The following is a 114,402-nucleotide window of genomic DNA, read 5'->3' on the forward strand; positions in this document are numbered from 1 at the left end:
GCCCCGTCGTCATGACGAGAGCGGCGGGCGCGAGGCGGGCCTCGGTGTAGCGCGAGGCGGCCGGGCCGTCGTCGAGCGAGCCGAAGTTGCCGTGGCCGTCGACGAGGGGGAGTCGCATGGTGAAGGGCTGGGCCATGCGCACGAGGGCGTCATAGATCGCGGTGTCACCGTGCGGGTGGTACTTGCCCATGACGTCGCCGACGACGCGCGAGGACTTCACGTGTCCACGATCGGGGCGCAGCCCCATCTCGCTCATCGAGAACAGGATGCGGCGCTGCACGGGCTTGAGGCCGTCACGCACGTCCGGAAGGGCTCGCGAGTGGATGACCGACACCGAGTACTCGAGGAAGGCGTTCTGCATCTCGATGCCGACATCGATGTCAACAACGTGGCCGTTGTTTTCGTCGTCGTCGGCTTGCGGGTTGCTCGTCGTGCGCTTTGCCATGGGTCGGCGGTCTACCTCAGGTCGTGTGGGTGTCTCGCGGACGCGTCGCGAGCGATCACTGCATCTTCCCTCAGGGCTCTGACGTCCCGGCCGACGACGCGCCGAACCGCCCGAGGTGGAGCACGTCACGCAATGGACGGCGTCCGCGCTTCAGCGACGGGCTCGTCACGCGTTGCGCTTCGTGACCCAATGCGATGACGCCGACGATCCGCAGACCCGGCGGAACGGCATACGCCGCTCTGACTGCGTCGTGACGCGACGCAGGGACGCCGAAGAACAACGCACCCAGGCCGGCGTCGACGGCCCCGAGCAACACGATCATGGCCGCCATCGCCGTGTCTGTGTCCCAGTAGGGAATGGGCCAGCGGTCGAGGGAGCGATCGGTCCAGCCCTTGTCCGGCTCGGCATAACGATCCAGGTATGCCGTGGGGTCGGCGAGCATGAGCAGCAGGACTGGCGCTGCGGAGACTCCGCGCAGCCACGCGTCTGGCTCACCTTCGCGCTGGCGGGTCGCCTCCCAGAACTGGGCTCGGTCTGCGGCGTCGGTGAGGGCGAGGACGTCCCAGCCCTGGGTGTGTCCGGCGCTCGGTGCACGTTGGGCCAGGCGGACGAGGTCGCGGACGGTGTCCAGGGGGACGCCCCGGTCCGGGTCGAAGCGCCGCACCATGCGTCGTCGCGACACCGCGTCGATGAGATCCATGGTGTTCATGGTGCCGTGCCACGATGGGGCTCATGAGCAAGGACGTCGAACTCCCGCCGGGCTACCCGGTTCAGTGGGAGGCCGATGTCGTGCTTCGCGACGGCAGTGTCGGCCACCTGCGTCCGATCCTCCCGAGCGACATCGACGGGATCCACGCGTTCCACGCCAAGCAGTCCGACGAGTCGATCTACCTGCGCTTCTTCGCGCCCCTGCGGAGGCTGTCCGACAAGGACGTCCACCGGTTCACCCACGTCGACTACTACGACCGGGTGGCCCTCGTCCTCACGGTGCGCGACGAGATCTTCGGGATCGGGCGCTACGACCGCACCGAACCCTCGTCGGCCGAGGTTGCGTTCAACGTCAGCGACCACTACCAGGGTCGCGGCATCGGCTCCGTCCTCCTCGAGCACCTCGCGGCGATCGCGCAGGAGTTCGGGATCACCCGCTTCACGGCCGAGGTGCTCCCGCAGAACCGCAAGATGCTCACGGTCTTCTCGGAGGCCGGCTACGAAGTGAGTCGCAAGGTCGAGGACGGCGTCGTCGAGGTGCGCTTCGACATCGAGCCCACCGACCGGTCCAAGGCCGTCGCGATGTCGCGCGAGCACCGCGCCGAGGCGATCAGCGTCAGCCGGATGCTGCGGCCCAAGACGGTGGCCGTCATCGGGGCCGGGCGCTCGCCGCAGTCGATGGGGCACCACTTCCTCAAGAACCTCCTCGACGGGGGCTTCACCGGTCAGGCCCACCCCGTCAACCGCAACGCCAAGAAGATCCTCGGGCGCAAGACCTACGACACGATCGGTGACGTTCCCGGTCCGGTGGACCTCGCGGTCATCGCGGTCCCGGCCGACAAGGTCCTCAAGGTCGTCGACGAGTGCGCCGCGGCCGACGTCGACGCACTGCTCATCGTCAGTGCCGGCTTCGGCGAGGGCGGGGGAGAGGGCGGTGACGAGCTGCAGAGCGAACTCGTCCGGCGCGCTCGCGGATCGGGGATGCGCATCGTCGGACCCAACTCGTTCGGGCTGATCAACACCGACCCTGCCCTGTCGCTCAACGCCTCGCTGTCCCCGGACATGCCGCCCAAGGGGCACCTCGGGCTCTTCGCGCAGTCCGGCGCCCTGGGCATCGCGGTCCTCGCGTCGGCGGCACGACGCAACCTCGGCATCTCGTCGTTCGGCTCGGCCGGCAACCGCGTCGACGTCTCCGGCAACGACTTCATGCAGTACTGGATCGACGACGACGACACCCACGCGGTCGGGCTCTACCTCGAGTCCATGGGCAACCCGCGCAAGTTCTCGCGCATCGCGCGCAACCTCGGCCGGATCAAGCCGGTCATCGTCGTCCAGTCCGGTGTCTCGGCCTATGGCGCGCCCCCCGGTCACCGAGTGCGCCGCACCAAGGTGCGCCCGGCGGTCTTCGCGGCCATGCTGCGACAGGCCGGGTGCATTCGCGTCTCCAACGTCCACCAGATGTTCGACGTGGCCCAGCTCGTCGTCCACCAGCCCCTGCCCGCCGGGCGTCGGGTCGCCATCGTCGGAAACTCCTCGGCACTGGGTGCGCTCTCCGCTGGCGCCGTCGCGGGTCGTGGGCTCAAGGTGACCCACGGCCCCATCAACCTCCCCTCGGAGGCCACGGCCGAGCAGTTCCGCGAGGCCCTCACCAAGGCGTTCGAGGACCCCGACGTCGACTCGGTGCTCACCTGCTTCATCCCACCCATCGTCGCCCACGACGAAGAGGTCACCGAAGCCGTCCGCTCGGCGGCGCGCAAGTCCGACAAGACCTGTGTCGCAACGTTTCTCGGCATGCGAGGTGTCCACTCCTCGACGCACATGGACGAGGGCGGGACGACGGGTCAGGCCATCCCGATCTACGCGATGCCCGAGGACGCGGCCTACGCCCTCGCGAAGGCGACGAAGTATGCCGAGTGGCGCAACAAGGACCACGGCGTCCCCGTGGCGCCCGTCGGCATCAACCGTCGCGTGGCCGAGGACGTCGTCCAGACCGTCCTGTCGGTCAACCCGGAGGGGCGCCGACTCGACCAGGACGAGACGCTCGCGCTCCTCGCGGCATACGGGATCGAGGTCTGGCCTTCGCGGAAGGTGACGACGATCGACGAGGCCGTCGAGGCCGCCGAGGACATCGGCTACCCGGTGGTCCTCAAGTCGACGGCGCCGATGCTGCGCCACCAGGGTGGGGTCACCGGCGTTCGCGTCGACCTCGGCACCGAGCAGTCCGTGCGCGAGGCGTGGGCCTCGCTGCATGAGCGCCTCACCCCACTCGCAGCGGGACAGCTCGAGGTGCAGCGCATGGCGACTCCCGGTGTGGCATGCGTCGTGACGGCCGACGAGGACCCGTTGTTCGGCCCCGTCGTGAGCTTTGGTGTCGCCGGTCTGCCGACCGAGCTCCTCGACGACATCGCCCACCGCATCCCGCCGCTCACCGACGTCGCCGTGTCCGAGCTCATCTCGTCGGTCAAGGCGGCACCCGTGCTCCACGGGCACCGCGGCTCCACACCGGTGCACCGCGCGGCTCTGGCCGACCTCATCGCCCGGGTGTCGGCCATCAGCGACGACATGCCCGAGGTCGCGTCCCTGCGGCTCAACCCGGTCAACGCCCAGCCGGGCGGGGTCGAGGTCCTGGGCGCCGAGGTGACGGTCGCGCCGACGGCCCGGCGCACCGATCCGGGGCGGCGCTCCCTCACCTGACCTGTGGACGGGCCGGCGCCCACGCCGCGGTGCGGCAGAATGGACACCATGATGCGTTCGTTCGACGTCCCCACCCTGCCGGTGGACCTCACTGCGGCGATCGAGCGAGCCGGCTACTACCCGGCGCTCGTCGGAGATGTCGTCGCCGCGGCGCTCGCCGGTGAGCAGGTGCGGTCGCACCTCGTCCACCTCGAGACGACCTTCGACCGCGACGTCATCCGCCGCCACGTCACCGTCCTTGTCCTCACCCCCTCACGGCTCGTCATCGCGCACGCCGACGACCACGCCGACGAGGCTGCGGGCGCCGGCGTGACCGACGGTGTCGGCGCCGCTGGTGCTGCCAGCGACACGGGTGGCGAAGGCGCAGGTCTCGGCGGGCAGGAGGTCGCGACCGCGACGACCGAGAGCATCCCCCTGTCGGCCGTGCGTGGCGTCATGTTGACCCACGTCGTCGCCGACCCCCAGAACTACGTCCCCGGCTCGCTCGGGCGCGAGCTCACCCTCACCCTCGGCTGGGGCGCCGTGAGCCGCGTCGACCTGCTTCCCGCCACCTGCGGTGACCCCGGGTGCGACGCCGACCACGGCTACGACGGCACGATCTCCAGCGACGACATCGCCCTGCGCGTGTCGGCGACGGCAGACGGCGATGTCGCCCTGCAGCAGGCGATCGCCTTTGCCCACGCTCTCTCGGGCTCGCTGGGCCAGTGACGGAGCAGGAGCCGCCGGTTTCGCGCAAGGCGCGCAAACCGCGGCATTCGCGCGCGTCTCATGGCTCGTCCTCCGCGCCGCCCGCCCCCGCGGTGTCGCCGGTGCTCGGCGTGCCGGCGCCGGCCTATGGCGAGGGTGGGCTCAGCGACGTCCTTCCGTCGGTTGCGGCGTCGATCGGCGTCCCCGGCGGAGTCCCTCGTTGGGCGCTACCACCGGCGCGCAGTGCGGTGGTGGTCCTGGTCGACGGCTTGGGCTACGACCTCCTGCGGCGCCGCGGCGGCCACGCTCCCTGGCTGCGCTCCCTCTTTGATGACGGACGACGCGTTGTCAGTGGCTTCCCCTCGACGACGGCGTCCTCCATGGGGTCCTTCGGCACGGGCCTCGTCCCCGGAACGCACGGCATGCTCGGCTACGAAGTCCTCGTGCCCGGAGAGGACCGGCTCCTCAACGAGCTGTCGTGGGAGGACGGACCCGTCCCCGAGCGATGGCAGCCGCGGGCCACCTGGTTCGAGAAGGCCGCGGCCGCGGGGATCGACGTCATGCGGACCGGCCCGGGCTTCTTCGACGGGTCCGGGCTCACCCGCGCGGCGCTGCGAGGCGGGCGTTTCGTCGCAGCGAAGGAACTCGATGCGCGCATCGACGCGACCTTGGCGCACGCGCGTTCGCAACCAGCCACCCTCACCTACCTCTACTGGGGCGACCTCGACAAGGTCGGGCACGTCCACGGGTGCGAGTCATGGCAGTGGGGGGACGAGCTCGAGACGATCGACCGAGCCCTGGCCCGCCTCGCCGACGGCCTGCCCGCCGACTGCTCGCTGACCATCACCGCCGACCACGGCATGGTCGACGTGCCCATGGCAGACCGGATCGACGTCGCCCACGACGCCGAGCTCGCCGCCGGGGTGCGGCACACCGGGGGAGAGGCTCGTGCTCCCCAGCTCTACTGCGAGGCGGGCGCTGCCGATGACGTGCTGGCGACCTGGCGCGCACGCATCGGTGACTTCGCCTGGGTGCTCTCGCGTGACGAAGCCGTGGCCACTGGACTGTTCGGGGCGGTGCGACCCGAGCACCTTGCCCGGATCGGCGACGTCGTCGTCGCCATGCGCGAAGCCCGTGCAGTCGTCGACTCCCGCTACCAACGGCCGGAACTCTTGGCTCTCATCGGGCTGCACGGCTCCCTCACCGATGACGAAGTCCCCGTGCCGATGTTCCATGTCCCCCCGAAGTCGAATTAAGGTTTCGCCTCGTGGCTGAGTTGGTGTTCTTCTCCGGGACGATGGACTGCGGCAAGTCGACCCTTGCGCTCCAGATGGATCACAACCACCGCGCGCGCTCGCGGGTGGGACTGATCTTCACCAAGCTCGACCGGATGGGTGATTCGGTCCTGTCCTCGCGACTCGGACTCTCGACCGAGGCCCACGAAGTCCACGACGACCTCGACTTCTGGGACGTCGTCGTCGACTTCCTCACCCGGGGGCAGCGCGCCGACTACCTCATCTGTGACGAGTCGCAGTTCTACACAGCGCCCCAGATCGAGCAGCTCGCCCGCATCGTCGACGAGCTCAACATCGACGTGAACTGCTTCGGCATCACCGCCGACTTCCGCACCGAGCTCTTCCCCGGATCCAAGCGACTCTTCGAACTCGCGGACCGGGTGCAGGTCCTCCAGGTCGCTGCTCTGTGCTGGTGCGGCGCGCGTGCGACGCACAACGCGCGCCTCATCGATGGCGTCATGGTCGTCGAAGGTGAGCAGGTCGTCGTCGGAGACACAGCCGCCAGCGACAGCCTCGTCGAGTACGAAGTCCTCTGCCGACGTCACTACATGCGCCGCATGAGCAGCCACGCGGCGCGCCTGGCCTCCGCCACGCCGGACGTCCTGCCGTTCGACCTCGACGTGTGCGCGGTGCCTCCGCGCGACTGATGCGCGTAGGCCGCGTCATTTCTGCGCGGGTGGCGCCAGGGGCGCAGAGCGTGGTCGGGGGCGCACCTCTCGCTGCGCCTCTCGTCAGGTTGAGCGCGGCTGGTGCTGCGGGTCAGGTGGTGGTGCCGCCGCGGCCGCCGCCGCCGAACATGATGTCGTCCCAGCTGGGAACGCTCGGGCGGCCCTTGCGGCCTGAGGTCTTGCGTGGGGTGGGCTTCGGGGCCACGGGCTCAGGCTCGGGTTCGATGTCCTCGAGCTCGTCTTCGGGCTCGTCAGGCTCGTCGTCCTGCTCGTCCTCGTCGGGGGCGCTGGGAGTCAGCTGACGGATGTTGTCCGCAGCGTCGTCTTCCTCGTCGAGCTCGACGTCGGCCTCGTCGTCTTCGGGAGCCTGGTCGTCGAGATGGGCCGAGATGGGGTGCTTGCCTCGGGCGGCGGGAGGTTCGGGCGCGTCGGCGGTGTCGACGACGAGGTCCTCGAGGGGGAGGGCGTCGTCGCGGGGGGAGTCCTCGACCGGGGTGTGCGACGGGGAGGGACGACGACGACCCTTGCGGGAGCGGGTCGACTGCTCCCGCATCGCGGCCATGAGGTCGATCGGCTCGCGAGACTTCGCATTGCGACGGGCAGGCTTCTCGGCGTCGACCCCACCCTCGGCCTCGACGTCGAAGACGGCACTGGCGCGGTTGCTGTTGGTGGCGACGTGGGGAGTGGGGATGGCGGAGTCGGCCGAGGTCTGTTCGCTCAGCCAGCGGGCCTCGTCGTTACCGGGCACGAGGGAACGCAGTCGGGGGTCGAAGCGCCAGGAGGCGGTGCGCTCGCGGCCACCCGCGGGGAAGAGGGCGGTGACCGTCCACTGGCCGTCGTCGAGGCGGGCGGAGTCCCAGCGCACGAGCTCGCCCGGGACACCGCGTGCCTTGAAGCGTTCGTCGGCGCGGCCTCCCAGGGTCTGTTCGGTGCCGGCATTGCGGCCGGAGCCTGCATGCGTCCCGACGACGCAGTTGCGGGCCTGGTTTGCGACGTACTCACGCTCGGCGAGGACGGGACCCTCGAACCGCTGCACCTTCTGGATGGTCCAGCCCGCGCGATCAGCGACCTCTTCGGTCGACAGACCTGATCGGATGAGCGACTGGACGTCGCGAGGACGCAGGCCACCATCGATCTCGATCTGGAGCTGGCCCAACCGGGGCCGGTCACGGCGCGCCGCAGCGCGCATCGCCTCATCGAGGGCAACGCGGTAGCGCTTTCCCTCGGCGTCGGAGAGAAGGACGTGCTCGCCGTCCTCGTGGACGCCGATGAGACGAAGGTCCTGCATCACAGATCTCCCGGGCAGTGGTCAGGTCACCCTCGACTGTGCCACCCCGCGCCCCTTCGACAAAGCAGCCCACGCCGGTCGCGAGCAACGATCCGTGGCTCGTTAGGTTGGCACCATGCCGATCACGCCCGACGAAGATGCTCTTGCCCCCTACGACGCTGTGCTCCTGCTCTCGTTCGGTGGGCCCGAGGCCCCCGACGAGGTGGTGCCGTTCCTTCGTCGGGTGACTGCTGGCCGCGATGTCCCGGAAGAGCGACTCGAGGAGGTGGCAAAGCACTATCACCACTTCGGGGGTGTCAGTCCGATCAACGGCCAGAACCGCGAGCTCCTCGCTGCCCTCGAGGCAGAGCTGGTCCGTCGCGGGTCAGCCGTGCCGGTCCTCTGGGGCAACCGCAACAGCGCGCCGTTCGTCACGGACACGTTGCGCGCGGCCCGGGCACAGGGTCAGCTGCGCATCTGCGTCGTCGTCACCTCGGCCTACTCGTCGTACTCCGGGTGCCGTCAGTACCGCGAAGACCTGGCCGCCGCCACCGAAGAACTCGGTCTCGCAGCGGTGGACCTCGACATCGACAAGGTGCGTCCCTACGCGCTCCACCCCGGCTTCACGGCCGTCAACACCGAGCACCTCGTGGACTCGGTGTCGACCATCGACGCGTCGAAGCTCCCGACCACTCGCCTCCTGTTCGTCACGCACTCGATCCCCGAGGCCATGGACGACACGTCCGGCCCGGGTGACAGTGACGGCAACCTCTACGTCGAGCAGCACCTGAGGGCGGGGTACCTCATCGCCCAGGGACTGACCGAGCGCACGGGTGTGACGCTGCCGCAGGAGCTCGTCTTCTGCTCCCGGTCGGGCAGCCCGCGCACTCCCTGGCTCGAACCGGACGTCAACGACCGGATCGAGGAGCTCGCCGCCGAAGGTGTGACGACCGTGGTGCTTGCCCCCATCGGATTCGTGTCCGACCACATGGAGGTCGTCAACGACCTCGACCGTGAGGCCCGCGAGACCGCCGATCGTCTGGGGGTCGAGATCGTGCGCGTCTCCACGGCCGGCACGCACCCCGTGTTCGTCGAGGCACTCGTCGACCTCCTCGAGGAGCGGGCGGCCGAGGCGCGCGGCGAGGTGGTCATTCCGGCGCAGGCCGACGGCGGCGATCTGCGACCCTCGAACTGCGCCCCGGGCTGTTGTCCCAATCTTCGGGCGGCACTCCCGGCCCTCTGCGGACAGGACTGACATGTCATCGACTGCTCCCGACCTGAGGTTCCCTGACGATGCGCTGGCGGCAACGCTGGAGGCACTTGCTGCCGAGGTTGCCCGGTCCGCAGGGCGACTTGTCGTCGATGAGCGTCCGGACGCCGTGGAGGTCTCTGCCACGAAGTCGAGCGCGACCGACGTCGTCACGGTCATGGACCAGCGCTCGCAGGACCACCTCATTGCCCGCCTGCGCGAGGCTCGCCCCGATGACGCGGTCCTCGGCGAGGAGAGCGGGGGAGCCGCCGGCACGTCCGGCATCACGTGGGTCATCGATCCGATCGACGGAACGGTGAACTACCTCTACGGCATACCCGCGTATGCCGTGTCCGTCGCGGCCGTCGTCGGCGACCCGACCACGCACGGCGCCTGGCGTCCGTTCGTGGGCGCCGTCTTCAACCCGGTCACCGACGAGCTCTACCTCGCCCGCGCCGGCGGGGGATCGCGTGTCGTCCTCGCTGGGGGCGTCGAACGCGAGCTGTCGCCCACCGCGTGTGACGAGCTCGGTCAGGCCCTCGTCGGAACGGGCTTCGGGTATGCCGCGGAGCGCCGCGATCGTCAGGGTCGCCTTTTGCTCGATCTGCTTCCGCAGATCCGGGACATCCGCCGGATCGGCAGTGCGGCGCTCGACCTCTGCGCCGTGGGGGCGGGGACGCTGGACGCCTACTACGAGACGGGGCTCAACCCGTGGGACCTCGCCGCGGGTTGGCTCATCGCCACCGAGGCCGGCGCCAAGGTCGGTGGCTTCGGGGGACCGGGTGCCGAGCTCACCTGGGCCTGCACCCCCGGGCTCGAACCTGCCTTCCCAGACCTTGTCGAAGCGGGCACCGAACGGCACCTCAGGGGCTAGTCTCAGGTCCGCTGTGGCGCTCAACGCTCAGATGGTGCACAATCGCGGCTCGCACGGGCACAAAATCATCGCTTCATGCGTTGACTGGGCCAGCAGGGATGCCAACCTCCGACATTTCGTCGGTGGATGGCCACACGACATTGGGAAAGGAGAGCCATGGCGACCGATTATGACGCCCCACGCAAGACTGACGATGAGCTGTCGGAGGACTCCATCGAGGAGTTGAAGACCCGTCGCAACGACAAGCGGTCCTCCAGCGTCGACGTCGACGAGACCGAACAGGCTGAGGGATTCGAGCTTCCCGGAGCTGACCTCTCGGGTGAAGAAATGTCGGTGCGGGTCATTCCGCGTCAGGCCGACGAGTTCACCTGTTCGCGGTGCTTCCTCGTCCACCACCGCAGCCAGTTGGCGAGCGAGAAGGCCGGCCAGATGGTCTGCCGCGAGTGCGCCGCCTGAGCAGCATCAACGCAAGGACAGCGTGGTCCCCAAGGGTGGTCTGATCACACCGTCGTCCGAGATAGGGTCAGTCCCCGTGACTGGCCCTTCTCGCATTCCGGTCGCCTTCCGGCGGCTCTCCCCGAAGGCCCGCATCCCGGCATACGCCTCTGATGGAGACGCGGGTGCGGATCTGACCGCGGTGGCCTCCGTGACCCTCGCACCGGGGGAGCGGGCGCTCGTGCCGACAGGGATCGCGATCGCGCTTCCCCCCGGAACGGTGGGACTCGTCCACCCGAGGTCGGGGCTCGCAGCGCGGCACGGGATCACGGTCGTCAACGCTCCGGGAACGGTCGACTCCGGCTATCGCGGAGAGATCCTCGTGAACCTCGTGAACCTGGATCCGCGCGAGTCGTTCACCGTCGCAGAGGGCGATCGCATAGCCCAACTCGTCGTGCAGGAGTATCTCCACGCAGACTTCAGCGAGACCGAGTCGCTCCCGGACAGCGTCCGGGGTGACACTGGACATGGATCCACCGGAGGCTTCGGCACGACGCCTCCAGACATCATCGAGGAAGTGACCACACCGTGAGCATGTTTCGCCGGCGCAAGGCCGACGCAGAGACCGCCGTCGAGGCAGAGTCCGCAGTCGACGCCGCCGAGTCCGAGGACGCCTCGGACGACGTGACCGAGATCGTCCCCGACGTCCCCGTCGACCGCTCCGCCGGACCCTACGACGCCACCGAGGTGGACGACGACGACGGCCGGCTCGACCTGGGTTCGCTGCGAGTCAGTGGCACCGAGGGCATGGAGCTCCGCCTCGAGATCGACCAGGAGCAGCAGAACGTCATCGCCGCCACGGCAGTCGTCGGCGAGTCCGCCCTGCAGCTGCAGGCGTTCGCCGCGCCTCGCTCGGGTGGCCTGTGGGCCGAGATCCGCTCCGAGATCGCTGTCGCGATCGAGAGCCAGGGCGGCACGGCTGACCTGGAGTACACCGAGTTCGGCACCGAGCTGCGCACGCGCATGCCCAGCGCTGGACCTGATGGTCGCACCGTGTTCGCCCCCGCCCGCTTCATCGGCGTCGACGGACCGCGCTGGTTCCTTCGCGGAGTGATCTCCGGGCGTGGGGCGATCGAGGAGGCCTCTGCTGCACCGCTGCTCGAGATCTTCCGAGAGACGGTCGTCGTCCGTGGCAGCGACCCGATGGCGCCGCGCGAGCTGCTGCCGTTGGCCCTTCCTCAAGAAGAGGCCACTCCCATGCCGCCCGCCCCCGACGGCGAGAACGCACCCGAGACGACCTCCACCGATGACCTCAATCCCTTCGAGCGTGGGCCAGAGATCACCGAGGTGCGTTGATGGGACTCAAGGAACGACTGCGGGACCTCGCGCGGACCGACACCCAACTCGAGGCCGACGAGATCCGTGAGCGCACGATCTCCGACCCCGGCGCTGCAGTGGCCTGCGCCGGCAAGCTCGTGGAGCGCAAGCAGGCGACCGTGGCCGGCTGTGTCCGCTGCATCACCATGCCGCCGCGCCAGGGGATGCCGGTGCTCGTTGCCGAGCTCTTCGACGGTGATCGATCGGTCAACCTCGTCTGGATCGGGCGTCGTCGCATCGCCGGCATCGAGCCGGGCGTCTTCCTCGTCGCCGACGGTCGGGTCGCCATGGTCAAGGGCCAGCCGGCGATCTTCAACCCCACCTACCAGATCGTCCCCACGAAGTGACCTCCGAAGCGAGCCCACACGTGAGTGCTGACGAGAAGTCGGCTGCCGAGACGGTCGAGGAGCTCATCCGCCACCGCCTGTCGGCCGCCCTCGGCGGTTGGCGTGGCTCGCTCGAGACGGCCCTGCCCACGATCGCGTTCATCGCGCTGTGGAGCTGGCGCCAGGACCTCAAGCTGGCCGTCTGGACGGCTGTTGGGGTCGCGGTGGTGCTCGCCGTGGTGCGCCTCGTGCAGCGCTCCAGCCTGCAGCACGTCTTCGGTGCAGTCATTGCCACTGGCCTGGCTGCCTTCTTCGCGATGCGCAGCGGCAAGGCCGAGGACGCCTTCCTGCCGGGCATGCTCATCTCCGGCGCCTACCTCGTCGGCACCCTCGTGTCGATCCTCGTGAAGTGGCCCGTCGTGGGCTTCCTCGTGGGGGCCGGCGACCCCCGGGTCGCCGAGGACCCCTTCGGGTGGCGACGTGACGCGGGCATGGTGCGCGTCTGCTCGCGCCTCACGTGGGTGCTCGTCGCGCTCTATGTCGTGCGGCTCTCGATCCAGGTCCCGCTCTACCTCGCAGCGCAGGTGGAGGCTCTCGGCGTCGCCAAGATCGTCCTGGGTTGGCCGCTGTGGCTCGGGGGAGTCGCCGTCATGGGCTGGCTGCTCGTGCGCGGCAACACGCCCCAACAGCTCGACGACACCAGCGACTTCGTGCCCGAGACGGACGAAACTCGCTGACGCTCGCTGTCCGTGTGGGGCACGAAGTCGAAGTCACGAGCGTCTTTGTGCCCGAGACGGACGAAACTCGCTGACGCTCGCTGTCCGTGCGGGGCACGAAGTGGAAGTCACAAGCGTCTTTGTGCCCGAGACGGACGAATCTCGCTGACGCTCGCTGTCCGTGTGAGGCACGAAGTCGAGGGCTCAGTCGTCGAGCTGACGCTTCTGACGCGCTCCGGGGCTGAGCATCGACTCGAGGTCTGACTCGCCGTCGGTGGTCGTGATGAAGAGCAGCTCGTCCAGCGGCTCGAGCGCGTCATCACGGCTCGGTGCGATCGGCGCGCCACCGCGGATGATCGCGGTCAGGACCGTGTCGGGAGGGAAGGCGATGTCACCGACGCGCGTGCCGGCATACGGGCTGCCCTCCGGCAACGTCATCTCGACCATCGCGGCACGACCCTGCTGGAACTCGAAGATGCGCACGAGGTCTCCGACCGAGACGGCCTCCTCGATGAGCGCGGTCATGAGTCGCGGCGTCGAGACGGCCACGTCGACGCCCCAGGCGTCGTCGAACATCCACTCGTTCTTGGGGTTGTTGACGCGAGCGACGGTGCGGGGAACGCCGAACTCGGTCTTGGCCAGCAGTGAGACGACCAGGTTGGCCTTGTCGTCACCCGTGGCGGCCACGACGACGTCGCAGTCGGCGACCCCGGCCTCGGTGAGGGCGCTGAGCTCACAGGCATCGGCCTGCAACCACGCTGCATCAGCGACCTTGGCGACTCGCTCGCCATCGGCATCACGGTCGATGAGGAGGAGCTGGTGTCCGTTGCGGATGAGCTCGCGGGCGATGGAACGACCCACACTGCCGGCTCCGGCGATGACGACGCGCATTGCTTGTGGTCCTTGCTGTCAGTTGGCCGGGGGAGCGGCGTCGAGGATCCGCTCGGCCTCAGCGAGGCGAGCACGGTCGAGTGCGAAGTGGACGAGGTCGCCGTCCTGGTGGACGGTGTCGCCCGTGGGGATGAGGCCCTCGCCCAGACGGGTGACGAAAGCGACGCGCCCGCCGACGATCTCCTCGAGGTCGAAGACCCTGCGGCCCACCCAGCCGGCGTTCACGGGCATCTCGGCGATGACCACACGGCCACTGGGGTCGGTGAACTCGGGGACGTGGCCCTGGGGGAGGAGGCGGCGCAGCACCTGGTCGCTCGTCCACTTGACGGTCGCGACCGTGGGGATGCCGAGGCGCTGGTAGATCTCGGCGCGGCCGGGGTCGTAGATGCGCGCGACGACGTTCTCGACGCCGAACTTCTCCCGCGCCACACGGGCGGCGAGGATGTTGGAGTTGTCACCGCTGGAGACGGCAGCGAAGGCGTAGGCATCGGCAATTCCCGCCTCTCGCAACGTATCCCGGTCAAAACCGAGACCGACGACACGCCGCCCCTCGAAGGACGCACCCAGTCGTCGGAAGGCCGACTCGTCCTGATCGATGATCGCAACCTCGTGGCCGGCTCGTTCAAGAGCTCTGGCCAGAGAGGCGCCGACGCGGCCGCAGCCCATGATGACGAAATGCACACTCCGACGCTACACCGGCGAACGTGTGCGCCGACGGGGTGCGCTGATGCATAGAGTGGCGCACGTGAGTTCCTCAGGTCGCGTGGTCAAACGCGTCATCCTCGGACGGGCCATGCGATCGGACCGCCTGGGTGAGACGTTGCTCCCCAAGCGCCTCGCCCTCCCCGTCTTTGCCAGCGACGCCCTCTCGTCCGTGGCGTATGCGCCCGACGAGATCCTGCTGACCCTCGGTCTGGCCGGAGGTGCGCTGGCGGCGACCCACTCCTGGCAGATCGCTCTCGGTGTCGTCATCGTCATGGCCGTCGTCGTCATGAGCTATCGCCAGAACGTCCACGCCTACCCGTCCGGCGGCGGCGACTACGAGGTGGCCAGCGTCAACCTCGGGCCCAAGGCTGGTCTCACCGTTGGCAGCGCGCTCCTCGTCGACTACGTCCTCACCGTCGCGGTGTCCGTGTCCTCCGGTGTGCAGAACGCCGCCTCGGCCTTCGAGTTCCTGCGTGGGCACGAGGTCGCGACGGCGGTGGCGCTCGTCGTCCTCCTGACCGCCATGAACCTGCGAGGCGTCCGCGAGTCGGGCAAGGCGTTCGCCGTGCCGACCTATCTCTTCATGATCACGATCATCGGGATGGGCGTCGTGGGCTTCTACCGGGAAGCCACCGGGACCCTCCCGCCCGCCGAGAGCGCGGCCTACGAACTCGCGCCGGAGCCCGGCATGGGTGCCCTGGGCACGGCCGCGATGGCCTTCCTGCTCCTGCGCGCCTTCTCGTCCGGCTGTGCCGCCCTCACGGGTGTCGAGGCGATCTCCAACGGCGTCCCGGCCTTCCAGAAGCCCAAGAGTCGCAACGCCGCGACGACCCTGCTGCTCATGGGCGCCATGTCGGTCACGATGCTCGCGTCGATGGTGGCGCTGGCCCGCTGGACCGATGTCAAGATCGCCGAGGATCCCGAGACCCAGCTCCTCAGCAACGGTGTGCCGATCGGCCAGGGGCATGTGCAGGACACGGTCATGGGGCAGGTGTCCAAGTCGGTCTTCGACGGGTTCCACCCCGGCGTCGTCCTCGTCTCGATCGTCACCGGCCTCATCCTCATCCTCGCGGCCAACACGGCGTTCAACGGCTTCCCGGTGCTCGCCTCGATCCTCGCCCGCGACGGCTTCCTCCCGCGCCAGCTGCACACCCGCGGCGACCGGCTCGCCTACTCCAACGGCATCCTCATCCTGGCCGGGGCCGCGGCGGGGCTGATCTGGCTCTACGACGCGCAGGTCACCAAGCTCATCCAGCTCTACATCGTGGGCGTCTTCGTGTCCTTCACGCTGAGCCAGGTGGGCATGATCCGACACTGGAACCGCCACTTGGCGGTCGAGCGCGACGGGCGCACCCGGGCCCGCATGCACCGCAGCCGCACCATCAACGGTGTCGGCGCGGTCATGTCCGGCCTGGTCCTCCTCGTGGTCCTCGCGACGAAGTTCATGCACGGTGCCGGCTACGCCATCGCCGCCATGGCCGTCCTCTTCTTCCTGATGATGCGGGTCCGCAAGCACTACGACCGGGTGCGTGACGAGCTGCGCGTCGACGAGTCGGACACCCAACAGCAGCTCCTGCCGTCACGAGTGCACGCCATCGTGCTCGTGTCCAAGATCCACAAGCCGACCCTGCGTGCGCTCGCCTACGCCAGGGCGACCCGTCCCTCGCTGCTCGAGGCCCTCACCGTCGATGTCGACCCCGAGGAGACCAAGGCCCTGCAGGCTGAGTGGGATCGGCGCGACATCCCCGTTCCCCTCAAGGCCCTCGACAGCCCCTACCGCGAGATCACCCGCCCCGTCGTCGACTACGTGAAGTCGATCCGGTCGGGCAACCCGCGCGACATCGTCGTCGTCTACATCCCCGAGTACGTCCTCGGTCACTGGTGGGAGCAGGCGCTGCACAACCAGAGCGCACTCCGCCTCAAGGGACGCCTTCTCTTCACGCCTGGCGTCATGGTGTCGAGCGTTCCCTGGCAGCTGGCGTCCTCCGCCGGTGCCGAGCAGCGCCTGGACGGGCCGGTTGCTGGTGACGTCCGCCGCGGTGAGGGATGAGCGAGTCGGCTGTGCCCGCCGCTGACGCCCTCGCGGTCGGTGACGAGGTCGTCGTCGAGTCCGGACCCATCGCCCACGGTGGCTTCGTCGTGGCTCGGCACGAGGGTCGGGTGCTGTTCGTCCGGCACACCCTCCCGGGTGAGAGCGTGCGGGTGCGCATCACCGAAGGCGGTCCGGGGGACCGTTTCCTGCGCGCCGACGCGGTCGAGGTCCTCGAGCCCTCACCGGCACGAGTCCAACCACCCTGCCCGTATGCCGGTCCCGGACTGTGCGGTGGCTGCGACTTCCAGCACGTCGACCTCGCTGAACAGCGCCGCCTCAAGGCCTCGGTCGTCATGGAGCAGTTGCAGCGACTCGCGCACGTCGAGCGTGAGGTCGTCGTCGAGCCCGTGCCCGGCGACGCCAACGGTCTGCGCTGGCGCAGTCGCACCGAGTTCGCCGTGGGTGCCGATGGTCGTGCAGGCATGCGTCGACACCGCAGCCATGACCTGTTGGCCATCGACGACTGCCTCATCGCCAGCGAGCGCGTCGTGGGCACCGGTGTGCTGCAGGGCCATTGGGTTGGTGAGAAGGCTGTCGACGTCGTCGCCCCCAGCAAGGGTGCTGCTGCCGTCGTGCGCATCCCATCAGACGAGAGCGTCGCGCCGGTCGTCACCGAAACGGTTGCAGCACAGTCGCTCTCACGTGACTTCGACGTCAGCGCGCGGGGCTTCTGGCAGGTCCATCCCGGTGCAGCAGCGACCTTCGTCGACGCCGTCATCGAGGGACTGCGCCCCCAGCCGGGCGAGCGCGGCCTCGATCTTTACGCCGGAGTCGGCGTCTTCACGTCCGCTCTCGCGCAGGCCGTGGGGGAGCGTGGACAGGTCATCGCCGTCGAGTCCGACGCCGTGGCTGTGGCTCAGGCCCGCCTCAACGTCGAGATGACACCGTGGGTCCAGTACGTCCAGGGTCGCGTCGACCACGTCTTCGGTGTCGAGTCGACCGGTCGCGTGGCCGGGTCACGCAAGGGTGGCAAGCGACGCGCCGCACCCCGCCGTCCCAACAGCGCCATGCCGCCGACGGCGGACGTCGTCGTCCTCGACCCGCCCCGCACCGGCGCCGGCAAGGCCGTCATCACCGCGGTCGTTGCCCTGGCGCCGCGTGCCCTCGCCTACGTCGCGTGTGACCCCGCAGCGCTCGCCCGCGACACGGCATACCTGATGGAGCGCGGCTACGCGCTCACGTCGTTGCGGGCCTTCGACGCCTTCCCGATGACGCACCACGTCGAGTGCGTCGCGATCTTCGAGCGCGACGAGACGTGACCTCCGCGGCCGGCGACACGGCATACCGGGTCCTTGATGCCGGGACCCGCGCCTTCTGGCGCGCCGTGGGTCGTCGCGTCGACCTCGACGGTGAGCATGCGTGGTTGCGGGCACCGGCCGCTGCCTCCGGGACGATCGGCGAGTCCTGGCTCGATGCGGCCGCCGACTCCATCTCCGGCTCGGTCGACCGCGGCGCAGGGGGAGGCCTCGTGCCCGACCTCAGCGCCCTCGACGGACCCGGCTTCGCGGCCGACTCGCTCGATCCGGCCGTGCGGCACTTCTACGAGCACACCGACGAGTGGACGATGGACGCCTGGTCGAGCTGGTCGCCGGTCTTCCAACCCGGTGGCCTCCTCGTCGAGCACCTCTTCGGGCGCCGCCTCCAACAACTCGCTCTGCCCGTCCAGCCGCTCGATGTCAGCCATGGGATCGACAGCGAGATCGTGGCGATCCGTGGTGCTGACGGCGTCCAGGTGTGGGCTGCCTGGTTGCGACGCCTTCGGCGCAGCGGCCAGTTCCTCTTCAGCGGTGCGTATGCCGTCCGTGCCGTTCCCGGGGCGGCTCGGGCCGGCATTCATGTCACCTTCCCGCTCGAGAACGGCAACGTCCAGGTCTTCCTGCGGCCCGAGGTGAGGGCCGACGGTGCCCTCGTCCTGACATCGACGAGGGGTCCCTTCGGCGGTCACGGTGCCTACGTCCTCGTTCACGGGCGAGGCGACGACGCGTGGGCGGCCAAGGTGCCGATCCACGAGGAGTTCATCGTCTTCGTCGACGAACGGGGAGACCTGCGCACCGACCACGAGCTCCGGTTCGGGCCGGCTCGCGCTCTGCGTCTCCACTACCGAATGCGGCGTGGGAAGGTTGGACAGGAAGGCCCCTCCACTAGTATCTTGACATCAAGATAATTGGTGGACCGACACACGCGATGACGCGGCGGAAGGAGCAGGCTCGTGACGAGCACTGACAGCTTCAAGGCACACGGCGAACTCCAGGTGGGCGACAACGCCTACGACATCTATCGCCTTTCGGCGGTCGAGGGGAGCGAGACGCTTCCCTACAGCCTCAAGGTCCTTCTCGAGAACCTCCTGCGGACCGAGGACGGCGCCAACATCACGGCCGACCACATCCGCGCCATCGGCGGCTGGGACGAGAACGCCGACCCCGACACCGAGATCCAGTTCACGCCGGCCCGCGTGATCATGCAGGACTTCACCGGCGTGCCCTGCGTCGTCGACCTCGCCACCATGCGCGAAGCCGTCGCCGACCTCGGTGGCAACCCCGAGAAGATCAACCCGCTCGCTCCCGCCGAGCTGGTCATCGACCACTCCGTCATCATCGACGTCTTCGGCCGCTCCGACGCCTTCGAGCGCAACGTCGAGATCGAGTACGAGCGCAACAACGAGCGCTACAAGTTCCTGCGCTGGGGCCAGACCGCGTTCGACGACTTCAAGGTCGTCCCACCGGGCACCGGCATCGTCCACCAGGTCAACATCGAGCACCTCGCCCGCACCGTCATGACCCGGACTGAAGATCGGGACGGCAACGCTGTCACAACTGCCTACCCCGACACCTGCGTCGGCACCGACAGCCACACGACCATGGTCAACGGCCTCGGCGTCCTCGGCTGGGGTGTCGGCGGCATCGAGGCCGAGGCAGCCATGCTCGGCCAGCCGGTCTCCATGCTCATCCCGCGCGTCGTCGGCTTCAAGCTCTCGGGCCAGATCCCCGACGGTGCCACTGCGACCGACGTCGTCCTCACGATCACCGAGACCCTGCGCAAGCACGGCGTCGTCGGCAAGTTCGTCGAGTTCTACGGTGAGGGCGTCTCGGCCGTGCCGCTCGCCAACCGCGCGACCATCGGCAACATGAGCCCCGAGTTCGGCTCGACCTGTGCGATCTTCCCGATCGACGAGGTCACGCTCGACTACCTGCGCCTCACCGGGCGTTCCGACGAGTCCGTCGCGCTCGTCGAGGCCTACGCCAAGGAACAGGGCATGTGGCTGCACGCCGGCCCCGACCAGCCGGAGGCCCGCTACTCCGAGCGCCTCGAGCTCGACCTCTCCACGGTCGTCCCCTCGATTGCCGGCCCGAAGCGTCCGCAGGACCGCATCGCGCTCACCGACGCGAAGGAGTCCTTCCGCAAGGTGCTCCCGACCTACGTGTCGCACGAGGAAGGCGCCGATGGCGCTGCCTCGTCCTTCCCGGCGAGCGACCCGACGCCCCAGGGTGCGGCCGACGGCCAGAACGGTGGCGACAAGCCGGCCGACTCCGGCTCCGGCAGCGACCGTCCGACCAAGAAGGTCGCGATCACGATCAATGGTCAGGCCACCGAGGTCGACCACGGCATCGTCGCGATCGCCTCGATCACGTCGTGCACCAACACGTCCAACCCCTCGGTGATGATGGCCGCGGCCATGCTCGCCAAGAACGCCGTCGAGAAGGGCCTCACGGTCGCCCCGTGGGTCAAGACCTCGATGGCGCCGGGCTCCAAGGTCGTCTCGGACTACTACGAGAAGGCCGGCATGTGGCCCTACCTCGAGAAGCTCGGGTTCCACCTCGTCGGCTATGGCTGCACGACCTGCATCGGCAACTCGGGCCCGATCATCGACGAGGTGAGCCAGGCCGTGAACGACAACGACCTCGCCGTCGTCTCCGTGCTGTCGGGCAACCGCAACTTCGAGGGGCGCATCAACCCCGACGTGAAGATGAACTACCTCGCGTCGCCGCCGCTCGTCATCGCCTATGCGCTCGCCGGGACGATGGACTTCGACTTCGCGACCGACTCGCTCGGCGTTGACAACACAGGCGCGGAGGTCTACTTGCGGGACCTGTGGCCGACGCCGCAGGACGTCGAGAACACGATCGCCACGTCGATCACCAAGGAGATGTTCACGACCGACTACGCCGACGTCTTCGCGGGTGACGAGCGTTGGCAGAGCCTGCCCACCCCCGAGGGCAACACCTTCGACTGGGATGCCGACTCGACCTACGTCCGCAAGCCTCCGTACTTCGACGGCATGAAGATGGAGACGACCCCGGTCACCGACATCGAGGGCGCGCGCGTCCTCGCCAAGCTCGGCGACTCGGTCACGACCGACCACATCAGCCCGGCCGGTTCGATCAAGGGCGACAGCCCCGCGGGTGTCTACCTCGCCGAGCATGGTGTCGAGCGCAAGGACTTCAACTCCTACGGCTCGCGTCGCGGCAACCACGAGGTCATGATTCGCGGCACGTTCGCCAACATCCGACTCAAGAACCTCCTGCTCGATGGCGTCGAGGGTGGCTTCACCCGCACCTTCATCGACACCCCCGAGGTCAAGGCCGGCGAGCAGTCGACGATCTACGACGCGTCGGCTGCCTACCAGGCCGCCGGGATCCCCCTCGTCATCCTGTCGGGCAAGGAGTACGGCTCCGGCTCCTCGCGTGACTGGGCCGCCAAGGGCACGGCACTCCTCGGGGTGCGCGCCGTCATCGCCGAGAGCTACGAGCGCATCCACCGCTCCAACCTCATCGGCATGGGTGTCATCCCGCTGCAGTACCCGCAGGGGCAGAACGCCGAGTCCCTCGGGCTCGACGGCACCGAGACCATCTCGATCTCGGGGATCACTGACCTCAACGAGGGCACGACCCCCAAGACGGTCAAGGTCTCCGCTGTGCGCGATGGTGGCACACCCGTGGAGTTCGATGCGGACGTCCGCATCGACACTCCCGGTGAGGCCGACTACTACCGCAACGGCGGCATCCTCCAGTACGTCCTGCGCTCCCTCGTGAAGTAACCCGACCACGTCGGAAAAACAACGACGCCGGTATGCCGTGAGCTCACGGCATACCGGCGTCTTTCGTTCGTCGTTGACGACGAGTGGGTGCCGCCACCGGACGACCTGATCCACCGGTGCGCCACGCCTGGTCACCGGCATGATCGACCAATAGCGCTGTGCCGCAGGCGAATTGGGACGAAACTGCAGGTCAGCGCCACGTGCTCGCGAGATTGAGCGCTTGGCGAAGATAGTCATATTGGGGGGTGTGCAACTAGTTCTGCGTGGGGTCAACTGGAGAGAAGCCGCAGCCGTGGCATTCAACAAAGGGGGTCTGACGTGGGGTTTCGTCCATCGTTCATCAGCCTTCCCAGGCTGCTGCTCGGTGCTGCCCTCGTCATCCTCGGGTTCTTCCTCGCGTCGTCGACGCAGGCCCATGCCGACGACCTCGGGCTCGTCAAGACGCTCGACACGGTCGTCGACACCGCGACCGACGCCACCACGCCAACAGACTCGTCGAGCACTCCGATCGCCAAGATCGTCGAGCAGCCGACCACAGCCGTCACGGATGTCAGCAAGGCCGTCGAGCCCACGATCACGACGTCGATTGAGGCCGTGAAGCCCGTCGTCAAGCCAGTGACGAAGTCGGTCACCAAGGTCGCCACCGCGACGACTTCGGTCACCTCGCAAGCCTCCTCCCTCGTCACGAAAACCACGGCCGAGGTCACGAACACCACCGCAACCGTTGTGCGAGCGGTCGAACCGCTGCTGCCCGTGAAGGTGGCGGTTGTTGAGCCCATCGTCGACGTTGTCGAAAGCGTTGTCCCCGTTGCCGATTCGGCACCAGTGCCAGTGATTCCGCTTCCCATTGCCGATGCCGGGAACGCCGTCGGACCCGACACGGCCGCGGCCCCGCTCGACGTGGTCGCCAGCTCCGCTGCCAACACCGACCAAGCGCGGACCTCCCGACCTGTCGCTGTCCCAGCATCAGGCTTCGCGTCTTCCCACCGTCCCGTCGCGAGCGCAACTTCCGCGCCGATGGGCGAGGCGACCCCTGCGCCAGCCCATCCGGGTGCGCCCGGCCCGGCACCCGCTCTGCCGGTCGGCGGGGCCCTCTCGGGGGCAGGTTCCACGGGAGGCTCCGGACCTTCCGGCGCCGACGTCGCGACGCCTCCCACCGTCCTCGTCGTGCCTGAGTCCCTCACTGCTGCAGTGCTGTCCAGCGCGGCACGTCCCCACACTGGTCCCTCGCTGGACCCGGGTAGCCGCCCTGATTGATGCCGCTCCGGCGCCTTGTCCAAGGCGCTGTCCGAGCAGTGCCCGCACCCGTGGGCTCATACGCATCAATCACGGAAGGAACGACCATGCACGCATCCATGAGACGAGGGCTTCAGATCGCCCTCGTAATCGGCGGAGGAGTTTTCTTTTCCGCCCAAGCACACGCTGACGACACCACAGGAGTCGGCAGCATCCTCGGCGGCAACCAGGCCGTCATCGCAGTTGAAGTTCCGGTGAACGTCGGTGGCAACGCCGTCTCAGTCATCGGTGACTCCACGAGCAAGGACGCTCACACCACGACGAGTTCAGGTGGAACCACCACTGCTCCCGCTGGGCACACCTCGACGTCGGGTGAGGACTCGGTCGGTGGAGGCAACCAGGTGGTGGCTCCGGTGAACGTTCCGGTGACCATTGGTGGGAACGCTGTCTCGGTCGTGGGTGACGCCAAGAGCAAGGGTGCTCACACCACGACGAGTTCTGGTGGAACCACGTCTGCTCCTGCTGGGCACACCTCGACCTCGGGTCAAGACTCGGTTGGCGGAGGCAACCAGGTGGTGGCTCCGGTGAAGGCTCCGGTGACCATCGGTGGCAACGCTGTCTCGGTCGTGGGTGACGCCAAGAGCAAGGGTGCTCACACCACGACGAGTTCTGGTGGAACCACCTCTGCTCCTGCTGGGCACACCTCGACCTCGGGTGAGGACTCGGTCGGTGGAGGCAACCAGGTGGTGGCTCCGGTGAACGTTCCGGTGACCGTTGGCGGCAACGCCATCTCGGTGATCGGTGACTCGAGCTCCAAGGACGCAAACACCTCGTCGTCGTCCACGGGTGGCTCCGCTGCTGGCGGGGACATCGTCACCTCGGGTGAGGACTCGATTCTGGGTGGCAACCAGATCATCGCGCCGATCGTGGCTCCGGTGACCGTTGGCGGCAACGCCATCTCGGTGATCGGTGACTCGAGCTCCAAGGACGCAAACACCTCGTCGTCGTCCACGGGTGGCTCCGCTGCTGGTGGAGACATCGTCACCTCGGGTGAGGACTCGATCCTTGGTGGCAACCAGATCATCGCGCCGATCGTGGCTCCGGTGACCATTGGCGGCAACGCCGTCTCGGTGATCGGTGACTCGAGCTCCAAGGACGCCGACACCTCGTCGTCCACGGGTGGCTCCGCTGTTGGTGGAGACATCGTCACGTCGGGTGAGGACTCGATCCTGGGTGGCAACCAGATCATCGCGCCGATCGTGGCTCCGGTGACCGTTGGCGGCAACGCCGTCTCGGTGATCGGTGACTCCACCACGGAGGGCAGTACGACCACTGGCGGCACCAACCCGCCGACCGTGCCCACCGACCCGAAGGACCCCGTGGACCCGATGGACCCCGTGGACCCGACGGATCCCGTGACGCCGACCAACCCCGTGGACCCGACGGATCCGGTGACGCCGACCAACCCCGGCGACACCACTCCGCCGGTCAGTCGCGACGTGGTCACCCGAACGGCGATCAGTGACCTGGCTGCCGCAGCGCCGTCGACCGCTGGTCTGGCCTACACCGGACTCGATGCGGCCGGCCTCTTGGGAGCAGCTCTGTTGTTGCTCGCACTGGGCGGCTTCCTCGTGGTGGGGACGCGACGCCGCACCATGGCGGTCTGAGGTCCACAAGGACTACCTCAAGGCCTGGCCAGCCGGGATCGGTGCGAACCCGCACCGATCCCGGCCGGACGGCCGTGGGGTCAGCCCATGGTCTTCTGGCCGTCGAGGGCCTCGCGGATGATGTCGGCGTGGCCCGAGTGCTGCGCGGTCTCGGCGACGATGTGCAGGATCGAACGCCGCGCACTGCGCACCGCGCCGTCCTCGAACCACGGAGCCTTGGGCAGGGGCTGGGTGGCACTGAGGTCAGGCAATGACTCGACGAGGGCGTCGGTGCGCGCGGCAACCTCTTCGTAGTCGGCGAGCAGGCCCGCGAGGGTCTCGCTCTCGGTCATGCGGTGGGAGTCCATGAAGGCAGCCACCTCGGGCGGAGGGTTGCTCCAGTCGATGTTCGCCCAGTCGACCTCGGGAGTCTCACGCGGCCCGTCAACGATGAACCTGGCCCACTCGGCCTCGGTCGCGCTGACGTGCTTGATGAGACCGCCCAACGTCAGCTCGCTGACGGTGGTGCGCTCTCGTGCCTGGTCGTCGGTGAGGTCCTGCGTGGTGAAGCGCAGGAACCGGCGGTGCTGTCGAAGGGACTCGATGAGATCGGAGCGTTCGGTGTCCATGCACCGACGCTATCGGCGGGCACCGACACGTGTCAGCCCTTGACCCCACCCTCGTTGGCGCCCGCAGTGAACTGCCGCTGGAACACGAAGAACAGGATGGCGACGGGGATCGTGGTGAGCAGTGCTGCCGCGAGCTTGACGGGATACTGGGTCCCGGCGCTGAGCTCACCACTGGCGAGGCTCGCGAGCCCAGTGACCAGCGTCTTGTGCTCGGGGCTCTGGGTCACGACGAGGAAGTGCGTGAACTCGTTCCACGATCCTTGGAACGACAGGATCGTCAGGGTGATGAGGGCAGGTCGTGCCATCGGGAGCACCACGGACCAGAAGGTCCGGAAGACGCCTGCCCCGTCGATGCGCGCGGCCTCCTCGATGGACACCGGAATCGAGTCGAAGAACTGCTTCATGATGAAGACGCCGGCGGCGTCGACGATCAGCGGCAGGATCATCGCGGTGTAGGTGTCGTAGATCCCGAGGTAGTTCACCATAAGGAACTTCGGCAGCAGCAGGGCCACTCCGGGGACGCTCATGACGGCGAGGACCGTCGCAAAGAGGAAGCCGCGCCCACGGAACTTCAGCCGCGACAGCGCGTAGCCCGCGAGGCTGTCGAGGAAGACCCTGCCCAGCGTCAGGATGATCGTGATGAAGAAGGAATTCTTCATCCATGTCGTGATCGGTACGGCCGACCCGTTGCCCGCACCGAAGATGCGGTTCCACGCCGCGGCATCGAACGGGTTCGGGATGAGGCTGAGTGGGGAGTCGGTGGCAGCCGCGTCGGACTTGAACGACGTGGCGATCTGGATGAAGAACGGATAGATGAAGCCGACCGCGAACATCGCCAGGAGCGCATAGAAGGCGATGAGCTTCCACTGTGGCGTGCGTGCGTTCATCGGGTCCCTCCGGTGGTGCCGGGGACTGGCGCCGACTCGACCACGGCCTTGGACCGGCCTCGGCGGCGCTTGGGTGGCCCGTCCTTGTCGCGCAGCAGCCACCGCTGCCCACTCGTGAGGACGATGATGAGGGCGAAGACGACGAACGAGATCGCCGCACCGGTGCCGTAGTCGAGGCTGGTGAACGACTGCTTGTAGGACAGGAAGGCCGGGGTGAGGGTGGTGTTGGCGGGGGCACCCTTGCCCATGACGTAGATCTGGTCGAAGACCTGCCAGGTGCCGATGAGGCCGAGAGTGGTCACGAGGAAGAAGGCGGGCTTGAGCATGGGCAACGTGACGTACCGCAGCTTCTGCGCGGGCGACGTGCCATCGAGCATGGCGGCCTCCTCGACCTCGACCGGCATGTCCTGAAGGGCCGCGAGGAACATCAGCATGAAGGTTCCGGTCGTCGTCCAGACGACGAGGATGATCACCACGCACATGGCGACCGAGGGTCCGGAGAACCAGTCCCAGATCGGTCGTCCGAGGACCTCGGTCTGCGCGAAGCCCGGGGCCGCGTCGAGGCCCACTCCGCCAGCAGCGATGTGGAACAGTCCACGGGAGTCGCTGAACCAGGACGGCCCGTCGATCCCGAGGTAACCGAGGACCGCATTGACTGCGCCGGAGTTCGCGAACAGGAAGATGAACACGACCGAGATCGCGATCGAGCTCGTCACCGACGGGAAGTAGAACGCGGTCCGGAAGAAGCTCTTGCCCCTGAGGAACTTGTTGTTGACGATCAGCGCCAGGAAGAACGAGAGGGCCGTCTGGATCGGCACCACGAAGAACACGAACCAGAAGTTGTTGCCCAGGGACTGCATGAAGTTGTCACGCTTGAGGCCGTCCTCGGCGATGAGGTTGGTGTAGTTCTTGACGCCCACAAAGGGCGCGTTCTGCCCTCCGCCGAAGGGGGAGCCGTTGCCGTTCCACGACGTCAGGCTGACATAGAACGCCATGAGGACAGGGATGAGCAGAAAGACCCCGATGACGACGATCATCGGGGCGGTGAAGAGCCACCCGGCAACGCTGTCTCCGGGTCGCGTTTCGCCCCCGGCCGCCCGCCCGCGGCCGCCGAAGAGGCGACCGCGGCGGGAGGTGTGCTCAGTTGGCACGGGTCACTGGCCCTTGAGAGCGGCGTCAGCGTTCTTCTGTAGGGTCTCGAGGATGGCCTTGGGGTCTTTGGTCTTGAGCTGCTCGAGGTCGGTGTTGAAGGCGGCGTTGACCGGGTCGTAGCCCGGGATGTTCACCGGTCCCTGGCCGTACTCGCCGCCGGCGGCGAAGGCGGCATCGTCAGGGAACGCCGCGGCATACTGCGTGGCTCCCTCGGTCGTCGAAGGCATGACACCAAAGGCCTTGGCGAAGGCCATCTGCTGCTCGACCGAGGTGAGGGCCTTGACGAGGTCGACCGAAGCGGCTTGGTTCTTGGACTTCGCGGCGATGCCCCAGCAGTTGCTGAACACGAGGGTGCCCTTGCCCTTGGGGCCGGCGGGCAGCTCGGCGATCTTGACCTTGATGTTGGGGAAGTCCTTGGTGAGGGCACCGCGGATCCAGTTGCCCTCGATGGTCATCGCAGCCTTGCCCTTGCCGATGGCCTCCCCGCCCCAGCCGGCGTCGACCTCCTTGGCGTACTTCATGGTGCCCGCCTTGAGCATCGACTGGACCTGGGTGAGCCCGGCGAGGTTTTCGGGGGAGTCGGCGGTCACCTGGCTGCCGTCCTCGTTGACGATCCAGCCACCAGCCTCCTTCATGAAGGCGCCGACCCGTGCGGCCTCGCCGCTGATGACGAGACCGGTGACGTTGCCGCTCGTGAGCTTCTTGGCGACGGCGTCGAGGCCGGCCCAGTCCTTGGGGATGTCGGCGTCGGTCAGCCCAGCCTTGGCCCACAGGTCCGTGTTGATGACGAGGCCGAGGGTGGAGAAGTCCTTCGGGGCGCACTGGAGCTTGCCGTCGTGGGTGTAGGTCTTGACGAGGCTGTCGAGGAACCCGGCGTCCTTGACCTGGTCGCCGTAGGCGAAGAGGTTTCCGGCCTTGGCGAAGTCACCGACGCGCGAGGCGTCGGTGTAGAAGATGTCCGGCGGGTTGCCTCCGGCGAATCCCTGCCCGAGCTGCTGGTTGAGGTCCGAGGCCACGATGACCTCGGCCGTGTTGCCGGTCTTCTTGGCCCAGGCGTCTGCGGCGGCCTTGACGGCGTTCGTCTCGGCATCACCGGACGTGCCGATCATGATGCTGACCTTGGCCGGGCCGGTGGAGGCCTGTGGGGCCGCGGACTCCTCCTCGAATCCACCACCGCCGCAGGCGGTCAGGGACAGGACGACGCCGGCGGCGCAGACCAGGGCAGCGCGGGAGCGCCGGGCAGGGGTGGTTCTCATGACTTCTCCTGGGGGTGGGGGGCGGATGACTGTCGTAGGGTGCTGGCGCGCGGCAACAGGGTCGGCTCGAACATGAGCCCGTGATCGGGGCGGCGCTGGGTGGTGAGCTGGTTGTGGACCTGGGTGAGGAGTTGGCTGGCGATGGACCGGTAGGGCTGGGCGACGCTGGTGAGGTCGTGCGTCCGAGCCGTCTCGGAACCGTCGAACCCGACGACTCCCACGTCCCGACCGGGAACCAGTCCCCGTCGCAGCAGCACCTGCGTCACGCCGAGGGCGAGGACGTCCGAGGCGCACGCAATGGCGCCCCCGATGCCGACGTCGTCGACGAGGGGTTCTGCCGCTGCCATGGCCTTGGCGAGGTCCTGGATGGTGTTCCCCTCCGGGCCCTGGTGCGTCTGACCGTGACGGGTCACGGCCTCCGCCCACCCATTTCGTCGCTCGTCGCCCACGAGGGATCCCTGCGGCCAACCGAGATAGCCGATGCGCGAATATCCCTGTGAAACAAGGTGATCGACCGCGCCAGCGACTCCGTTGCGGCCATCGACGTCTGCCCAGGACGTGAAGCTCGGGTCATCCCACACCCGGCCGAATGACGCGAACGGGATGTCTCGCTCGAGCAGCCAGGCCGGTCGCGGGTCTCCGTGGTGGGTGTCCATGATGACGAAGGCGTCCACGAGCCGACTGCGCCACATCTCGCGATAGCGCTGCAGCGTCGGGTCCGGCCCGTCGGACCCGAACGTGACGATGTGGCAGTCGTGCTCGGGCGCAGCGATCGTGAGCGAAACGAGGAAGGGGGCCAAGGCGTCACTGAGGGCGTGGGCGCCGAGCCCGGTGAGTTCCATGCCCACGGCACCGGCCCGCTGACCCCGCAGCGACGTGGCGGCGGTGGAGGGGCGGTAGTCGAGGCGATCGATCTCTGCGTGGACTCGCTCGAGGGTGTCGGGTCGCACCCTCTCGGGGTGCTTGAGAGCGTTCGAAACGGTCTGACGGGAGACCTGCGCCGCCCGTGCGACGTCGAGGATCGTCGCGCGGCCGTGGCCCGACGGCATCGTTGCCATCTCGAACTCCTCACCAGTGGTCATGCTGAGCGAAAGGTGCTCTTGAACGTTCAACTCGCCTGTCGGGTGGTAATTTGAACCTTCAAGTCGATAGGGTCACCACTGTGACGTGCGCCACGTGGAGTGTCAAGAGATTGCAGGCAGCCGCCTTGGTGGTTGTCCCGGACGTGTGGGGAGGGGCGCGATGACGCGCTACCACCAGCCCTGGCTGCACGATCTCGAGATCGCCGTCCTCGGCAACGTCACGGCCCTGTCGGATCGGCTGGGTGACATGGGCGTGCCCGGCGCGGGCCTCTATGTCGACGACCGGCGTGTCCTGTCGCTCTGCAACCTCACGGTCGATGGGGAGCCCCCCACGTGGGTTGCCAGCGCCAGTGGTGGCTCGGTCACCCAGATCGCGACCCTGCTGAGGTCGCACGGCGACGAGGGCCCCGACCCCACGGTGGAGCTGCACCGGGTGCGTGAGCTGGTGGATCAGGGCCTGCATGAGCGGATTGTCGTGACCTCTCATGCGAGCGATCCGGTGGGGGCGCAGCTGAACCTGCTCCTGGCGTCGGACGGCGTCGACATCGCCGTCGTCAAGGGTGGTGGCGAGGGCCAGCCCGTGCCCGTCACGCTGGTCGACGGAGCTTTGGTGTGGCAGGAGGAGCGCCACGACATCCAAGTCCGCAGTGAGTCCGGATCCCCTGTGGCACAAGGGCATTCGGCTCTCTGGACGTGGGATGTGGTCGTCGCACAGGGCGAGACCATCACCCTGGAGTGGACCGTCGCCGTGTCCCGCCGTGAGGAGATCTCCTTCGGGGCCAATGCCGGGTACGACCTCGTCGACTGGTCAGGGGTCTCGGTGGACTGCGACGACGCGCGAGTCAAGCCGCTGATCGATCGGTCCCTGCTCGACCTCCGCGGTCTGCTGATGACCGATCCGCAAGCTCCTCAGGATGTCTTCACGGCGGCCGGAACCCCTTGGTATCTCACGCTGTTCGGTCGTGACTCGTTGTGGGCGGCGCGGTTCATGCTGCCCTTCGGGACCGACCTCGCCGGTGGGACGCTGCGCGCCCTCGCGCGCCGGCAGGGCACGCGTTCGAACGCCCTGACCGCCGAGGGTCCGGGCAAGATCTTGCACGAAGTGCGCCGGGCTGCCTACGTGGATCCCGTGAGCCACCTCTCGTTGCCTCCGGTCTATTTCGGGTCGGTCGACGCGACCCCGCTCTGGATTCAGCTCCTCCATGACGCGTGGCGTTGGGGGCTCGAAGAATCCACGGTCCGAGACCTGCGACTGAACCTCCTCGCCGCTCTGGGCTGGATGCGGGCGCAGGCCGACCGCGGAGACGGGCTGCTCAGCTATCTCGACGAGAGCGGCAGCGGGCTGGACAACCAGGGCTGGAAGGACTCCGGCGACTCGATGCGTCGACGCGACGGCTCCATCGCTCCCGCACCGATCGCGCTTGTCGAAACCCAGGCGTATGCCGTGTCCGCAGCTTGCGCTGCGGCGCACCTTCTCGAGGGCGTGTGGGGCGAGGACGGAGACGCATGGCGTGAGTGGGCCGAGGAGCTGAGCGATCGCATCCGCGAGAGGTTCTGGGTCAGTGACGCCGACGTGCGCCACCTCGCGATGGCGATCGATGGAGAGGGTCGTCGTGTCGACGGGGTGGGCAGCAACATGGGCCACGTCCTGGGCACGGGAGTCCTGAACGAGGCCGAGGCACGCAGGACCACCCATGTCCTCACCCGTCCGGACATGTTGGGATCAGGGGGGATTGGCACCCTCTCTCGTGACAATCCTGCCTACAACCCGGTGGGATATCACACCGGCTCGGTGTGGACCCACGACAACGCGATTGCTGCGCTGGGGCTGGGTCGCGACGGGTTCGCGGCGGAGGCTGCGCAGGTCCTCAAGGCCCTTGTCGGTGTCGGATCGAGCGTCGACAACCGGTGGCCGGAGCTCTATGGCGGCGAGTTGCTCATGGGAAAACCGGTCCCGTATCCCGCGTCCTGTCGCCCGCAGGCCTGGGCTGCCGCCAGCGCCGGAGCTCTGGTCGAAGTGGCTCTGGGGCTGGCTGCTGATGCTCCGCACCGCACACTGCACCTGTCGCCCATCGCACCCGCACCCTTCGGAGCCATGCGAGTGGCCGGTCTGCGCGTGGGTCAGACCCCTGTGCGGGTCGAGGTCAACGCGGTGGGCGAGGTTGTCGACGTCGACGCACCCGGACTCGACGTCATCGTGCGCTGAGGCAGATCGTCGTGCGCGAGTCGCACGACGTCGCCCACGACGACGACTGCTGGGGACTCGACACCGCGGAACAGCGCCAGATCGGCGATGTCGGCCAGCGTGCCGATCGTCACCCGCTGGGTCGGGAGGTAGCCGCGTTCGATGATGGCCACCGGGCAGTTCGCTGAGCGACCCTCTGCCACAAGGGCGTTCGCACTGGCACGAAGCGTGGACACGCCCATGAGGAGGACGAGGGTGTGGTCCGAACCCGGGGGCAGCGTCGGGATCTGCTCGTGGCCCGAGACCACGGTGAACGCCTTGGCGACACCGCGGTGGGTGAGGGGGATGCCTGCAGCGGCTGGCACGGAGACAGCGCTCGTGACGCCAGGAACGACTTCGACGGGTATGCCGTGTGCCTCGCACGCGAGACGTTCCTCCCCTCCGCGCCCCAGGACGTAGGGGTCGCCACCCTTGAGGCGGACGACGGCGTGCCCACGCTCGGCCTCCTCGACAAGGATCGCGTTGATGCGGTCCTGGGGGACCGGGTGGTGGCCGGTGGTCTTGCCGACGTCGATGATCCGGACCGACGCGGGAAGTCGCGACACGACGCCTCGGGGTGCGAGGCGGTCGACGACGACGACGTCTGCACTGGCGAGGAGCTCGTGACCGCGGACGGTGAGCAGACCGTCGTCTCCGGGGCCGCCACCGACGAGGGCGACCCAACCGGCGCCACGGGTGCGGTGACGGCGGAGGTCGAGGCCGCCGTTGCGCAGCGCGAGGTCGATGCCGTCACGCACCGTCGTCGCGAGCAAGGGGTCGCCACCGCCATGGACGGCGACGGTCACAGCGCCGTCGGGAGTGATGACGTGGGTGCGAGCGGGGATGCTCGCAGCGGTTGCCCGTGAGTCGGTGGCGTCGACGCACCACACCCTCAGCGCGTGTGAATCGCTGCTGATCGCAGTGTCGACGTCAGGATCGCCAGTGGCCGTGTGGACCAGCCAGGCTCCCTCGAGATCGGCTGGCCCCGCGTAGTCGCGCTGCAGCCACGTCACCCGTTCGGGGTGCTCCGCGAGGAGATCCTGAACCTCTTCGCAGACCCACGGGGAGACCAGTCGCACGACCGCACCCTCGTCGAGGAAGGCCCGGAGACGTCGACCCGTGACCGGCCCGCCACCGAAGACGGCGACGAGCCTGCCGGTCAGGTCGAGGACGACCGGCAGGGCGGACTTCAGATCTCCCATGCCTCATCACCCTCGGGCTGCGTCGGCGCATCCGCTGCGGTCGGCAAGGTCGCTCCCACCATGCCGGCAGCGACCGTGCGACCGTCGTGGGCGTCGATGAGGAGGAAGGACCCGCCCAGACGTGACGTCGAGTAGTTCTCGACGGGCACGGGACTCGCGAGGCGGAGCGTCACCAACCCGATGTCGTTGAGTGCCAGCACATCTGCGGGGTCCGACGTCATCGAGTCGAGGTCGAGGGCGCCGTCGATCGTGCGCACCGCAGACTGCACCGTGCGCGACCCGTGCTTGAGCAGGAGCCGCTGACCGGGGCGCAGGGGGGCGTCTCCGAGCCAGCACACGACGGCCTTGATGTCCTGGGTGGGCTCGGGAGCGTCCGCCACGGAGGAGATGACGTCTCCGCGAGAGATGTCGATCTCGTCGGCGAGGCGCAGGGTCACCGACTGGGGCGCGAACGCCTTGTCGAGGGTGCGGTCGCCCAGGTCGATCCCGGCGACCGTCGTGCGGCGCCCGGAGGGCAGGACCACGACCTCGTCACCCACACGTACGACGCCGGAGGCAACCTGACCGGCATACCCGCGGTAGTCGCGGTAGGCCTGGTCGCGCGCCGCACCCTGCGGGCGGATGACGAGCTGGACGGGGAGCCGGAAGGCCTCGTGGGACGGATCCTCCGACGGCGGCAGCTGCTCCAGGAGCTCGAGCAGGCTCGGCCCTGCGTACCAAGGTGTGCGTGCTGAGCGGGTCGCGATGTTGTCGCCGTCCAGGGCGCTCACAGGGATGGCGATGGCGTCCTCGACCCCCAGCTCACGGGCCACGGTCTGCACTTCGGCGTTGACCCGTTCGTAGACCTCCTGCGAGAAGTCGACGAGGTCAATCTTGTTGACGGCCACGATGACGTGCGGCACCCGCAGCAGGGCGGTCACGGCGAGGTGGCGTCGGGTCTGTTCGAGGACACCCTTGCGGGCGTCGACGAGGAGCACGACGACGTCGGCCGTCGAGCTGCCGGTGACGGTGTTGCGGGTGTACTGCACGTGGCCCGGGCAGTCGGCGAGGACGAAGGAGCGCTGGGCCGTCGCGAAGTAGCGGTAGGCGACGTCGATGGTGATGCCCTGCTCGCGCTCGGCGCGCAGGCCGTCGGTGAGTAGCGCGAGGTCGGCCGCCGTGAGTCCGCGATCGCGCGACACCCGCTCGACGGCCGCGAGCTGGTCGGACAGAACGGACTTGGTGTCGTGCAGCAGGCGACCGACGAGAGTGGACTTCCCGTCGTCGACGGAGCCAGCCGTCGCCAGGCGCAGAAGGGTTCCCCGGGTCGGGGCCGTCATGGTGGTGGCCATCAGAAGTAGCCCTCTTTCTTGCGGTCTTCCATGGCGGCCTCGGAGACCCGGTCATCGGCGCGGGTGGCCCCACGTTCGGTCAGGGTGGAGGCTGACACCTCGACGACGATCTCGGCGTTGGTGCGCGCCGGTGACTCCACGGCACCGGTGCAGGACATGTCGCCGACGGTGCGGTAGCGGACGAGCCGCGTCTCGACCGGCTCGTCGTCGCGCGGCTGGCTGTAGGGGCCGACCGAGAGCCACATGCCGTCGCGGCTGAAGACCTCGCGCTCGTGGGCGTAGTAGAGCGGGGCGAGTGGGATGTCCTCGCGCTCGATGTACTTCCAGACGTCGACCTCGGTCCAGTTGCTGATCGGGAAGGCGCGCACGTGCTCGCCGGGTCGGTGCCGCGGGTTGTAGAGGTTCCACAGCTCGGGGCGCTGGTTCTTGGGGTCCCACTGGCCGAACTCGTCACGCAGGGAGACGATCCGCTCCTTGGCGCGCGCCTTCTCCTCGTCGCGCCGTCCGCCGCCGAAGACACCGTCGAAGCGGTGCTCGTTGATGGCGTCGAGCAGGGGCACGGTCTGCAGGGCGTTGCGCAGACCATCGGCGCGCTCGCGCAGACGACCGTCGTCGAGGTAGTCCTGCACGCTGGCAACCTCGAGCCGCAGTCCGAGTCGCTCGACCGTCTCGTCGCGGTAGGCCAGCACCTCGGGGAAGTTGTGGCCGGTGTCGACGTGGAGCACGGGGAAGGGGATCGGTGCCGGCCAGAAGGCCTTCGCCGCGAGGTGCAGCATGATGACGGAGTCCTTGCCACCGCTGAAGAGCAGCACGGGGCGCTCGAGCTCGCCGACGACCTCACGGATGATGAGGATGGCCTCGGCCTCGAGGGCGTCGAGCTGGCTCAGGACGTGCACGTCGGGGCTGACGGCCGGTTCGGCGGCATCGGCGCCCGTGTCGGTTGTGGCGTCGATGATGGAGGCGCTCATGTGTGGATCCCGCATTCGGTCTTGGAGAGTCCGGCCCAGCGGCCTGATCGCGGGTCCTCGCCGGGTGCGACACGCTTCGTGCACGGCTCGCAGCCGATCGATGGATAGCCGTCGGAGAGAAGGAGATTGATGGGCACGCCGTTGTCGAGGGCGTAGTCCGTGACGTCATCGAGGGACCACGTCACCAAAGGGTTGATCTTCACGAGGCCGTGCTTCTCGTCAAAGGTGACGAGCGGGGTCTCGGTCCGGGTCGGCGCCTCGTCGCGACGCACCCCGGTCACCCACGCCTCGTAGCCAGCGAGGGTGCGGCCCAGCGGCTCCATCTTGCGCATGGCGCAGCAGGAGGCCGGGTCGCGCTCATACAGACGAGCACCGAACTTGGCATCCTGCTCGGCGACGGTCAGCTCAGGGAGCACGTCGACGACGTTGACGTCGAGCTCGTCAGCCACCCGGGCACGAGTGCCGATGGTGTCGGAGAAGTGATAGCCCGTCTCGAGGAAGAGGACGTCCACGCCGGGAGCGCTCTGCGAGATCAGGTGCGGGAGAACGCCTTCGGCCATGCTGCAGGCCACGGCGAGAGTTCCGGGGAAGTTCTCGGCGGCCCAACGCGCCACTCCGACTGCGTCGGCGTCGTCGAGCAGGGCGCCCTCGGCGGCGAGAGCGCGGAGCTCCTCCTCGCTGCGCTTGGTGCTGCGGGTGGTCAGGGGGCTCATGTCAGCTCCTCGTCCGTGACTCGGTGTGCCCAGGCGGCGAAGGACTCGCCGTCGGTCTGCTGATCCAGGAAGCGGCGGGTGATGCGCTCGACGTAGTCGGCGAGGTCGGTCGCCTCGATCTTGAGGCCACGAACGGTGCGGCCCAGTCCGGCCTCGTCGCGCTCAGGGGAGGCGAGGCCGCCGCCGAGGTGGACCTGGAAGCCGGGCACGTGCTCGCCGGCATCGTTGGTCGTGATGAGCCCCTTGAGCCCGATGTCGGCCGTCTGGATGCGGGCGCACGAGTTCGGGCAACCGTTGACGTGCAGCGAGATCGGGGTGTCGAGCTCGACTCCGGCAAGGCGCTCCTCGAGCTCTGCGATGACGGCGGTCGCCGTGTCCTTGGTGTCGACGATCGCGAGCTTGCAGTACTCGATGCCGGTGCAGGCCATCGTCGAGCGACGGAACGGGCTGGGTGTCGCGGTGAGCCCGAGCTCCTCGAGGCCGGCCGTGAGCTCGTCCACGCCCTCCTTGGGGATACCGAGGACGACGAGCTTCTGGTGGGCGGTGAGTCGCACACCGTCGCCTCCCACGCGCTCGATGAGGTCGCCGAGCCGGCTGAGGATGGTGCCACTCACGCGGCCGACGATCGGCGCGGCTCCAACATAGAAGCGGCCGTCCTTCTGGGGGTGGACGCCGACGTGGTCGCCGGGACCCTTGGCGGGCGCGGGGGCCGGGCCATCGGGCAACGTGCGGCCGAGGTACTCGGTCTCGAGGATCTCGCGGAACTTCTCGGGACCCCACTCTGCGAGCAGGAACTTCAGGCGCGCCTTGGTGCGCATCCGGCGGTAGCCGTAGTCGCGGAAGATCTGGATGACGCCGTGCCACACGTCAGGCGCATCGGCCTCGGACACGAAGACGCCGAGTCGCTCGGCGAGCCGCGGTGCGGTCGACAGGGCGCCGCCGACCCAGAGGTCGTAGCCGACCCCGAGTTCGGGGTGCACGACACCGACGAGCGAGATGTCGTTGATCTCGTGGACGACGTCCTGGCTGGGGTGGCCGGTGATCGCCGTCTTGAACTTGCGCGGCAGGTTGGACAGTTCCGGGTCGCCGAGCCACCGGTCGGTGATGACGCGGATGAGCTCGGTGGGGTCGATGATCTCGTCGGCCGCGACGCCGGCCACGGGGCTGCCGAGGAAGGCGCGGGGGGTGTCGCCGCAGGCCTCCGTCGTCTGCAGGCCGACCTCCTCGAGGCGCCGCCAGATCTCGGGCACGCTCTCGATGGCGATCCAGTGGTACTGGATGTTCTGCCGGTCGCTGATGTCGGCGCTCTCGCGAGCGAAGTCGGTCGAGATGCCACCGAGGACGCGCAGCTGGTCGGGGGAGAGGACCTGGCCGTCGGTGCGCACGCGGAGCATGAAGAACTTGTCCTCGAGCTCGTGGGGCTCGAGCGAGGCGGTCTGCCCGCCATCGATGCCGGGCTTGCGCTGGGTGTAGAGGCCCCACCAACGGAAACGGCCGTGCAGGTCGTCGCCCGGAATGGCGTCGAAGCCGTCGCGGGCATAGATCGTCTCGATGCGCTCCCGGACGTTGAGGCCGTTGTCCTGCGCCTTGAACGTCTCGTTGGGGTTGAGCGGCTCACGGCCGTCGACGGCCCACTGACCGTTGGACCGGCCGGTGCGCGGCGGCCGCAGTGCGCGGCTGCCGGAGGCGACGCTCGTCATGGATCCTCGTTCCTCAATGGGTGGCAATGCTGATGGAAAGCATAAGCGTGGGTTATGAGGGGTTCGGCGTCCGGTCCACGATGTGACCGTCGGTGGGGGATCTGAGGGAGGGCTATCATCGAACGTATGTTCGACACCTCCGCACGGCCGCCCCTGCGCCGTGCGGCGAGCCCCGGAGCGCCGGGCGGGTCCGGTCGACCCGGCCCACCCGGCTGGCCCGATCGCGTGCCGCCACCCGAGGCGCCGGGTTGGCAGGTGCCCGCCGTCGGCTGGCTGCTCGATCACTGTCCTTCGGACTACCGCATGTATGCCGTGTGGCGCCACCATCCGATCGCCCTCGCCTGGGTGACCACGCACCACCTGGACGGACAGCTGGGAGCCATGCGGACGGCATACCGGGGTCTGCGTGTTGATCTTGCCGACCACGTCGAACCCGAAGGGATCGCCGCCTCGCTCGCGGCCCTCGAGGCCGAGGGGGCGCGGCTGCTCGCGGCCCGGCGCGCAGCCGGGTTGCTGCTCGAGGCGATGCAGGGGCATGCCTTCGTCCCACGACTGTGACGGGGTTTCTTGACCGAGGTATACGTTCAGTAAGGAGTTGATCAAGACTCTCCACTTCGGCGCCGCCGAGGGCTTTGATGAGCCAGTCACGTGACATCGCGTCACGTTTCTCGACTCACGACAAGGAAGTCCCCATGCGTCGATCGCTCTCCGCCCTCGCGTGCCTGGCCGCTGGTTCGGCCGTCATCGCTGCCGCCGTGCCCGCCTCCGCCCGCCCTGCCGACCCCGTCGGTCCGCTCCGCCAGCTCGACGTGTCCTCTGTCGGCGCGGCCGCAGAGCAGGCCGTGCGATCGGCTCCCGGACTTGTCCGACTGTCCGCCGCGGAGGACCTCGTGGCGACCTCGGCCATCGGTGAGAGCTCGGGCGCACGCCACGTGCGCATGGACCGGACCTATCGCGGCCTTCCCGTCCTCGGCGGCGACCTCGTCGCCCACCTGCGCTCGGACGGCGCCGTCGACTCGGTGAGCCAGACGCTGCGCGCACCGCTCTCGGTCGCGACGGCGCCCACGATCAGCGCCGCCCGTGCCGCGATCGCCACCCGCGCCACCCTTCCGGCCGGCGTCAGCGTCGACAGGACGGCCCCGACCCTCGCGATCGACGCCACCGACGGCACACCACGCCTCGTGTGGGATGTGCGCAGCAGCGGCGTCCGCGCCAGCGGTACCCCCAGCCGGCTGCACACCTGGGTCGATGCCGGCTCCGGCAAGGTCGTCAACTCGGCCGACGAGATCCACGAGGCTGACGGCACGGGCTCCTCCCTCTACAGCGGGACGGTCGGCATCCAGACCACCCTGTCCGGGTCGACCTACCAGCTCAAGGACGCCACCCGCGGCAACTCGCAGATCGGCGACATGGCCAACAAGGAGGACAGCATCCTGTGCACCCTCCTCCAGATCGGCTGCACCACCGGCACCCTCTACACCGATGCCGACAACGCCTGGGGCAACGGCACCAACGCCAACCGTCAGACCGCAGCGGTCGACGCGGCCTACGGGCAGGCCCGCACCTGGGACTACTTCAAGAACGCCCACGGGCGCAACGGCATCTGGAACACCGGCCAGGGTTCGCCGAGCCGCGTCCACTACGGCAGCGGCTACGTCAACGCGTTCTGGGACGGCAAGCAGATGACCTACGGCGACGGTGACGGCACCTCGTTCGGTCCGCTCGTCTCCCTCGACGTCGCCGGGCACGAGATGAGCCACGGGGTCACCGAGAACTCGGCGAACCTCACCTACTCCAAGGAGTCCGGTGGACTCAACGAGTCCACGAGCGACATCTTCGGGTCGATGGTCGAGTTCAGCGCCAACAACGCGAGCGACCCGGGCGACTACCTCATCGGTGAGGAGTTCGACCTCGCCAAGGGACTCGGCTTCCGCCGCATGGACAACCCCAGCTCGGACGGCAAGTCGGTCAACTGCTGGAGCTCGTCGGTGGCCAACCTCGACGTCCACTACTCGTCCGGTGTGGGCAACCACTTCTTCTATCTCCTCGCCGAGGGTTCGGGCGCCAAGACCATCGGCGGCAAGGCGCACAACTCGACGACGTGCAACGGCTCGACGATCGCCGGCATCGGACGCGATGCGGCGGCCAAGATCTGGTACCGCGCACTCACCGTCTACATGACGTCGTCGACGAACTACTCCGGTGCCCGCGCCGCGACGGTCAAGGCGGCCGGCGACCTCTACGGCGCCGCGTCGACCCAGGCCACGACGGTCGCGAAGACCTGGGACGCCGTCTCGGTGAAGTAGGTCACGAACTGGAGGGGCGTTCACGGGTCCCACACCTCGAGGAGAGGTGTGGGGCCCGTGAACGTTGTGTGAGGGGTGCGGTGCAGATGCCGTGGGGAAGATGCGGCGCGCACGAGAGCACCTAGACTCTTGCGGATGGACATCGGCACCGAGAAGGAGAGCGCGTGAGCGTGTTGGAGCGCATCCAGGGACCTGAGGACCTCAAGGCCCTGAGCCGCCCCGAGCTGGCGACGTTGGCGCAGGAGATTCGCACCTTCCTCGTCGACGAGGTCTCGCGCACCGGTGGCCACCTCGGACCCAACCTCGGCGTCGTCGAGCTGACCATCGCGATCCACCGGGTCTTCGACAGTCCGCGCGACGCGGTCGTCTTCGACACGGGACACCAGTCCTACGTCCACAAGCTCCTCACTGGTCGCCACGACTTCACATCGCTGCGCAAGCAGGGTGGGCTGTCGGGCTACCCGAGCCGGGCCGAGTCAGAGCACGACGTCGTCGAGAGCTCCCACGCATCGAGCTCGCTGTCGTGGGCCCACGGCATCGCGGCGGGACGCGTCGTCGCAGGCGAGCGCGACCGGCACACCGTCGCTGTGATCGGTGACGGGGCACTCACCGGCGGCATGGCCTGGGAAGCCATCAACAACATCGCGGCCGAGAAGGACCTGCCGCTCGTCATCGTCGTCAACGACAACGAGCGCTCCTACGCCCCGACGCGCGGCGGACTCGCCGACCACCTGGCCACCCTGCGCACGACGCGCGGCTACGAGCGGTTCCTCGACTGGGGCAAGTCCGCGCTGCACCGCACGCCCGTCGTCGGGGGAGCGATGTACGAAACGCTCCACGGTGTGAAGAAGGGCATCAAGGACATCGTGGCGCCGCAGGGACTCTTCGAGGACCTCGGCCTCAAGTACGTCGGGCCCGTCGACGGTCATGACGAGGCCGCGCTCGAGCAGACGCTCCGGCGCGCCAAGGCCTTTGGCGGGCCGGTGCTCGTCCACGTCATCACCCAGAAGGGCAAGGGCTACGAGCCGGCCATCAACGACGAGAGCGACCAGTTCCACGCCGTCGGTGTCATCAACCCCGAGACCGGCCTGCCGCTCGAGATCTCCGGACGCAGCTGGACCGACGAGTTCAGTGACGCCCTCGTCGAGCTGGGGGAGGAGCGCGACGACATCGTCGCGATCACCGCCGCCATGATGATCCCGGTCGGGCTCGATGCGTTCTCGAAGCGCTTTCCTGATCGGACTTTCGATGTCGGCATTGCCGAGCAGCACGCCACCACGATGGCTGCGGGACTGGCGTATGCCGGCCTGCATCCGGTTGTCGCGATCTACGCGACGTTCCTGAACCGCGCCTTCGACCAGCTGCTCATGGACTGCGCGCTGCACAAGGCCGGCGTGACGTTCGTGCTCGACCGCTCCGGTGTCACCGGGCCCGACGGCGCCTCGCACCACGGCATGTGGGACATGTCGATCGCCGGGATCGTGCCGGGGCTGCACCTCGCCGCGCCCCGCGACGGCCACCAGATCCCGATCGCGTTGCGCGCTGCCGTCGACATCTCCGATGCGCCGTCGGTCATCCGCTTCCCCAAGGGCTCGGTCTCCGACCCCATCGAGGCCGTGCGGTCCACTGACGGTGTCGACGTGTTGGTCGAGCCGGACGCGAGCGACGCCGAGGTCGACCTGCTGCTCGTTGGTGTCGGGTCCATGGTCGCGACTGCTCTCACGGTCGCCGAGAAGCTCGCCGCCGAGGGGCTGCGCGTGCGCGTCGTCGACCCGGTCTGGGCGCTGCCGGTCAACCCGGCTGTCGGTGAGCTGGCCCGCTCGGCACGCCGCACCGCCGTCCTCGAGGACAACTCCGTTGCTGGCGGCGTCGGGTCGCACATCATGAAGTCGTTGCGCGACAGCGGAATTGACTCACCAATTGATCTCTTCGGCCTGCCGCGTGAGTTCCTTGACCACGGGTCGCGTGGCCAGGTCCTCGACCGCGTCGGCCTCACGCCCGACGCCATCTCGACCAAGCTCCTCGACTCCCTGCGCTGACGACTCGGCCTCGTGCCCCGTACGGACACACGGGGCAACGAGTTCTGTGGTTCCGGAACCCATGTGTGAACGCCACTGTCCGGCATACCGTTTGAGGCACTGGGGTGGCACTCGGCGACCCGGGAACGGAAGGGGAACCACGTGAGAGTCGAACCGTCGTTCAGCGTCGAGGTCTCGTCCGGCACCCTTGCGGTCCACGACCTCATCCCTGGCGCCTTCTCACCGGGCGCCCCGGTCGTCCTCGCTCTCCACGGCATCACCGCCAACGGGCTGGCGTGGCAGGTCCTCGCCGACGAGCTCGTTCGCCGACATGGCGCGGGTGCCGTCAGGCTGCTCGCGCCGGACCTGCGCGGTCGGGCCGCGAGCCGTGACGTTCCGGGCCCCTACGGCATCGGCATCCACGCCGCCGACGCCCTCGCCGTCGCGTCGGCCTTTGGCGGTCGGCCCATCCTCGTCGGGCACTCGATGGGAGCCTTCGTGGCGGCGGTGGCTGCTGCCAGCGAGCCGGAGCGCTTCCACTCGGTCGTCCTCGTCGACGGCGGTCTCGGGTTTCCCGTGCCCGCGACGATGTCCGTCGATGACGCCCTGTCGAGCGTCATCGGGCCTGCCATGACCCGGCTGTCGATGGTCTTCGACTCGCCCGAGGACCACCTCGCGTTCTGGCGTCGGCACCCAGCGGTCGGACCGTTGCTCGCGGGACCGGGTGGACTGTGGCTGCGCCGCTACCTCGACCACGACCTCATCGAGACCGAGCAGGGCTGGCGGTCGAGCTGCGTGCTCGACGCCGTGCGTGCCGACGGCCGCGACGTCCTCGCTGATCCCACGACCCTGGCCGCCGTCGGCGCAGCGGTGGGCTCGGGCGTCGACGTGGAACTGCTGTGGGCGCAGCGCGGCCTGCTCGACGAACCTCAGGGCCTCTACGACGAGGCACGGCTCGCTGCTCTCGACCTGCCGTCAGGTCTGCGCACCACTGCGGTGCCCGACACCAACCACTACTCGATCATCCTCGACACGGCGCCGATCCAGACACTGGCCAACGTGATCGACCGTCAGCTCGCCTGACCGCACGCGTCACGACGAAACGTGATGCGTCGCCATACCTTCGGCGTATGCCGTGTGGTCGCTTGTCTCGGGCCTCTCGGTCGGCGGGTGTCAGAGGCTTCTGATGGACTCTTTGGGTGGGTGGCCAGCAGTGGAGCGGGCGGCCGATTCAGCCCTGTTTGCGGACGCCGCCAGATGACGAGTTCCGCTGCGCTGCAGGCGAATTCGCGTGTGGATAAACCTTTGAGTGTCAGCGAACAGGTGTACGATGAGAGGTATGGAGGGGACACCAGCACTGGCCGGGCCTGAGGTTCAGGTCCGCTCCTTCCTGTCCTCGTTGGGCACGGTCGAACCCGAGGGTTTGACCGAGGCGGAGCGGGTCGCGGTGGTGTCGGCGCTGGAGGCGTTGAAGGGTGCCGCGGCTGCGGCGCAGGCTCGCGTCACTGCCGCCGCGGTAGTGGATCGGGAAGCATTGGGTGAGGACTCCCGCAGTGTCCGGGCGGACCTTGCCTTGGCTCGGAAGTGTTCGCCGACATTGGCGGATCAGCACGTTGGTGTTGCCAAGGCACTGATGTCTGAGATGCCCGAGACGATGGCGGCGTTGACGAGTGGTGAGTTGAGCGAGAAGCGGGCGGGGATTCTCGTGCGGGAGACCGCCTGCCTGAGTGCTGAGCACCGGGCCGAGGTCGACAAGCAGTTGGCCGCAACGATGACGTCGCTGGGTGACAAAGCCCTTGCCGGTGCTGCCCGTCGGGCTGGTGCCGCGTTGGATGCGGAGTCGTTGGCTGAGCGGAACCGTCGCGCGGTCGCGAGTCGCCGCATGAGTGTTCGTCCGGCCGTGGACGGTATGGCGTGGTTGTCGATCCTGGGTCCAGTGAAGGACGTCATCGGCGCCCACGTCGCCCTGACCGCTGAAGAAGTTCGCCGTCACGTCATCGACCCCACCCTGTCCCCCGACCAATGGGAAGCTGCCGTGGCCGCGGCGAAGGCGGACGACCGCGGCAAGGGTGCTTGGCTCGCGGACCGCGCCCTGGAGTTGCTGTCCGGTCGGGCGAAGGGTCAGCCGCAACCGGTCGAGGTCAACCTCGTCATGACCGACAAAGTGTTGCTCCCGGCAGCGTTCGGCGGTCTAGCGCCCGCCGACGACGTTGCCGTCATCCCCGGCTGGGGTCCGATCTCTGGCGAGGAAGCTCGAGCGCACATCGCCGACCTGCTGAACCACGGCAATGACACCAACGGCGACACGACGAGCGGCACCGGCGCCGTTGGTGACGGTGGCGCGTTTGTGTGGCTGCGGCGCCTGTTCACCGACCCCACGGGGCGTGACCTCGTCGCCCTCGACTCCACCCGACGCCGCTTCCACGGCGGCCTGCGCAAATTCCTGCAACTGCGCGACCCCACCTGCCGCGTCCCGTGGTGCGACGCCCCAGCCATCGAAGCCGACCACGTCCAACCCGTCCACGACGGCGGCACCACGACCGGAGCCAACGCCAGCGGCCTGTGCAAACGCCACAACCAGATCAAGGAAGAAGTCGGCTGGTACTTCACCGTGCGCTCGACCGGCCTCGACGGGACGGGACCACACGGCATACGCATCACAACCCCCACCGGCCGAGTCCATGACTCGACGGCACCACCCATCCTCGGCGAAGGATGGCTGGGCACGACGCCCGATCCTGACCCCCCGTTCATGGAGCTGGATGAGGAGCAGGAACGATTCGCGGAAGAGTTCGGTGCGTGGCTCGAGCACGCGCAGGAGGGCCACTGTTGGGCTGCATGAACGGTCAGGGGCGTCCGGTCACGACGCGCTGGCGGCCTTGACGAGCGCACCGACACCAGCGCTTCTCAGCCGGCGGCCACGAGGTGTCGCAGCCGCAGCGCCAGCTGGAGCTCGAGCGCGCGCTCGGGTGACTGCCAGCCGTCGCCCACGAGGCGGGTGATGCGCTCAAGTCTCTGGGCCACGGTGTTCGTGTGGACGTGCAGGCGCGTGGCCGCATGCCGTGGGCTGGCTCCGGCCAGGAAGTAGGCCTCGAGCGTGCCCACGAGGTCGGTGCCCCGTGACATGTCGTAGTCGTGCAGTGGACCAAGAACAGAGTGCACGTATGCCGTGACTTCCGGTTGGGTGCCCACGATGAGTCCCGCGAAACCCAGGTCAGCGGCGGCCGCGCCATCGCCGCGGCGCCCGAGTGCGACGAGCGCCTCGGCCGTGCGGACGGCCTCGGTGTGTGCCGCCGCGAGGTCGGTCCCCAGGGTTCCTCCCGCCTCACTCACGGGACCGGCCGCACCCACGGTGACGATCTGGTTGCGCGACAGGCGCTGGGCCAGATCGGTTGCGGCAGAGCCGGGTTCGACGCCGGGCAGGAGAGCCACAACATGCCCCTCGACCTCCCCGACGAGGCCGACGCCGCCCAGTGCGGCGTTGACCGCCAGCACGAGGGATCGAGCCGTCGCCGCCTCGGTCCCGAGCACAGCGAGCAGGCAGGAGGGTTCGCGCAGGTCGAGGCCGAGCGAACGAGCCGCCGGGAGCAGCAGGCCAAGATCGGCGTGGCCGCTGACGAGGCCCGAGACGAGGTCGGTGCGCTGTTGCTGGCGGGTCTCGGCACGGTTGCGCTCACCGAGAAGGACGAGCGCGGTGACCACGGCGGCACGCTCGACGGTCCGCTCGTCGGAGTCATCCATGGACGAGACCTCGCCGATGACGAGCGAGCCCAGTGGCTCTCCGGCCGCAGCGATGCCGATGGCCCACGCGTCACCGACGCGGGACAGTCGCCCACCCTCGACGCCCCCCTCGAGTTGGGCGGTGAGATCGGTCAACGCCTCGCCACTGGGCGGGGACTCGCCCGCGATGCTGCGCGGCATCCCCTCGAGGTCGAGCAGGAGGGCCCATCCGCCGAGGAGCTGAGTCAGGGACTCGGTGAGGTCATCGACCCCACCGCCCTCGAGGACGATCTCAGCGAACCGGTCGTGTGCCGCGGCCGCGCGCTCGATGCCGGCGGCGTAGTGGCTCACGCGGTCAGTGGCGTTGGAGAGGGCGGCCAAAGTGCGGGTGGCCTCCTCGACCGCCCGCACCTGGACGATCGTCACGGCCGCCAATGCCGCGAGTGAACCGAGGAGGGCGACCTCGTCGTGGGTGAAGGGTCGCGGGGTGCGGTTGGAGGCGAACAGCACCCCGACGAACTCGTCCTTGACGAGCAGGGGAGTGCCACAGATGGCGACGAGGCCCTCGTCACCGACCGCGCCATCGATGGAGTGGGTGTGGCGAAAGCGAGCATCCGCGAAGTAGTCGGCGGTCCAGTAGGGCTTGTGCGACTGTGCGACGAGTCCTCCGAGGCCTGCGCCGAACGCCAGCCGCACGACCTGGAACTGCGCCGAGACCGAGCCAGCGGTCGCCCGCATGTAGGTGTCGCCACGCTCGTGGTCAAAGAGAGTCAGGTAGGCGACGTCGGTGCCCATGAGGGTGCGGGCGCGCCGGACGATGGCGTCGAGCACGACCGAGGGGTCGCTCATCGAGGCCAGCTCGCCGGCCGTGTCGACGAGAGCCGCCAGCTGCTGTTCGCGGCGGCGCTGCACATCGAAGGCGCCGCTGATCCTGATGGCGAGGTCCCGGGCGTGGGGATCGACGTCGAGGGAGGCCAGGTCGCCTGCGGACGCCCCGGAGGCGAGCATCTCGAGCAGGCGGGTGCCCACGTCCACGTCATCGTGCATGTGACCGATCCTAGGCCGCCCACCCAGCCACCGTATGGGCCGTTGCACCATGAGAAGGGGCAGACCATGGTGCCCCGCGCCATGTGAGCCCTCCCCGGTCCGTCCTAGGGTGATGCCTCATCGCCTGCAGACGTCCTGCACCGCGGAGCACAAGGAGGTGCTGGTGAGCGCGAGCCCATCGACCACGGAATCCAGCTCGACGTCCCGTCCGTCGTCGCCGATTCTGCGGACTGTCGACCTGACGAAGGACTTCAGGGGCTTCACTGCCGTCAACGCGGTGAACCTCGACGTCGCGGAGGGCACGATCCACGCGCTCGTCGGCCCCAACGGTGCGGGCAAGACCACGCTCTTCAATTTGCTCACCGGCTTCCTCACGCCGACGTCGGGGCAGATCCTCCTGAGGGGCGACGACATCGCCGGGAAGCAGCCCGAGCAGATCGCCCACCTCGGCGTCGCCCGCTCCTTCCAGATCACCAGCCTGTTCGACGAGATGACCCTTCTCGAGCACCTCGAGCTCGCCCTCGCCTCACCGACCGGGATCGGCTACCGGTTCTGGACCTCGCGCAAGCGGCTTGGTGCCTTCCGCGAACGCTCGATGGAGCTGCTCGGAGAGGTCGGCCTCGCCGACCGCAGCGGCCAACGAGCCGGCTCCCTCGCCTACGGCCAGAAGCGCGCTCTCGAGATCGCCCTGGCGCTGGCTCTCGATCCGTCCTTGCTCCTCCTCGACGAGCCCACCGCAGGCATGGGTCTCGAGGACGTCGACCGGACCATTGCCCTCGTCAGATCAGTCTCCGACGGACGCACGGTCGTCTTCGTCGACCACAACATGCACGTCGTGGGCTCGCTCGCCGACAACGTCACCGTCCTCCAGTCGGGCGAGGTCCTCGCAGAGGGGACCTACGACGAGGTGCGGGTCGACGAAAAGGTCATCACGGCATACCTCGGAGAGGCTGGAGACACCCATGAGTGACACCTTGCTCAAGGTCGACAACCTCTCGGCGTTCTATGGCGAGGCGCAGGTGTTGCGTGACGTCTCCATCGACGTCGCACCCGGTGAGGTCGTCACGCTCGTCGGCCGCAACGGAGCCGGCAAGACGACCCTGCTGCGCTCGATCATGGGGCTGCACAAGGGAACTCGCGGCTCGATCGCCTTCGCGGGGAGCAGCCTCGACGGCAAGTCCGCCGACAAGCGCGCCCGTCTCGGACTCGGGTGGGTCCCGGACGACCGCGGGATCTACGCCACCCTCACCGTCGCCGAGAACCTCAGCCTCCCGCCCGTCGTCGACAAGGCGGCAGCGTGGAGCCTGGACAAGATCTACGAGCAGTTCCCGGTCCTGCGCGAACGCCGTGACTTCCCGGGCACCAAGCTCTCCGGCGGTGAGCAGCAGATGCTCGCGATGGCTCGCCCGCTCCGGGCGGGGTCGCGACTCCTGCTCCTCGACGAGCCGAGCGAGGGACTCGCGCCGGTGATCGTCAACCAGATCGGCCAGATCATCCGTGACATCAAGGCCCAGGGCGTCGCGGTCCTCCTCGTCGAGCAGAACGTGAAGTTCGCGTCGACCGTGGCCGACCGCCACAACCTCCTCGCCCAGGGCGAGGTCGTCGAGAGTCTCGACAACGCCGAGTTCCAGTCCCGCACAGCGGAACTGCTCCAGCACCTCGGCATGTAGCCGAGACCACTCCAACGCTCTCGATCCAAGAGCACTGCACCAACACAGAACCGCACCAGGACACGGACCGCCGGGCACGGCATACACACCCCAGGAGGGGAACATGCGAAACACCAAGATGATCAGCCTTGCGGCCATGGTGGCCAGCTCAGGTCTGCTGCTCACCGCGTGCGGCAGCGCAGGCGGCGGCCCATCGAGCGCCAGCGGCAAGATCAGCGACGACAAGATCGTCCTCGCCGTCCTCAACGACCAGTCCGGTGTCTACAAGGACCTCTCCGGCACCAACTCGGTCGAGGCCGTGAAGATGGCCGTCGAGGACTGGAAGGCCGCCCACAAGGACGATGCGGTGACCAAGAACATCGAGGTCGTCACGGCCGACCACCAGAACAAGCCCGACATCGCCAACACCAAGGCGCAGGAGCTCTACGACCGGCAGAAGGCCGACATCATCCTTGACGTCCCGACCTCGTCCGCGGCCCTCGCCGTCGCGACGCAGGCCAAGGCGAAGAAGAAGGTCTACATCAACATCGGCGCCGGGACGACCGCCCTCACGGGGGCGCAGTGCAACAAGTACACGTTCCACTGGGCCTACGACACCTACATGCTCGCCAAGGGCACGGGTGGCACGCTCACCAAGGATGGTGGCAAGAAGTGGAACGTCGTCTACCCCGACTACGCCTTCGGTCAGGACATGACCAAGTCGTTCGAGGGCCAGATCTCCTCCGCCGGCGGTGCGATCGGCCAGAAGGTCCCGACGCCGTTCCCCAACGACAACTTCGCGACCTACATCACCAAGGCCGCGGCAGACAAGCCTGACGTCATCGGCACGATGCACGCGGGCGGCGACCTCATCAACTTCGTCAAGCAGTACAACCAGGCCGGGATCAGCGACCAGATCAAGCTCGCCGTCGGTCTGATGTTCATCACCGACATCCACAGCCTCGGTGCCGAGCAGTTCAAGGGCGTCACGTTCACCGACGCCTGGTACTGGAACTTCGATGACCAGAACCGTAAGTGGGCCGACAAGTTCCAGGCCAAGACGAAGACGCGCCCGTCATTCGCCCACGCTGCGAACTACTCGGCGGCCTACAACTACCTCGAGGCCGTCCAGGAAGCCGGGTCCGACACCGGTGACGACGTCGTCGCCAAGCTCGAGGGCAAGAAGATCAACGACTTCTTCCTGCGCAACGGTGAGGTCCGCGCGGCCGACCACCGCGTCATCCACGACGCCTACCTCGCCGAGGTCAAGCCGCAGTCCGAGGTCACGGAGGAATGGGACCTCGAGAAGATCGTCGCCACCATCCCCGCGGCCGAAGCCTTCAGGCCGGCCGCCGAGTCCGGCTGCTCGATGTGACGTCCCGATTCCCTTCGTCCAACAGAGGTCACTGATTCAGCGATGAGTGCATTCATCCAGTACACGCTCCAGGGTCTGGCGACGGGCGGCTTCTATGCCCTCGCCGCCCTGGGGCTGGCGGTCATCTTCGGTGTCATGGGGGTGGTCAACTTCAGCCACGGCGCCATGTACATGCTCGGCGCGGTCGGGTCGGCCGTGCTCCTCGACGTCGCGGACGTCCCCTTCTGGGGTGCCCTCGTCATCATCCCGATCCTGTTGTTCCTCTTCGGGATCCTCGTCGAGCGACTGCTGGTGAGGTGGTTGTTGGGGCTCGATCCGCTCTACAACTTCCTGCTCACCTTCGGCCTGACGCTGCTCATCGTCGACCTGGTCAAGAGGCGCTACGGCGTCTCCGGGTTGCCGTACGAGCTGCCGGCAGGACTTGAGGGTCGGGTGAGCGTCGGCGGGCTGAGCCTGTCGAGTTACCAGCTGTTCGCGGCGTTCTTCTCGGTGGTCCTCTGTGTCGCCGTGTGGATGCTCCTCACCAAGACGCGCATCGGCATGATCGTGCGGGCCTCGACCGAGGACGCCGAGCGCACCCGCGCCCTGGGCATCAACGTCGGCCGCTGGGTGACTCCGGTGTTCGGCTTCGGGATCGCGCTGGCCGGTGTGGCCGGTGTGCTCGCTGCTCCGTTCCGCGCCATCACTGCCGACATGGGCAGCAACTTCATCATCATCCTGTTTGCCGTCGTCGTCATCGGCGGGCTCGGCTCGATCCTCGGCGCTGTCGTCGCCGGGTTCCTCGTCGGGCTCGTCGAGGCGTACGGCCAGGCCTACGCACCGTCCTACGCGCAGGTCCTCATCTTCGTCCTCATGGCAGCGGTCGTCCTCGTCCGCCCGGCAGGACTCTTCGGCCGCGAGGAGGCCTCATGAGTGCCCAGCTCACCGAGACGACGCGGGTCGAGACGGCTGCATCGGCCGCACCCGACCGCAAGCTCAACCCGTTCGTGCGGGCCGGCATGCTCGTCGTCGCACTGCTCGTCATCCTCGCCCTGCCCTGGTACATCTACCCGCCCGTGGCCATGGACATCATGGCGTGGGGACTGTTCGCGATCTCCGTCGACCTGCTGCTCGGCTTCACCGGGTTGCTGAGCTTCGGGCACGCGATGTTCTGGGGCACGTCGGCCTACGTCACGGGACTCATCGCCACGCGTTCCGGACTGCCCTTCCCCGTCGCGATCCTCGGTGGCGCCGTCGTCGCCATGCTCATCGCGGTGCCGACGGGCTACCTGGCGGTGCGCCGGACCGGGATCTACTTCGCCATGGTGACGCTGGCGTTCGCCCAGATGATCTTCTTCATCGCCAACCAGGCACGCGACCTGACCGGTGGGGAGAACGGCCTTCAGGGCATCCCCAAGACGTTCTTCGGTATCGAGCTCGTCGAGACCGACCCGTTCTACTTCTACTACGCCGCTCTGCCGCTCATCCTGCTCGGGGCCTTCGTCGCCTGGCGCACGGTCTCCTCGCCCTTCGGTCGCGTCCTCCTCGCCATCAGGGACAACCCGGCCCGTGCGCGTGCCCTCGGCTACGACGTCGAGCGCTACAAGATCATGGTGTTCGTCATCTCGGCCGGCATCGCTGGCCTCGCCGGGGGAGTGTTCTCGGTGAGCCACGGGTTCGCGTCGCTACAGGAGCTCATCTGGCAGACGTCCGGCAAGGTCGTGCTCATCACCGTCCTCGGTGGCATCGGCACCCTGTGGGGTGGCCCGCTCGGGGCTGCGGTCGTCGTGCTTCTCGAGGACTCCCTCGCGTCGTCCGGCTTCAACGGCATCGGCATCATCACCGGCACGATCTTCGTGCTCATCGTCCTGCTCTTCCGCAAGGGCATCTGGGGCACCGTGGCCGACCTGGTCGCCCGAATCCGTGGCCGTGCGGCAACTGCTGCCCAGGGGAAGCGCGATGCTTGACGGTCGCACTGCGCTCGTCACGGGCGCCGGAAGCGGGATCGGTGCCGCCGTCGTGGATCGCCTCGTCGCCGAGGGAGCCCACGTGCACGCGGTGGACATCGATGGCGACGCCCTCAAGGCCCTTGTTGACCGCCTCGGCGAGGAGCGGGTCACTCCGTGGGTCACCGACCTGTCCGACCTCGGCGCGCACGGCGGGCTGCCCACCGACATCGACGTCCTCGTCAACAACGCCGGGATCCAACACGTCGCACCCGTCCACGAGTTCCCCGTCGAGGAGTTCGAGCGGATCCACCGGATCATGCTGCTCTCGCCGTTCCGGCTCGTGCGCTCCTGCCTTCCCCACATGTATGCCGCCGGGTGGGGTCGCGTCGTCAACGTCTCGTCCGTGCATGGGCTCCGGGCCAGCGAGTTCAAGTCGGCGTATGTGTCGGCCAAGCACGGCCTCGAAGGGCTGAGCAAGGTCGTGGCCCTCGAGGCCGGGGACAAGGGCGTCACGAGCAACTGCATCAACCCGGCGTATGTGCGAACGCCATTGGTGGAGAAGCAGATCAGCGCACAGGCGCAAGCACACGGCATACCCGAAACCGAAGTCCTGGCGGAAGTCATGCTGACGCCGGTGGCCGTGAAACGGCTCATCGAGCCGGCCGAGGTCGCCGACCTCATCGGATTCCTGTGCGGGCCCTCGTCGGCGTCGATCTCGGGCTCGTCGTTCAGCATGGACGGCGGCTGGACCGCCCACTGACCCTCACACCGACTTCGTGCCCCGCACGGACACACAGACGTCGGCTGCGCTCACGCAACGTGTCCGTGCGGGGCACGAAGTCGTCAGGTGCGCTTGCGCGAGCTTGTCACGGTGAACTTGCTCGTGCGCTGGACCTGCTTGGTGGAGCCGATGGTCCTGTCGAGGATCGGCCGGTAGTTCAGCGGGGTGTTCCAGACGACCCAGAGCTCACCGCCGGGCTCCAGTGCCCGGGCCGCCTCGGCGAAGAGGCGCTCGGCCAGGCGCGTGTGGACTGCGGCACCGACGTGGAAGGGCGGGTTGAGCACGATGAGCTGTGCCGACGCCGTGGCGACGGTCTCGAGCCCATCGGCGCGAACCACCTCCACGCGGTCACTGACACCGTTGGCGGCCGCGGTCGCGCGAGTTGACGCGATCGCCGCAGCCGACTGGTCGGTGGCCAGGACGTGGAGCTCGGGGCGAGCCAGGGCCAGAGCCGCCGCCACGACACCACTGCCGCAGGCGAGGTCGATGGCCCGCTCGGCCTGACGCATCTCCGGGATGTGGTCGAGCAGCAGGCGCGTCCCGATGTCGATGCCGTTGCCGGCGAAGACGCCACCGTGGGCCGCAATCGTGAGGCCTGCGTCGTCGTGCCGCTGCTCGCGCGGCCAGGACACAGCGACTCCTTCGCGCGGACCCGTGACGTGCAGGGCACGCGACTTCTGGCGGGCGCGGCTGGGGCGCACGTCCTGGAAGTGGCTCGAGAGAACGTCATTCATCGTCAGCGCCATGTGCTTGACCCGGCCGCCCGCGACGAGGTGCACGTCGGGGTGGGCGTGCGCCGCGATGAGCTGGGCGATCTCATCGAGCTCATCGAGCGAACGAGGCAGCTGCAGCAGTACGAGGCGGGCACCGCGCACCAGGTCAGCATCGAGGGCGTGGTGCTCGAAACCATCGACTCGACGGCGAGCGGCGTTGGCGTCGAGCGCGCGTTCACCCAGGACACCGTCCTGGTACACCCGCACCCGGGTTGCGCCGCCGTCGAGGGCCCCGAGGGTCAGGGCTCCGTGCCGGTCGCCGATGACCACGATCTCGTCGGGGAGTCCGCCGGTCAGCTCCCTGGCCTCATCGAGGATGAGGGAGTCGCTGGCGTCCCACGCCTGGAGGTTCGAGGCCTCGACATCGGGCCAGCGGCGCAGGTCGTTCCAGTCAGTCGTCAAGGTGTCGATGATCAGATGTCGCGGAAGATCTCGATGGTGGCCCCGAGAGCGTTGAGTCGCTCGGCGAGATCTTCGTAGCCACGGTTGATCACATAGACGTTGCGCAGCACGGAGGTGCCGTTGGCCGCGAGCATCGCGAGGAGCACGACGACACCGGGGCGCAGGGCCGGCGGGCACATGACCTCGGCCGGACGCCACTTGGCGGTACGACCGGTGATCATGACGCGGTGCGGGTCGAGCAGCTGCACCTGGGCGCCGACCTTGGTCAGCTCGGTGAGATAGATGGCGCGGTTCTCGTAGACCCAGTCGTGGATCATCGTCGTGCCCTCGGCGCAGGCCGCGATGAGCGCGAAGAACGGCAGGTTGTCGATGTTGAGGCCGGGGAACGGCATCGGCGCGATCTTGTCGATCGGGGCCGTGAGCTGGCTCGGCAGGATCGTGATGTCGGCGAGGCGCGTGTGGCCGTTCTTGGCGAGGTACTCGTCGGAGATCTCGTACTGCAGCCCCATGCCATCAAGGGTCGCGAGCTCGATCTCGAGGAACTCGATCGGCGCACGCTCGATGGTGATCGAGGACTCCGTGACGACGGCCGCGGCGATGAGGCTCATGGCCTCGATCGGGTCCTCGCTGGGGGAGTAGTCGACGTCGACGTCGATCGACTCGCAGCCCGTGACCTTGAGGGTCGTCGTGCCGATGCCCTCGATCCTGACGCCGAGGCGCTCGAGGAAGAAGCAGACGTCCTGGACCATGTAGTTCGAGGAGGCGTTGCGGATGACCGTCGTGCCCGGGTGGAGGGCGGCGGCGAAGAGGACGTTCTCGGTGACAGTGTCGCCGCGCTCGGTGAGCACGATGGGCTTCTCGGGGCGCGTGTTCTTGTCGACCTTGGCCTCGTAGGAGCCGTGCGTGGCCGCGACGTCGAGCCCGAACGCCTTGAGGGTGGCAAGGTGCGGCTCGACGGTGCGCGTGCCGAGGTCACACCCGCCGGCGTAGGGCAGCGAGAACGTGTCGAACTGGTGCAGCAGCGGTCCGAGGAACATGATGACGGTGCGCGTGCGGCGGGCGGCCGCGACGTCGATGGCGTCGAGGTCGAGCGTGGCCGGCGGGATGATCTCGAGGTCGCTGCTGTCGGGGAGCCAACGCACCTTGACGCCCATCGAGGTGAGGACCTCGATGATGCGGTTGACCTCCTCGATGCGCGCGAGGTTGCGCAGCGTGGTGCGGCCCTTGTTGAGCAGGGCGGCGCACAGGAGCCCGACCGCGGCGTTCTTGGACGTCTTGACCGGGATCGAGCCGGACAGCTTGGCGCCACCGACGATCCGCAGGTGCTGGGGGCCGCTGTGGCCGAGGGAGACGAACTCGCTGCCGAGGGTCTCGCCGACGCGGGCGAGCATCTCGAGGCTGAGGTTCTGACGGCCCTGTTCGATGCGGGCGACGGCGCTCTGGCTCGTGCCGAGCTTGTCTGCGAGCTCGTTCTGGGTCAGGCCCTGATGGCGGCGCGCATCCCTGATCAGGGTGCCGATCCGGGTGAGGTAGCTGGACTCAGTCATGCCGAATAGCGTATGTCAAATATGAGATAACGCAAGCCTGCGCGCCACGCACAGGTTCCCCGGCAGACGCCCTCACGCATGCCACCATGTCGCTATGACAGGGGTCCCGACGCGTGAAAATCTTCCTTGGTATGCCGTGGGCTGGCGGTTGGTCGTGAGCGTGGCGGTCGTGGTCATCGTCGCTGCGGGCACCCTCGTCGGCAACGACGGCTGGTGGCCCTTCTCACCCATGTCGCAGTACGCCTTCTCGGTGAAGAACGACGGCGTCATCAACTCCTTGACCATGGGGGCTCTCACCGTGGATGGCGAGGAGATTCGGGTGCCCTTGTCCAAGGAGAAGATCGGCATCGAGCGCTCCGAGATCGAGGGGCAGGCACCGCGCATCATCAACAACCCGGGCCTGCTCCAGGACGTCGCAGTGCTCCACCGCCGCCGCCTCAGCCATGAGCCGGCCTATCGCACCATCTGGTTGCAGAACACCCAGCGCGACATCCGCACGGGCACGACGACGGTCAAGACCCTCGTCTCGTGGAACGTCGTCGATCCCGCCAATCCGGCGCCGAGCGGCATCTCGCAGGATGCTCGATGAGGTCGGTGCGCACGTTCCTCGCGCCGTCCCTGCCCCTCGCCCGGGTGGCGTGGATGCGCCGCTTCATCTACGCGTTCGTGTGGCTGGACGTGTTGTGGATCGTCACCGACCCCATTCCGCACGGTGACGTCCCGGCGAGTCTCTACCGAGGGCTCAGCGTGCGGTCCCTGCTCGGCATGCCGGCGCCGTCCCACACCTATGTCCGGGTCCTGCTCGCGCTCATCCTGATCAGCTCGCTGTGTGCGGCCCTCGGGCGCCTTCCGCGACTGGCCGGATGGGTCACCGCGATCGGAATGCTCGACTGGGTCAGCAACGCCTTCGCCTACTCCAAGGTCGATCACGACCACTTCGCCCTCATCGTGGCGCTGTTCGTGCTGCCCACCGTGGGCCGGGCCAGCATCCGCGACGTCGAGGTTCGCTCGGAGGCTGCGGGCTGGGCCATCCGGATGATCCAGATCGGGGCCGTCTCGGTCTATGCGTTGTCGGCCTGGGCCAAGATGCGCTTCGGCGGCTGGGGCTGGGCCAACGGCGCGACCCTCATCTGGGCCCTGACGCGCCGACCCAACGGCATCGGACCGTGGGTCGGGTCGCACCCGTCGCTCACCCACGCGCTGCAGTGGATCGTCCTCGTGGCCGAGTTCTGCGCGCCGATCATGCTGTGGCTGCGTGGCAAGGCGCTCTATGTCGCGTTGTCGTTCTGGGCGGGCTTCCACCTGAGCACCTACCTCATGCTCAAGATCCACTTCCTGCCGTTGGCGGTGTGCCTGCTGGCCTTCCTGCCGCTGGAGCGCATCGGGTCCGTCGCGGATCGGCTCGCACTGGTCCGCTCGCGGCGGGCAAGGGTGAGCACGCAGGTCGCCGAGTAGCGAGCGCGCCCACGAAGGGCGAGGGGGCGGCATACCCGCGAAGGTCTGTCAGCTGGCGTCGGGATGGGCCGCGAAGGCCCGGGCCAGCATCGGCGCGACGATCTCGGCCTGCCACTGCCGGACGCCGTAGTCGTAGAGCGCCTCTGTGAAACCGGCCTCGTCACGCTCCGTCGGAGGTCGCCACACGGCCCGCCGCAGCGGGTCGGGCGAGATGACGTTCTCGATCGGGATCTGGCGTTCTTCGGCGTATGCCGTGAGCTCGGCTCGCGTGGCCGCCAACCGTTCCGCGGCGATCGGGTCCTTGTCGGCCCAGGAACGCGCCGGCGGGGGTCCGTCGGAACGGATCGTGCGCTGCGGCAGGTCTGCCTCGTCGATGGCGTTGGCGCGCTTGACCGCAGCCACCCACTGGCGGCCGTAGCGCGAGATGGCTCGGTGCCCGCTCGGGAGATCGGCCGGTGAGGTCGGCGCCTCGGTGGCAATGGAGATGAGACCTGCGTCGGGCAGGATCCGGCCGGGGGAGGTGTCGCGGTCGCGGGCGATGTCGTCACGGGCGTACCAGAGCTCGCGCACGACGGCGACGCCGCGACGGCTGCGGATCGTGTTGAGTCCGCTGGTGCGACGCCACGGGTCGACCCGCTCGGTGGGCTCCCACGTGAGCAGCGCCTCGAACTCCTGGCGGGCCCACTCGGACTTGTCCTGGCGCGCGAGGTCGACGCCCATGAGGTTGCGGAGCTCGGTCAGCACCTCGACGTCGAGCGCGGCGTAGCGCAGCCACGGCTCGGGCAGGGGGCGCGTCGACCAGTCGACGGCCGAGTGCTCCTTGGCCAGAGCGAGACCGAGGTAGTGCTCGACGACGGCGGCCAGACCCACGCGGGGGAGTCCGAGGAGTCGGGCGCCGAGCTCGGTGTCGAAGAGCTGGACGGGGCGCAGCCCGACCTCCGCCAGGCACGCGAGGTCCTGGGTGGCCGCGTGCAGGATCCACTCGGCGCGGCCGATGGCGTCGTTGAGGGGAGAGAGGTCCGGGCAGGCGATCGGGTCGATGAGCCAGGTGCCGGAGCCCTCACGGCGCACCTGGATGAGGTAGGCGCGCTGGCCGTAGCGGTAGCCCGAGGCGCGCTCGGCGTCGACCGCGACAGGACCTTCACCGGCGGCGATCGCCTCGGCTGCCTCGGTGAGTCGACGCTCGGTCTCGACGACGTCAGGCGTGCCGTCGGCGGGCTCGTTGAGGGGTGTGGGAGGGGGAGGCGACGGCTCTGTGTCATCGGCGATGTCGGTGTCTGCGGCGATGTCGGCGTCTTCGGTGGGGTCGGACGCGGTGGAAGGAGCGTCGGTCATGTCAGCGGCGGGGCCCGGGCAGGGCGACGACGCCCTCGGGCAGGGGAGGGAGGCCAGCGATGGTGCAGAGCAGATCGGACCAGGCGAGAAGGTGCTGACCGGCATCGGGTCCGACGGGGGTCCACGACGCGCGCACCTCCATCTCGACACTGGCCGGACGGTCGGCGAGACCGGCGAAGCTCTGGCTGACGACTCGGGTGACGGTGCCGGCCTCGTTGATCGCCTCGACGTCGCGGTTGCCCAGGGCGTCAACGAGCCAGGACCAGCCCACTTCACCCAGGAGCGGGTCAGCGGCGAGCTCGGGTTCGAGCTCGGCGCGGGCGAAGGTCACGGCGCGCCACTCGCCGCCCCAGGGCTCGGGTGCGGACGGGTCGTGGAGGAGGACGAAGCGGCCCGAGGCCAGCTCGTCCTCGTCGTCGGCGGCGGAGCCGAGCACATCGGCGGTGAGGGCCACGGCATACGGAGCGATCCGTTGCGGTGCGGGCACCTCGGTGATCCGGACCTCGGGACGCAGCCGGACGTGCCTGAGCGCCTCGAGAGCCTCGGTGAACTCCGGGGACTCGCGGCCAGGAAGAGAGCGTGTTGCCACCTGATGAGGGTATGCCGGGTGGCTGGGTTCGCGTCGAGGCCACGCCGGGGTTGTGCCGCCATGACCAGCCCGGACCACGTTGCATCGATCGCCGCTGGGCCATCGATCCGGCGGATCCGGTGGGCGCCCTGGCGTTCGCGGGCCGGATCGCGGACCCATGGGCGAGCACTCACTCCTAGGCTGCGTGAGTGCTCTCACTCCTTGCCCTCGCGTCCTCGGCGGTGTGGGGGACCTCGGACTTCTTCGGTGGCCTCATGGCCAAGCGGCTTCCGGCCGTGGCAGTCGTGGGGATCACCCAGGGCCTGGCGTTCCTCCTCCTCTGTCTCGTCGTCCTCGTCCGGTTGGCGCTCGGCCACCCGCCGGAGTGGGGGAGCTGGGTGGGCTGGGCCGTCCTGGCCGGAGTCAGCGGCTCGACCGGGCTCGTCGCCTTCTACACGGCACTGGCCAGCGGCACGATGGGCGTCGTCGCACCCATCGCGTCGATGGGCGTCCTCGTCACCGTCGGCCTCGGTGTTTCGACGGGCGAAACACCGTCGCCCTGGGTGTGGGTGGGTATCGCCGTGGCCGTCGTCGGGATCGTGCTCGCGTCCGGTCCCGAGATCTCCGGCGCCGTGTCACCACGTCCGGTGCTCCTCGCCTGCGTTGCCGCTGCCGCCTTCGGTCTCGGCCTCTTTTCCCTTGACCGGGGTTCGCGCGACTCACTGCTCATGACGTTGTGGGGGATGCGGTTCACCTCGGTCGTGATCTTTGCCCTGGCGGCGCTCGTGCTCCGGTCCGTCGGTGGCGCCGGACGTGCCCACCTGCTGCCCCTTGCTGCGATCGGCTCGGCCGACCTGCTGGCCAACACGCTCTTTGCCACAGCCTCCTCACGCGGACAGGTGAGCGTCGCCTCGGTGCTGGGCTCGCTCTATCCGGTCGCGACGATCCTGCTGGCGCGCATCGTCCTGGGGGAGCGGCTGCGCCCCATCCAGCAGATCGGTGTCGTGCTTGCTCTGGCTGGCGCCGGCATCATCTCGCTCTGACCCTCCCACCCTCTTCCCCACGAAGACGGGGAGGGGGTATGGGCCGAGAGGGCAACCAGTGGTGAGGTGAGAGGATTCCGCGGTGATCTCCGACAGCCCGCTCGTCCTTGCCGCCACCCGCCAGCCCGTCCCGCACACCCCCGTGTGGTTCATGCGCCAGGCCGGTCGTTCGCTGCCCGAGTACCGCGCGCTGCGAGAGGGCACCGTCATGCTGGAGGCCTGCCGCACGCCTGACCTCGTCACCGAGATCACGATGCAGCCCGTGCGTCGGCACAACGTGGACGCGGCGATCTTCTTCTCCGACATCGTCGTGCCGCTCGCGGCCGTCGGCGTCGATCTCGACATCGTCCCGGGCACGGGACCCGTGGTGCCGGCACCGTTCCGCACGCGCGCGGACCTCGACCGTCTCCCGGAGCTGACCGCCGACGCCATCCCCGACATCACCGAGTCGGTGCAGCGACTCGTCGGCGAACTCGGGTCGACGCCGCTCATCGGCTTTGCCGGCGCACCGTTCACCCTCGCGTCCTACCTCGTCGAAGGTGGGCCCTCGCGCACCCATGAGAAGACCAAGGCGCTCATGCACGGCGACCCGCAGCTCTGGAACGACCTCTGTGAGCGCCTCGCCCAGATCTCCGGCGCCTTCCTGCGCGTCCAGGTCGAGGCCGGAGCCAGCGCCATCCAGCTCTTCGACTCCTGGGTGGGGGCGCTCCCGAGAGCCGACTACACGGCATACGTGCAGAAGCACTCGGCCACAGCGCTCGCCGCGGTCGCAGACCTCGGTGTGCCGCGCATCCACTTCGGTGTCGGAACCGGCGAACTCCTCGACCTCATGGGCGAGGCGGGGGCCGACGTCGTCGGCGTCGACTACCGCGTCTCACTCACCGATGCCGTTGCGCGACTGGGGGATGCGTATGCCGTGCAGGGCAACCTGGACCCGGCTCTGCTGGGTGCGCCGTGGGACGTGCTCGAGGCCCGGGTGCGCGCGATCGTCGACGAGGGGCGCCATGCGCCGGGACACATCTTCAACCTCGGCCACGGAGTCCCGCCGCATGCCGACCCCGACGTCCTCACGAGGATCGTCGACGTCGTGCACGAGCACTCAGCCCGCTGACGGGGGCATCGGTCCGCCAGGGCCCGCCGGCTGGACCAGGGGTGCGACGTAGGCCGGCCGCAGTGCCCGACGACGGCGCATCCACCAGATGACGGGAGCGAGCACGAGGCCGATCGCGACGGCGAACGGAAGCACCGCGCCGATGACCGTGACGAGGACCGCGAGGGAAGCGGTGAACGCCGACCATCCGGCCTTGAGGCCCGACAGGAAGCCACTCGAGGCGATCGGCTCCTCGAAGTCGTCCGTGGACAGCGAGATCGAGATGGGTGACATCGTCACCGAGTCCTTGAGATTGGTCAGCTGTGCCGTGAGGGCGTCGAGGTCTGCCTGACGGGCGGACAGCTCGTTCTCGAGAGAGACGAGATCGCCCACCGTCGTCGCCTTGGCGAGCAGCTCTCGAATCCGGGCGACGCTCGCCGTCATGGACTTCACGCGGGCCTCGGTGTCGACGTAGGTCGCCGTGACGTCCTCGGTCGAGGTGTTGCGGAACTGCAGGTCGCCGACCTTCTCGAGAAGCGTGATCGTCGCGTCCAGTGAGTTCGACGGGACGCTGATGGTGATGGACCCGGAGGTGTTGCTGCCCGCCGCACCGGAGTAGAGCTCCTCGGACAGCACGGCACCGTTCTGCTGGGCGGCGATGGCCCGGATGCGCGTGGCCGACTCCGTGAGGCCCTTGACCTTGAGCTGGAGGTTGGCGCGCCGGACGAGCTTCTGGTCCACCCCGGCCCGAGCCTGGTTGGTCGCCCCGGACTTGCCGGTGCTGTCGGCCTCGAACGCCTTCCCGGCGTTGTCCTGCGGTGCGACCTCCCCGCTCGCGGCCTGCGCGCCGCTGTCAGCGGAGTCGTCGCCGCCGCCACCGCACGCGCTGAGTCCACCCATTGCGAGGAGGCCGGCGAGAGCGGCGCCCGCGAGGCGGCGGCGCACGTGCCCGGAGGGGCGCAGAACCTGGTTGCTCATCGTGCTCTCCACTTCTCCGGATGGACCGGCTGCTCGAAACTCTTGGTGGTGAGACTGCTCTTCGTAGGTCACGGGTTCCCACGATCCGGGTCACGAGTTGATGACGGCCGGTGAGAGAGTGGGTCGGTGAGCGCAGCCGCACCCGATGCCCGCCCGTCCGTCGTCGTCATCGGCGGTGGAGTTGCTGGGCTCACGGCGGCCCGCGATCTGCTCGTGTCCATGCCGGGAGCCCAGGTGGTGCTCCTCGACGCGTCCGACCGGGTGGGCGGCAAGGTGCGGCGCGAGGAGATCGGCGGACACCTCGTCGACGTCGGCGCGGAGGCGATGCTGGCCGTGCGACCCGAGGCCCTCGATCTCGTGGGTGAGCTGGCCGACTCGGCGGAGGTCGTGACTCCGACGACGACCTCGGCGCGAGTGTGGTCCCGCGATGGGCTGCATCCGTTGCCGCGCACCCGAATTGGCGTCCCATTCGCTGACTCCGTCGTGGCGGGTCTCCTCACCGCTGACGAGGAGTTCCGGATGCGTGCCGAGGCCGAGGCGCCCGAGGTGGGCGACGACGTCTCCGTCGCCGACTACATCGGTGGTCGGTTGGGTTCCGCTGTCGTCGACCGTCTCGTGGAGCCACTCCTGGGTGGTGTGTATGCCGGCCAGTCCAGTCGGTTGTCCCTGCGCGCCACGATGCCGGCCGTCTGGGCGATCGCCCGGGCGCGCGGATCCCTGCTGGCGCCACCGGTCGTCGACCCGCAGGCTGGCACGGCGCGACCACCGTTCATCGGCATCGCGGGTGGCGTGGGCCGCCTGGCCGAGCTGCTCGCGGCCGACATCGAGAAGCGTGGGGGAGTCATCGAGTCGGCCACGATCGTGCGCGGTCTGGAGCGCACCCCCAGTGGATGGTCCGTCCTCAGCGGACCGACGACCCAGCCGCGCCGACTCGAGGCGGACGCCGTCATCGTGGCCGTCCCCCCGCCAGCGGCCTCCAGGCTGCTGTCCCCGATCTCGTCGGCTGCGGGTGTCGCGCTGGGGGAGATCGAGATGGCGTCCGTCGCCGTGATCACCCTGGCCGTGCCCAGGGCCGAGGTCGCGTCGTGGCAGGGCTCGGGTTTCCTCGTTCCTCCGGTCGACGGCCGAGGCATCAAGGCCAGCACCTTCAGCTCGGCCAAGTGGGGCTGGCTCGCAGCGGAAGGTGACGACACGGCATACCTGCGTGCGTCTGTCGGACGCGCGGGCGAGACCGCGTCCCTGCAGCGTGACGATGCCGACCTCGTGGCCCTGGCAGTGCGCGAGATCTCCGAAGCGGTCGGCGCCCCGCCGCTCACGCTCATCGACAGCCACGTCCAACGATGGGGTGGCGGCCTGCCGCAGTACACCGTGGGACACGTTGAGCGCATTGCCCGCGTGGCCGGAGCGGTCGCGGAGGTTCCTGGCCTGGAAGTGGCCGGGGCGGCATACCAGGGCATTGGCCTTCCGGCCGTCATCGCGTCTGCGCACGCGGCAGCGGCGGCGACAGCGACCCACCTGAGGGCGGTCGCGGCGCGCGCGCGAGAATGACGGCATGAGCACCCCGACCGGTCGTCCCACCCCGAGCAAGCCCACCCCCACCCAGATGCGCGAGATCAACGAGTCGATCCGCTACACCATGTGGTCGGTCTTCGAGGTGACCGAGCCGCTGGGCAAGGACGACCGGGCTGCCATGGTGGCCGAGGTCGAGGAGCTCGTCGCCGAGCTCGAGTCCGGTGACGTGGTCGTGCGCGGGTTCTATGACGTTGCGGGACTGCGCGGCGACGCCGACCTCATGGTCTGGTGGCACGCCGAGCGCATCGAGGACCTCCAGGACGCCTATCACCGCCTGCTCCGGACGGACTTCGGCGCACACCTGTCCTCAGTGTGGTCCAACGCGGCGATCCACCGGCCGGCCGAGTTCAACAAGAGCCACGTGCCCGCCTTCATGGCCGGTGAGGACCCCCGCGCCTATGTCTGCGTGTACCCGTTCGTGCGGTCCTACGAGTGGTACCTGCTCGAGGAGAACGAGCGTCGCGACATGCTGCGCGAGCACGGCCAGATGGCCCGCGAGTTCCCCGACGTGCGCGCCAACACGATCTCGTCGTTCGCGCTCGGCGACTACGAGTGGATCCTGGCGTTCGAGGCCGACGAGCTGCACCGGATCGTCGACCTCATGCGTGAGCTGCGGCCGTCGCGGGCCCGGTTGCACGTGCGCGAAGAGGTGCCGTTCTTCACCGGTCCGCGCGTGGCCGTCGCCGACCTCATCGCACGCCAGCGCTGAGTCAGTCGGTGGCTTCGGTGGCTTCGGTCGCCGGGCGCAGGGTCATGGCGATGCTGTTCATGCAGAAGCGCTGGTCCGTCGGGGTGTCATAGCCCTCACCCTCGAAGACGTGACCCATGTGGCTGCCGCAGTTGGCGCAGCGCACCTCGACGCGCGGGCGGCCCGGCAGTGATGAGTCCTCGATGAACTCGACCGAGTCACCGGCGAGCGGGCTGTAGAAGGACGGCCAGCCGCAGTGGCTGTCGAACTTCGTGCCCGAGGTGAAGAGCTCGGCTCCACAGGCGCGACACGAGTAGACGCCCTCCGTCTTGGTGTCGGTGTACTCACCTGCGTAGGGACGCTCCGTGCCGGCCTGACGCAGGACGGCGTACTCCTCGGGGGTGAGCTCGGCGCGCCACTCCTCGTCGGACTTGGTGACGGCATACGTGCGGTTCGTGGGCTCCATGTCATGAGCAAACCACGAAGCCCCCGAGAACGTTCCCGGAGGGCAAAGTCAGGATGACTAGGCTGGCTCACATGGCGACGCCCACCACGATGGAGATCGATGGACCCGACGGTGTCCGCGAGGTGCGCCTGTCGAGCCCCGACCGGATCATGTGGCCCGGTGCCGGGATCACCAAGGGTGACCTTGCGGCATACATGGTCTCTGTCGGTGAACCGCTCGTGCGCGCCCTTGGCGACCGACCGGTCACACTCCAGCGGTTCCCGGAGGGGATCGAGGGCGAGGAGTTCTGGTCCAAGAACCCGCCGAAGGGTATGCCGGACTGGATCCGGACGGTCTCGTGCCGCTATCCGTCGGGGCGTCGTCACGCCCAGCTCGTCGTCGACGAACCCGCCGCGGCGGTGTGGGCCGTGCAGATGAACACCGTGACGTTCCACCCATGGCCGGTGCGCACCGCCGACAACGACAACCCGGACGAGCTCCGGATCGACCTCGACCCGCAGCCCGGCCGCAACTTCACCGACGCGGTCGAGGCCGCAGTCGCCCTGCGTGAAGTGCTGGCCGAGGTGGGCCTCACCGCCTGGGCCAAGACGTCCGGCAACCGCGGCGTTCACGTCTTTGCCCGCATCACGCCCAGCCACGAGTTCCTCGACGTCCGTCATGGCGTCATCGGCATCGCCCGTGAGCTCGAGCGTCGCCTGCCCGACCTCGTGACCACGTCCTGGTGGAAGGAGGAGCGTGGTGAGCGCGTCTTCGTCGACTTCAACCAGGCGTGTCGTGACCGCACGATCGCGTCGGCCTACAGCCCGCGGCCCCTCGAAGGCGCTCCGGTCTCGATGCCGGTGTCGTGGGACGAGCTCGGCACCGTGGCTCCCGGGGACTTCACGATCCTCACGGTCCCCGAGATCGTCGCGGACCGGGGCGACGCATGGGCCGACATGGACGAGTCCGTGGGCGACATTGCCCCGGCGCTCGCCCTGTGGGACGCGGACGTCGAGCGCGGTCTGGGCGAGCTGAACTTCCCGCCGGACTACCCGAAGATGCCTGGCGAGCCGCCGCGCGTGCAGCCGAGCAAACGCCGCACGGACCGGGCCGACGAGGACTACATGAAGCCGAAGGCCGAGCGCGACGCTGACCTTCGCGAACAGTGGGGTATGCCGGTCGTGCCACCGATCGCTCCCATGCTCGCCAAGCCGTCCAAGAAGTTGGTCGAGGGTGACGTGAGCTATGAGCCGAAGTGGGACGGGTTCCGCTCGATCATCTATCGCTCCGGGGACCAGGTCGAGATCGGCAGCCGCAACGAGAAGCCGATGACGCGCTACTTCCCGGACGTCGTCGAGGCGGTGCTCGCGAACTTCCCCGACAAGTGCGTCGTCGACGGCGAGATCATCCTCATCCGCCCCGGCGAGGACCGGCTCGACTTCGAACTGCTGCAGCAGCGGATCCACCCGGCCGCCAGCCGCGTCAAGAAGCTCGCGGGCGAGACGCCGGCGTCGTTCGTCGCGTTCGACCTGTTGTCGCTGGGGGAGCGCGACCTCATGGGCGAACCCTTCGAGGTGAGGCGCGCCGAGCTCGAGAAGGCCTTTGCCACCGTCGAGTCGCCGATCCACCTCACGCCGGCCACTCGTGACGTCGAGCAGGCCCAGGGATGGTTCCAGCAGTTCGAGGGCGCCGGGCTCGATGGCGTGATGGCCAAGCCCCTCGACGGCACCTATGAGCCGGACAAGCGCACGATGCACAAGTTCAAGCACGAGCGCACGGCCGACTGCGTCGTCGCGGGCTATCGCACGCACAAGACGGGCGACGACCTCATCGGCTCGCTGCTCCTCGGTCTCTACGACGACGAGGGCGCGCTCGCCAGCGTCGGTGTAATCGGGGCCTTCCCGATGGCGCGGCGCAAGGAGCTCTTCGAGGAACTGCAGGAGCTCGTCACCGACTTCGACGACCACCCTTGGGCGTGGGCCAAGCAGGAGGAGGGGCAGCGCACACCGCGCAAGGGCGAGGGCTCGCGCTGGAACAACGGCAAGGACCTGTCCTTCACGCCGTTGCGCCCCGAACGCGTCGTCGAGGTCCGCTACGACCACATGGAGGGCGTGCGCTTCCGGCACACGGCCCAGTTCGTCCGGTGGCGCACCGACCGCGACCCGGAGTCCTGCACCTATGCCCAGCTCGAGGAACCCGTCTCCTACGACCTCGCCGATGTCCTCGATGCCTGAAGCCACCGGCACCCGAAAGGCCGCCTACGCTGCGGCTGCGGTGGGGGCGACCACGACGATCGCGAGCGCGGCAGGCTCGCTCGCGGCGGCGGCATACTTTGCTCGTCGTGTCCTCACCCCGGAACGCGACCGGCCCGACGACGTGCAGATCCTCGACGTCCGCGGCGACCGGGTTCTGCTGTCCGCGACGGCCGAAACGGTCGTGCCCGGGCACTACGGCCTGTGGCTCGACAACGGTCAGGGACACGTGCGCGTCGGCAACCTCACGGGGTCGGACGTGGCTGAGGGAACCGTGGAGCGCGAGGTCCTCGGCGTCGACTCGGGCGAGCTCGTGGTCGGTGGGGCCCGCTTCAACGGCTACTACTACGCAGGCACCCCGGACGTGGCTCTGGGGCTGCCCACCGAGCACGTAGAGATCGATGGAGAACTCGGGCGCATGCCGGCCTGGGTCGTGCCAGCCAGCGGCGGTCGGGGGTCTCGGTGGGCGGTGCTCGTCCACGGGCGTGGCGCCCGACGCGAGGAAGTCCTGCGGGCGCTGCCGTCCCTCCACGAAGCGGGGTGGACCTCCCTCGTCCCGACCTATCGCAATGACGAGGACGTCCCGGCAGGGCCTGACGGTCGCTACAACCTCGGGTTGTCGGAATGGCGCGACATCGAATCTGCCGTGGAGTATGCCGTCGAGTCCGGTGCCGATGAAGTGCTCATCGTGGGCTGGTCGATGGGTGGCGCGATCGCACTGCAGTTCCTCGATCGGTCGCCTCTGGCCGACCTCGTGTCCAAGGTGATCCTCGACGGGCCGGTCATCGACTGGGGCGACGTGCTCGACCACCACGCCCGGATGCACCGAGTGCCCAAGGCCGTGGGCGCACTCTCGCGCTCGATGATGGGCCGCCGCTGGGGCAAGCGCTTGGTCGGTGTTCACGAGTCGGTCGATGTCGCACAGACCGACTGGGTGCGCCGCGCCGACGAGCTGCGGCACCCGATGCTGCTCATCCACTCCGCCGACGACGAGTTCGTGCCGGTGGGGCCCTCGCGACTGCTCGCGCAGCACCGACCCGACCTCGTGACCTATGAGGAGTGGCGGGTTGCTCGTCACTGCAAGGAGTGGAACACCGACCCGGAGCGCTGGCAGCGGCTCGTCACCGACTTCGCCCGGTAGGCCGATCTGCGGGGCGGGGGAATAGCCCGGCGGGGGTGGCCGTTGGCGCCCACGTGTGCACCCCGTCGACGACCCCAGTCCTGTGGCGCCGGCTCCCCGTGGATCTGAGGTTGGACGCCAGCGACCGCTGTCTGGGCTGACCGCTTCCGCCCTCAGCCCATTCACTGTCCAGGAGTCCCGTCATGTCCAGCACCACCCCTGATGCCGCAGCGTCCGCGCCGGCACCCACGACCGTCCGCAAACGGCCCAGCGTGCCCTTCTGGGCGCAGGTCTTCATCGGCCTCGCCCTCGGCGTCCTGCTCGGCTTCATCGCCCGCCAGTTCGACCAGGCGTGGCTCGCCGAGACCCTCAAGACGGTTGGCGGAATCTTCGTCCAGCTGCTCCGCGTCATAGTCGTCCCGCTCGTCCTCACCGCGATCATCGTGTCGATCGCCAACCTGCGGCAGGTGACCAACGCTGCGCGTCTCGCGGGGGAGACCCTCATCTGGTTCGCCATCACGGCCGCGGCCTCGGTCGTCGTCGGCATCTCCCTCGGCCTCCTCACCAACCCGGGCGCCAACGCCACGCTCGACACGAGTGCAGGCGCGGCCCCCAGCCACACCGGCAGCTGGCTCGACTTCCTCACCTCGATCGTCCCCGGCAACTTCCTCGGCCTCGAGGTGTCGACGTCCGCCGAAGAGGGCGGCGCGCTCAGCTCCAGCCCGGACTTCAACATCCTCCAGCTCGTCGTCCTGGGCCTGGCCATCGGCGCTGCTGCGCTCGCCGTCGGCGCCAAGGCGGACCCGTTCATCAACCTCACCCGCAGCGCGCTCGAGGTCTTCAGCAAGCTCGTCTGGTGGGTCATCAAGCTCTCGCCGCTCGGCACCGCGGCCCTCATCGGTTCGGCCGTCGCGAACTACGGCTGGGACCTGCTCGGGCCACTGGCGCTGTTCACTGCTGACGTCTACATCGGCTGCGCCATCGTGCTGCTCGTCATCTACCCGATCGTGGCTCGTGCCAACGGTTTGAGCCCGGTGAAGTTCTTTGCCGGTGCCTGGCCCGCGATCCAGTTCGCGTTCGTCTCACGCAGCTCCATCGGCACTCTGCCGCTGACCCAGCGCGTCGTGACGCACAACCTCGGTGTCTCGCGCGACTACGCGTCCTTCGCCGTGCCGATCGGTGCGACGACCAAGATGGACGGCTGCGCCGCGATCTATCCGGCGCTGGCCGCGATCACCGTCGCCCAGCTGTTCGGGGTGGACCTCGGGCTGACCGACTACCTCCTCATCGCCTTCGTCTCCATCGTCGGATCGGCCGCCACGGCAGGTCTCACGGGTGCCGTCGTCATGCTGACGCTCACCCTCTCCACGCTCGGTCTCCCGCTCGAGGGTGTCGGCCTGCTCCTGGCCATCGACCCGATCATCGACATGATCCGCACCGCCACCAACGTGGCCGGTCAGGCGCTCATCCCGACGATCGTGGCCAAGCGCAACGGTCTGCTCGACCAGTCGGTCTACGACAGCAACACCTTTGCTGGAGCCGACGCTCGGCTCGAGCTCGACGAGGACGAAGTCACCGTCGCTCCCGCCGCGGACGAGACGCGGATCGCGGTTCCCGCATGACCACGGCAGGACCGCGGCTCTCGCTGCTCGACCTCGCCACGGTGGGCCGTGACCAGTCCATCGGCGAGGCCCTCGAGACCAGCGTGACGTTGGCCCAGAAGGCGGACTCGCTCGGCTCGTTCGAGCGCCTCTGGTTCGCCGAGCACCACAACATGCCGTCGATCGCGTCGGCGGCCACCGCGGTCCTGCTCGCGCACGTCGCTGCCCGAACCGATCGCATCCGCGTCGGTTCGGGCGGCGTCATGCTGCCCAACCATTCGCCCCTCGTCATCGCTGAGCAGTTCGGCACGCTGGCTGAGCTCCACCCCGGCCGCGTCGACCTCGGACTCGGCCGGGCGCCGGGCACCGACCAGGTGACGAGCCGTGCCCTGCGCGTGGATCCGCGCGCGTCCGACGGCTTCCCCGACGACGTCCTCGAGCTCCAGGGCTACCTCGCCGACGAGAGTCTCGTACCCACGATTCACGCCTTTCCGGGGCGCGGGACCAAGGTGCCGCTCTACATCCTCGGCAGTTCTCTCTTCGGTGCCCAGCTCGCGGCGCGTCTCGGGCTGCCGTATGCGTTCGCGAGTCACTTCGCACCGGATGCCCTGCAGCAGGCGGTGGAGGTCTATCGCCGCGAGTTCCAGCCGTCGGAGCAGCTCGCGGAGCCCTACGTCATCGCGGCGCTCAATGTCGTCGTCGCCGACGATCAGGAGCACGCCGAGGCGTTGGCGGCTTCGGTTCTTCGCTCCCGGGTGCGTTCGCTCGCCTCCCGAGTTCCGGCGTATGCCGGCCAGCTCGACGATGCGACCGTCGACGCTCTGATGCAGTCACCGGTGGCCGCCCAGGCGCGCCACATGATGACCTACACGGCCGTCGGGGACATCGCGGCGGTGCGCACCTATCTCGACCAGTTCGCCGGCCTTGCCCGCGCTGACGAGCTGATGATCAACAACGCCGCCCCCGGCCTCGACAACCGCCTGAGAGCCCTCGAACTCCTCGCCACGCCACTTACACCCTGAGCCCAGACATTTTCGTCCAATAGGGCACGAATGGTTGGTAGTGCGCCTCGAGCCGACAACAGCCAAACGCGTCCTATTGGACGGAAATGGTTGTCAGGGGTGGGCCGGGGTTGGCTTGACCTTCCAGAGGCCGAGGATCGAGTGGTCCTCTTCGAGGAGGTGGACGATCTCGGTGTCGAGGCCGGATTCGCCACCAAGGGGTATGCCGGCGACGACGCGCACGTGGTCGCCGCCGACCAGACGTGGTGCGAGCGTGAGGGCGAACTCGTCGACGAGCCCAGCGTCGAGAAGGCTGTGGAAGAGGTGCGGGCCGCCCTCTGCGAGCACACGCGGCATACCCGCTGTGCGCAGGCGAGCCACGACGGCCGGGAGGTCGACCTCGTCGTCCCCCTCGATCCAGACGTCGTCCGCGTCGGAGCGTCCTGACGCAGCGCAGGTGGCGAGGATGACGTCACCCTCACCGGAGGCCAGGGATTCGGGCAGGTGCCCTCTGCGACTGACGACCACGATGGGCTTGCTTCCGCGCCGGTAGCCCTCTGCGCGAACGGTTCCCGCACCGACGAGGACGCAGTCGGCGAGCTCTCGCTGGAGGTGGAAGATCCGTCCGTCGGCCTCGGTGTTGATGGAACCGCTCCGACTGTCCCCACCGACCGCAGAACCGTCGAGCGTGCTGACGAAGTTCGCGCGCACGCCGCCGTCGGTGGGCCAGGCGTAGAGCCGCGACAGGTCGTCGTCACTGAGCAGGCCGGGCGAGAAGGAACGGGACCGGTTGTCGAGGAGGAGGCGCACCTCGTGAGTCTGACACCCACGCAGGGCACCTCGCCTGACAGGATGCGGGAATGGCGAAGAAGAGCGCGAAGGACAAGAAGAACACCAAGGACGTCAAGGCCACGAAGGGCAAGGGCGACACGCCCTCGTCGTTCACGGAGGCCCTGCGTGCCGGTCACGGCTTCGAGCTCGTCGACCTCGACCCTCGGGCGACGCCCGGCTTCGACGGCGACAAGGCGGCCGGGGAGGAAGCCCTGGCAGGGCTGGGCGACCAGCTCGCGGAGCTGCAGGAGCGGCTCTTCGCCGAGTCCAAGGGCGGCGGCAAGCGGTCGATCCTGCTGGTCGTCCAGGGCATGGACACCTCCGGCAAGGGCGGCATCCTGCGCCACGTCGTCGGAGCCCTCGACCCGCAGGGCGTCCACATCACCTCGTTCAAGGCGCCCTCGGCAGAGGAGCTCAAGCACCCCTTCCTGTGGCGCATCCGCAACGCCCTGCCCACGCCCGGCCAGATCGGTGTCTTCGACCGCTCGCAGTACGAGGACGTCCTCATCGTGCGGGTCCACGACCTCGTGCCGCCGTCGCAGTGGTCGCGCCGCTACGCCCAGATCAACGCCTTCGAGAAGAAGGTCGTGGAGTCCGGCACCACCGTCATCAAGGTGATGCTCCACATCTCGAGCGAGGAGCAGAAGGCCCGCCTCACCGAGCGCCTGGATCGTCCCGACAAGCACTGGAAGTTCAACCCCGGTGACCTCGACGAGCGGGCGCACTGGGCGGCCTACCAGGAGGCCTACCAGGTGGCGATCGAGAAGTGCTCCACTCCGGCAGCACCGTGGTTCGTCGTGCCGGCCGACCGCAAGTGGTACGCCCGGCTTGCCGTGACCAACCTCGTCCTCGAGCACCTCAAGGCACTCGACCCGCAGTGGCCCAAGGCCACCTTCGACGTCGAGGCCGAGCAGAAGCGGCTGGCCGAATCCCCCTGAGCCGCAGCCACACTCACGACCAGGCGCGGTCAAGGATCTGGGTGACCTCGGCCGCGCCGACGACGCCAAGGGTGCCGAACGTCGCCGCCGGCCCGCCCTCGGCCAGGCGGCTCGCGATGAAGGTGTCGGCGACCGCGTGGGGGGAGTGCTGGACGAGCAGCGCTGCCTGGAACGTCACCGCGAGATGCTCGACGATGCCCCGCGCCTGCCAGGCGCCTGAGTCGCTGCCGGCGGCGGCCACGAGCGCCGGGACAGCATCGATCGCGAGGTCGAGGCGACGGTCGTGTCCGCGTGCGAGCGAGAGCTCTTTGTCGAGCGCAGCCACGCTGGCCGGCTCGCGGGTCATCGCCCGCAGGACGTCGAGGGCGCCGACGTTGCCGGAGCCCTCCCAGATCGAGTTGAGCGGCGCCTCGCGATAGAGACGGGCCAGGCCGTTCTCCTCGACGTAGCCCGCGCCACCCAGGCATTCGAGGGCCTCGCCGACCAGGTGAGGTGTGCGCTTGCAGACCCAGAACTTGCCCAGCGCCACGCCCAGACGGGCGAGCTCGCTCTCGCCGGCATCGACCGCGTGGGCCAGCCGGAAGCCCAGGAGCTCGGCTGCCTCGGCCTCGATCGCGAGATCGGCGAGGACGTTGCGCATGAGCGGCTGCTCGATCAACCGCGCGCCGAACGCCGAGCGGTGCCGTGCGTGGTGCACGGCCCGGACCGTCGCCTGTCGCATCGTGGCCGACGAGCCGAGGATGCAGTCCAGACGGGTCGACGAGACCATCTCGATGATCGTGCGTATGCCGCGTCCGTCGCCTCCCACACGGACCGCCCAGGCCCCCTCGAACTCGACCTCGGACGAGGCGTTGGAGCGGTTGCCGAGCTTGTCCTTGAGCCGCTGCAGCCGCAGGGCGTTGCGGGTGCCGTCGTCGAGGACGCGCGGCACGAGGAAGCACGTGACCCCGGACTCCGTCGTCGCCAGCACGAGGAACACGTCACTCATCGGAGCCGAGAAGAACCACTTGTGGCCGGTGAGGCGATAGGTGTCGCCGCCGTCGATCGGGCCACCCGGCGTCGCGACCGCCTGGGTGACGTTGGCGCGCACGTCGGAGCCGCCCTGCTTCTCGGTCATCCCCATGCCCGCGATGGCCGATCGCCTGTCCGAGAACGGCTTCAGCTCGGGGTCATAGTCGCGCGACGCCAGCAGGGGGAGCCAGCGGTCTGCCAAGGCGGGGGAGACACGCAAGGCGGGCGCCGCGGCATACGTCATCGAAATGGGACAGAGGTGACCCGCCTCGGCGCGGGACCACGTCACGAAACCGGCGGCGCGCCGCAGGTGTGCGCCGGTGTCAGCGGGGCGCGTCCAGGCCTCCGCAGTGAGCCCGTGGCCCACGGCGGTGCGCATGAGGTCGTGATAGCTGCGGTCGTAGGCGACCTCGTCGATGCGGTGGCCGACGCGGTCATGAGTGACCAGGCGAGGAGTGTTCCGGTGGGCGTCATCGGCCCAGGCCTGGGTCTGCGCGGCGCCAGCGAGCGAGCCGAGGGCCGTGAGCTCGGCAACGTCCTCGGCTCGTCCCCACCGGTGCATCGCCTCCACCGCGACCTCATCGGAGGAGAAGAGGTTGTGGCCGACGAAAGCGGGCACCTGGTTCACGACGTCGTGGGTGTGCACGGGCGAAACGCTAACCCGGGACCCTGACCCAACCGACAGTTGTGACCGGCTCGTGTCGCACGGGCGTCGTGTCATGGACGGCTGGCCCGGACCCCGGCAGATAGCGTGACCCGAATGACCGATGCGAAGCGACGCCTGCGGCGGTGGCTGGCGCGGTTCCCTGCCCTGGAGTCGCTGGCGCGGCTCACGGTCGAGACGATCCGCATCTGCCTGCGCTACCGGGTGACCGGGTTGGCCTCCGAGGCCGGCTTCTTCGCGCTGCTCTCACTCCCGCCGCTCGTGCTCGGACTCTTCGGCGGGGTCGGCTACATCGGTCGTTGGCTCGGTCAGGACACGGTGGCGACCGTGCGTGAGGCGATCACCGAGTATGCCGCACGCTTCCTCACGGACGACGTCATCTCCTCGACCTTGGCACCGACCGTCGACGACGTCTTCACAGCCGGTCGTTTCGATCTCATCTCCGTGGGCTTCGTGCTGTCCCTGTGGTCGGGTTCGCGAGCCCTCAACGTCCTCGTGGACACCGTCTCGATCATGTACGGCCAGTCCGGCGTGCGAGGGATCGTACCGACACGCGTGCTCAGCTTCTCGCTCTACATCGTCGCGCTCGTCGTCGGGATCATCACCATCCCGCTCGTGCTCATCGGCCCGACCCTGCTCGGTGAGGTCCTGCCGGACACGTGGGACTTCCTGACCTTCCTCTACTGGCCCGTCGTCTCGCTGGTCGTCATCGCAGCCTTCACGAGCCTCTACCACGTGTCCACGCCCCTGCGCAGTCCGTGGACTCGAGACATCCCCGGCGCAGTGCTCACCCTGCTCATCTGGGTCGTCGCGTCGTTCGCGGTGCGGGGCTCGATCGCCGCCTCGCTCGGCGGCACGTCGATCTACGGGCCACTCAGCGCGCCGATCGTGCTGCTCATCTGGCTCTACATGCTCGCCATCGCGGTGCTCATCGGTGCCGCCCTCAACGCGGGCATCCGCAACCTGTGGCCGTCGGGGGAGCAGCGAGGACTGCGCGAGCGTCTCGCGGCCTTCCTGCTGCCCCAGCGCGCCGCCGACCGGTCCGTTGCAGAGGCCGCCGGCCACGGCAAGGTCGCGCCCGGCGACGGTACCGACGAGGAGACGTTGGACGACGCGGACGGTGACGTCGACGATGACCTCGACCTGCGCGGCATACGCGAAGCCGCCCGGCGACCGCTGACGCCGATCAACGACGACGAAACGCTCGTGATCCCACGGATTCGGGTCGGATCCGGCCGCTGAGGGGTGCTGGTTTGGAGTTCATGCGGAGGATCAGTTAAGTTTCTCTCCGCACGCAACGAAGGAAACTTCGAAGCGCTCGCGGATGTAGCTCAGTTGGTAGAGCGCAACCTTGCCAAGGTTGAGGTCGCCGGTTCGAACCCGGTCATCCGCTCGGAGGGTTAGCCACCCCTTAAATGGTGGAGTGGCCGAGAGGCGAGGCAGCGGCCTGCAAAGCCGTTTACACGGGTTCAAATCCCGTCTCCACCTCAAGTAGTACCCATCGCGGGCGATTGGCGCAGCGGTAGCGCGCTTCCCTGACACGGAAGAGGTCACTGGTTCGATCCCAGTATCGCCCACCAAAGAACCGCAGCACAGGTCTCGCCACCTGAGCTGCGGTTCTTTCTCATTCCGGCCCGGGACCTCGCCGCCTCAAAATCCATTCGGTATGCCGTGTGTGCACCTTCCGCGTGACGAGACCGCGGTCCGGGACGAATCGATGAAACGGCATACTGCCGACATGAAAGTACTGCTCCTCGAGAACATCCACCCACGTGCTGTCGACGCCTTGCGGCGCGCTGGCCATGAGGTCGAGGAGCGACCGGGTTCGCTGACGGAGACCGAGCTCATCGAGGCCCTGGAGGGCGTGTCCCTGCTCGGCGTGCGGTCCAACACGAAGGTCACGAGCAAGGTGCTCGCGGCAGCTGATGACCTGCTGGCCGTCGGCTGCTTCTGCATCGGCACCAACCAGGTGGACCTGCCCGCCGCCTCGGCCCGCGGGGTGGCGGTCTTCAACGCGCCCTTCTCCAACACCCGCAGCGTCGTGGAGCTGGTCCTCTGCGAGATGCTCGCCCTGACGCGCCGGCTGCCCGAGAAGACCGAGAAGATGCACGCCGGAATCTGGGATAAGTCTGCCCGGGGTAGTCACGAGATCCGGGGCCGGACCCTGGGAATCGTCGGTTACGGCAACATCGGAACCCAGTTGTCCAATGTCGCCGAAGCAGTGGGACTTCACGTCATCTTCTACGACACGGCAGACCGTCTGGCCCATGGCAACGCTCGCAAGGTCGAGTCACTCGAGGAGTTGCTCGGAGAGGCCGACATCGTCAGCCTTCACGTCGACGGCCGGCTCGGCAACGCGGGCCTGTTCGGTGCGGACCAGTTCGCCCTCATGAAGCCCGGTGCCGTCTTCATCAACGCCTCCAGGGGCATGGTCGTCGATGACCATGCGCTGCGGGACCGCATCCTGTCCGGCGACATCTCGGGTGCGGCCATCGACGTGTTCCCCACGGAGCCCAAGGCTCAGGGCGACCCGTTTGACTCCCCTCTGAAGGGCCTAGACAACGTCATCCTCACTCCTCACGTCGGAGGGTCGACACAGGAGGCGCAGGAGGAGATCGGGACCTTCGTGGCCACCAAGCTGCTCGGCTTCGTCGATGGCGGCGCCACCTCGCTGTCGGTGAACCTGCCCGAGGTTGCGGCGCCCTCGGTCGATGCGCCCTTCCGACTCGGATACCTCCACCACAACGTCCCCGGAGTCCTGGCGTCCATCAACCAGACGTTCGCTGAGGCGGGCGTCAACGTGACCGGTCAGTCGCTCTCCACCCGCGGGGAGCTCGGCTATGTCGTGACGGACACGGACGTCCTGCCGTCGGAGCAGACCCTCGACGGCTTGAGCCAGCTGGACCACACCGTCTGGCTGCGCACATGGCCGGCCTGAGGTCCTGGTCGGCCGCGTGAGCAATGTGACCCGGGAGAAGTCATGACCCTCGTTGCCCTCCGTGAGGACCTCACGACACGGGTGGCCTACGTTTCGGACGCCTCGATCTACCGGCGCGTGCCCGCGGCCGTGGTTGAACCCCGCTCTGTGGAGGAGATCCGCGATGCCCTGCGCATCGCCACAGAACGTGGCTGGTCCGTGACCTGCCGCGGGGGCGGCACCTCGGTGGCAGGAAACGCCATCGGGCACGGACTGATCATCGACATGAGCCGGTACTTCAACGAGATCCTGTCCATTGACGTGGAGGCCCGCACAGCCCGGATCCGTCCCGGTGTCGTCTGCGACACGCTCCGCGACGCCGCCGAACCGTTCGGACTGACCTACGGGCCCGACCCGTCAACTCACTCGCGCTGCACCGTCGGCGGGATGTTCGCCAACAACGCCTGCGGTTCCCACTCCGTGGCCTGGGGCACGGCGGCGGACAACATCGTCTCGCTCAAGCTCATGCTTGCTGACGGGCGCGAGATCGAGATCGGCGCCAACCACTGCAGCGATCCGGTCATCGAGGACCAGCTCAAGCGGCTCCGGGACGAGCATCTGGGCATCCTTCGGACAGAGCTGGGGAAGTTCGCTCGGCAGGTCTCCGGGTATGGGCTTCACCATCTGCTTCCCGAGAACGGTTTCAACGTGGCCCGGGCCATGGCCGGGACCGAGGGGACCTGCGGGGTCATCACGGAGTTGACGGTCCGGCTGGTCGAGCGGCCGCGGGCCACCGCGTTGGCTGTCCTGGGATTCTCCGACGTCTTCGCGGCCGCAGCTGCCGCCCCGCTTCTGCGCAAGCCAGGCGTGTACACAGTCGAGGGCATGGGAGCTGACCTCCTGGCCGCTCTGCGTTCACGACCAGGCCAGGGCTCGGCGGGATCCGAACTGCCCGAGGGCGGAGGCTGGCTCTATGTGGAGGTCGGCGGGGAAACCCCTGACGACGCTGGAGACACAGTCCGGGCCATCGTCGACGACCTGGCCCGGGACGGGCGGATCGTCGACTCGCACGTCGTGACTGACCCCACTCAGGCACGCGCTCTGTGGCGGATCCGGGAGGCCGGCGCCGGCATCGTCACCCGGTTGCCCGACGGCAGCGAGGCCTGGCCGGGCTGGGAGGATTCCGCGGTGCCGCCGGAGCACCTGGCGGACTACCTTCGTGACCTCTACAAGATCTTGGACTCTCACGGGCTGCGCGGCATCCCGTTCGGCCACTTCGGTGAAGGATGCGTGCACATTCGCATCGACTTCAGTCTCGGGTCAGAGGAAGGGGTCCTTCGCTACCGGCGGTTCATCGAGGAGGCAGCCACTCTGGTGGCCCGCTACGGCGGGTCCGTCTCCGGCGAGCACGGCGATGGGCGCGCACGCTCGGAACTGCTGCCGTTGATCTACTCAGCAGAAACCCTGACGGCCTTTGCCCAGTTCAAGAACATCTTCGACAAGGAGAACGTCTTCAACCCGGGCGTTCTTGTCGACCCGGAACCGCTGGATCAGGGCATCCGCCCCGGCCCAGGAGGCCTCACCTTCGAACTGACACCCGTGCACGCTTTGAGTCATGACGCAGGTTCCTTCGCAGGCGCCATGAACCGCTGCGTCGGCGTGGGGCTGTGCCGGTCCGATGTCGGCTCCATGTGCCCCTCCTACCAAGTGACGCGGGACGAGGTGCACTCGACCCGTGGCCGGGCGCGAGCGCTGGCAGAGATGCTGCGCGGAGAATCGGTCACCGACGGCTGGCGATCAAAGGAAACCCTCGAGGCGCTGGACCTGTGCCTGTCCTGCAAGGCGTGCGCCAGCGAATGCCCGGTCAACGTGGACATGGCCACCTACAAGGCCGAGTTCCTCCACCACCACTACAAGGGGCGCCTCCGCCCGATGGCCCACTACGCCATGGGATGGCTGCCACTGACGTCCCGCCTGCTGGAGGCTCTTCCCGGGGGCGCCCGCTTTGCCAACTGGACCCTCGCGTTCCGCCCGGTCGAGGAGCTGGTGAAGCGCCTCGGCGGCATCGAACCCAAGCGCCGCATGATCCACTTCGCACCCCAGACCCTGCGGAAGTGGTTCACGAAGCGGCAAGCCTCCATGACGCAACCGGTCGACCTGGACCGACCCACCGTCATGCTGTGGCCGGACACGTTCAACAACTTCAACTCGCCCGGCGTCGGCCAAGCCGCCGTCGAGGTCCTGGAGGCCATGGGATACCGCGTGATCCTCCCGGCCGGGCAGGTGTGCTGTGGCCTGACCTGGCACTCCACCGGGCAGCTTGGCATGGCCAAGCGGATCATCACCCAGACCCTGGATTCACTGGGGCGTGCTCTGGACGAAGACATGCCGATCATCGGCCTCGAGCCGTCCTGCACCGTCATGCTCGCCGACGAAATCACCGAACTCCTGCCCGATGACCCCCGCGCCGCAAAGCTGGCACAGCAAGTCGTGACGCTGGCGGACGTCGTTGCTGCGCATGAAGGACCGTGGCCGTTCGGCGAAATCAACATCAAGGCCATCTCCCAGGTGCACTGCCACCAAGAGGCGAAAGGCTCCTATGGCCCTGACAAGGCGGTGCTGCAGAGGCTCGGAATGGACACCGACGTCATCGGTTCCGGTTGTTGTGGACTCGCCGGCAACTTCGGGTTCGAGCCCGGACACTGGGACGTCTCACAGGCACTGGGGGAGCGCGAGCTCTTCCCCAAGGTACGAACAAGAGACGAGGCCACGATCGTGCTGGCCGACGGGTTCTCCTGTCGCACCCAGGTCGCCCAGGGCACCGGAGCCGAAGCCAGCCATCTGGCCGAAATCCTGAAACTGGCCCTGGAGCAGAAGACGACCCAACCCGACTGAGCACGAAGCTGCGGCTCTGCTTCTCCCCGAAGCGCACGTCCTCGCCAGATCACGTCACGGTCAGCCAGAGCAGGGCCATGACGCAGACTGCGGTCAGGGCGATCGTGACGAGGTGCCCCCCGGCCTGACGTCGGTTCGTCGTGAACTCGCCCATGACCGTCGGGTCACGTCCCAGGCGATACATGAAGACCAGAAGGGGCAGCAGCAGCACGGTGTTGAGAACCTGGCTCAGGACGAGGACCGGGATGAGGGGCAGCCCCGGCACGAGCACGGTTCCGGCGGCGACAGCCACGACGGCCACGAAGCTGCCGTAGAACATCGGCGCTCGTCGGAAGCCGTCGTCCACCGCACCTTCGTGTCCGGTGAACTCGCAGACGGAGTATGCCGTTGACAGGGGCAGGACTGCGGCCGCCAGGAGCGCGGCGCCCACGAGCCCGGCACCGAAGAGATGGCTCGCGAACTGACCGGCCAAAGGCTCCAGTGCCGACGCCGCATCCGCGGCCGTCTCGATCGTGACTCCGCGGGCGTGCAGAGTCGCAGCGCTGGTCACCACGACGAAGAAACCGATGACTCCCGTGAGAAGGGAACCGATGAGGACGTCGAAGCGCTCGTAGCGCAGGTCTGCGGGGGTGAGTCTCTTGTCCACCGCGTAGGACTGGATGAAGCTGAGCCCCCATGGGGCAAGCGTGGTGCCGACCGTGGCCGTGACCACCAGCACCGCACCACGATCGATGGGGAGGCTGGGAACGACCAGACCCCTGGCCGCGGCGCCCCAGTCCGGTCCGACGACGAACCCGGCAGCGATGTAGGTGACGAAGACGGCGGACAGCGCCATCAGCACGTGCTCCACGCTGCTGAACGTCCCCTTGAGAACGAGGACCGTCAGCACCATCGCCGCGACGGGGACCGAGACATACCTGGACACCCCGAACAGCTCGAAACCCGCTGCCACACCGGCGAACTCGGCCGCGGCAGTGCCGACGTTCGCGACGAGCAGGAGCACCAGGGCGAGCGAACCGAGGCGTACGCCGTAGCGGTCACGGACAAGTCCGATGAGGCCCTGCCCGGTCACGACCCCCATGCGGGCACCGAGAGTGTGGAAGATGATCAGGGCCACCGTGGACGCGAGCAGGACCCAGAGCAGCTGGTAGCCGTACTCCGCGCCGAGGACGCTGTAGGTGGTGATGCCGGCGGGGTCGTCGTCCGAGAGTCCGGCCAGTAGCCCCGGTCCCACGACCGCCAGGAGGAGCCCGAGGCGAAACCGTCGGGTGACCCGGGGCGTTCGTCGCGGCGACGTGGTCGGAGCGGTCATGTGTCACCGTCGCTACGGTCCGTGGGTCCGGTGCCAGGAGCCGCGGGTGGTGACGATGCGAGGGGCGGGAGGCGGCGCCATCCGGATGTTCGGCGGAAGCGACGGTGGTGCAGGGCTGGCGGCTGAGCCAGGTGGACAGTCGCGTCGGCGCGGACCCGGGGCGGCAGGGTTGCGAGCATGGGTGTCGCCTCCTCGGGCCCGAGCGCCTTCAACAACCGTGCTGCTGTGAGGGGGTGGCTTCGGTGCACTGCCGTCGCGGCCCGTTCCGGGTCGATCGCTCGGAGGAGCCCAGCCGCATTGCCGGTGCTCAGGCGGGCCAGCAACTCGGCCAGGTCACCGGCGTCGAGCTGGCGGTAACCAGCCGTCTCCGTCGCGAGCTGGACCGTGTGTGCCCGAGGGGAGGTGAGGTGCAGGTCCTGCCAGTCGACTGCCGGGTGCGAGTGGTGACGAACGAAGCTGCCCAGTCCGAGACGGGGCAGGATCGCCATCAGGCCGAGCCGGACGGCGGCGACCTCGGGGCTGCCGTCGTCGCGTTCCACCAGGACGACCTCGGCCACCCGCGAGAGCCGTTGCCCCTGAAGGTCGACGACCTGCGTGTCCAGGACATCGCGACGCAACAGGATCTCTGCCGGAGCGAGGTCGGGAGGGCCGGGTTCGGGTGCACCACACGGGGGAGCGTTCGTGAGGACGATCGCGTCGTCCGTGACGTTGTGGACGGCGCTCCACGGCACCATCAAGGACGTGTGGCGGTCGGGGCGCACGAGGAGCCGTTCCAGGTCGGGGTGTGGCATGCCGAGGTGGATGGAGACGTCCTCGAGTCGACCCACCTCCGCCCCGTCGTGGGTGCGCACGGGTCGGCCCAGCAGGTCCGTCAGGGTTCCGAAGCGGCCCGTGGGCACGGAGCCGGTCCGGCGCGGTGACATGTCGTCCATCGTCGACCGGAACGGTGCTGCAGCACAGGGGCCAAGGTCCTGACGTCAGGGCCCGAGTCCAGCCAGGTCAGGTCAGGTCAACGCGTGTCGCTGAGACTGGTGCCTTCGGCCAGCACCGCGGCCCGCCCAACCTCGAGACGCGCCACGGGCACCCGAGGCGGTGAGCAGGACACGTAGTCGAGGCCGCAGTCCACGAAGAAGGCGATCGAATCCGGGTCGCCAGCCTGCTCACCGCAGGCGCCCAGTTCCAGGTCCGGGCGGGTCCTGCGTCCGCGTTCCACCGCGATCCGGATGAGCTCGCCCACGCCGCGAGGATCCAGGGTCGTGAACGGGTCCTTCGGGAGTATGCCGTCGCTCAGGTAGGTCGAGAGGAAGCCGGTTTCGGCGTCGTCTCGAGACATGCCCCAGGTCGTCTGGGTGAGGTCGTTCGTGCCGAACGAGAAGAACTCCGCGACGGTCGCCAGGTCATCAGCGCACAGGGCTGCGCGTGGCAACTCGATCATCACGCCCACCGGAGGCGTTGGGAGGTCGGATCCGAGCGCCAACACCGTTGCCACGGCCACCTCGACGATGCGGCTGCGGGCGGACACCAGCTCGGCGACGTCGCTGACCAGCGGGACCATGATCTCGGGGCGTGGGTTGCCTCCGGCGGCGTCCAGCTGGTGGGCTGCGGTGACGAGTGCACGAACATGGACGTCGACGAGCTCGGGGTGCACGGTGAGCAGACGCACCCCGCGCAGCCCGAGCATCGGATTGGACTCTCGCCACCGACGAGTGGCGTCCAGACGAGTGCGCAGGACGTCGGACACCGGCTTGCCCGCACCCTCGAGGAGGGCTACGGCCACCGCCAGGCCTTCCGGATCCGGAAGGAACTCGTGCAGCGGCGGATCGAGCAGCCGCACCACGACCGGCAGTCCGTCCATGACACGCAGCAGGCCCGTGAACTCCTGAACCGCGAGCTGCTCCATCCGCGCCAACGCATCCTGCGCGCCGATCCCGAGGATCACGTTCTCGACCAGGGCGCGGCGGGAGCCGAGGAGCATGTGTTCGGTGCGGCACAGGCCGATTCCCGTGGCGCCCGCAGCCCGGGCAGCGGCTGCCTCGTCGGCCGTCTCCGCGTTGGTGCGCACCTTCACCGTGGCGCGCTGGTCGGCGTGCTGCAGGATCCTGCGCACGGCAGCCAGGACGCGTTGGTCGGCGCCGTTCCCCGGACCCTCCGGGTCCGAGGCATCCTCGACCGTCATGAGGCCGCCTGCGACCGGCCCCGGACGGACGGCGAGGGAACCGGCATACACCGTTCCTGTCGTGCCGTCGACGGAGACGACGTCGCCCGTTCGCAGAACGTCGCCCGCTGCAGTGACGGCTTGCCCTGCGAGCTCGTCGACGACGAGCCCGGCGACTCCGGTGACGCAGGTGCGCCCAAAGCCCCTGGCCACGACGGCGGCGTGCGACGCGAGGCCGCCCCTTGCGGTGACGACGGCCACCGAGGCGAGGATGCCGTCGAGATCCTCTGCGCTGGTCTCGGTGCGCACGAGGACGACATCGTCGCCGGCAGCGCGCCGGGCGACTGCGGTGTGCGGGTCGAACACGATGCTCCCGACTCCGGCGCCTGGGCTGGCCGGGAGTCCGGTCATGAGTGGCCTGGCTCCGCCCGGGACCTCGAACGTGTCGTGAAGGAGAAGCTCGAGCTGTCGACCACCGACCCGGACGAGGGCCTCGTCCTCGGACACCAAACCCTCCTCGGCCATGTCGGCGGCGATGACGAACGCGGCAGCAGGGCTGCGTTTGCCCACTCGGGTCTGGAGGACGTAAAGGGTGCCGTCCTGGACGGTGAACTCCACGTCGCACAGGTCTCGGTAGTGCTTCTCGAGGGTGGAGATGTGGGAGAGCAACTCGTGATGGGCGCCGGGTTCACGTCCTGCCATGTGGGCGAGGGACAGGGTGGCCTGGCTGCCGCTCACGACGTCCTCACCCTGAGCCTCTGGCAGATAGTCGCCATAGGGTTCGGGATCTCCGGTGGCGGGGTTGCGACTGAAGCACACGCCCGAGCCGGAGTGGGGCCCGCTGTTGCCATAGACCATCTGCATGACGGTGACGGCCGTCCCGAGGTCGCCGGAAATACCTTCGTGCCGCCTATACACCTGCGCCCTGATGCTGTTCCACGAACTGAACACGGCGTCGATGGAGCTGGTCAGTTGTTCCCACGGGTCCTGGGGCAGGTCCAGCCCCGTTGTTGCGACGAGAGCCCGGCGGTGGGCAGCCACCAGCGAGCGCAGGCCAGCGACGTCCAGCTCGGCGGTCGCGGAGACACCCTGCTCGGCGAGCACCCCGGCGCGCACGGCGTCGATGGACGTTGATGGCACACCCAGTACGGTGCGGCCGTACATCTCGACGAGTCGCCGGTAGCAGTCCCACACGAACCTCGGGTCCTGCCGCAGCACCATTCGCTCCACCAGCGCATCGGTCAACCCGACGTCGAGCACGGTCTCCATCATCCCGGGCATCGAGAACTTGGCACCCGAGCGAACGGAGACGAGCAGGGGTCGGTCACCCTCCCCGAAGGCTCGACCGGTCGAACGCTCGAGGTCGGTGAGCGCCTTGCGGACCTGGTCGTCCAGTCCGGGCGGACGATGCCCGTCCTTCAGGTAGCGGCGACAGGCCTCGGTCGTGAGGGTGAAGCCCGGGGGGACGGGCAACCCGAGCCGGGTCATCTCGGCGAGGTTGGCCCCCTTGCCGCCGAGAAGATCGGTCATCCCACGTTCTCCATGGGCGAAAGGGACGAGGAGTGACACATTCATGTCGCGATCGTCGCGCGCGGATGACGGAGCGGACAGGGACTTTGGGCCCGCGCTGTGCGCCACCGTCCGGGACCGGGCGAGGTCAACTCCTCCTCATGTGGGGACCAAGGACCCATCCCTGATCCCCGAGTGAGGGTGATGCTCGGTGGCATGGAGACAACCAGGGAGAGCGAGAGGGGGCCAGTCATGGTCGCCAACACGGGCCAATACACGGTGGTCGTCGGGTGTGACGGCTCCTGGGACAGTTTTCGGGCGGTGGACCTGGCGGCCCGCGAAGCCCTTGGTCATGGCTGCCGCCTGACGGTGCTCGTCGTGCCGCGCGATGACCCGCCGGGCAGCGACGAGCCCCTGTCCGGGTACTCGGCGGCCGAGGACCGAGGACGGTCCCGGGCTCAGGTGACTGCCCACCTTGCGCGGGAACGTGCACTGGCGGCGGCCCCGGACCTGGGCGTGGACATCGTGGTGGATGCGGTCGACGGCCCCGCAGTGGAGGCGCTCGCCCAACGAGCCATGATGCTCGTCCTCGGTGGACGGGGACGCGGTGGCCAACGAGCGCTGTCCCTCAGTTCGCCCAGTGACGAGTTGGTGCGACACCTCCGGGTACCGATCCTGATCCCGGGGGTGCGGTCTCCCGTGCCGTCCACCGTTCCGCACGCGCCCCACGTCGTCGTGGGGGTGGACGGGCGTGGTGGAGAGGAAGAGCTGATCAGCATCGCCGCGGTCGAGGCAGCGGCTCGCGGCTGCTGTCTGGTGATCGTGCGCGTGGTCCGTCCGGACCCCGCGGGCGGCGGCCTGGCTCGTCCGCACATCTGGGACGAGACCTGGATGGCGGTGCACCAGGCAGATACGGCTGCGTCCGTGTCGTGTCGAGTGGTGGTGACGGTTGGCGACCCAGTGACGGCGCTCACCGACGAGTGCGGACCCGAGGACCTGCTCGTTGTGGGCACACGTGGTCAGGGGCGCCTGGCCGGACTGGTGCCGGGGTCCGTGGCCCGCGGTGTCCTTGACGTCGGCACCCGCGATGTCATGGTCGTGCCACCGGCCGCCCGTGACATCGCCACCCGACATCCATCGGTGCAGTGAACCGCCCCTGGACGACCGGCAACCTGCTCCACCTGCGTCGGTACGACCGGGCGTGGCTGCGAGGTGACGTCGTCGCGGGACTGACGGTCGCGGCATACCTTGTCCCCCAGGTCATGGCGTATGCCGAGATCGCCGGTCTGCCCGCCACCGCGGGATTGTGGGCGGCCGTTGCGGCGCTTCTCGTCTACGCCGTCCTGGGTTCGTCCCCGCAGTTGTCCATCGGTCCGGAGTCCACGACGGCGCTCATGACGGCGGTGGCGCTGGGCGGTCTGGCGGCAGGCGACCCCGCAAGGTACGCCGTGTATGCCGCCAGCCTCGCCATCGTCGTCGGTGTCCTCTGCATCGTGGCCGGGGTGGCTCGGTTGGGTTTCGTTGCCGAACTTCTGTCGCGACCGGTCCTCGTGGGATACATGTGCGGGATCGCGGCCCTCATGGTCGTGAGCCAGCTGGGCCACCTCACGGGGCTGACCGTGAAGGATGGCTCGGCGGCGGCTGAGGTCACGCAGGTGGCCCGACATCTCGGTGAGCTGCACGCACCCACCGTCATCCTCGGGTTGATCGTTCTCGCCCTGCTGTTGCTGCTCGCTTGGAAGCTGCCACGCCTTCCAGGACCGCTGCTCGCGCTGCTCCTCGCCTCAGCGGCGGTCATCGTCCTGGGTCTCAGGAGCCGCGGCGTGCTCGTCATCGGGCCGGTCGACTCGGGCCTCCCGGACGTCCGGGCGCCGCACCTCCATCCGACGGATCTCGCCCTTCTGGTGCCCGCCGCCGTGGGTGTGGCCCTCGTGGGGTTCACGGACACGATGCTGACGGCGCGAGCGTTCGCGAGTCGCCGTGGGGACCACATCGACAACAACCAGGAGCTCCTCGCGCTCGGAGTGGCGAACGTGGCCGCCGGTGTGGCACAGGGGTTTCCGGTGAGCAGCTCGGGCAGTCGCACTGCCCTCGGCGTTGCCGCCGGGAGCCGCAGCCAGGTGCATTCGCTCGTCACCGTCGTGGCCGTGCTGCTCGCCGTCACGCTGGGTTCGAGGGTCATCTCGGCCGTGCCGGTTGCGGCACTGGGCGCCGTGGTCGTGTATGCCGCGACCCGCCTCGTCGACGTCGCTGACCTTCGGCGGATGGCCCGGTTCAGGCGGACCGAGCTGCTTCTGAGCGTCGTCACGGCCGGGGGAGTCATGGCCCTCGGTCCGCTCACGGGGATCCTCGTCGCCGTCGGTCTGTCCGTCCTCGATCTTCTGCACAGGGTGGCACGACCCCATGACGGCATCCTCGGCTTCGTGCCAGGACTTGCGGGCATGCATGACATGGACGACTACCCAATGGCGGAGCCCGTGGCTGGGCTCGTCGTGTACCGCTACGACTCGCCCCTGTTCTTCGCGAACGCCCAGGACTTCCTCCGGCGGGCGCTGGTCGCGGTCGACCGTTCGCACACACCGGTGCAGTGGTTCCTCCTCAATGCCGAGGCGAACGTGACCATCGACATCACGGGACTCGATGCCCTCGTGAGGCTCGACGAAGAGCTGCAGCGCCGGGGGATCGTGCTGGCTCTGGCCCGGGTGAAGCACGAGCTGCGAGCCGACCTGGAACGAGGTGGGTTCCTCGAGCGAATCGGTGACGCACACGTGTTCATGACCTTGCCGACGGCTGTCGCGGCCTACGTCGGTTGGTACCAGCAACGGCATGGGCGGGCCCCCGAGGGAGCCGTCGGGTCCTGAGCCCGAGCCGTCGACCGAACCACCAGGCCAGCAGCAGTCCTCCGACGGGGACCTCCATGCCGACGACGAAGATCCGATAGAGCAGAACTCCACCCGCGGCGGTTGCCTGGTCGACGCCCGAGGCAACCAGGAACCCGGTCATGCCGAGCTCGACGATCCCCGTGGCTGCGGGCGAAATGACAGCGAGGGAGAGCACTCGCTCTGCGGCGAAGGTCGCGAAGACGATCACGAGGGGAGGCTGGGAGCCCAACAGGCGCAGGCACAACCACAGCAGAACGGCTTGGAGCGCGGCATACGCCGCCTTGCCGATGGTGAGCCGAGTGCAGGCGCCGGCGATGAGCTCGGCCACGGAACGTTGCGCGGACACTGCCGTGGAGGCGTAGCTCGAGCCGCGCGGCCGCAACCGGTCAACTCGGTGCGTCACCCGATCGGCGAGCTGCCCGGCTCGCCGTGCCCATGACTCGGTGCGGAGAGCGGCGATCGTGAAGACCATGAGGCCCGCCAGGAGGCCGGACGCACCCAGCCCCGCGTCCCTCATGGCCCGGGAGGGCGAGCCGTCGAGCACGAGCCAGACCAGGGCGATTCCTGGGACAGCGAGCCGGGACAACACGTCCCAGATGTTCGTCACCAGTGCCCAGCGAAGGAACTCGGCCGTGCTGAAGCCCCACCTCCTGGCGGACAGGAGGTTGACCGCCGAGCCAACCGCGCCGCCGAGGGGGAGCACGTTCGACACCGCGCTGCCCGTGATGTTGAGGAAGAACGCCCGGCGGTGGTTCAGTCCGGGAAGGGCGGCTGACAGGGCGATGGTGTGCAGCCAGAGCCCGGCCAGCCAGACAGCCGCGAGAAGGACGGTCCCGGGAGTGGTCACAGTCGAGAGGACAGTGCCGATCTGATGCCAGCTCGCCCCAGCGACTCGCGGAAGGCCGAAGGCGAGCAGGCAGGCCGCGAGCGCGACGGCCAGGACCGCTTCACTCTGACGGCGCACGGTCGCCCACCGTGTGGGTGGAACCTCCAGGGTGGCCTCGTCCATCAGGGGTCCATTGCGCTCGCTCGCAGCCCTGCACTCGCGCGTTCCAACACGCCCGCCGACGCTCGAACCATCTGCACTTCCTCGCGAGCGCGGACGACGTGGACCCGGCAGGGCGCCGATGCCTCGGCGATGTCGCGGTCGTACGTGTCGAGGTTGGCGTTGCGCTCCTCGTCGATGTGCACTCCGAGGTGACCCAGGCGGGCGGCAGTGGCGCCTCGGATCTGGGCGGAGTTCTCGCCGATACCGCCCGTGAACACCAGCGCATCCATCCCGCCCGCTGCCGCCGCCATGGCGCCGATGCTGAGGACGAGGCGGTGGACGAAGACCTCGACGGCCAGCTGGGCCCGATCAGGCTCGGGGCCCCGGCGGCACCGCGCCATGACCTCGCGCATGTCCGAGGTGCCGGCCAGCGCGAGCAACCCTGACTCGTGTTCGAGGGCTTCGAGGGCTCGTGCGCTCGACACGCCGTGGTGGACCTGGAGCCAGGGGATCAGTCCGGGATCGACCGACCCGGACCTGGTGCCCATGACGAGACCGTCCAGCGGCGTGAAACCCATGGTGGTCTCGACGCTCTGCCCGTCCACGGTGGCGGCGAGGGAGCATCCGGACCCGAGGTGTGCCACGACGACGCGACCGTGCCGTTGCCCGAGGAGCTCAAGGGCTCGCCGGGAGGAGTAGGCGTGGGACAGGCCGTGGAAGCCGAACCGACGAACCCCCCAGGCCTCACGCCACTCGGCCGGAATGGCCAGGGTCGTGGCGGCAGGCCCAAGAGTGCTGTGAAAAGCGGTGTCGAATACGGCCACGTGGGGGACATCGGGCATCCCAGAGCCCAAGGTGTCGATGACCGAGAGAGCTCGCCGCTGGTGGTCGGGTGCGAGGTCCGAGAGCTCACGGAGAGCCAGCAGGACGTCGTCATCGATGAGCACTCCCTCGCGAAAACGGTTGCCGCCATGCACGATTCGATGGACCACGACCTCCGGTGGTGGAGATGCCGACACGGCGGACGTCACTGCGAATGACAGGTCGCCCTCGGCAACGGAGCCCCCTGCCGAGAGGTCCACCGACGACACCACACCCTCGCCCTCGAGCCAACGCAGCTTCACCGAGCTGCTGCCGACGTTGACCGTGAGGACGGTCATTCCTGCACGGAGGTGCTGGTGGCAGGCCACGACCAGTTCGCGATGGCCGGGTGGTCCTCACCGTGGACCCTCGTGTAGTCGCGGGCGGCCAATCGCGCGTCGGCCATCTCCTGGCGCAGACCCGCTGACACCTCGCTCAGCTGGGGCACCCGGTCGATGACGTCCATGACGAGATGGAAGCGGTCGAGGTCGTTGAGCATCACCATGTCAAAGGGGGTCGTCGTCGTGCCCTCCTCCTTGTAGCCGCGGACATGGATCTGGGGGTGCGCGTGGCGTCGGTAGGTGAGGCGGTGGATGAGGCCGGGATATCCGTGGAAGGCGAAGATCACGGGGCAGTCCGGCGGAAAGAGAGCGTCGAAGTCACGGTCGGACAAGCCGTGCGGGTGCTCGCTGTCCGGTTCCAGACGCATGAGGTCGACGACGTTGACCACGCGCACGCGCAGGTCGGGCAGTCGGTGCCGAAGGATGTCGGCGGCCGCAAGGATCTCGAGCGTCGGGACGTCGCCGGCGCAGGCCAGGACGACATCCGGATTCGCTCCTCCATCCGTGCTCGCCCACTCCCACAGGCCGAGCCCACGGGCGCAGTGGGCATCGGCCTGCACCGGATCAAGGAAGGTCAGCGCGGGCTGTTTGCCGGCCACGATGACGTTGATGAGGGAGCGCGACCGGAGGCAGTGCTCGGCGACGCTGAGCAGGGTGTTGGCGTCCGGCGGCAGGTAGACGCGGACGGTCTGTGCCTTCTTGTTCACGACGTGGTCGAGGAAGCCGGGGTCCTGGTGAGAGAACCCGTTGTGGTCCTGCCGCCAGACGTGCGAGGTCAGGAGGTAGTTCAGTGAGGCGATGGGCCGACGCCACGGCACTTCGGCGGAGACCTTCAACCACTTCGCGTGCTGGTTGAGCATGGAGTCGACGATGGGGATGAAGGCCTCGTAGCAGTTGAAGAGTCCGTGTCGGCCGCTGAGCAGGTAGCCCTCGAGCCAGCCCTGGCAGAGGTGTTCCGACAACACCTCCATCACGCGCCCGTCGACGTCGAGGTGGTCGTCTCCGGCGCGGATCGGGAGGGCCCACGCGCGCCCTGATTGCTCGAAGATGGCCTGCAGCCGATTGGACGCGGTTTCGTCAGGGCCCATGACACGGAAGTTGTGAGGGTTGTCGCGCACCACATCGCGCAGCCACGGGCCGAGCGCCCCTGTCGCAGAGCGCAGTTCGCGAGCCGGCTCGCCGACGGGCACCTGGTAGTCGCGGTGCGCCGGCAGCACGAGGTCACGCAGGACGACTCCGCCGTTTGCGTGGACGGACGCGCTCATCCGCAGTTCGGGGGCAGGCGCCAGCGCACGGATCTCGGCGCGGACGGCTCCCACCTCGTCGAAGAGTTCCTCCGGACGGTAGGACCGCAGCCAGTCCTCGAGGAGTCGGAGATGCTCTGGGTTCGTCCGGGGGGCGGCGATGGGCACCTGGTGCGAGCGGAACGAACCTTCGACTGTGTGGCCGTCAACCGTGGCCGGTCCGGTCCAGCCCTTCGGGGTGCGAAGAACGATCATCGGCCATTGGAGGGGATGGCCGGCGCCCGTTCCGCGGAGCTCGGCGAGGCGAAGGTATGCCGTGTCGAGGGCATCCGCTAGCGCCTCGTGCACTGCCACGGGGTCATCGCCCTCGACGAAGAGCGGGTCGTGGCCATGGCCGATCAGGAGCGACCTGAGCACGCTCTCGGGCTGGCGCGCGAGGACCGTGGGGTTGGCGATCTTGTAGCCGTTGAGGTGGAGGATCGGCAGGACCGCACCGTCACGGGCCGGGTTGATGAAGGCCGTCGACTGCCAGCTCGCGGACAGGGCTCCGGTCTCGGCCTCGCCGTCACCGATGACGCACGCGACGGTGAGGTCGGGGTTGTCGAAGGCCACGCCGTAGGCGTGGGCCAAGGAGTAGCCCAGCTCGCCGCCCTCATGGAGCGAGCCCGGGGTGTGCGGAGACGCGTGGCTGGGGATGCCGCCGGGCGAGGAGAACTGGCGAAACAGCCGGGTGAGTCCCGCCGTGTCACCGGTGATGCTGGGGAAGAGGTCCGAGTAGGTGCCGTCGAGGTAGGCATTCGCGACGACGGCCGGCCCTCCGTGCCCCGGCCCGGCGATGAAGACCGTCGGCGCGGCATGACGACGGATGGCGCGGTTGAGGTGGGCCCACAGGAGGTTCAACCCGGGTGAGGTGCCCCAGTGGCCCAGAAGGCGCGGCTTGATGTGCTCGGCCGCGAGGGGTTCTCGGAGCAGGGGGTTGTCGCGCAGATAGATCTGGCCGACGGAGAGGTAGTTCGCGGCTCGCCACCAGGAATCGACCCCCTCGAGGTCAGTCAGTGCTGCGGCGGGGGCAGGTGCGAGAGTCGTCATGCCACCAACGTTCACCAGACGAGGACCACCGTGGAGGGCCTTTGGTCCCTGTTCGGGGTTTCTGACGTCCTTTGAGTGCGCTCGGAGGGTGAGCGGCATACATTGAGCGCATGGCCGACAAGCGTTCGCGAGGCCAGATTCCCAAGGACTCGGCAGAGTCGGCCACAGCTTCGCTCTGGTCAGCCTCCTCGCTGCAGCTCGATGATCTGCTCGAGGAGCTGCGAGCCCGGGCCGGTAGTGCGCGCGAGTCACAGGTGCGCATGGCGTCGTTGCTCGACGCGGTCGTGGCGGTCAGCTCCGACCTCGACCTTGCCGACGTCCTCCACCGCATCGTGGTGTCTGCGTGCGAGCTGGTGGACGCGACCTACGGTGCCCTGGGCGTGTTGGGACCCAGTGGTGAGGAGCTCATCGAGTTCGTCACGCATGGGCTGAGCGACGAGGAACGTGCCGCCATCGGACCGTTGCCGCGTGGTCACGGACTTCTCGGCCTCATCATCACGAGCCCACAGCCGCAGCGGGTTTCGGACATCGGTCAACACACCAAGTCCTACGGCTTCCCGGCGAACCACCCGCCGATGACCAGCTTCCTTGGTGCGCCGGTCCGCATCCGCGACGAGGTGTTCGGCAACCTCTATCTCACCGACAAGAGGCAGGCGAAGGAATTCAGCCAGGACGATGAGGCGATCCTCGTGGCCCTCGCTGCAGCGGCCGGTGTCGCGATCGAGAACGCCCGGCTGTACGACCGCACCAGGGGACAGCAGCTCTGGTCGGAGGTGGCTGGGCGGGCGACCCAAGGGCTGCTGGCGGGCGAGGCCCACGACGTGGTTCTGTCCGAGGTCGCTCACCGAGTGGTGGAGCTGACGGAGGCGACGTCCTGTTTCGTTGCGCTCACCCGAGGAACGGACCTCATGGTCGTCGCGTCGACACACGCGGGCCCTGAGGTGGGCACGTCCGTGGGGGACCTCGCACTTCGCGCGGCGATGTTGGCGCAGGCCCGCAGCCTCCACGTCGACACAGCGGGCACCATCGGCACGAGGTCCACCGTTCCGCTGGTCCTCGGCGAGGCGCCGCTGGGCCTGATCGTCGTTGATTGGGAGGCCGAACAGCGGCTCAGCCACCTGCCCGAACTGAGTGCGTTCGCCGAGCGACTGACCGTGTCGCTCGTGGCCGCCAGCGCTCAGACTGAGAGGGCTCGGGCCGAGCTCTACGAGGACCGCGACCGCATCGCGCGCGACATGCATGACCACGTGATCCAGCGGCTCTTTGCGACCGGAATGTCCCTGCAGTCAGCTGCCCGACTGAGCAACGAGAACGTCCGACCACGCCTGGAGAGGGCGGTGGACGACCTCGACGCAGCCATCAAGGACATCCGCCACACGATCTTCGCCCTGCACCGACCTCCCGGAGCCAGGGAGCTGGCGAGCGAGATCACCGCAGTGTGCCGCGACGCTTCCGTCACCTTGGGGTTCCCTCCAGAACTGCGGCTGTCGGGGCGGACCAACGACCTGCCCGAGCAGCTCGAGGCGGACGTGCTCGCGGTCCTGCGCGAAGGGCTGAGCAACGTCGCGAGACACGCGGGAGCCACCACTGTCGAGGTTGCCGTCGAGATCAACTCCCGGGTCGCAGTCACCGTCGCGGACGACGGTCACGGGCTCGACCCGAAGCGCGAGCGTTCGTCGGGACTGGACAACCTCGCGAGACGCGCCGAGAGCCGTGGGGGCACGCTGCTCCTCGAGACACGCGAGCCGTCGGGCACCCTCCTCGTCTGGAGCGTCCCCCTGCGCGTCGATCGGGAGTCCTGAGGACCAAAGGCCCTGTCTGGCCTGCGCCGCGGGCGGCATGGTCGTGTCATGACCGACGTTCGCGCCCTGCGTGGCCCCTGGGCGAATCCGCTGTCCACCAGGTGTGGTGAGGCGGTGGTCGTCGGCTACGACGAGTCGCGCGAGGGCGCGAACGCCCTGGGGTGGGCGGCATCGCACGCGGAGGCCTTCGGCCTTCCTCTCAAGGTCGTGTATGCCGCGAGCGTGCCCGAGTTGGCGAGCACACCTGAGGATGCGGTGTTGGCCGAGAACACCGATCGCCTGGGCCGGGCCACTCTCGTGGCGCGCAGGGGCGCCACCCGGGCTCGGGAGGTGCACCCATCGCTCAAGACGCACGGTCAGGGCGCCATCGGCAACCCTGCGGCCGAGCTCGTCATGCAGTCGGCTAGCGCTTCGGTCGTTGTCGTCGGCCGGCGGACAACTCGGCCGACCAGCAGTTTGGGGTCGATTTCCTTCGCGGTGGGAGCCCATGCGCGCTGCCCTGTCGTGGTGGTTCCTTTCCCGACCTACCCTCGGCTCGGGCCGGGCTGCCCCGTCGTGGTGGGCGTCGACGGTTCTGGTTCATCGAAGGAGGCACTCCTGTTCGCCGCAGCCACAGCCGACCGTGCCAGGGCCGACCTCGTTGTCCTCTCTGCCTGGGCCCGGCCGAGGCCCGAGCCCTGGATGCCTGCGCTGACCGACGCCGACGGTCGTCCCGACGAAGCCGTCGCTGCGATCGAGCTGGAAGCGGCCGGGCGTCTTGTGGGAGCCGCAGTTTCGCTGGTCCACGAGAAGTACCCCGACGTGGTCACCACTCAGCGGGTCCGACAGGGACTGGCTGTCGAAGCCCTCATCGCGCAGTCGGCCCGGTCCGGACTCCTCGTGGTGGGCTCGCGTGGTCGAGGTGGTTTCGCCGGGCTGATGCTCGGGTCGGTGAGTCGGGCCGTGCTTCGCCAGGCTGAGATTCCTGTGGCTGTGGTCCGCAGCGGAAACCTGTGACGACCCGACGCCTTAGTCTCTGATGAGGAGTGTGATCAGCATGGTCCGTGTCTATCTGCTCGATGACCACGAAGTGGTCCGTCGGGGGCTTCGTGAACTCCTTGAGGTCGAGGACGACGTCGTCGTCGTCGGGGAGTCCGCGAGCGCGCTCGAGGCAACTCGCCGGATCCCGGCTCTGCGACCCGATGTCATGGTGCTGGACGCCCGTCTCCCCGACGGGTCCGGCATCGATGTGTGCCGGGACGTCCGGTCCGTCGACCCGACCATTGTGGGTCTGATCCTCACGTCGTATGACGACGACGACGCCCTGCGTGCAGCCGTGTTGGCAGGAGCAGCTGGCTACCTCCTCAAGGATGTGCGTGGAGCGGATCTCGTCACGTCGATCCGTCGGGTGGCATCTGGAGAGAACCTGCTTGACGCAGGAGTCGTGGCGCGGCTTCGGACGGGTTGGGGTCGGGACGCCGAGGACCCGCGCCTGGCGCCACTGTCGCCCCAGGAGCGTCGCATCCTCGAACACATAGCCCAGGGCCTCACCAACCGCCAGATTGGTCAGGCGATGTCCCTGGCCGAGAAGACCGTGAAGAACTACGTGACGTCCGTGCTCGCCAAGATGGGCCTGGAGAGCCGGACGCAGGCAGCGGTCTATGTCGCGAGCCAAGGACAGCAAGCCCCTCGGTCGGCACCCTGAGCCCTCAGTGTCGTTCGGTGAGCTTCACACTGCGGACACCAGTCACGGTTGCTGCCGTGGCTACCGCTGCTTCGCCCAGGCGACCTGCGAGTGGACTCACGCTGACGTGACCGTGGTGCACGGAGGCACGCCATTCCGGATGCCCCGCCTCGGCAAAGGCATCGCGCACGGCGGCCTCGATGGTCGTGTCGGGCCGGGCCAGGGCACGCACGAAATCGCTCCTGCTCACCATGCCGACGAGCGCCCCGTGGTCGTCGACGACCGGCATGCTCTTCCACCCTCGGCGGGACAGGGTGAGGGCAACGTGGGAAGAGTCCTGATGTGCTGTCGCGCACTCGGGCTCGGCTGACATCACGTCGCGGACGCGCTGATCGACGGTCGGCATCGGCCGAGTGGGACGCAGGTGCGCTCGCGGGTCCTCGGGCAGGCGCAGTCGCAGGATGTCTCCTTCGGTGATGATGCCCACGACCTGGTGATCCTCGTCGACCACGGGCAGGGCGCTGACTCGCTCGCGCGCGAGCACGTCGATGGCGGCCTCCAGGGGAGCGTCGGGGTGGATGCTCTCCACGGCCGTGGTCATGAGCTCGGCAATGAGCATGTCGTTCGCCCTTTCGCGGCGTGGGTGTGGTTCCAGCCTGCGAGGTGACGACGTGGGCCGACAGGGTCCTTGGTCCCTTGCTCGACCGTCTTGGCCCTGCCGTCAGCGCAGCCCGAGCTCGGCCGCGTCCTCCCAGAGGTCGGCCCGGACACTGGGGTGGGCCGCCTGCTCGATGAGGTGCCGGGCCTGTGCCTTGGCGTCCCAGCCCATGATCTCGGCCGTGCCATTCTCGGTGACCACGGCCGTGTGCTGGAACGACGTCACCGGACCTTCGAGCAGGCCCACGATCGTCGACACGTCAGCCCGGGGATGCCACGCGCGCAGGGCCATGAGCGCCTGCCCTCCTGGTGAGTCCATCGCGCCCACGACGAAGTCGCACTGACCCCCGAAGCCGGAATGGACCCGAGATCCGACGTGGCTGCCGTTGGCCTGGTCGAAGAGGTCGACGGACAGGGCTGTGTTGATGCTCGTCATGGCCGGTTGGGCCGCGATGCGACCCGGATCGTTGACGATCTCCGTGCGCCGCATGCGCACTCGCGAGTTGGTGTGGAGCCAGGACATGAGACGTGGCCCGCCAGCAGCGAAGGAGGCGACCACCTGGCGATCGCGGTCGAGGGCACCCGCGTCGTCCAGGTCGAGGATCCCATCCGCCACCATCTCGCTCCACACCCCGAGACGTCGGAGTTCGGTGAGTCGAGGGACGACCGCGTCGGGGATGGCACCGATACCCAGCTGCAGGGTGGCGCCCGAGTCCACGCGGGCGGCAACCCGTTCACCGATGAGCCTGATGGCCTCCGAGGGTGGCGCCGGCGGCGTCGAAGGATGTGACGGAGCAGGCGAAGGGGAGGTACTCAGGACCACGTCGAGCTCGTCACCCTCGAGCTCTCCGTCGCCGTAGGTGAAGGGCACATCGGCGCGGGACTCGGCCATCACCAGACCGCCGGCCGCGCGGCATACCGAAAGAGCTGCGGGAAGGATGTTCACCTCGCAGCCGAGCGACCATCGCCCCCCGAGCCGTTCTGAGACCGACACGAGAACGACGTCGGGGACAAACCTGCTGGCGAGGAGGGTCGGTACGTGCGAGAGGCGGGCGGGGAGGTACGACACGGCGCCGTGGCGCATGCCCGGCCCGACGAACGGCGTCACGTGCGTGACACCCGACCGAGTGGGTATGCCGCGGGGTGCGTTGAGCATGAACAGCTCGTAGTGCGGGGCGGCCTCGTCCAGCAGGTGGAGCAGTTCCCACGGCACGGCCGCATTGCCACCCGCGACCACCCGAAGTGGGCGATCGCAACCACGGGCTGCCCGCCGGATGGCGGCGGTGACCGTCGCCCTGGTCGACGTGATCATGCGGCGGGGAGAGAGGTGGTGGGCATGTGCTCCTCCGAGGTGAGCGTGGGGTGCGCGCCATGCGCGTGGGCGTCCAGTACGCCGCCGGGCGTCGCGTCGTGGGTTCCACCGTGCGCGACAGCGCGCGCGACTCCTAGGGACCAATGGCCCTGTGGGGCGAACAACTCGGTGGTCAAGGTGGAGAGGTCAGATACTCGACCGCTGGGAGAAAACCATGAGCACCAACGAACACGCACGACCCGTCGTCGTCGGCTACGACAGCAGTAGTGATGGCGATGTTGCCTTTGAGTGGGCCCAGCAGGAGGCCGAGCGTCGCGACGCTCCGATCTCCCTCCTCGTGGCCCGCGGGGTGATGTATGCCGCTGCGCCGGGCCTGGGCGCAACTCCACCGTGGCCGGAGGGAGTCACCGGCGAACTCGTCCAGGAAGCACGGGACTACGCAGCCAAGCGCGCGTCCGCAGTGCGCGTGAGCGTGGACTCCTCCCTGGGGTCACCTGCCGCTGTGTTGGTCGATGCATCTGCCAATGCTGACCTGGTCGTCGTCGGTCGCCACCCGCACACGGCTGTCGGAGAGGCCTTCTGGGGGTCGACCTCCACGCAGGTTGTCGCCCATGCCTCGTGCCCGGTTGTCGTCGTCGACCGACCGGTCTCTGGTTCCTCGACGGCTCCGATCGTCGTGGCCGTCGACGGATCGGACGCGGGACGTGCGGCTCTTGGATTCGCCTTTCAACGGGCCTCAGCCGTTGGTGCACCCCTCGTGTGTGTTCACGCCTGGTGGATCGACGTCCCCGGCCACCTCATGGTGGCCTACATGAACGACGACATGGTCGCCAAGATCGAGAGCGGCGCGCGTGCCGTGCTGGACGACTCCCTGGCTCCGTGGATCGAAAAGTTCCCCGACGTCACGGTCCGCAAGGTGCTTCACCGTCAGTACCCGGCGCCAGCCGTGCTCGCCGAAGCCGGCGACGCACAGCTGATCGTGGTCGGAAGCCGTGGACACGGAGGTTTCGCTGGCCTGCTCCTCGGCTCCGTGAGCCAGGAACTGCTCCACGAACAGGACCGTCCGTGCCCTCTGGCCGTCGTCCACGCCGAGGACTGAGGCGACCGACATGCGCGTCGACGGCCCGACGGACCACAGCAACCTGCGGGTGATGTCCACCGATGAGTGCCTGACCAGGCTCGCGTCGTCGGCCATCGGGCGGGTTGGATTCGTCTGCGACGGTGAGGTTCTCGTCCTCCCGGTCCACCACGTCATCCGCGGCACCGAGGTCTACTTCCGGACCGCCGGAGGATCCAAGATCGAGGCCGCGTCAGACCACTCGCCCATGGGTTTTGAAGTGGACGGCCATGACGACTCGACCCACGCGGACTCGGCACCGGCAGGGTGGAGCGTCACCGTCACCGGTGCCGCCTCCGTCGTGGATGACGACGAGCTCGTGTCAGAACTGGAGCACCTGCACGGGAGCGACTGGTTGGTCGGCGACCCTGACGCGCAGGTATGGATCGGGCTGCGCTCGCACACGATCGCGGGACGCGAACTCCTCGTCTGACCCGTCTGACCCCCTGGGGCTGCCCGACGGTTGCGTCGAGCAGCCCCATCGGGCTGCCCTGGCCACCGCCGGTTGGTGCTCCCAGACGCGCCACACCATTGAGGCGAAGTCAGCCGGTGCGAACTCCACCAGTGACCGCGATGCGACGCCCCGTGACCGAGTCCGGCGTGAGCCGCAGCAGGTGCGGCTTGCTGCCCTGTTCCCAGGGCAGGAGCGGCAGGGTCATGACCTCGATCGCCTCGTCCACGGCATACACCTCGCTTGCTCGTCCCTTGAGGACGACGCTCCAGGCCTCGGCGGAGTCGAGGTCGTAACCGTCCACCTCGAAGGCGACCACCCGATTGCGCGCTGCCGAGTGCTTCGTGCCGCCAGCGGTCCGGACCACGACGGTGCCGTGGTCGACGACGTAGTTCACCGGGAAGATGTCGGGTGCGTCGTCGTGGATGACGGCGAGCCGACCGACGACGCCTTCCCGGACGAGTTCCCACGACTCGTGGGGAGTCAGGCTCCGGATGCCGGACCGGTCCGCAGAGCTGAGGTCGTCCGCAGCGGGCGAGGTCTCGGTGTCGTGCGTCGGCTGGGGCTGGTTGGTGTCCATGAACCCATGGTCCGCCGCTCGCTGCGCTCTCCACAGGGTCAAAAGTCCCGCCCCCGGGGAGCGCCGGGACGGGGGAGCGGTCAGGGGCCGTGGCCTCGCGACACACGACAGCGTCCCGGTGCCCTCTCGCGGGCACCGGGACGCTTGTGGGGTCGGGCTACTTGAGGATGGGGTACCTCTTGACGAGCGGCAGCTGCTCCCACCGAGCGCCGAGACCGAAGGTGTGGCCGGCGCCGATGCCGGCGAGCAGCACGAGCACGATCGCGTAGACGAGGTGGTCGTCCATGAAGGGGTTGTTCTCCGGAGGGAGGACAGCGCTCCACATCATGATGAGCATGGCCACGCCGGATCCGGCGGCGATGCGCATCCCGATCCCGAGCATGAGCGCGATGCCGATACCGGCGAGACCAACCATGAAGCCCCAGTTGGCCCAGGATGCCCCGGCGAAGCTCTGGTAGAAGTCCGCGAGAGGACCCTTGGTGCCGAACTTGAGGAAGCCCAGCGTGGGTGATCCGTCATGGATCCAGGCGGCCGGGCCGAATCGGTCCACCACACCGGTCTCGGCGTCCCGCCCGGTTGAGAAGCCGAGCGCGAAGAGTTTGTCGAGGAAGGCCCAGAGGAAGACCCAGCCGAGGGCCAGTCGGGCGGCTGCGCCTGACCAACGCACGACGGAGTTGCTGGTCGACCCTGATGCGGCGACAGGGTTCGTGGACTGAGTGCGGACAGCGCCGGCATCGTGCCGGGTGCGGATTGAAGTGCTCATCGAATGCCTCCTTGGTGAAGCCAGCGCGTTGTGCTGGTGACTCCACGGTGCCTCGATGCCACCGATGGCGACAGGGACCAAGGGCCCGTCATCTCGGCCTCAGCCGGGTTTGGCCTCGGTGATGACACGTCGGTGCAACTCGGTCGTGAGGTGGTGGATCTGACGGGTGAGCTCGGTGTTGGTCTTGAGCTCCAGTTCGGACTCGATGAAGTCGTGATCGGCCTTGGCCTGCTGGAACTCGGCCTGGCGGTTCTGTCCGATGAGGACGAACGTCGACAGGAAGATGGCCTCGAGGGAGACGACAAGGGTCAGAGTGGGCCATGGGCTGCTTTCGGCGAACACCATCCACAGCCCGAAGGCGACGGCGTGCAGGTAGACGAACGGCATCGAGCCCGCGAAGGTCGTGATCGCATCTGCCACTTTGAGCTGCAGGCTCTCGGCGCGTCGCAAGGCGATGGCGGCGGCGGCGGGATGGCGTCCGGGTGGCTTGGGAGCAGTGGAGGTCATGCACCCAATATGGCCGTTCCACGAAGGGTGTGTGGTTGTGCCGCCTCTGCGCGTGTGTGAGTGTGAACAGATGCCCCTGACAGTTGACGGTTTCTCCCATGTCCGCCTGACCGTGACCGACATCGCCCGCTCACGCGAGTTCTACGAGTCGGTGTTCGGCTGGGACGTCGCCTACGAGGTGCCGGACGGTGCCGACGACGCGACTCGTGAACAGCTCGGGTTCCTCTTCGGTGGAGTCATCTATCACGTCGGTGGTGGGCTGTTCGGACTCCGGCCGGTGGCCCCGTCGTCCGACGCGTTCTCCGAGGATCGCGTCGGCCTGGACCATGTGTCCTTCTCGGTCGCGTCGTTGGATGCGCTGACGTCGGCCGCCGCAACTCTCGACGAGCTCGGCATCGCGCACGAGGAGATCAAGGACCTCGGGCAGATGGCGATCCTCGAGTTCCGCGACCCCGACGGCGTCGCGCTCGAGCTCACCGCCCTGACGGCCTGACCCGAACGGCTTCTGACCCGTGACGGAGCGCAATGTCCTCGGGGGCGAGCTGGAGGAGTGCGGCACGGCACCCATGACGGGGTTCTTCCGTGACGGCTGCTGCAGCACCGGGCCCGAGGACCAGGGCAGCCACACCATCTGCGCGGTGGTGACCGCCGAGTTCCTGGAGCACCAGCGAGGCATCGGCAATGACCTGTCGACGCCGATGCCGCACTACGGGTTCCCGGGGCTGGTGCCGGGGGACCGCTGGTGCGTCACGGCCCACAACTGGGCGCGGGCCCATCGGGAAGGGGCAGCGGCGCACGTCGTCCTGGCGGCCACGAACGTGGCGGTGCTGCAGGTCGTGCCGCTGGAGGCTCTGCGGGAGCATGCAGTCGACGTCCCGCCGGACCTGAGCTCGATGGGTCCCGACACGTAGTCACCAAGACAGACGACCCCTGGCCTGCGCGAATCGCTGGAGCCAGGGGTCGTCCGTGGGTGGTGCCTTGTGTGCCGTGTCGGTTCAGCCCGCGGTGGGCCAGTCGACCCAGGTCACCTCGCCGCCACGAGCGGTCGCGGTGAGTGCCACCCTGTCGCCCGGAATGGGCACGAGGTCGTAGCGACCCTCCTCCAGGCTGGGGTAGACCAACGTGTGGACCGGCTGGGATGGACCCGGTCGGGCCACGACGGCAACATGCGGATGGTGGTGGTGGTGGCCGTGGTCGTGTGAGCCATCGTCACCGTGGTGGTGATGGCCGTCGACGGAACGAATCTCGACTTCGAGACCCTCGGTCTCCGGTGGCATCGTGACGATGAGGGCGCCCACGCTTCCACCGATGTCGAGCAGGACCGAACCTTGGCCTGCCCACGGGTTCTCCGGACTGGACATGATGACCTCCGACCCGCTCAGGCGGCCGGGACGCCGGGCGCGCTCTGGTAGCCGCCCGCCGGGTTGGCCAGGTAGGGGAAGTGGTCCAGGTAGGGCAGGTTGGTGTTGGTGGTGCCGTCGGTCAGCCCACCGGTGGCCGCGTCTGGCGTGAACGACGGGTCGACGAGGGGAATCGTCGCCCCGGCGACGGCGCGCAGCTCGATGGCCACGACGTCGTCGATGATCCGTCGCCCGTTCGGGAACCCGGCAGCGTCGCCCGCGACGAGCCCGATGGGATTCGGGTCGGCGGTCGGCGGGACAGCCACGTTGAGACGCAACATGTCCGCCTGCGTGGGCCCGGTGTAGTTCTGGAATCCCGGAACCACGCCGGAGGGAATCCCGGTGAGGAGGATGGCGAGCAGGTCCGCACGAGGCTTGGTGTAGGCCGCGAGCTTGGGGAAGACCCCGGGGTACAGGACCGGCAGCAGTCCGGCGAGCTCCGGCTTCGAGACGTACTTCGCGAAGGTGGAGTCCTCATGCGGGCTCGCGGTGTTCCACGCGTCCTTGCGGGCCATGGGCGTGATCACCTCGTTGAAGAGCGGGTTGCCGAGGCGCGACACCTGACTCCACGGGCCCTGGAACACGTGCTTGGCCCGACGACTGTCCCAGATGCGGGACTTCTGTCGGCTCGCCGTTGCCCAGACACCGATGACGGAGGTGGCGGCTGCGACATCCGTGGGTCGGATGCCGCCGAGGGTGAGGTCGCGGATCGGCACCTGCAGGGCAATGCTGTGGACGTTGAGCCCCTGGGTGCCGTTGACTCCGGCTGCTGTCGCAGACGGGATGAGGTGAGCCATCTGGAAGGGGCGCAGCGTCCCGAGGTCGAAGATGCTGCCGAGGTCGACGTGGAAGCCGTCGCCGCGTTGGCCTGCGAACACCTTGCGACCACCCTGGATGGACTGGACGGCCTGCTCGGTGAACCGGCCGTAGTCCGGTGTCGAGCGTGGTCCGATGTTGACCGGGGGGCAGGGCAGGTTGTTGGCCAGAACGCTGCGCCGACGACCCCTCGTCAGCCTGGTGACCGAGTAGTGCTGCGGCCTGTTCCAGGCCGGGTCCGAGATCGAGCTGATCGGCCCGGTGTTGTAGAGGAAGGTGTTGTCGTTGCGGACCGTGGTGGTGAACCGGAACTGGTACGTCACGTCCGCGCGGGCATCGCCCCTGTTGCTGATGTGGATCTCGTAGAGGACGTCGTCACCGAACTCGTAGAAGTTCGGTCCTCCCTGGGGGTTCTGGAACGGGATGAAGTTCGCGACGAGGGTCACGGTGTCGGGCGCGTCCGGACTGACGAACGCGTAGACGTCGGTGTTGTCTGCGACAGGGTCCTTGGAGACCTCGGGCGCTTCGCGGTGGGAGGACATGGCGTCAGCCCCGAGCCGCGCGAGTGAGCCGACGGACGAGGTCGGGATTGTGGACCGTGACCTCGTCCTCACCGAGCATGAGCGTCAGTCGACCGGTCTGAGGATCGTCGACCCAGGCGACCAGCTTCTCGGGGACACCGCCGGTCTCGGTCGTGGAGGCGGCCTGCGCTGGGGCAGCCAATGCAGCCGACGTCACCACAGCAGCAGCGGCTGTGCCTCCGGCTCCTACGATGAACGACCGTCTGTTCGTGTCTTTCATGGTTCTCCTCCGGTCGGGCGCAGCCGAAACGTTCGGCTCGGCTGCTGGGCCAGGCGGCTCGAACGGGATGCTCGCGCGTGCAGTGACCCACCTCACATTCGGAGCCGACGGCGATCCGGATGGGCCGATCTGCACGTCGGTTCAGGAGGTGTGACCGGAGGTGTCGCCGAAGGTCGTCGGGGTCATGCGGAAGTCGAGGTGGTGAGGTACGGGCTGACCGGGGCGCAGGCGCTCCCAGAGCAGCGACAGGGACTGGTCCCCCTCGGCGAGATCGGGCACGTCGATCTCCTCGAGGATCTTCAACGCCGCCGCGTCCTGACCCGTCGTCGCCAGTGCGTCGGCGAGCAACATCTGGGTGCGGCCGTGGGCGCGTACGGCCTCCGGGAGCGCCGCCACCGTGCTCGCGACCTCGTCGGCACGACCGGACTGGAGCAGGTCGGTGAGCAGCTCGACGGCCAGCCTCCGGTCCTGCGGGGCCAGGGCGAGGGCCTGTCGATAGAGGTCGGCGCGCTCCGTCGCGTCGGCGGTGAGCAGGGCCAGTCCCCGCAGTGCCACTGCCGTCCGGTGCACTTCAATGCTGCGCCGGTATGCCGTGTGCGCACCTTCGTCGTCGCCGCGCACGTGGTGCGCGGTGCCGAGGGCGTAGTGGACCCACCACCCCGCTCCCGAGTCGGCCGTCGCCGCGGCGGTCAACTGGGTCAACCACCGGTCCGAGATGACCGGCAGGATGGGCCGGTCGACCGAAATGCGTTCCAGTGCAGCGGAATCGGCGTTCTGCACGAACCGGAGCAGTGGCATGCTCTCGTCGTCGACTTCGGAGAACGGCGTACCCGTGGGCGCGGTTGCCCCGCGCAGGGCGAGTTCGACCCGGCCCCACCCTGAGCCCGTGTGGACCAGGTGTTCGGGCGCGACGTCGGCGACCTCGCGCAGCCACACGTCGTGTCGTTCCGCAAGCCACGCGGGAGGTGCCGCTTCATGGATGGCCCGCTGGGCGGCATACGCCGCTGTGTCGTAGTCGGAACCCGCCACGGAAGGTTCGAGGTCGACCGGAAGGAACGCCTCGGTCCACGACCGGCTCGCGTTCCCGTCGAGGAGGTCGCTCTCCAGCTGCGTCGTGCACACCCCGGCCTGGATCTCGAGATAGCGACTGCCGGACGCGCCCAGCCAGTCCTGCCAGCGCTGGCCACCCGGTCCGTGGCCCCAGAGGAAGAGCTTGCGGCCGTGCAGGGCCTCGGTGGAGGTCTGCCCCAGGCCACGGCCGTCGGGTTCGACGGCGCAGACCAAGCGGCCCTGCTGCTCGCCGACCTCATAGAAGTAGTCGGCGGGGTAGCGACTGGCGCTGGCGACGCTCACGTCGATCGACCCGTCCGGGAAGGGAACGCCCACGCGCTCGAGGACGCCCGTGTAGTCGGTGCGCCAGGCCGAGTCCGCTGGCGTGAGCACCCGAGTGCCCGCAGTCTCGGGCACGGCGATGTTGGTCCAGTAGTAGAGGGGCTTGGGCTCGGGGTCGGGGTTGATGACGCGGGTGGATGCCATCAGGCGGGCGCCGCTGAGCCACACGTCGACCTGGAGGATGAGGTCGCGGGTTCGCTCCCACTCCCACACACGAACGACCGGTCCGAGTTCCGTGTCGAGGATCGCGGCGTGCATGGGCTGGTTGCTCAAGGTGGTGTGGCCGGTCGAGCCGAGGTTCCACTCGATGCCGCCGGCGAACCACGCGTCGGTGAGGCCGAAGTTGGCCCAGCGCAGCCGCGGGTTGACGTGGACGAGCTCGCGCTCACCGCCCTCCGCGGTCAGGGACCAGACCCGTCCGCCGAGGGAGGGGAGCACCGTGGCACAGACCAGTCCGTTGTCGAGCTCGAGGGCCGGGAGTTGCACCTCCTGGTCGGCGCGGTCGTAGTCACTCAACACGCCGTACGGCAAGGGGGAGGAGAGGTGGCCCTGGTGGATGCGTCGCACCATGTCCGGTGGCGCGTCGTCGCTGACTCGCATGGTCGTGGTTCGACGCACCGGCCCGACTGCAGCCATCACGCTCGGTTGACCCGGTAGCGTGCCCGTGAGGGTCAGGGGCCGGATGCGCGCATGCGTCGTTCGGGGGGTTGTCACGCGCCCAGAGTGATTGATTGTGAGTGGTTTGGTCAATATCCTTGACACAAACGATCATGCAAAGCACGATGTGGCCATTACGACACATCACCATGTGTTGCCCAACGACGGGCCTTGAGCGCCCGCCCTCGACTGGAAGTAGGCAGTGGATGAACCCTCGAGGTAAGCAGGTAGAACGGCGCACGATCCTTCAGATGGTCACGGCGGGGGCGCTCGCAGTTCCTGCACTGTCGCTCGCTGGATGCGCCACGGGAGGCGGGAGTGACGAGCCCACCGCCACGGCAGCTGGGGGCGCCAAGAGCGACACCAACCCGTTCGGGCTCGCCGACAAGGCCACGGTCGAGGCAGTCATCTTCAACGGTGGCTACGGCTTCGACTACGTGACCTTTGCCGCGACCCTCGCGCAGAAGAACCACGCCGGCAGCACCTTCACGGTCAAGCCCTCGACCCAGATCGCGCAGGAGCTCCAGCCGCGCTTCGTCGGTGGCAACCCGCCCGACCTCATCGACAACTCGGGCGCGAACGCGATCGGTCTCAACACGATCGCGGACCAGCTCGAGGACCTCAAGAGTGTCTTCGAGGCGAAGAACGTCGAGGGCACGGTCATCAAGGACACCCTGTACCCCGGTGTCGAGGCCCCCGGCACGATCAACGGCAAGCTCGTCGCCATCAACTACGTGCAGACGGTCTACGCGATCTGGTATTCCGGCTCCCTCTTCGAGGCCAACGGCTGGACCGCGCCCAAGACGTGGGACGAGGCCATCGAGCTCGGCGCCAAGGCCAAGGCCAAGGGCAAGTTCCTCATGCTCTGGGGCAAGGAGGCGGCCACGTACTACCAGACCCTGGCGATCTCCTCGGCCATCAAGGAGGGTGGCGACGACGTCCGTCTCGGCCTGGAGAACCTCAAGCCCGACAGCTGGTCGCACGCGGCCGTCCAGGGTGTCTTCAAGGCCCTCGAGACGATCATCAAGAACGGCTACATGAAGCCCGGTGGTGGTGGCACGCAGTTCACCGCCGCCCAGGCCCAGTGGTCCAGCGAAGAGGCTGCACTGCTCTACCCCTCGGGCTCGTGGATCGAGAACGAGATGAAGAAGCAGACCAAGGCTGACTTCAAGATGACCGGCGCACCCGAGATGACTCTCACGGGTGGATCGAAGCTTCCCTACACGGCACTGCACTCCGCCGCGGGCGAGCCCTTCATCGTGCCGACCAAGGCCAAGAGCGCTGCCGGTGGCAAGGAGCTCCTCCGGGTGATGTTGTCCAAGGAGGCGGCGACGAACTTCGCCAAGACCAAGCTGTCCCCGACGATCGTCAAGGACACCGTGCCCGAGGACGGCTTCGGCTCCACTGCTCTCCAGGCGCAGGGCAAGATGCTCAAGGATGCGGGTTCCGACGTCTTCACCTGGAACTTCATCGACAACTACGGCATGAACCAGGACATGCTCGTTCCGTGGAACGCGTTCCTCTCGGGTCAGATCGACGCAGCCAAGCTCACGAGTGAGCTGCAGAAGATCACGGACAAGGTCGCGAACGACTCCTCGGTCAAGAAGGTCGAGGTCAGCTGACCCCCTGTGCCCGGCCCGGCGTTCCTCTGCCGGGCCGGGCACACTCCTGCCGACCCGGCGCACTCCAGACAAGGACCCGCATGACCGCAGTCGTCGTTCCCAAGAGCGCCAAGAAGGTGAAGGTCCGCCGCAGGCGCATGCCGCTGCAGCGCAAGATCTTCCTTCTCGTGACGCTGGGACTCCCCTTCGCCTTCTACTCGGTGTTCGTTCTGTGGCCGTTCGTCCAGGCGTTCATCTATTCGCTCACCAACTGGAGCGGGTTCACCGACACGTTCGACTTCATCGGCCTGGAGAACTACTCCAAGCTCCTGCAGGACGACATCTTCCTCAAGGCACTGCGCAACAACCTGCTGCTCGCGCTGGTCGTGCCGTTCGTGACGATCGTCCTGGCCCTCGCCCTCGCGACGATGGTGACCGTCGGTGGCTCGAGCACCGGCACGGTCAAGGGGCTGTCGCGGTCGTCGATCTACCGCGTCGTCTCGTTCTTCCCGTACACGATTCCCGCGATCGTCATCGGCCTCGTCTGGGCCCAGATGTTCGACCCGTCGAGCGGTCTGATCAACGCCGTGCTGACGGGAATCGGGCTCGACAAGTTCGAGTCGTTCGCGTGGCTCGGCGAGGTCTCGACGGCGATGCCGGTGACGATGTTCGTCATCGTCTGGGGCTTCGTCGGGTTCTACATGGTGCTGTTCATCGCCGCCATCAAGGGCATTCCCGCCGAGCTCTACGACGCAGCACGCGTCGATGGTGCCGGCCGGATGCGCATGACGATGATGGTCACGTTGCCCATGGTGCGCGACACCATCCAGACCGCCTACATCTATCTCGGCATCCTCGCGCTCGACGCCTTCGTCTACATGGCGGCCCTCAACGCGAGTGGTGGTCCGCAGAACTCCACGTTGACGATCACCCAGGACCTGTTCAACACGGCCTTCAAGAAGGGCCAGTTCGGCATGGCGAGCGCGATGGGCGTCGTCCTGGCGCTGCTCACGCTGAGCTTCGCCGGCATCGTCTTCACCATCAACCGCTTCACCGGCGGGAAGGACCGCTGATGTCGACCGCATCCGACGTGCGCACCACCGTGACCAGTGGCCAGGGCGACAAGCCCGCGCCCCTCGGCAAGGGCGATCGCAAGTTCACCATCGTGGCCCACATCGTCCTGACGATCTGGGCGATCATCGTCGTCCTGCCGCTCCTGTGGGTCTTCCTGTCGTCCTGGAAGACCACCGGCGAGATCTTCCAGTCGCCGCTGGCCCTGCCGCAGCACTGGTCGTTCGACAACTACATCAAGGCGTGGACCGACTCCAACATCGGTCGCTACATGCTCAACTCGGTCATCGTGGTGACGGTGTCGCTCGTCCTCGTGATGATCCTGGGTTCCGCGGCGGCATACTCCCTCGCGCGGTATCCCTTCCCGGGCAGCGGCATCGTCTACTACCTCATCCTTGCGGGCCTGACCTTCCCAGTGTTCCTCGCCATCGTGCCGCTGTTCTTCGTCCTCAAGAACCTCGGGCTGCTCAACACCTTGCCGGGGCTCATCGCGACTTATGTGGCGTTTGCGTTCCCCTTCACGGTGTTCTTCCTCTATCCGTTCTTCCGGGCGCTGCCCGAGGAGATCGCAGAGGCGGCTGAGCTCGATGGCGCGGGGGAGTGGCGCATCTTCGCGCAGGTCATGTTGCCGATGGCCAGGCCCGGAATCATCGCCATCGCGATCTTCAACTTCCTCGGCCTCTGGAACCAGTTCCTCCTACCCGTGGCGCTCAACACCGACGAGAACAACTACGTCCTCTCGCAGGGCATGGCGCGCTTCGCGTCGCAAGCGGGGTATGCCGTGGACTTCGGTCAGCTCTTCGCCGCCGTGGTCATCACGATCGCTCCGGTCCTCGCGGTCTACATCTTCACGCAGCGACAACTCCAGGGCTCCCTGTCGCAAGGCACGATGAAGTAGTCAGGAGTCCAGTCGCGGGAGCCGTGACCGCACGACCAGCGGGATCACGAGCCAGTTGACGACGAATACGACGACGGCCGCGGCAGCAGCAGTGAGCGCTGCTCCGCGGCCGACGACGACGTCGAAGATGAGGTACGTCGCCGAGACGATGCTGATCGACAGGGTCACGAGGCCCACCCGTGCGGCCCGGTCGGCGAAGCCCACGAGTTGGTGCTTGGCGTGGCGCCGAAACATCAGGCGGTGGGCACTCACCGGAGCAACGAGCAGGGTCGTGGCGACGATGGCCGATGCCAACGCCACGAGATAGGCGGTGCGCTGTGACTCGGTGATGCTCGCGAACCGCCGCTGGAAGGGAAGCGTCAGCAGGAAGCCGGCGAGCAGTTGGACCCCAGTCTGAGTGACGCGGAGTTCCTGGAGCAGCTCGTCCCAGTTGCGGTCGAGGCGCTCGGTCGGGGTCTCGCGGCGGTCGTGGTCGAGGGGTGAGGACTCCATGCCTCGACCGTACTCACCGTGGTCACCCGACACGTCGGACGAGCAGCGCCACACCCTGTCCGCCGCCGACGGCGATCGTTGCGAGGCCCAGCTCGGGACCGTCCGCACGCAGCATCTGGCCGAACAGGCGCACCGCGAGCACCGCACCGGACGCGCCCCACGGGTGTCCGAGAGCGAGCGCGCCACCGTCGATGCAGACGCGTTCCTCGTCGATCCCCAGTTCGTCGCAGCACGCGAGCACCTGAGCAGCGAAGGCCTCGTTGATCTCGATGACTCCAATGTCGTCGAGCGTCACACTGTTGCGGTGCAACAGTGTTCGCACCGCCGGCACCGGGCCGACGCCCGGAAGGTTGGGGTCCGATCCGACGGTGGCCCAGTCGAGACAGGCCAAGCCGGGTATGCCGTCCGCCCGCCTCTGCGCCTCCGTCACCATCGCGACCACGGCCGCTCCGTCGTTGATCCCGCACGCGTTGCCAGCGGTGACGGTGCCCTCGGGCGAGAAGGCCGCGGGCAGGCGGCTCAGCGTGCCGGTGGTGAGGTTGGCCCGCACGCGCTGGTCCGTCGCCAGCTGGGGGAGTGGCACGAGTTCGTCGTCGAACAGTCCGGCGGCGCGAGCCGCGGAGGCACGGGAATGGGAGCGGACGGCATACGCGTCCTGTCGTTCCCTGGTGATGCCCCAGCGGCGGGCGACGTTGTCGGCGGCTGCACCCATCTCGGGGTCGCCGATCTCGGCCGGAGCGAACGGAGCTCGCGAATAGCGTTGTGGCTCAACGCCTTCGGCGGGTGGCCAGTGGCGCCAGGGTGCGGTGCTGGCGCTTTCGGCACCGCCGGCGAGGACGGTATCGGCGGAACCTGAGCGGATCAGGGCGCAGGCTGTCGTGATGGCGGCCAGGCCGCTGCCGCACTGCAGGTCGACGGTCATCGCCGGTGTCGACACGTCGAACCCGGCGGCCAGTGACGCAACCCGGGCGACGTTGCCTCCCGGCCCCATGCAGTTGCCCAGGACGACCTGGGACGGTGCGAGGAGATGGGCGTCGTCGGCTGTTGCGCGCAGGGCCGGAGCGGCCAGATCCACCACGTCGACGTCTCGCAGGGCCAGCCCGGCCGTGCCGATGGGCGTCCGCCGGGCCGCGACGATCACAGGAGTCCGCCCGTCGATCACTGCCCGGCCTCCGTGGTTCGAGCCGTCACGAGGCGGCGCCGAACCTCGGCCCGGTCGATCTTGCCGGCGGCCGTCAGGGGGAGTTCGGACCAGGCGTGCCACCGTCGCGGGATGTGCGTGCGCGACACGAGTGCCGCTGTGTGAGAGCGCAGTTCGTCGATGTCATGGGGGAGCACCCCAGTGACCACGACTTCGAGCAGCTCACCGAGTGCAGCGTGGGGTGTCCCAATCGCCACGGCCGCGGTCACCGCCGGGAAGGTCAGCACGGCTGTCTCGACGTCAGCGCACAGCACCGTTGCACCGCCCGTGGTCACCGTGTCATCGCCCCGACCGAGGACGATGAGTCCCAGGTCGTCGTCGACGCGCCCACGATCGCCGACGGTTGCCCATCCCTCTGCGTCGCGGGTGAACGGCCCCGACTGCCCTGGCGCATAGCCGTCAGCGAGCCACGGACTGCGAACCCAGATGACGCCATCACGCAGGTCGACGTCGACCTCGGGGAAGGGGTCCAACCGGGCACCGACCCGCATCGCGACGAAGCTGAGCTCGGCCGCGCCGTAGTAGTCCACGACCTCGATGCCTGCCTCGTGAGCACGCTGCCGCACGGTGTCGGGCAGTGCCGCACCGGCGCACACGACCGTGCGCAGCGCCCCGAGATCACGCTCGAGGAGACCGGTGAGCATGGCAGGGGTGACGTGGGCGACCGTGCAGGACGCGAGGGCCTCCTCGGCATCGCGCAGGCTCCAGCGGGCCAGGGCCACGACTCCAGCGCCCACGTGGGCGGCGTGCGCATGCGCGAAGGCGAACATCGAACCGCTCGGTGGGGCCGGCACGAGGACCCGGTCCGACTCCACCGTCCCGGTGAGGCGGCTGACGTGGTCGAAGCTCTCCTCCCACGACGCGAGCGAGCGACGCACGGTGCGAGGGGCTGCGGCTGTACCGGAGGTGCTCAGCTCGAGCCAGGCGCGACCGTCGACCTCGCGGAGGAAGCCCATCTGCCGCAGGGCCGCCCGGGCCGGAGTGTCGTGCACGGCGCCACGGTCTCACACCCGGTCGGGCAGAGGCGTGGTCTCGTTGCTCCGCGGACCGTCATCACGTGAGCAGGCGGCGCCGAGCTGGTCGGCGAGGAGGAACGCGACTCGCAGTGATGTTTCCGTCGGGCGCGAGACATGGGCCGACGCCACGAGGTCGACGCGGCCGAGTGTCCTGCCGGCGTGGTCGACCGGAAGGGCCACTGCGGTGTCGGTGGGGAACCCACCACGCCCGCTGGCGCGTGCAACCCCCGCCTGCACGATGACGCCGTCGCGACGCAGGACAGCGGCACCCTCACCCGGTGCAGTCGGGACCCACGTCGCCCGGTCGAGATCAAGGAGGGCCGACAGCTGCTCCTCGACCTCCCGAACGATGAGCTCACTCTCCCGGTGATCAGCGACCGACCGGGCAGTGGCGACGAGCACCTCGAGCCGGGCAGCGTTCTGCGCCGCGTCGGCCTGCCACCGCTGACCCCAGAGCGCGAGTTCCGTGACCGCGACACCGACCACGAGCAGGAGGACCGCGACCTGCACGTCCTCCGCGTTCGTGATGGCGAGTGTCCCGTGGGGCACGGTGTGGAACCAGTCGAACCAGAGCGCGCTCGACACGGAGGCGCCCCAGCCCGCCCACCTCACACCCGTCGCGGCAGCGCCGACGATGACGACGACGAGCGCGAGGACGACCGTGGCGTGGGGGATGCTGTCCCGCCAGATCGCCAACGTGCCACCCACGACGAGCGGTGCGAACACGGCATACGCGATGATCGCCGGCCGGCGTGACTCCAAGGTTTGCGAGAGTCTCATGAGGCCATGACGCGCCCCGCAACCGGTGCCAGTCAAGGCCATTGATGCAATCTGTACGCGCCGCCGTCAAGAAGTCGTCAACACCTGTCAGGGAGTCGTCAAGGACCGCGCTCCCGTCGTGGACGAGTCGTTGACTGCAGACGTGATCGAAAATCTCATCGGCGCCATCGCCGGCATCGCAGTCCTTGCCTACCTCGTGTACGCCCTCATCCGACCGGACAAGTTCTGATGAGCGACAGCGTGAGCGGCCTGCTCACCCTCGGCGTGCTCATCGCCCTGCTCGTCGGCGTCGGGCTTCCGCTCGGTGCCTGGCTCGCGAAGACCCTCACCGACACCGCCCACTGGCGGGTGGAGCGCGCGGTCTACCGACTCGTGCGCGTCGATGCCTCGTCGGAGCAGGGCTGGAAGTCCTACGCCGCGAGCGTCATCGCTTTCTCGCTCATGGGCATTGCCATCCTGTTCGCCCTCATCACGACCCAGGCCCACCTGCCCCTCTCGCAGGGAACCGGCGGGATGTTCTGGCACACCGCGCTCAACACGTCCGTGTCATTCGTGACGAACACGAACTGGCAGTCGTATGCCGGTGAGGCCGGTGTCGGTCCGCTCGTCCAGACCGCAGGGCTCACCGTTCAGAACTTCGTCTCAGCCGCCGTCGGCATCGCCGTGGCCGGTGCGCTCATGCGGGCGATCGCGCGCTCGAACGCCACGCAGATCGGCAACTTCTGGGTCGACCTCACCCGCATCATCACGCGTGTCCTCGCGCCGGGGGCCGTCGTGGCGGCTGTTGTCCTCCTCTTCGCGGGTGTCATCCAGAACCTTCGCTCGCCGATGACGGTCCTCACCCTCGACGGTGCGGAGCAGGTCATCCGAGGTGGGCTCGTCGCCTCTCAGGAGGCCATCAAGGAGCTCGGCACCAACGGTGGTGGCTACTTCAACGCCAACTCGGCGCACCCGTTCGAGAACCCCACGCCCTTCACGAACCTCTTCGAGATCTTCCTGCTGCTCATCATCCCGTTCGCCCTGACCCGGGCATTCGGCATCATCGTCGGCGACCGACGCCAGGGTTGGGCCCTCGGCGCCTTCGCAGGGGTCCTCTGGCTCGGGAGCGTCGCGCTGACGACCTGGGCCGAGGTGTCCGCGTCCTCGGGTGCGGCTGGCTCGATGGAGGGCAAGGAGGTGCGCTTCGGCCTCTGGGGGTCGACGATCTTCGCGGCCTCGACCACGGGGACGTCCACGGGCGCGGTCAACTCCCTGCACGAGAGCTACAGCCCACTCGGCGGTGGAGTTCTCATCGGCAACATGGTGCTCGGTGAGGTGTCGCCGGGTGGTGTCGGCTCGGGGCTCTACGGGATCCTCATCATCGCGATCCTGTCCGTGTTCGTCGCCGGCCTCATGGTCGGTCGCACCCCGGAGTACCTCGGCAAGACCATTGGTCGCCGCGAGATCACCTGTGCTGCCCTCTACTCGCTCGTGATGCCGGTGCTCGTCCTCGGCTTCACCGGTGCGTCGCTCGCCCTGAGCGGGCCGCGCGACATGATGAGCGCCAGCGGGCCACACGGTCTCTCTGAGGTCCTCTACGCCTACGCCTCGGCCGCCAACAACAA

102 protein-coding genes and 3 tRNA genes (2 of these 105 running past the window's edge) are annotated in these 114,402 nt (G+C 68.4%); 61 read left to right on the top strand and 44 right to left on the bottom strand.

Annotated elements, in window-relative coordinates; genetic code table 11:
• On the bottom strand, positions 1-445 hold the 5' end (the start) of the coding sequence (locus JNB_RS01695; protein WP_009774661.1) for a DNA topoisomerase (ATP-hydrolyzing) subunit A. Its footprint begins 2,006 nt before the window's first position; only the first 445 of its 2,451 coding nucleotides appear in the window; the start codon lies at positions 443-445; its stop codon lies beyond the left edge, outside the window.
• Positions 446-515: 70 nt separating this feature from the next.
• Entirely contained in the window at positions 516-1,145 is a 630-nt protein-coding gene (locus JNB_RS01700) for a nitroreductase family protein (RefSeq protein ID WP_040884078.1), read from the bottom strand.
• Positions 1,146-1,168: 23 nt separating this feature from the next.
• On the opposite strand from JNB_RS01700, the gene JNB_RS01705 reads away from it, so the two are divergent.
• The 4 genes from JNB_RS01705 (at position 1,169) to JNB_RS01720 (ending at position 6,476) form a co-directional block, all read left to right on the top strand.
• Entirely contained in the window at positions 1,169-3,847 is a 2,679-nt protein-coding gene (locus JNB_RS01705) for a bifunctional GNAT family N-acetyltransferase/acetate--CoA ligase family protein (RefSeq protein WP_009774663.1), read from the top strand.
• 39 nt (positions 3,848-3,886) lie between these two features.
• Complete coding sequence (locus JNB_RS01710; protein ID WP_009774664.1) at positions 3,887-4,555, top strand: DUF5998 family protein; 669 nt, start codon at positions 3,887-3,889, stop codon at positions 4,553-4,555.
• Between the two features lie 92 nt (positions 4,556-4,647).
• Positions 4,648-5,790: an alkaline phosphatase family protein gene (locus JNB_RS01715; RefSeq protein WP_009774665.1), complete on the top strand. Its 1,143-nt coding sequence runs from the start codon at positions 4,648-4,650 to the stop codon at positions 5,788-5,790.
• An 11-nt stretch (positions 5,791-5,801) separates the two neighbouring features.
• On the top strand, positions 5,802-6,476 hold the full coding sequence (locus tag JNB_RS01720) for a thymidine kinase (RefSeq protein WP_009774666.1): 675 nt from the start codon (positions 5,802-5,804) through the stop codon (positions 6,474-6,476).
• Positions 6,477-6,588: 112 nt separating this feature from the next.
• Here the strand turns inward: JNB_RS01720 and sepH are convergent, their stop codons facing one another.
• Positions 6,589-7,785: a septation protein SepH gene (gene sepH, locus JNB_RS20210; protein ID WP_009774667.1), complete on the bottom strand. Its 1,197-nt coding sequence runs from the start codon at positions 7,783-7,785 to the stop codon at positions 6,589-6,591.
• A 115-nt stretch (positions 7,786-7,900) separates the two neighbouring features.
• On the opposite strand from sepH, the gene JNB_RS01730 reads away from it, so the two are divergent.
• From JNB_RS01730 to JNB_RS01760, 7 genes are all read left to right on the top strand, one after another.
• Positions 7,901-9,019 (top strand): ferrochelatase, encoded by a 1,119-nt coding sequence (locus JNB_RS01730; protein ID WP_009774668.1) that lies wholly within the window; start codon positions 7,901-7,903, stop codon positions 9,017-9,019.
• A gap of 1 nt (position 9,020) precedes the next feature.
• A complete protein-coding gene (locus JNB_RS01735; protein ID WP_009774669.1) occupies positions 9,021-9,887 on the top strand; it encodes an inositol monophosphatase family protein in 867 nt (288 codons plus the stop codon).
• A gap of 156 nt (positions 9,888-10,043) precedes the next feature.
• Positions 10,044-10,343 carry a DUF4193 domain-containing protein gene (locus JNB_RS01740; protein WP_009774670.1) on the top strand — a complete coding sequence of 100 codons (300 nt, stop codon included), beginning with the start codon at positions 10,044-10,046 and terminating at the stop codon, positions 10,341-10,343.
• Between the two features lie 76 nt (positions 10,344-10,419).
• Positions 10,420-10,914: a dUTP diphosphatase gene (gene dut / locus JNB_RS01745; RefSeq protein ID WP_040884080.1), complete on the top strand. Its 495-nt coding sequence runs from the start codon at positions 10,420-10,422 to the stop codon at positions 10,912-10,914.
• A gap of 2 nt (positions 10,915-10,916) precedes the next feature.
• Complete coding sequence (locus JNB_RS01750) at positions 10,917-11,678, top strand: DUF3710 domain-containing protein (protein WP_148232548.1); 762 nt, start codon at positions 10,917-10,919, stop codon at positions 11,676-11,678.
• On the top strand, positions 11,678-12,046 hold the full coding sequence (locus JNB_RS01755; protein ID WP_009774673.1) for an OB-fold nucleic acid binding domain-containing protein: 369 nt from the start codon (positions 11,678-11,680) through the stop codon (positions 12,044-12,046). The genes JNB_RS01750 and JNB_RS01755 overlap by 1 nt, the downstream gene beginning before the upstream one ends.
• A 20-nt stretch (positions 12,047-12,066) precedes the next feature.
• On the top strand, positions 12,067-12,762 hold the full coding sequence (locus tag JNB_RS01760; protein WP_040883493.1) for a DUF3159 domain-containing protein: 696 nt from the start codon (positions 12,067-12,069) through the stop codon (positions 12,760-12,762).
• A 183-nt stretch (positions 12,763-12,945) separates the two neighbouring features.
• On the opposite strand, the gene JNB_RS01765 is transcribed toward JNB_RS01760, so the two are convergent.
• Entirely contained in the window at positions 12,946-13,632 is a 687-nt protein-coding gene (locus JNB_RS01765) for a TrkA family potassium uptake protein (protein ID WP_009774675.1), read from the bottom strand.
• A gap of 18 nt (positions 13,633-13,650) precedes the next feature.
• Entirely contained in the window at positions 13,651-14,313 is a 663-nt protein-coding gene (locus JNB_RS01770; protein ID WP_009774676.1) for a TrkA family potassium uptake protein, read from the bottom strand.
• Positions 14,314-14,377: 64 nt separating this feature from the next.
• Here JNB_RS01770 and JNB_RS01775 point away from each other — a divergent pair, with 64 nt between their 5' ends.
• From JNB_RS01775 to JNB_RS22210, 6 genes are all read left to right on the top strand, one after another.
• Positions 14,378-16,387, top strand: a complete 2,010-nt coding sequence (locus JNB_RS01775; RefSeq protein WP_040884081.1) for an amino acid permease — start codon at positions 14,378-14,380, stop codon at positions 16,385-16,387.
• Complete coding sequence (locus JNB_RS01780) at positions 16,384-17,688, top strand: class I SAM-dependent RNA methyltransferase (RefSeq protein WP_009774678.1); 1,305 nt, start codon at positions 16,384-16,386, stop codon at positions 17,686-17,688. The genes JNB_RS01775 and JNB_RS01780 overlap by 4 nt, the downstream gene beginning before the upstream one ends.
• Positions 17,685-18,593 (top strand): hypothetical protein, encoded by a 909-nt coding sequence (locus tag JNB_RS01785; protein WP_009774679.1) that lies wholly within the window; start codon positions 17,685-17,687, stop codon positions 18,591-18,593. Before JNB_RS01780 ends, JNB_RS01785 begins: the two co-directional genes overlap by 4 nt.
• A 45-nt stretch (positions 18,594-18,638) precedes the next feature.
• Positions 18,639-21,464, top strand: coding sequence for an aconitate hydratase AcnA (gene acnA / locus JNB_RS01790; protein WP_009774680.1), 2,826 nt, complete (start codon positions 18,639-18,641; stop codon positions 21,462-21,464).
• 318 nt (positions 21,465-21,782) lie between these two features.
• Entirely contained in the window at positions 21,783-22,721 is a 939-nt protein-coding gene (locus tag JNB_RS01795) for a hypothetical protein (RefSeq protein WP_009774681.1), read from the top strand.
• A gap of 98 nt (positions 22,722-22,819) precedes the next feature.
• Entirely contained in the window at positions 22,820-24,367 is a 1,548-nt protein-coding gene (locus tag JNB_RS22210) for a chaplin family protein (protein ID WP_158306112.1), read from the top strand.
• An 80-nt stretch (positions 24,368-24,447) separates the two neighbouring features.
• Here JNB_RS22210 and JNB_RS01805 read toward each other — a convergent pair whose 3' ends face one another.
• The 5 genes from JNB_RS01805 to JNB_RS01825 are packed head-to-tail and all read right to left on the bottom strand — an operon-like array spanning position 24,448 to position 29,328.
• Positions 24,448-24,975, bottom strand: coding sequence for a DinB family protein (locus JNB_RS01805; protein WP_009774683.1), 528 nt, complete (start codon positions 24,973-24,975; stop codon positions 24,448-24,450).
• 32 nt (positions 24,976-25,007) lie between these two features.
• The gene (locus JNB_RS01810; protein ID WP_009774684.1) at positions 25,008-25,862 is read right to left on the bottom strand and encodes a carbohydrate ABC transporter permease; all 855 of its coding nucleotides are present in this window, start codon (positions 25,860-25,862) and stop codon (positions 25,008-25,010) included.
• Complete coding sequence (locus JNB_RS01815) at positions 25,859-27,013, bottom strand: carbohydrate ABC transporter permease (RefSeq protein WP_237700586.1); 1,155 nt, start codon at positions 27,011-27,013, stop codon at positions 25,859-25,861. Before JNB_RS01815 ends, JNB_RS01810 begins: the two co-directional genes overlap by 4 nt.
• Positions 27,014-27,016: 3 nt before the next feature.
• Entirely contained in the window at positions 27,017-28,270 is a 1,254-nt protein-coding gene (locus JNB_RS01820) for an extracellular solute-binding protein (protein ID WP_009774686.1), read from the bottom strand.
• Entirely contained in the window at positions 28,267-29,328 is a 1,062-nt protein-coding gene (locus JNB_RS01825) for a LacI family DNA-binding transcriptional regulator (protein ID WP_040884085.1), read from the bottom strand. The genes JNB_RS01820 and JNB_RS01825 overlap by 4 nt, the downstream gene beginning before the upstream one ends.
• Before the next feature lie 184 nt (positions 29,329-29,512).
• Here JNB_RS01825 and JNB_RS01830 point away from each other — a divergent pair, with 184 nt between their 5' ends.
• Positions 29,513-31,558, top strand: a complete 2,046-nt coding sequence (locus JNB_RS01830) for a glycogen debranching N-terminal domain-containing protein (RefSeq protein ID WP_009774688.1) — start codon at positions 29,513-29,515, stop codon at positions 31,556-31,558.
• Here JNB_RS01830 and cobA read toward each other — a convergent pair.
• From cobA to JNB_RS01855, 5 genes are read right to left on the bottom strand one after another with little or no spacing between them, the layout of a single operon-like run.
• On the bottom strand, positions 31,474-32,778 hold the full coding sequence (gene cobA, locus JNB_RS01835) for a uroporphyrinogen-III C-methyltransferase (protein WP_040883495.1): 1,305 nt from the start codon (positions 32,776-32,778) through the stop codon (positions 31,474-31,476). The two genes, JNB_RS01830 and cobA, sit on opposite strands and share 85 nt — an antisense overlap.
• Entirely contained in the window at positions 32,766-34,109 is a 1,344-nt protein-coding gene (locus JNB_RS01840) for a sulfate adenylyltransferase subunit 1 (RefSeq protein WP_009774691.1), read from the bottom strand. The genes cobA and JNB_RS01840 overlap by 13 nt, the downstream gene beginning before the upstream one ends.
• The gene (cysD, locus tag JNB_RS01845; RefSeq protein ID WP_009774692.1) at positions 34,109-35,077 is read right to left on the bottom strand and encodes a sulfate adenylyltransferase subunit CysD; all 969 of its coding nucleotides are present in this window, start codon (positions 35,075-35,077) and stop codon (positions 34,109-34,111) included. The genes JNB_RS01840 and cysD overlap by 1 nt, the downstream gene beginning before the upstream one ends.
• A complete protein-coding gene (locus tag JNB_RS01850; RefSeq protein ID WP_009774693.1) occupies positions 35,074-35,790 on the bottom strand; it encodes a phosphoadenylyl-sulfate reductase in 717 nt (238 codons plus the stop codon). The genes cysD and JNB_RS01850 overlap by 4 nt, the downstream gene beginning before the upstream one ends.
• On the bottom strand, positions 35,787-37,490 hold the full coding sequence (locus JNB_RS01855; protein WP_009774694.1) for a nitrite/sulfite reductase: 1,704 nt from the start codon (positions 37,488-37,490) through the stop codon (positions 35,787-35,789). The genes JNB_RS01850 and JNB_RS01855 overlap by 4 nt, the downstream gene beginning before the upstream one ends.
• Before the next feature lie 126 nt (positions 37,491-37,616).
• Here JNB_RS01855 and JNB_RS01860 point away from each other — a divergent pair, with 126 nt between their 5' ends.
• From JNB_RS01860 to JNB_RS01875, 4 genes are all read left to right on the top strand, one after another.
• On the top strand, positions 37,617-38,048 hold the full coding sequence (locus JNB_RS01860; RefSeq protein ID WP_237700587.1) for a hypothetical protein: 432 nt from the start codon (positions 37,617-37,619) through the stop codon (positions 38,046-38,048).
• Positions 38,049-38,182: 134 nt separating this feature from the next.
• Positions 38,183-39,796, top strand: a complete 1,614-nt coding sequence (locus JNB_RS01865; protein ID WP_148232279.1) for a M4 family metallopeptidase — start codon at positions 38,183-38,185, stop codon at positions 39,794-39,796.
• A gap of 164 nt (positions 39,797-39,960) precedes the next feature.
• Entirely contained in the window at positions 39,961-41,835 is a 1,875-nt protein-coding gene (gene dxs / locus JNB_RS01870) for a 1-deoxy-D-xylulose-5-phosphate synthase (RefSeq protein WP_009774697.1), read from the top strand.
• 141 nt (positions 41,836-41,976) lie between these two features.
• Positions 41,977-42,897: an alpha/beta fold hydrolase gene (locus JNB_RS01875; protein WP_009774698.1), complete on the top strand. Its 921-nt coding sequence runs from the start codon at positions 41,977-41,979 to the stop codon at positions 42,895-42,897.
• A gap of 291 nt (positions 42,898-43,188) precedes the next feature.
• Here the strand turns inward: JNB_RS01875 and JNB_RS22140 are convergent, their stop codons facing one another.
• A complete protein-coding gene (locus JNB_RS22140) occupies positions 43,189-43,320 on the bottom strand; it encodes a hypothetical protein (protein ID WP_009774699.1) in 132 nt (43 codons plus the stop codon).
• On the opposite strand from JNB_RS22140, the gene JNB_RS01880 reads away from it, so the two are divergent.
• Entirely contained in the window at positions 43,265-44,656 is a 1,392-nt protein-coding gene (locus JNB_RS01880) for an HNH endonuclease signature motif containing protein (protein WP_237700739.1), read from the top strand. The genes JNB_RS22140 and JNB_RS01880 overlap by 56 nt on opposite strands.
• Positions 44,657-44,721: 65 nt before the next feature.
• On the opposite strand, the gene JNB_RS01885 is transcribed toward JNB_RS01880, so the two are convergent.
• Positions 44,722-46,581: a helix-turn-helix domain-containing protein gene (locus JNB_RS01885; protein ID WP_009774701.1), complete on the bottom strand. Its 1,860-nt coding sequence runs from the start codon at positions 46,579-46,581 to the stop codon at positions 44,722-44,724.
• Positions 46,582-46,693: 112 nt separating this feature from the next.
• Between JNB_RS01885 and JNB_RS01890 the strand changes: the two genes are divergently transcribed.
• The 6 genes from JNB_RS01890 (at position 46,694) to JNB_RS01915 (ending at position 52,293) form a co-directional block, all read left to right on the top strand.
• A complete protein-coding gene (locus tag JNB_RS01890; protein ID WP_009774702.1) occupies positions 46,694-47,551 on the top strand; it encodes an ABC transporter ATP-binding protein in 858 nt (285 codons plus the stop codon).
• The gene (locus JNB_RS01895) at positions 47,544-48,251 is read left to right on the top strand and encodes an ABC transporter ATP-binding protein (protein ID WP_009774703.1); all 708 of its coding nucleotides are present in this window, start codon (positions 47,544-47,546) and stop codon (positions 48,249-48,251) included. The genes JNB_RS01890 and JNB_RS01895 overlap by 8 nt, the downstream gene beginning before the upstream one ends.
• A gap of 103 nt (positions 48,252-48,354) precedes the next feature.
• Positions 48,355-49,605, top strand: a complete 1,251-nt coding sequence (locus tag JNB_RS01900; protein ID WP_009774704.1) for an ABC transporter substrate-binding protein — start codon at positions 48,355-48,357, stop codon at positions 49,603-49,605.
• A gap of 42 nt (positions 49,606-49,647) precedes the next feature.
• A complete protein-coding gene (locus JNB_RS01905; RefSeq protein WP_009774705.1) occupies positions 49,648-50,517 on the top strand; it encodes a branched-chain amino acid ABC transporter permease in 870 nt (289 codons plus the stop codon).
• A complete protein-coding gene (locus JNB_RS01910) occupies positions 50,514-51,551 on the top strand; it encodes a branched-chain amino acid ABC transporter permease (protein ID WP_009774706.1) in 1,038 nt (345 codons plus the stop codon). Before JNB_RS01905 ends, JNB_RS01910 begins: the two co-directional genes overlap by 4 nt.
• Entirely contained in the window at positions 51,544-52,293 is a 750-nt protein-coding gene (locus tag JNB_RS01915; RefSeq protein ID WP_009774707.1) for a 3-hydroxybutyrate dehydrogenase, read from the top strand. The genes JNB_RS01910 and JNB_RS01915 overlap by 8 nt, the downstream gene beginning before the upstream one ends.
• Positions 52,294-52,376: 83 nt before the next feature.
• On the opposite strand, the gene JNB_RS01920 is transcribed toward JNB_RS01915, so the two are convergent.
• A complete protein-coding gene (locus JNB_RS01920) occupies positions 52,377-53,489 on the bottom strand; it encodes a class I SAM-dependent methyltransferase (RefSeq protein ID WP_009774708.1) in 1,113 nt (370 codons plus the stop codon).
• Positions 53,490-53,500: 11 nt separating this feature from the next.
• Positions 53,501-55,036: a UDP-N-acetylglucosamine 1-carboxyvinyltransferase gene (locus tag JNB_RS01925; protein WP_009774709.1), complete on the bottom strand. Its 1,536-nt coding sequence runs from the start codon at positions 55,034-55,036 to the stop codon at positions 53,501-53,503.
• A gap of 94 nt (positions 55,037-55,130) precedes the next feature.
• Between JNB_RS01925 and JNB_RS20215 the strand changes: the two genes are divergently transcribed.
• Together JNB_RS20215 and JNB_RS01935 are read left to right on the top strand one after the other, a co-directional pair.
• Entirely contained in the window at positions 55,131-55,625 is a 495-nt protein-coding gene (locus JNB_RS20215; RefSeq protein ID WP_148232280.1) for a hypothetical protein, read from the top strand.
• Positions 55,622-56,491, top strand: a complete 870-nt coding sequence (locus JNB_RS01935; RefSeq protein WP_009774711.1) for a hypothetical protein — start codon at positions 55,622-55,624, stop codon at positions 56,489-56,491. The genes JNB_RS20215 and JNB_RS01935 overlap by 4 nt, the downstream gene beginning before the upstream one ends.
• 48 nt (positions 56,492-56,539) lie before the next feature.
• Here JNB_RS01935 and JNB_RS01940 read toward each other — a convergent pair whose 3' ends face one another.
• On the bottom strand, positions 56,540-57,826 hold the full coding sequence (locus JNB_RS01940) for an HRDC domain-containing protein (protein WP_009774712.1): 1,287 nt from the start codon (positions 57,824-57,826) through the stop codon (positions 56,540-56,542).
• 1 nt (position 57,827) lies between these two features.
• Positions 57,828-58,415, bottom strand: coding sequence for a DUF3000 domain-containing protein (locus JNB_RS01945; protein ID WP_009774713.1), 588 nt, complete (start codon positions 58,413-58,415; stop codon positions 57,828-57,830).
• Here JNB_RS01945 and JNB_RS21825 point away from each other — a divergent pair.
• The 3 genes from JNB_RS21825 to hemE all read left to right on the top strand — a co-directional run bounded on the left by JNB_RS21825 (position 58,406) and on the right by hemE (position 60,548).
• Positions 58,406-58,594, top strand: a complete 189-nt coding sequence (locus JNB_RS21825) for a hypothetical protein (protein ID WP_237700589.1) — start codon at positions 58,406-58,408, stop codon at positions 58,592-58,594. The genes JNB_RS01945 and JNB_RS21825 overlap by 10 nt on opposite strands.
• 9 nt (positions 58,595-58,603) lie before the next feature.
• The gene (locus JNB_RS01950; RefSeq protein ID WP_009774714.1) at positions 58,604-59,437 is read left to right on the top strand and encodes a DMT family transporter; all 834 of its coding nucleotides are present in this window, start codon (positions 58,604-58,606) and stop codon (positions 59,435-59,437) included.
• 82 nt (positions 59,438-59,519) lie between these two features.
• A complete protein-coding gene (hemE, locus tag JNB_RS01955; protein WP_009774715.1) occupies positions 59,520-60,548 on the top strand; it encodes a uroporphyrinogen decarboxylase in 1,029 nt (342 codons plus the stop codon).
• Here the strand turns inward: hemE and JNB_RS01960 are convergent.
• Positions 60,537-61,505, bottom strand: a complete 969-nt coding sequence (locus JNB_RS01960) for a DUF4349 domain-containing protein (RefSeq protein ID WP_050766564.1) — start codon at positions 61,503-61,505, stop codon at positions 60,537-60,539. The genes hemE and JNB_RS01960 overlap by 12 nt on opposite strands.
• A gap of 126 nt (positions 61,506-61,631) precedes the next feature.
• Between JNB_RS01960 and hemG the strand changes: the two genes are divergently transcribed.
• Together hemG and hemQ are read left to right on the top strand one after the other, a co-directional pair.
• Positions 61,632-63,053 (top strand): protoporphyrinogen oxidase, encoded by a 1,422-nt coding sequence (hemG, locus tag JNB_RS01965; protein WP_009774717.1) that lies wholly within the window; start codon positions 61,632-61,634, stop codon positions 63,051-63,053.
• A gap of 4 nt (positions 63,054-63,057) precedes the next feature.
• Positions 63,058-63,786, top strand: coding sequence for a hydrogen peroxide-dependent heme synthase (gene hemQ, locus JNB_RS01970; protein WP_009774718.1), 729 nt, complete (start codon positions 63,058-63,060; stop codon positions 63,784-63,786).
• A gap of 1 nt (position 63,787) precedes the next feature.
• On the opposite strand, the gene msrB is transcribed toward hemQ, so the two are convergent.
• Positions 63,788-64,231 carry a peptide-methionine (R)-S-oxide reductase MsrB gene (gene msrB / locus JNB_RS01975; protein ID WP_009774719.1) on the bottom strand — a complete coding sequence of 148 codons (444 nt, stop codon included), beginning with the start codon at positions 64,229-64,231 and terminating at the stop codon, positions 63,788-63,790.
• Between the two features lie 71 nt (positions 64,232-64,302).
• On the opposite strand from msrB, the gene JNB_RS20835 reads away from it, so the two are divergent.
• From JNB_RS20835 to JNB_RS01995, 4 genes are all read left to right on the top strand, one after another.
• Positions 64,303-66,444 (top strand): ATP-dependent DNA ligase, encoded by a 2,142-nt coding sequence (locus tag JNB_RS20835; protein ID WP_009774720.1) that lies wholly within the window; start codon positions 64,303-64,305, stop codon positions 66,442-66,444.
• The gene (locus JNB_RS01985) at positions 66,428-67,603 is read left to right on the top strand and encodes a S9 family peptidase (RefSeq protein WP_009774721.1); all 1,176 of its coding nucleotides are present in this window, start codon (positions 66,428-66,430) and stop codon (positions 67,601-67,603) included. Before JNB_RS20835 ends, JNB_RS01985 begins: the two co-directional genes overlap by 17 nt.
• 182 nt (positions 67,604-67,785) lie before the next feature.
• Positions 67,786-69,204 carry a dicarboxylate/amino acid:cation symporter gene (locus JNB_RS01990; protein WP_009774722.1) on the top strand — a complete coding sequence of 473 codons (1,419 nt, stop codon included), beginning with the start codon at positions 67,786-67,788 and terminating at the stop codon, positions 69,202-69,204.
• Positions 69,201-70,205: an LLM class flavin-dependent oxidoreductase gene (locus tag JNB_RS01995; protein ID WP_009774723.1), complete on the top strand. Its 1,005-nt coding sequence runs from the start codon at positions 69,201-69,203 to the stop codon at positions 70,203-70,205. The genes JNB_RS01990 and JNB_RS01995 overlap by 4 nt, the downstream gene beginning before the upstream one ends.
• Positions 70,206-70,298: 93 nt before the next feature.
• Here the strand turns inward: JNB_RS01995 and JNB_RS02000 are convergent, their stop codons facing one another.
• The gene (locus tag JNB_RS02000; protein ID WP_009774724.1) at positions 70,299-70,994 is read right to left on the bottom strand and encodes a dihydrofolate reductase family protein; all 696 of its coding nucleotides are present in this window, start codon (positions 70,992-70,994) and stop codon (positions 70,299-70,301) included.
• A 50-nt stretch (positions 70,995-71,044) separates the two neighbouring features.
• On the opposite strand from JNB_RS02000, the gene JNB_RS02005 reads away from it, so the two are divergent.
• Complete coding sequence (locus JNB_RS02005) at positions 71,045-71,953, top strand: polyphosphate kinase 2 family protein (protein WP_009774725.1); 909 nt, start codon at positions 71,045-71,047, stop codon at positions 71,951-71,953.
• 13 nt (positions 71,954-71,966) lie between these two features.
• On the opposite strand, the gene JNB_RS02010 is transcribed toward JNB_RS02005, so the two are convergent.
• On the bottom strand, positions 71,967-73,610 hold the full coding sequence (locus JNB_RS02010) for an acyl-CoA dehydrogenase family protein (protein WP_009774726.1): 1,644 nt from the start codon (positions 73,608-73,610) through the stop codon (positions 71,967-71,969).
• Positions 73,611-73,724: 114 nt separating this feature from the next.
• Here JNB_RS02010 and JNB_RS02015 point away from each other — a divergent pair, with 114 nt between their 5' ends.
• From JNB_RS02015 to JNB_RS02040, 6 genes are all read left to right on the top strand, one after another.
• Entirely contained in the window at positions 73,725-74,870 is a 1,146-nt protein-coding gene (locus JNB_RS02015; RefSeq protein WP_009774727.1) for a YihY/virulence factor BrkB family protein, read from the top strand.
• A 78-nt stretch (positions 74,871-74,948) separates the two neighbouring features.
• Positions 74,949-75,021, top strand: a tRNA-Gly gene (locus tag JNB_RS02020).
• A gap of 24 nt (positions 75,022-75,045) precedes the next feature.
• Positions 75,046-75,116, top strand: a tRNA-Cys gene (locus tag JNB_RS02025).
• Positions 75,117-75,133: 17 nt separating this feature from the next.
• Positions 75,134-75,208: transfer RNA gene (locus JNB_RS02030), tRNA-Val, on the top strand.
• A gap of 137 nt (positions 75,209-75,345) precedes the next feature.
• Positions 75,346-76,566 carry a phosphoglycerate dehydrogenase gene (gene serA / locus JNB_RS02035; RefSeq protein ID WP_083784553.1) on the top strand — a complete coding sequence of 407 codons (1,221 nt, stop codon included), beginning with the start codon at positions 75,346-75,348 and terminating at the stop codon, positions 76,564-76,566.
• 42 nt (positions 76,567-76,608) lie between these two features.
• Positions 76,609-79,440, top strand: coding sequence for an FAD-binding and (Fe-S)-binding domain-containing protein (locus JNB_RS02040; RefSeq protein ID WP_009774729.1), 2,832 nt, complete (start codon positions 76,609-76,611; stop codon positions 79,438-79,440).
• A gap of 49 nt (positions 79,441-79,489) precedes the next feature.
• On the opposite strand, the gene JNB_RS02045 is transcribed toward JNB_RS02040, so the two are convergent.
• The 3 genes from JNB_RS02045 to ppdK all read right to left on the bottom strand — a co-directional run bounded on the left by JNB_RS02045 (position 79,490) and on the right by ppdK (position 84,482).
• Positions 79,490-80,752, bottom strand: a complete 1,263-nt coding sequence (locus JNB_RS02045; RefSeq protein WP_009774730.1) for an NRAMP family divalent metal transporter — start codon at positions 80,750-80,752, stop codon at positions 79,490-79,492.
• Positions 80,749-81,675, bottom strand: coding sequence for a PRC-barrel domain-containing protein (locus JNB_RS20220; protein WP_158306113.1), 927 nt, complete (start codon positions 81,673-81,675; stop codon positions 80,749-80,751). Before JNB_RS20220 ends, JNB_RS02045 begins: the two co-directional genes overlap by 4 nt.
• Before the next feature lie 86 nt (positions 81,676-81,761).
• Complete coding sequence (gene ppdK, locus JNB_RS02055; RefSeq protein WP_040883499.1) at positions 81,762-84,482, bottom strand: pyruvate, phosphate dikinase; 2,721 nt, start codon at positions 84,480-84,482, stop codon at positions 81,762-81,764.
• Positions 84,483-84,668: 186 nt separating this feature from the next.
• On the opposite strand from ppdK, the gene JNB_RS02060 reads away from it, so the two are divergent.
• Positions 84,669-85,565, top strand: a complete 897-nt coding sequence (locus JNB_RS02060) for a universal stress protein (protein ID WP_009774733.1) — start codon at positions 84,669-84,671, stop codon at positions 85,563-85,565.
• Positions 85,562-87,277 (top strand): SulP family inorganic anion transporter, encoded by a 1,716-nt coding sequence (locus tag JNB_RS02065; RefSeq protein ID WP_009774734.1) that lies wholly within the window; start codon positions 85,562-85,564, stop codon positions 87,275-87,277. Before JNB_RS02060 ends, JNB_RS02065 begins: the two co-directional genes overlap by 4 nt.
• On the opposite strand, the gene JNB_RS02070 is transcribed toward JNB_RS02065, so the two are convergent.
• Genes JNB_RS02070 through JNB_RS02080 form a run of 3 tightly spaced genes read right to left on the bottom strand, consistent with a single transcriptional unit; the run spans position 87,189 to position 91,821 of the window.
• A complete protein-coding gene (locus JNB_RS02070) occupies positions 87,189-88,307 on the bottom strand; it encodes a YbhN family protein (RefSeq protein ID WP_009774735.1) in 1,119 nt (372 codons plus the stop codon). The genes JNB_RS02065 and JNB_RS02070 overlap by 89 nt on opposite strands.
• Positions 88,307-89,446 carry an acetate/propionate family kinase gene (locus JNB_RS02075; protein ID WP_009774736.1) on the bottom strand — a complete coding sequence of 380 codons (1,140 nt, stop codon included), beginning with the start codon at positions 89,444-89,446 and terminating at the stop codon, positions 88,307-88,309. Before JNB_RS02075 ends, JNB_RS02070 begins: the two co-directional genes overlap by 1 nt.
• A complete protein-coding gene (locus tag JNB_RS02080; RefSeq protein ID WP_040883500.1) occupies positions 89,443-91,821 on the bottom strand; it encodes a phosphoketolase in 2,379 nt (792 codons plus the stop codon). The genes JNB_RS02075 and JNB_RS02080 overlap by 4 nt, the downstream gene beginning before the upstream one ends.
• A gap of 110 nt (positions 91,822-91,931) precedes the next feature.
• Here JNB_RS02080 and JNB_RS02085 point away from each other — a divergent pair, with 110 nt between their 5' ends.
• From JNB_RS02085 to JNB_RS02095, 3 genes are read left to right on the top strand one after another with little or no spacing between them, the layout of a single operon-like run.
• Entirely contained in the window at positions 91,932-93,623 is a 1,692-nt protein-coding gene (locus JNB_RS02085) for a GAF domain-containing sensor histidine kinase (protein ID WP_009774738.1), read from the top strand.
• 48 nt (positions 93,624-93,671) lie between these two features.
• The gene (locus tag JNB_RS02090) at positions 93,672-94,619 is read left to right on the top strand and encodes a universal stress protein (RefSeq protein ID WP_009774739.1); all 948 of its coding nucleotides are present in this window, start codon (positions 93,672-93,674) and stop codon (positions 94,617-94,619) included.
• Between the two features lie 40 nt (positions 94,620-94,659).
• Positions 94,660-95,307 carry a response regulator transcription factor gene (locus JNB_RS02095; protein WP_040884098.1) on the top strand — a complete coding sequence of 216 codons (648 nt, stop codon included), beginning with the start codon at positions 94,660-94,662 and terminating at the stop codon, positions 95,305-95,307.
• Between the two features lie 4 nt (positions 95,308-95,311).
• Here JNB_RS02095 and JNB_RS02100 read toward each other — a convergent pair whose 3' ends face one another.
• Both JNB_RS02100 and JNB_RS02105 read right to left on the bottom strand, forming a co-directional pair.
• Positions 95,312-95,905, bottom strand: coding sequence for an HPP family protein (locus JNB_RS02100; RefSeq protein WP_009774741.1), 594 nt, complete (start codon positions 95,903-95,905; stop codon positions 95,312-95,314).
• Positions 95,906-96,007: 102 nt separating this feature from the next.
• Positions 96,008-97,255 (bottom strand): acetyl-CoA hydrolase/transferase C-terminal domain-containing protein, encoded by a 1,248-nt coding sequence (locus JNB_RS02105; protein ID WP_009774742.1) that lies wholly within the window; start codon positions 97,253-97,255, stop codon positions 96,008-96,010.
• Positions 97,256-97,469: 214 nt separating this feature from the next.
• Here JNB_RS02105 and JNB_RS02110 point away from each other — a divergent pair, with 214 nt between their 5' ends.
• Positions 97,470-98,354 carry a universal stress protein gene (locus tag JNB_RS02110; protein WP_009774744.1) on the top strand — a complete coding sequence of 295 codons (885 nt, stop codon included), beginning with the start codon at positions 97,470-97,472 and terminating at the stop codon, positions 98,352-98,354.
• A gap of 10 nt (positions 98,355-98,364) precedes the next feature.
• Complete coding sequence (locus tag JNB_RS02115) at positions 98,365-98,805, top strand: pyridoxamine 5'-phosphate oxidase family protein (RefSeq protein ID WP_009774745.1); 441 nt, start codon at positions 98,365-98,367, stop codon at positions 98,803-98,805.
• A 109-nt stretch (positions 98,806-98,914) separates the two neighbouring features.
• Here JNB_RS02115 and JNB_RS02120 read toward each other — a convergent pair whose 3' ends face one another.
• The 3 genes from JNB_RS02120 to JNB_RS02130 form a co-directional block, all read right to left on the bottom strand.
• Positions 98,915-99,403: a pyridoxamine 5'-phosphate oxidase family protein gene (locus JNB_RS02120; RefSeq protein ID WP_009774746.1), complete on the bottom strand. Its 489-nt coding sequence runs from the start codon at positions 99,401-99,403 to the stop codon at positions 98,915-98,917.
• A 157-nt stretch (positions 99,404-99,560) separates the two neighbouring features.
• Positions 99,561-100,166 carry a membrane protein gene (locus JNB_RS02125; protein WP_009774747.1) on the bottom strand — a complete coding sequence of 202 codons (606 nt, stop codon included), beginning with the start codon at positions 100,164-100,166 and terminating at the stop codon, positions 99,561-99,563.
• Between the two features lie 99 nt (positions 100,167-100,265).
• Positions 100,266-100,673 carry a DUF1003 domain-containing protein gene (locus JNB_RS02130; protein WP_009774748.1) on the bottom strand — a complete coding sequence of 136 codons (408 nt, stop codon included), beginning with the start codon at positions 100,671-100,673 and terminating at the stop codon, positions 100,266-100,268.
• Between the two features lie 70 nt (positions 100,674-100,743).
• On the opposite strand from JNB_RS02130, the gene JNB_RS02135 reads away from it, so the two are divergent.
• Together JNB_RS02135 and JNB_RS02140 are read left to right on the top strand one after the other, a co-directional pair.
• Positions 100,744-101,166, top strand: coding sequence for a VOC family protein (locus JNB_RS02135; RefSeq protein ID WP_009774749.1), 423 nt, complete (start codon positions 100,744-100,746; stop codon positions 101,164-101,166).
• A gap of 19 nt (positions 101,167-101,185) precedes the next feature.
• Positions 101,186-101,584 carry a DUF2237 family protein gene (locus JNB_RS02140; protein WP_009774750.1) on the top strand — a complete coding sequence of 133 codons (399 nt, stop codon included), beginning with the start codon at positions 101,186-101,188 and terminating at the stop codon, positions 101,582-101,584.
• Positions 101,585-101,668: 84 nt separating this feature from the next.
• Here the strand turns inward: JNB_RS02140 and JNB_RS02145 are convergent, their stop codons facing one another.
• The 4 genes from JNB_RS02145 to JNB_RS02165 all read right to left on the bottom strand — a co-directional run bounded on the left by JNB_RS02145 (position 101,669) and on the right by JNB_RS02165 (position 105,796).
• Positions 101,669-102,034: a hypothetical protein gene (locus JNB_RS02145; RefSeq protein ID WP_009774751.1), complete on the bottom strand. Its 366-nt coding sequence runs from the start codon at positions 102,032-102,034 to the stop codon at positions 101,669-101,671.
• 17 nt (positions 102,035-102,051) lie between these two features.
• The gene (locus tag JNB_RS02150; RefSeq protein ID WP_009774752.1) at positions 102,052-103,431 is read right to left on the bottom strand and encodes a DUF4331 domain-containing protein; all 1,380 of its coding nucleotides are present in this window, start codon (positions 103,429-103,431) and stop codon (positions 102,052-102,054) included.
• Between the two features lie 4 nt (positions 103,432-103,435).
• Positions 103,436-103,690: a hypothetical protein gene (locus JNB_RS02155; RefSeq protein ID WP_148232284.1), complete on the bottom strand. Its 255-nt coding sequence runs from the start codon at positions 103,688-103,690 to the stop codon at positions 103,436-103,438.
• Positions 103,691-103,831: 141 nt separating this feature from the next.
• A complete protein-coding gene (locus JNB_RS02165; protein ID WP_148232285.1) occupies positions 103,832-105,796 on the bottom strand; it encodes a DUF5107 domain-containing protein in 1,965 nt (654 codons plus the stop codon).
• 149 nt (positions 105,797-105,945) lie between these two features.
• Between JNB_RS02165 and ngcE the strand changes: the two genes are divergently transcribed.
• The 3 genes from ngcE (at position 105,946) to JNB_RS02180 (ending at position 109,309) form a co-directional block, all read left to right on the top strand.
• The gene (gene ngcE, locus JNB_RS02170; RefSeq protein ID WP_040883501.1) at positions 105,946-107,361 is read left to right on the top strand and encodes an N-acetylglucosamine/diacetylchitobiose ABC transporter substrate-binding protein; all 1,416 of its coding nucleotides are present in this window, start codon (positions 105,946-105,948) and stop codon (positions 107,359-107,361) included.
• Between the two features lie 80 nt (positions 107,362-107,441).
• The gene (locus JNB_RS02175) at positions 107,442-108,413 is read left to right on the top strand and encodes a carbohydrate ABC transporter permease (protein WP_009774757.1); all 972 of its coding nucleotides are present in this window, start codon (positions 107,442-107,444) and stop codon (positions 108,411-108,413) included.
• Complete coding sequence (locus JNB_RS02180) at positions 108,413-109,309, top strand: carbohydrate ABC transporter permease (protein WP_009774758.1); 897 nt, start codon at positions 108,413-108,415, stop codon at positions 109,307-109,309. Before JNB_RS02175 ends, JNB_RS02180 begins: the two co-directional genes overlap by 1 nt.
• On the opposite strand, the gene JNB_RS02185 is transcribed toward JNB_RS02180, so the two are convergent.
• The 4 genes from JNB_RS02185 to JNB_RS02200 are packed head-to-tail and all read right to left on the bottom strand — an operon-like array spanning position 109,310 to position 112,798.
• Positions 109,310-109,801 carry a DUF6328 family protein gene (locus tag JNB_RS02185; RefSeq protein ID WP_040884104.1) on the bottom strand — a complete coding sequence of 164 codons (492 nt, stop codon included), beginning with the start codon at positions 109,799-109,801 and terminating at the stop codon, positions 109,310-109,312.
• 22 nt (positions 109,802-109,823) lie between these two features.
• On the bottom strand, positions 109,824-110,963 hold the full coding sequence (locus JNB_RS02190; RefSeq protein WP_009774760.1) for a thiolase family protein: 1,140 nt from the start codon (positions 110,961-110,963) through the stop codon (positions 109,824-109,826).
• A complete protein-coding gene (locus JNB_RS02195; RefSeq protein ID WP_148232286.1) occupies positions 110,960-111,994 on the bottom strand; it encodes a class I adenylate-forming enzyme family protein in 1,035 nt (344 codons plus the stop codon). Before JNB_RS02195 ends, JNB_RS02190 begins: the two co-directional genes overlap by 4 nt.
• Before the next feature lie 12 nt (positions 111,995-112,006).
• Entirely contained in the window at positions 112,007-112,798 is a 792-nt protein-coding gene (locus tag JNB_RS02200; RefSeq protein WP_158306114.1) for a DUF4118 domain-containing protein, read from the bottom strand.
• Positions 112,799-112,928: 130 nt separating this feature from the next.
• Between JNB_RS02200 and kdpF the strand changes: the two genes are divergently transcribed.
• Positions 112,929-113,027, top strand: coding sequence for a K(+)-transporting ATPase subunit F (kdpF, locus tag JNB_RS21235; protein WP_148232287.1), 99 nt, complete (start codon positions 112,929-112,931; stop codon positions 113,025-113,027).
• Positions 113,027-114,402, top strand: partial view of a potassium-transporting ATPase subunit KdpA gene (gene kdpA, locus JNB_RS02205; protein ID WP_009774764.1) — the 5' portion only. It continues 274 nt past the right edge of the window; 1,376 of the gene's 1,650 nt are visible here — the first part of the coding sequence; the start codon lies at positions 113,027-113,029; its stop codon lies beyond the right edge, outside the window. Before kdpF ends, kdpA begins: the two co-directional genes overlap by 1 nt.

Source organism: Janibacter sp. HTCC2649 (assembly GCF_000152705.1).
Lineage (GTDB): Bacteria > Actinomycetota > Actinomycetes > Actinomycetales > Dermatophilaceae > Knoellia.

Coding starts and splice junctions, on each gene's coding strand:
- JNB_RS01700 (WP_040884078.1), bottom strand. CDS start 1,145: ATGGATCTCATCGACGCGGTGTCGCGACGACGCATGGTGCGGCGCTTC.
- JNB_RS01705 (WP_009774663.1), top strand. CDS start 1,169: ATGGGGCTCATGAGCAAGGACGTCGAACTCCCGCCGGGCTACCCGGTT.
- JNB_RS01710 (WP_009774664.1), top strand. CDS start 3,887: ATGGACACCATGATGCGTTCGTTCGACGTCCCCACCCTGCCGGTGGAC.
- sepH (WP_009774667.1), bottom strand. CDS start 7,785: ATGCAGGACCTTCGTCTCATCGGCGTCCACGAGGACGGCGAGCACGTC.
- JNB_RS01730 (WP_009774668.1), top strand. CDS start 7,901: ATGCCGATCACGCCCGACGAAGATGCTCTTGCCCCCTACGACGCTGTG.
- JNB_RS01735 (WP_009774669.1), top strand. CDS start 9,021: ATGTCATCGACTGCTCCCGACCTGAGGTTCCCTGACGATGCGCTGGCG.
- JNB_RS01740 (WP_009774670.1), top strand. CDS start 10,044: ATGGCGACCGATTATGACGCCCCACGCAAGACTGACGATGAGCTGTCG.
- JNB_RS01750 (WP_148232548.1), top strand. CDS start 10,917: ATGTTTCGCCGGCGCAAGGCCGACGCAGAGACCGCCGTCGAGGCAGAG.
- JNB_RS01755 (WP_009774673.1), top strand. CDS start 11,678: ATGGGACTCAAGGAACGACTGCGGGACCTCGCGCGGACCGACACCCAA.
- JNB_RS01765 (WP_009774675.1), bottom strand. CDS start 13,632: ATGCGCGTCGTCATCGCCGGAGCCGGCAGTGTGGGTCGTTCCATCGCC.
- JNB_RS01780 (WP_009774678.1), top strand. CDS start 16,384: ATGAGCGAGTCGGCTGTGCCCGCCGCTGACGCCCTCGCGGTCGGTGAC.
- JNB_RS22210 (WP_158306112.1), top strand. CDS start 22,820: ATGAGACGAGGGCTTCAGATCGCCCTCGTAATCGGCGGAGGAGTTTTC.
- JNB_RS01805 (WP_009774683.1), bottom strand. CDS start 24,975: ATGGACACCGAACGCTCCGATCTCATCGAGTCCCTTCGACAGCACCGC.
- JNB_RS01810 (WP_009774684.1), bottom strand. CDS start 25,862: ATGAACGCACGCACGCCACAGTGGAAGCTCATCGCCTTCTATGCGCTC.
- JNB_RS01820 (WP_009774686.1), bottom strand. CDS start 28,270: ATGAGAACCACCCCTGCCCGGCGCTCCCGCGCTGCCCTGGTCTGCGCC.
- JNB_RS01825 (WP_040884085.1), bottom strand. CDS start 29,328: ATGGCAACGATGCCGTCGGGCCACGGCCGCGCGACGATCCTCGACGTC.
- JNB_RS01830 (WP_009774688.1), top strand. CDS start 29,513: ATGACGCGCTACCACCAGCCCTGGCTGCACGATCTCGAGATCGCCGTC.
- cobA (WP_040883495.1), bottom strand. CDS start 32,778: ATGGGAGATCTGAAGTCCGCCCTGCCGGTCGTCCTCGACCTGACCGGC.
- JNB_RS01840 (WP_009774691.1), bottom strand. CDS start 34,109: ATGGCCACCACCATGACGGCCCCGACCCGGGGAACCCTTCTGCGCCTG.
- cysD (WP_009774692.1), bottom strand. CDS start 35,077: ATGAGCGCCTCCATCATCGACGCCACAACCGACACGGGCGCCGATGCC.
- JNB_RS01850 (WP_009774693.1), bottom strand. CDS start 35,790: ATGAGCCCCCTGACCACCCGCAGCACCAAGCGCAGCGAGGAGGAGCTC.
- JNB_RS01855 (WP_009774694.1), bottom strand. CDS start 37,490: ATGACGAGCGTCGCCTCCGGCAGCCGCGCACTGCGGCCGCCGCGCACC.
- JNB_RS01860 (WP_237700587.1), top strand. CDS start 37,617: ATGTTCGACACCTCCGCACGGCCGCCCCTGCGCCGTGCGGCGAGCCCC.
- JNB_RS01865 (WP_148232279.1), top strand. CDS start 38,183: ATGCGTCGATCGCTCTCCGCCCTCGCGTGCCTGGCCGCTGGTTCGGCC.
- JNB_RS01885 (WP_009774701.1), bottom strand. CDS start 46,581: ATGCACGATGACGTGGACGTGGGCACCCGCCTGCTCGAGATGCTCGCC.
- JNB_RS01890 (WP_009774702.1), top strand. CDS start 46,694: ATGCCTCATCGCCTGCAGACGTCCTGCACCGCGGAGCACAAGGAGGTG.
- JNB_RS01895 (WP_009774703.1), top strand. CDS start 47,544: ATGAGTGACACCTTGCTCAAGGTCGACAACCTCTCGGCGTTCTATGGC.
- JNB_RS01900 (WP_009774704.1), top strand. CDS start 48,355: ATGCGAAACACCAAGATGATCAGCCTTGCGGCCATGGTGGCCAGCTCA.
- JNB_RS01905 (WP_009774705.1), top strand. CDS start 49,648: ATGAGTGCATTCATCCAGTACACGCTCCAGGGTCTGGCGACGGGCGGC.
- JNB_RS01910 (WP_009774706.1), top strand. CDS start 50,514: ATGAGTGCCCAGCTCACCGAGACGACGCGGGTCGAGACGGCTGCATCG.
- JNB_RS01915 (WP_009774707.1), top strand. CDS start 51,544: ATGCTTGACGGTCGCACTGCGCTCGTCACGGGCGCCGGAAGCGGGATC.
- JNB_RS01925 (WP_009774709.1), bottom strand. CDS start 55,036: ATGACTGAGTCCAGCTACCTCACCCGGATCGGCACCCTGATCAGGGAT.
- JNB_RS20215 (WP_148232280.1), top strand. CDS start 55,131: ATGACAGGGGTCCCGACGCGTGAAAATCTTCCTTGGTATGCCGTGGGC.
- JNB_RS01935 (WP_009774711.1), top strand. CDS start 55,622: ATGAGGTCGGTGCGCACGTTCCTCGCGCCGTCCCTGCCCCTCGCCCGG.
- JNB_RS01940 (WP_009774712.1), bottom strand. CDS start 57,826: ATGACCGACGCTCCTTCCACCGCGTCCGACCCCACCGAAGACGCCGAC.
- JNB_RS01960 (WP_050766564.1), bottom strand. CDS start 61,505: ATGAGCAACCAGGTTCTGCGCCCCTCCGGGCACGTGCGCCGCCGCCTC.
- hemQ (WP_009774718.1), top strand. CDS start 63,058: ATGAGCACCCCGACCGGTCGTCCCACCCCGAGCAAGCCCACCCCCACC.
- msrB (WP_009774719.1), bottom strand. CDS start 64,231: ATGGAGCCCACGAACCGCACGTATGCCGTCACCAAGTCCGACGAGGAG.
- JNB_RS20835 (WP_009774720.1), top strand. CDS start 64,303: ATGGCGACGCCCACCACGATGGAGATCGATGGACCCGACGGTGTCCGC.
- JNB_RS01985 (WP_009774721.1), top strand. CDS start 66,428: ATGTCCTCGATGCCTGAAGCCACCGGCACCCGAAAGGCCGCCTACGCT.
- JNB_RS01990 (WP_009774722.1), top strand. CDS start 67,786: ATGTCCAGCACCACCCCTGATGCCGCAGCGTCCGCGCCGGCACCCACG.
- JNB_RS01995 (WP_009774723.1), top strand. CDS start 69,201: ATGACCACGGCAGGACCGCGGCTCTCGCTGCTCGACCTCGCCACGGTG.
- JNB_RS02005 (WP_009774725.1), top strand. CDS start 71,045: ATGGCGAAGAAGAGCGCGAAGGACAAGAAGAACACCAAGGACGTCAAG.
- JNB_RS02015 (WP_009774727.1), top strand. CDS start 73,725: ATGACCGATGCGAAGCGACGCCTGCGGCGGTGGCTGGCGCGGTTCCCT.
- serA (WP_083784553.1), top strand. CDS start 75,346: ATGAAACGGCATACTGCCGACATGAAAGTACTGCTCCTCGAGAACATC.
- JNB_RS02040 (WP_009774729.1), top strand. CDS start 76,609: ATGACCCTCGTTGCCCTCCGTGAGGACCTCACGACACGGGTGGCCTAC.
- JNB_RS02045 (WP_009774730.1), bottom strand. CDS start 80,752: ATGACCGCTCCGACCACGTCGCCGCGACGAACGCCCCGGGTCACCCGA.
- JNB_RS20220 (WP_158306113.1), bottom strand. CDS start 81,675: ATGTCACCGCGCCGGACCGGCTCCGTGCCCACGGGCCGCTTCGGAACC.
- ppdK (WP_040883499.1), bottom strand. CDS start 84,482: ATGAATGTGTCACTCCTCGTCCCTTTCGCCCATGGAGAACGTGGGATG.
- JNB_RS02060 (WP_009774733.1), top strand. CDS start 84,669: ATGGTCGCCAACACGGGCCAATACACGGTGGTCGTCGGGTGTGACGGC.
- JNB_RS02070 (WP_009774735.1), bottom strand. CDS start 88,307: ATGGACGAGGCCACCCTGGAGGTTCCACCCACACGGTGGGCGACCGTG.
- JNB_RS02075 (WP_009774736.1), bottom strand. CDS start 89,446: ATGACCGTCCTCACGGTCAACGTCGGCAGCAGCTCGGTGAAGCTGCGT.
- JNB_RS02080 (WP_040883500.1), bottom strand. CDS start 91,821: ATGACGACTCTCGCACCTGCCCCCGCCGCAGCACTGACTGACCTCGAG.
- JNB_RS02085 (WP_009774738.1), top strand. CDS start 91,932: ATGGCCGACAAGCGTTCGCGAGGCCAGATTCCCAAGGACTCGGCAGAG.
- JNB_RS02090 (WP_009774739.1), top strand. CDS start 93,672: ATGACCGACGTTCGCGCCCTGCGTGGCCCCTGGGCGAATCCGCTGTCC.
- JNB_RS02095 (WP_040884098.1), top strand. CDS start 94,660: ATGGTCCGTGTCTATCTGCTCGATGACCACGAAGTGGTCCGTCGGGGG.
- JNB_RS02100 (WP_009774741.1), bottom strand. CDS start 95,905: ATGCTCATTGCCGAGCTCATGACCACGGCCGTGGAGAGCATCCACCCC.
- JNB_RS02105 (WP_009774742.1), bottom strand. CDS start 97,255: ATGATCACGTCGACCAGGGCGACGGTCACCGCCGCCATCCGGCGGGCA.
- JNB_RS02110 (WP_009774744.1), top strand. CDS start 97,470: ATGAGCACCAACGAACACGCACGACCCGTCGTCGTCGGCTACGACAGC.
- JNB_RS02115 (WP_009774745.1), top strand. CDS start 98,365: ATGCGCGTCGACGGCCCGACGGACCACAGCAACCTGCGGGTGATGTCC.
- JNB_RS02120 (WP_009774746.1), bottom strand. CDS start 99,403: ATGGACACCAACCAGCCCCAGCCGACGCACGACACCGAGACCTCGCCC.
- JNB_RS02125 (WP_009774747.1), bottom strand. CDS start 100,166: ATGAGCACTTCAATCCGCACCCGGCACGATGCCGGCGCTGTCCGCACT.
- JNB_RS02130 (WP_009774748.1), bottom strand. CDS start 100,673: ATGACCTCCACTGCTCCCAAGCCACCCGGACGCCATCCCGCCGCCGCC.
- JNB_RS02135 (WP_009774749.1), top strand. CDS start 100,744: ATGCCCCTGACAGTTGACGGTTTCTCCCATGTCCGCCTGACCGTGACC.
- JNB_RS02145 (WP_009774751.1), bottom strand. CDS start 102,034: ATGTCCAGTCCGGAGAACCCGTGGGCAGGCCAAGGTTCGGTCCTGCTC.
- JNB_RS02150 (WP_009774752.1), bottom strand. CDS start 103,431: ATGTCCTCCCACCGCGAAGCGCCCGAGGTCTCCAAGGACCCTGTCGCA.
- JNB_RS02155 (WP_148232284.1), bottom strand. CDS start 103,690: ATGAAAGACACGAACAGACGGTCGTTCATCGTAGGAGCCGGAGGCACA.
- ngcE (WP_040883501.1), top strand. CDS start 105,946: ATGAACCCTCGAGGTAAGCAGGTAGAACGGCGCACGATCCTTCAGATG.
- JNB_RS02175 (WP_009774757.1), top strand. CDS start 107,442: ATGACCGCAGTCGTCGTTCCCAAGAGCGCCAAGAAGGTGAAGGTCCGC.
- JNB_RS02180 (WP_009774758.1), top strand. CDS start 108,413: ATGTCGACCGCATCCGACGTGCGCACCACCGTGACCAGTGGCCAGGGC.
- JNB_RS02185 (WP_040884104.1), bottom strand. CDS start 109,801: ATGGAGTCCTCACCCCTCGACCACGACCGCCGCGAGACCCCGACCGAG.
- JNB_RS02200 (WP_158306114.1), bottom strand. CDS start 112,798: ATGAGACTCTCGCAAACCTTGGAGTCACGCCGGCCGGCGATCATCGCG.